This is a genomic window from Xylophilus sp. PBN-3R, from assembly GCF_057747805.1.
The window spans coordinates 1,890,609-2,002,357 of record NZ_CM173225.1; the positions used below are offsets into that span (position 1 = coordinate 1,890,609).

The window sequence follows — 111,749 nt, forward strand, 5'->3', positions numbered from 1 at the left end:
CAGCGGGGCGCACCGTCCTGCGCGAGTGCGTGCAGGGCCTGCTGCAGCCGGCGCACGGTGCCTGCGGCGTCGCGCGATGCGGCCAGGCCGTCGGCGGGCAGGATGGTGATGCCGTGCAGCAGCGGCGCAGCCGGGTGGGTGGCGATCAACGCCCGCAACATTCCGTCCCAGGCGGCTCCGGCGGTGACGATATGGAAACGCTCACCGGCAACCAGCGCGGCATCCAGCGACGCGGTCGCCATGCCCGCGACGGGGCGTCCGGCGACGGCTCGCAGCGCGGCCAGGCCCGGGTCGCCGAAACAGGCCAGCAGCACCGCGTCGGAGCGCCAGGCGCGGTCCATCGCCGGCCAGTCCGCGGCGATGGCGCGGGCACCCGCCGCAAAACTCGCGGGGCTGGAGATCACCGCCGGTCCGCTGGCGCAGGTCGCGCCGTGCACCGTCACATCCTGGCGGCTGCCCAGGTCCAGCAGGCGCCGCACCTCGGCCACCACGCTGTCGGTCATGCCTGCGGTGTTGTTGGGGTTGAGTACGGCCAGTTTCATGCCGAGGCGGCAGGCGCGGCCGCGTCGGGCAGGGTGTTAGCCAATGCCCAGGCGCGTGCGATCACCGCGTCGGTGTCGTCCGCCTCGTCCGGTTGCGAAACCCGCGGGATCAGCCGTGTCTCGATCAGCGAAAGGTGCACATGCATCGACTTCATGGCACGTGCGCCGTCGCCGCGCCGCAGGGCGTCGAGGATTTCCTCGTGCTCTTCGCAGGCGCAGGATGACGATGCCGCAGGCTCGAAGAAAGCCACCAGCATCGAGGTCCGGCTGACCAGTTCCTGCAGTTCACGCAGCACGAAAGGGCTGTTGGCAAAACCGGCCAGCAGCATGTGGAATTCACCAGAGAGACGGATCGACAGCGCCCGGTCGCCTGCATGCAGCGCCTGGTGTTCACGCCGGCCGTGTTCTGCCAGGGCTTCCAGTTGCGGCTCGGCAAGCCGGCCCGCCAGCCGGCCGGCGATGCCGCCTTCGACGATGCGCCGCGCCTCGTAGATTTCGCGCGCCTGCGCCAGCGTCGGGTTGGGCACGAAACATCCGCGGTTGGCTATCACATCCAGCAGCCGTTCATGGCCCAGCCGGTGCAGCACCTTGCGCACCCGTTCTCGCGATACACCGAAGACCTGCGCCAGCCGGGTCTCCACCAGTTGGGAACCCGGTGCCAGCCTTCCGGTGAGCAGTGTCTGGGCGAGGCACTGGTAGATGGTGTTTTCCTGCGGATGCATCCGGCGACTCTAGCGCGGCCCCGCATGGGCGATCCAGTGGCGCGCGATCTGTTCGCGTGTGGCGATCCAGGCACCCGGCCGGGCTCGCATGTGGCGCAGGATCAGCTCCAGCGCCTTCATCCGCGCCGGCCTGCCGATCATGCGGAGATGCAGGCCGACGGACATCATGCGCGGCGCATGGCCGCCTTCCTGTAGCAGCCAGTCGTAGGCGTCGACGACGTATTCGGCGAACTGCCCGGCGGTGGCGAAACGCTGGGTGTGCTGGAACTGCATGTCGTTGGTGTCGAAGGCATAGGGCAGCACCAGGTGCGGCCCGCTGGCCAGCGGCACGAAGTAGGGCAGGTCGTCGTTATAGGCGTCGCTGTCGTACAGGAAACCACGCTCGGCCAACAGCCCGCGGGTGGCCGGTGTGCAGGCCGAACGGGTATGCCAGCCCAGCGGGCGCTTGCCGCACGCCGCCTCGATGGCGCGGATGGAGGCGTCCATGTCTGCGGCTTCGCGTTCGGGTGTCATTCCGGCGTGGCTTTCCCAGCGCCAGCCGTGCGCCGAAACCTCGTGGCCGCGGCTCACCGCGTCCTGCGCCAGCCATGGGCTGCGTTCGACTGCGCGGCCACAGGCGCTGACCGTCATCGGGACATCGAAGCGGTCGAAGGTGTCGGCGATGCGCCACCAGGCCGCGCGGGTGCCGTATTCGAAGTGACTGTCGATGCACGGATCCCAGCCGGAGCGCGGGTCGATGACCTCGTACACACCTTCGTTGCGGGCGTCGCCGTCGGCCACCGAGAACTCGGCGCCTTCCTCGAAATTGAGCACGAAAGAAACCGCCACCCGCGCGCCGCCCGGCCAGGTCACGGCGGGCGGCCGGTTGGCGTAGCCTTGGAAATCGCGCGGGTGCGTCGGTGTGTCGATGGGGTTCATTCGGCTTTGATGTTGCGGTCCTTCACCACCTTGGCCCAGCGCACGAACTCGGCGTCGAGGTAGTCGGACGATTGTTTGAGCGTCATGCTGGCGACGTCGCCGCCGGTCTCTTCCACGCGGCCCCTGAAGTCCGGCGACGCAGCCATGCGGCGCAGTTCGGCATTGACCTTCTCCAGCACCGCGACCGGCGTCCTGGCAGGCGCCAGCAGCATGTACCAGGAGGTGAATTCATAACCCGGAATACCGGCCTCGGCCACCGTCGGCACGTCCGGCAGGCGGGGCGAGCGCCTGGCGCTGGTGATGGCCACGCCGTTGAGTGTTCCGGCCTTGATCTGCGGCATCGACGACGTGATGATGTCCACCGACATCGCCACCCGGTCGCCCATCACATCCTGCAGCGCAGGCGCTGCGCCCTTGTAGGGTACGTGGGTCATGTGGATGCCCGCCATCGACTCCATCAGCGCGGCGCCGACATGGCTGGTGCTGCCCACGCCGGACGACGCGTATTGCAGCTCGTCCGGTCGGGCGCGTGCCATGGCGATCAGGTCCTTCAGCGACTTGCCCTTCAGCGCCGGCCCGGTGACCACCACGCTGGGCACCTGGGCCACAACACCGACCGGCACCAGGTCGGCCTTGGTGTCGTAGGGCAGTCTGGCGTACATGAAGGGGTTCACCGCATGGCCGATGGTCACCATCAGGAAGGTGCTGCCGTCGGCCGGAGCCTTGGCCACCACGTCGGTGCCGATCACGCCGCCCGCGCCGGCGCGGTTGTCGATCAGCACCGGCTTGTTACCCCAGGCCTCGGAGAGCTTCTGGCCGACCATGCGGGCGAACATGTCCGCGGCGCCGCCGGGCGGGAAGGGGACGACGATCTTCACGGGTTTGTCGGGGTAGCTCGAAACGTCTTGCGCGACGGCTGCCGGCGCGCCGAACACGGCGGCTAGCGCGACCGCCAGCGCAAGGGCGGATTGGATGGAAACGGATGGGGTGAACAGCTTGGGCCAAGACATCGCAGGACTCCTGAATACACGAAGGAGAGGTGCAACGATCTGGCCGCGCACCCGAATTGTGCACTTGCCATCTGGCATTGTGCACAATCTTCATCAACGCAGCTTCCATGCCAAGTACGGTCTTGAAACGCCTTTGCGCCAGGGATCGGCCAGACTCCGGCAATTCATCCAGGAGCTTTTTCGTGTCCAAACTTTCCCTCGCCGCCAAGTTCTCTATCCAGCAGGCTCAAGGTGTGGCCGCCACCATTCGCAGCGTGCAGACCGGCAGCTTCAACGGCAACCGGATCGAGGTCGTGACCGGTTACGACGCAGGCGAAGACCGTTATGCCATCCACGCCTACATCACTGCGGCAGACGGCGTGCGACACAAGTTGCCGATGGTCGACAACCATGTGGACGCCGAGCGTGAAGGTTTCGCTCGGGGCTGGGAAGCCGTGGCGGCGTTTTTCGAAAGCTGATCGGCGGTCTCGCCAACGCCGACGCACCGTTTCAAGTCGGCTGCACTTCAGGCGGTGCACTGTGGTGCATCTCGGTGGGTTTTTCGCTGCTGTTCGCAGGCACGGTTTCTGCATGCTTTCCGGCCTGTGGCGGGTGATGCAGCCCGCAAAAATCAGTTCTTCCGCTAATGACGGCGCCAACCCACACCCGTGGTTCCACGAGGGTGCGTTGTGCCGGCCCGCCAGCGGAGGTGCGCCGGCCTCGTCACCAAGCCCTCGGCGCCCCGGGTCCCCACGAAGGATCCCATGAAAATCATCGTTATCGGCCACGGCATGGTGGGCCACAAGTTCCTGGAAAGCCTGGCGGAAACCGGCATCGCCGATGCCCAGGTCACCGTGTTGTGCGAAGAACCGCGCGCCGCCTACGACCGGGTGCACCTGTCTGAATTCTTTGCCGGCAAGACGGCGGACGACCTGTCGCTGGTCGAAGCCGGTTTCTTCGAACGCACCGGTTTCAGCCTGCGCCTGGCCGCCCGCGCCACCAGCATCGACCGCCGCGCCAGAACGGTGACCACCCTCGACGGCGAAGTGCTGCCCTACGACAAGCTGGTGCTGGCCACCGGCTCCAGCCCGTTCGTGCCGCAGGTGCCCGGCCGCGACCGCGAACACTGCCATGTGTACCGCACCATCGAGGACCTGGAAGCCATGCAGGCATCCGGCGCGAAGTCGAAGACCGCCGTGGTGGTCGGCGGCGGCCTGCTGGGCCTGGAATGCGCCAAGGCATTGCGCGATCTGGGCATGGAAACCCATGTCGTCGAATTCGCGCCGCGCCTGATGGCGGTGCAGGTCGACGAGGGCGGGGGCCAGTTGCTGCGCGCCAAGATCGAGGCGCTGGGCCTGACGGTGCACACCGGCCGCAATACGCTGGAAATCGTCGATGGCGCACGCTGCCGCCACCGCATGGTGTTCGCCGACGGCAGCCATCTGGAAACCGACATGATCGTTTTCTCCGCAGGCATCCGCCCGCGTGACGAACTGGCCCGCCAATGCCTGCTGGCGGTCGCACCGCGCGGTGGTGTCGCCATCGACAGCGCCTGCCGAACCGGCGACCACGATGTGTATGCCATCGGCGAATGCGCATCGTGGAACGAACAGACCTTCGGCCTGGTGGCGCCGGGCTACGACATGGCGCGCGTCGCCGCCCGCCACATCGCCGGCGACGCCGACGCCAGCTTTGCCGGTGCCGACCTGAGCACCAAACTGAAGCTGATGGGCGTGGACGTGGCCAGCATCGGCGACGCCCACGGCCGCACCCCGAAAAGCCGCACCTGCCAGTACGTGGACGAACGCAAGGGTGTCTACAAAAAGATCGTCGTCAGCGAAGACGGCAAGCAGCTGCTGGGTGCCGTGCTGGTGGGTGATGCGGGTGAATACGGCACGCTGCTGCAGCTGGCGCTGAACGGCATCGCACTGCCCGCCGATCCCGAATTTTTGATCCTGCCGTCCGGCGACGGCAAGGCCAGGCCAGGCCTGGGCGTGGACGCCTTGCCGGACACCGCGCAGATCTGCTCGTGCAACGACGTCAGCAAGGGCCGGATCAACGCCGCCGTGGGCGAAGGCGCATGCGACATCGCGGCCGTCAAGGCCTGCACCAAAGCCGGCGCCACCTGCGGCGGTTGTGTGCCGCTGGTCACGCAGGTGATGAAACTTGAAATGTCCAGGCGCGGCATGGCGGTCGACAACCATGTCTGCGAACATTTCGCTTACTCGCGCCAGGAGATCTACCACCTGGTCCGCGTCGCCAACATCCGCACGTTCGACGAACTGCTGGCGCGCCACGGCAGGGGCCTGGGCTGCGAGGTCTGCAAGCCGGTGGCGGCCAATGTGTTCGCGTCGTGCTGGAACGAGTTCGTGCTGAAAAAAGACCTGGCCGGACTGCAGGACAGCAACGACTACTACCTGGGCAACATCCAGAAGGACGGCAGTTATTCGGTGGTGCCGCGCATGCCGGGCGGCGAAGTCACGCCCGACGGGCTGATCGCGGTCGGCCAGGTGGCGAAGAAATATGGCCTCTACACCAAAGTGACCGGCGGCCAGCGGGTCGACCTGTTCGGTGCGCGGGTCGAGCAACTGCCGCTGATCTGGGAAGAACTCATCGCAGCCGGCTTCGAATCCGGCCACGCCTACGGCAAGTCGCTGCGCACGGTGAAGAGCTGTGTCGGCTCGACCTGGTGCCGCTACGGAGTGGGCGACAGCGTGGGCCTGGCAGTAGCGCTGGAGCATCGCTACAAGGGCCTGCGTTCGCCGCACAAGATCAAGTTCGGTGTGTCCGGCTGCACCCGCGAATGCGCCGAGGCGCAGGGCAAGGACATCGGCATCATCGCAACCGAAAAGGGATGGAACCTCTACATCTGCGGCAACGGCGGCATGAAACCGCGCCATGCCGAACTGTTCGCCTCAGATCTCGACAAGGAAACCCTGGTGCGCATGATCGACCGGGTGCTGATGTTCTACGTGCGCACCGCCGACCGGCTGCAACGCACCAGCACCTGGCGCGAGAACATCGAAGGTGGCCTGGCTTACCTCAAGGGTGTGCTGATCGAGGACACGCTGGGCATCTGCCCGGAACTCGAAGCGCAAATGCAGCACGTGGCCGACACCTACCAGTGCGAATGGAAGGCCGCCATCACCGACCCCGAGACCCGCAAGCGTTTCCGTTCCTTCGTCAACAGCGACAAGGCCGACGAACACGTGGTGTTCGTCGAGGAGCGCGGCCAGATCCGGCCGGCCCGTGCCGACGAGCGCGACCCGCAACGTGCGCCCGCGCTGGAAGGAGCCTGAGATGGAAACCCCGAGCCTGAACTTCACCGCCGTGTGCGATGTCGACGACATCCTGCCCGGCACCGGTGTCTGCGCGCTGGTCGAAGGCCGTCATGTGGCGGTGTTCCGCATCGGCCGGGACAGTTTCTTCGCCATCGACAACATCGACCCCAAATCGGGTGCCAGCGTGCTGTCGCGCGGCCTGCTTGCCAGCGTCGGCGAGCGGCTGGTGGTGGCGTCGCCGCTCTATAAGAACCGCTTCGACCTGCGCACCGGCGAATGCCTGGATGCGGCCGAATATTCGGTGGCCGCGCATGGCGTGAGAATCGACGGACAGCGGGTGCTGGTGGCGCTCGGCGGTTGAGCGCCGCACCGGCTGCCACGACCCAGGAGTTCCCCATGCCCGAAGCGGCCGAGCCTTTTTCCGCGTCCGCGTCCGCGTTGGTGCTGGCCGCCAAGCAGCTTGAAATCGACGCCGCGCGCCAGCTGGCAAGCCGCACCGACCTGGTCGATGCGCTGGGCCAGCTGATCCAGCGTCTGCAGCGCGAACGCGGTGCTTCCAGCATCTACCTGGCGTCGAACGGCGAGCGCTTCGGCGATGAACGCCGTGCCCTCATCGCCGAAAGCGTGGTGGCGCAGGCCCGCCTGCGTGCGGTGTTCGCCCAGCACGTCGAGCCGCAGCAGGGCGCGACCGCCAAGTCGCTTTCGCTGATGGCCTGGGCACTGCTGGGTCTGGACGCGATGGACGGTCTGCGCGGCCAGATCGAACGCCAGGCCATGAGCGCGCACGACCTGGTGGCCGCTTTCAGCCACCTCATCGCAGGGCTGATCGAACTGGTGTTCCTGGTGGCCGATGCGGCTGGTGTGCCCAGCGTGTCCCGGCTGCTGGTGGCCTTGCTGCATCTGGTTCAGGCACAGGAAGAAGCCGGCCAGGAACGTGCGGTGGGCGCTTTGCTCTACGCCTCCGGCCTGGGCGATGAAACCCAGCAGCAGCGGGTGCTGAGCCTTATCGAAGCGCAGGAACGCAGCCTGGTGGTGTTCGCCGAATTCGCCGAGCCGCCGCTGGTGCAGGCGCTCGAACGGCAACAGCATCTGCCAGCCGTGGCGCGGCTCGAACGCCTGCGCCGCACGCTGTGTACGGCGAGGGACGGCGCGGTGCTGGACAGCAACCTGAGCCACGCCTGGTTCGACGTCTGCACCGAACGTATCGACGGCCTGTGGCTATTGCAGACCCGGCTGGTCGAACGGCTGCGCGAGGTGTGTGCCAAAAGGGTTCGCGACGCGCAGCAGGAACTGCTGGACCTGCGCGGATTGCTGCGCAGCCTGCGCGACAACCCGCCATCACGCAGCCAGGCGGTCGACCGGTTCTTCGACAACGCGCTGGCTCCGGGGCAGGCGCCCGCTCTGCCTGCTGCGGGTGAGGCAGCGTCCTTGCACGCCTTGCTGCAGATGCAGTCCGAGCGCCTGGCGTCGATGGAAACCGAGCTGGCCACCGCCCGGTCCACGCTCAACGAACGCAAGCTGGTCGAACGCGCCAAGGGCGTGCTGATGGCGCGGCTGGGCATGAGCGAAGAGGCTGCCTTCCGGGCTTTGCAGAAGACCTCGATGGACCACAACCGGCGGATGGTGGATGTCGCCGAGGCCACGCTGGCGCAGCCGGATGCGGCGCTTGCGCGGCTGGGCGCGGTGGGGCGGGATGAGCGGCGCTAAAGCCTTGGAGAACCTTCTGCGCTAGCCGCCGGCCCCCGCCAGCAGGCGTGCAATGCCCTCCGGCAACCCCCGGTGGTCCTTAGAGGGCGGCGGCGAAAAACTCCCGATCCGGGCCTTCCCGGGCTGCAATGCGATCATCGAAGCCGCATGCCGGACAGCACTGGAAACCCCTTCGACCACGGGCACCGGCAACTGCCCCTTCAGGCTCCGCGCCAGCCCCGCCAGGGGCGCACCGGCCAGGATGATCACCTCGGCGCCGTCCTCCTTCACCACCTTCTCGCACAGTGCCATCAGCGCATCGCCATGCTGGGACTGCACATCGCCGATGGACGCCAGCGGCCGGTCCAGCGCGCGGATGCTGGCCAGCCGATGCTGCAGTCCGTGCGACTCCACGACCTCGCGGTACCACGCCTGGATCCGCTGCGAAATCGCGACGATGGAGAACCGGTGCCCCAGCAGGCAGGCGCTGGCCAGTGCCGATTCGGTCAGCCCCAGCACCGGCACCGGCAGCGCCTCGCGCAAGCCCGACAGGCCGGGGTCGCCGAAAGCCGCGACGATCACCGCGTCGTAACCCGCATGGTGTTCGGCCGCCAGCTGCGCCGTGGCATAGGCGCCGATCAGGGCTTCGAACCGGGTCTCGATATAGGCCACGCCGAAGGGCGCGGTCATCACGGTGATGTCGCAACCGGCCGGTGCGCTGGCACGGGCCTCGGCGGCGATAAGGTCTGAAACGCTCTCGGAGATATTGGGGTTGATCAGCAACAGTTTCATGGCTGGATTCACGCTTTGCGTTTGCGCGGCAGCAGCGTCGGCGCGCCGCATTCCAGGAACCGGCCGCGGCCCTGGAGGCCATGGAAATCCTTGCCGTCCCACACCACGTCGCCGCGCGAAATGGTGGTGCCAGGCCAGGCCTTCAGCTGCATGCCGGCGTAGGGCGTGTAGTCGACCTCGTGGTGCAGCATGAGGTTGTCGACCGTCACATCGCGTTCGTCCCAGATCACCAGGTCGGCGTCCGAACCGATGGCGATGGTGCCCTTGCGAGGGTGCAGTCCGTAGGTCTTCGCCGGGTTGGTGGATGTCAGCTCGACGAATTTCTGCGGCGTGATGCGGCCGGCCAGCACACCTTCGGACCACAGCAGCGGCAGGCGCGTTTCCAGGCCCGGGATTCCGTTGGGGATATGGCGGAAGGCGACTTCTTCGCCACCCGGATGTTTGCCTTCGGTGCCGTCGTACCTGAAGGGCGCGTGGTCGGACGAGAAGATGGTGAACGTCCCGTCCGCCAGGCCGTTCCAGATGACCTCCTGGTTGGATTTGTCGCGCGGCGGCGGACTGCACACGCAGCGCGCGCCGAGGTAGCTGCCTTCGCCGTCGCCTTCGATCCCCAGGTCTTCGGCGGTCAAAAAAAGATATTGCGGACAGGTCTCCGCAAAGATGTTCAGGCCCAGGCCGCGCGCCCAGCGGATCTGCTCCACCGCATCCTTGCCGGACACGTGGACGATGAGAATCGGCACGTCGACCAGCTGCGACAGCGAGATGGCTCGGTGCGTGGCCTCGCGCTCCACCAGCATCGGCCGTGAATGCGCATGGAACCGCGGGGCGGTGCGGCCCGATGCCTCCAGGCGTCTGGTCAGCCATTCGATGCAGTCGGAGTTTTCGGCATGCACCATGGCCATCGCGCCGTGCTCACGGGCCACGTCCAGCACGTCGAGGATCTGGCCGTCGTCCAGCTTCAGATCGTCATACGTCATGTAGATCTTGAACGAGGTGTAGCCCTCGGCGATGAGCGCCGGCAGCTCCTGGGTCAGCACTTCGGGCGTCGGGTCGCTGACGATCAGGTGGAAGGCGTAGTCGATGTGCGCCTTGCCGTCGGATCTGCGGTGGTAGTCGTCCACCGCGGCGCGCAGCGAATGGCCTTTTTCCTGGGCGGCGAAGGGGATCACGGTGGTGGTGCCGCCGCAGGCCGCCGAGCGGGTGCCGGTGTCGAAGTCGTCGGCCATCCGGATCGGGGGTGGCGTCGGTTGGTCGAGGTGGCAGTGGGCATCGACGCCGCCGGGCGTCACATGGCGGCCGGCCGCGTCGATCTCGCGTGCGCCGGCAGCCAGGCCGCGGCCGAGCGCGGCGACGACGCCGTCCTTGATGCCGATGTCGCAGTCGAATTCGTCGGAGGCGGTGACCGCGTGGGCGTTGCGCACCACCAGGTCGAAGGCGTGTGAAGTCATTTCGGACATGGTTGTTTGTCTCTTGAAATCGGCAGGGTCGGGCGGCCATCCAGGGGCCGGAGCAACGAGAGGATGTGGCGCTTGTAGTCGTTGAACCGTGGCGATGTGGAGTCGCGCGGGCGTTCCAGGTCGATGGGTAGCAGTTCGCGGATGCGACCCGGCCGGGCCGACATCACCGCCACATGGGTGCCCAGCGCCAGGGCTTCGTCGATGCCGTGGGTGACGAACACGATGGTGCTCTGGCTCTCGCGCCAGATCCGCACCAGTTCGCCGTGCATGTCCATCCTGGTCTGTTCGTCGAGCGCGCCGAAGGGTTCGTCCATCAGGATCACTTCGGGGTTCATCAGCAGCGCGCGGGCGATGCCGACCCGCTGGTTCATGCCGCCGGAAAGCTCGCTGGGGTAGTGGTTCTCGAAACCCTTCAGGCCGACCATCTCGATGAAACGCTGGGCCTTCTCGCGGCGTTCGGCCCTGGGTGCACCACGCATCTGCAGATGGAAAGCCACGTTTTCCCAGACTGGCAGCCAGGGCATCAGGTTGGCCTGCTGGAAGACGACACCGCGGTCGGCGCCGGGCCGGGTGACGGGCTGGCCGCCGACCGACACGGTGCCGGTGGTCGGATGGTCGAAACCCGCGATCATGTTGAGCAGGGTCGACTTTCCGCAACCGCTGGGGCCGAGCAGGCAGAGGAATTCATTGCGCGCCACGCTGACGCTGACGCCGTCCAGCGCGACCACGGGTTTGCCGCGCTTGGCGTCTTCGAACAAGCGCGAGACGCGGTCGACGGTGATGAGTGCCATGGTTTTTCCTGTCCGCTTATTTGGCCTGCAGGGTGGAGCCTCGCTGCCACCGCAGCACCCGGCCGGCAATGAGTTTGATGACCAGGTCGCTGAGGAAACCCAGCAACCCGATGCTGGCCATGGCGGCGATCACCAGGTCGTAGCGCAGGAAGTAATACGAGTCCCACAGCACGTAGCCGACGCCGCTCTTGACGGCGACCATCTCGGCGGTGACGGTCAGCATCCAGGCCGATCCGATGGCGATGCGCAAGCCCGAGAAAATGCTGGGCAGCGCGGCCGGGAACACGATGTAGCGCAGCAGCCTGCCGGGCGATCCGCCGGTCATGGCGCCGGCGCGCAGCAGGTTGCGGTCGACCGTCTTGACGCCGTGGATGGTGGACAGCAGCACCGAAAAGAAGGAGCCGAGGAACACCAGGAAGATGGCCGGTTTGTCGGCGATGCCGAACCAGATGATGGCCAGCGGGATCCATGAGACAGGCGGCACCGGGCGCAGGATCTGCAGCGTGGGCTCGATCAGTTTTTCGACCGTGCGCGACCAGCCGATGGCCATGCCCAGGCCGATCCCCAGCACACCCGCGATGGCGAAACCGGCGAACACCCGCATGAAGCTGTGGGCCACGTCGAAGATCCAGTTGCCGCTGTAGTTCTGGGTGTTGCCGTCGGTGGCGAAGATCCAGTCGGCCCATGCGAGAAATACCTGCGAAGGCGCGGGCAACAGGGCCGGCGGCAGTACACCCGAGCGGGAGAAGATTTCCCACCCCGCGAGCACGGCCACCGGGACGATGGCGCGTTCCACGCGGCGGTAGATCCTGCGCCACGGCGGCGCGGAAGGCGTCGTCGTCGCTGCCACCTCAGTAGCCCAGCTGCGACTTGGGTTTGCCCGTCACCGCTTCGAGAAAACGGTAGTCCATGTTCTTCTCGATCTTGGCGGTGACGTCGGAGTTGATGTACTTGAGGTCGCGCATCATGGCGCCGATGGCCACGGCCGGAGCGCGGTACATCCTGTAGTCGGGGTAGAGGTTGTCGACCGAGCCGGAAGCGATGGCCGCATCCAGGCCGGTGATCTTCTGGATGGTGGCGACGAACAGCGGTTTGTCGTTGGCGATCAGGTCGTTCACCTTGACCACGGAACGCACGGTTTCTTCTACCGCCCTGGGTTTGGACGCGATGACGTCCGGACGGGTCAGGATCAGGTTGGTCAGCTTGCCGGCGGCCTGGTCATAGGGGAAGGCGAAGAACTTGGCGGCCTTGACCTGGCGGATCTGGGTGGCGAAGGGATCGACCGAGCAGATGAGTTCGACCTCGCCGCGACGCAGCGCCTGCACATGGTCCGAAGGATTGGGGATGTTGATGAACTGCACGTCCTTGTTGACGTCGATGCCCTGCCTGGCGAATGCGCCGCGCATGTGGATGTCCTGCGCATTGCCGCGCGAGGCCGCGACGCGGAACGGTTTGCCTTCGGCCTTGTATTTGGCGATCAGCGCTTTCAACCCGGCCCAGTCGTTTTCGGCCAGCGGTACGTCGTTGCCGACCAGGATCTGCGAACCGCCATTGACCTGGCCGGAAATGGCGACCAGGTCGAAACCCTTGTCGAGCGCGGTGGCGTAGTGGAGGTAGGTGACCTGGCCCACGTCGATGCTCTTGGACAGCAGGGCGGTCAGCACATCGTTACCGGTGTTGAACCCGATGGCTTCGAGCTTGACGTTCTGCGCGTGCTCCGGTGTCAGGGCCAGCGGCGTGCAATGGGCGCACTTGGCATAACCGAGCTTGATGCTGTTGTCCTGCGCACGGCTGGCCAGCGGGATGACCGCAGCTGCGATGGCGGCTCCGGCGAATACGAGTTTCGCGATCACTTTGAACATGAGGACTCCTGGAAGGGCGGCGGGCGGCTGCTGCCGTATGGCAGTTTTGCGAGCAAGCGGCATGCCAAGGGTGTATCCAATGTTTTTTGGTTATGGATACAGGTTGCGGGTGGGGTCAGCTGGCGGACGAACGCCAGTAGTGCACGCCTTCAGCGCCCCAGAGTTCATGGCACGCCGCTTCGGCTTCGGCGCACACGGTGTCCATGTCGACCTTCGTCGGTTGGCCGTCCGCCACCAGCATCTCCCCTTCGACGAAGACAAAACGCACGTCGCGCCCCTGGCCGGTGTGCACCAGGTTGCCGAGCGGATTCACATGCGGGCGAAGGTGCGGCCGGTTAGCGTCGAACACCACCAGGTCGGCCGACTTGCCCAGAGCGAGGCTGCCGATTTCGTCGCCCATCCCCAGCGCGTTTGCGCCGGCCTGAGTGGCCATGTGGAAGACATGGCGCGGTTGCCAGGCGTCGTTTACGCCGCCTTCCTGCACCCGCGCGGTGGCCAACGCCCAGCGCATCAGTTCGACCATGTCGGCATGCTGTGTGTCGGTCGCCAGGCAGATGGCGACTCCCGCGCGGGCCAGCGCCGGCGTGGGCGCCAGGCGGCCGGAAGCTGCATTGCATTTGGGGATGTGCACCGCATGTGCGCCGGCCGCCGCCATGCGCTGCATGTCTTCGGGCGTGAGGTAGATGCAGTGGCCGCCCATCAGGCGATGGTTCAGCAGGCCGGTTTCTTCCAGCACCTCGGTAGAAGTGCGGCCGGTGCGTTCCTTCACCCGTTCCACCTCGACCCGGCTCTGGCCCAGGTGAGTGCTGACGACCATGCCGAATTGCGCCGAAGCGGCTGCGATCTCGCGCAGGAAGTCGTTGGAACAGGTGTCGACCGCATGGGCGGCCAGGTTGACCGTCACCCGCGGATGCGATGCCCAGCGCTCACGCAGGGCCAGCCCGGCGTCCAGCGTGCGGCGGCCGATGGCCGGGTCGTAATGCCATTCGCCCTGGGCCACGCGGGCGAAGTCGACATCGTGGATGCGCCAGCTTGGGCACAGCCGCAGGCCCAGTTCGACCATGGCCTCGGTCGCCACATCGGCATGCACGAAGTTGTCGCCGACCAGGGTCGAGCCGAACATCAGCGCCTCCAGCGCACCCAGTCTTGCCAATGCCTGCGCCTGCTGCGGATTCAGCTGCGTGCCCTTGGGAATGCCCGGTGTGTAGGAGGGCGCGAAACCCAGGTCGGCGGCCACGCCGCGCACCATCGACAGCATGCTGTGGGTGTGCGGATTGACGAAACCCGGGGTGATGAAATGGCCGGGCAGGCGCAGGGTGCGCTCCGCGGTGTGGTTGGCTGGCGGCTGGTCGGACAGCCAGGCGATGCGGCCATCGCGTACGCCGAGTGCGCAGTCGCGGATCTCGGGGCGGGCCGGATCGGCGGTCAGCGCGATCGCGTCCAGGATCATCAGGTCGAAGTGGGGCGGCGGGTTTTGGGTGTCCATGCCTCCCGGTGGCTGCAAATCGTGTGCCAGTCATGTATACGATTTCATGACATATTGAATACGAGTTCGAGCCGGAGCATGCACGGCATCGAGGTGTCGCCGCACCGAGTTGGACCAACTGCGCACCAAGTGGTGCGCGACCGGCGCGTCAGCCCAGCAGCACTTCCGCCAGATCGACTTCAACCTCGGACTCCCGGTCCAGCCGCAGGGCGGTTTCGATATGCATCAGGTGGTCGTGCATCAATGAACAGGCCAGCGTTTCATCACCCGCTTCGATGGCGTCGATCAGCACCAGATGTTCGTCGTTCGGGCAGGCGGATGACAGCGGTGTGTCGAAGGTCAGGATCGCCAGGCAGGTGAGGGGGGTCAGCTCGCGCATCATCCGCGCCAGGATGCTGCTGCCGGACAGTTCGGCCAGCAGGACGTGGAATTCGCCTGACAGCCGCACCGCGGCCCGCCGGTCGCCCTCGTGGTGCGCGGCATGTTCGCGTTTGGCCAGGGCGCGCAACTGGCCGACCGCGCCGTCGGCCCGGCCTGCGGCGATGCGGGCGATCAGCCGCGACACCATCGACGGCTCCAGGGTGCGGCGCACCGCCAGCACATCGCGCGCTTCTTCGACAGTCGGAGTGGCAACGAAGGCGCCGCGGTTGGGAATGAGTGTCACCAGCTGCTCGACCGCCAGCCGCTGCAGCACGCCCCGCACCTGGGTCCGGCTGACGGAGAACAGTTCTGCCACCTTTTCTTCCGGCAGCTTGGTGCCGGGCAGCAGGCGGTGTTCGACGATGGCGTTGTAGATGCGTTCGTGAATGTCCGCCTTGGAAAGCGGCGCGGCACGGACGGCGGAGCGGGTCTTGGGATCGGATGACATGGCGGTTGATTAGCAATTCCGGGGCCGGCAATACTCGGCTGGAGTCGCGGATTGGATACAAAAGGCCGGAGGATGGCATGGATCTCGCATCGAGCATTGCACTTTCACCTGCTGGCCGCCGTCCGGCCCATTCCATGAACCGCCACCTGCTCGGCATGCTCACGCCGTCTTCGAACACCCGCCTGGAGCCCGTCACTTCCGCGATGCTGGCCGACGTGCCCGACACCAGCGCCCATTTCGGGCGTTTCCGCGTGACGGAGATCGCCCTGTCGACATCGGCCCTGGCGCAGTTCGATCCATCCGGCATTCTTTCCGCCGCCGAGTTGCTGGCCGACGCCCGTTGCCAGGTCATCGGCTGGAGCGGCACCTCGTCTTCATGGCTGGGGTTCGATGCCGACGAACGGCTGTGCGCTGCCATCACCGAGCGGACGGGTGCCATGGCTTGTACCTCGGTGCTGGCGCTCAACGAGGCCTTGCGGATGACCGGTGCCACGCGGCTCGGGCTGGTGACGCCTTACCGTGCCGACGTGCAGGCCGCCATCGTCGCCAACTACGCGGCTGCGGGCATCAGCTGCACCGAGCGGCACCTGGGGCTGCAGGACAATTTTTCGTTCTCGGAAGTGACTGACCAGCAGATCCGCGACATGGTGGCCGATGTGATGGACCAGCCCGAGGCGAGCCGGCCGCAGGCGGTGACCATCCTCTGCACCAATGTGCGGGGGGCGCCGCTGGTGCCGGAGCTTGAGGCTTTGTACGGCGTGCCGGTGTATGACAGCATCGCCACGGTGGTATGGAAGGCGCTGCGGCTGGCGGGGGTGGATACCGGGTGTCTTGCGCCTTGGGGGTCGATTTTTTCTTTGGGTGAGTGATTTTTTTTTGGGTTATCTGCGCTTCGCTCTGTTTTTTTCTTCTGCTACCTCTACGGAGTCGTAAAAGAAGAAAACAGAGCGAAGCGAAACCATTCGCCGTATTAAAAAACCAGGCTCAATTCAAAGCCAGATAATCACCCGAGCCAGAGGAGAAAGCCGACCCACCCCCCGGCAACCGGAACGTCCCCACCAGGGCAGACAACTGCTGCGCCTGCGCCTTCAACCCCTCGGCAGCCGCCGAAGACTCCTCCACCAACGCAGCGTTCTGCTGAGTCATCTGATCCAGGTTGGTCACCGCCTCGCTGACCTGACCGAGCCCCGTGCTCTGCTCGCTGGTCGCCACCGTGATCTCGCTGATGATCGAGGTGACCCGCGCCACGGAGGCGACGATCTCGCCCATCGTCACTCCCGCGGCCTGTGCCAGCTGGGTTCCTTCGCCGACCTGCCGCACGCTGTCCGAGATCAAGCCGCCGATCTCCTTGGCAGCCGTGGCCGACCGCTGCGCCAGGGTCCGGACCTCGGCGGCGACGACCGCGAACCCGCGGCCCTGCTCGCCGGCCCGCGCAGCTTCGACAGCGGCGTTCAAGGCCAGGATGTTGGTCTGGAAAGCGATGCTGTCGATCACCCCGGTGATCTCCGAAATCCGGCGCGACGACACCGCGATGCCCTCCATCGTCGACACCACCTTGGCCACTGCAGCCTGGCCGCTCTGGGCCACGCCACCGGCCGATTCGGCCAAGCCGTTGGCCTGGCGCGATGCATCGGCGGTCTGGCGCACGGTGGCCAGCAACTCTTCCATGCTGGCCGCCACTTCCTCGAGGTTGGACGCGGTCTGCTCGGTGCGTGAAGCCAGGTCGTTGTTGCCGGCGGCGATTTCCGAACTGGCACCGGCCACGCTGGTGGCCGAATTGCGCAGGTCGCCCACCAGCGCTACCAGGCGCGATTGCATGCCGCCCAGGTCGGCCAGCAGTGCCTGCACTTCGTCGCGGCTGCCGGGTCGTGCCGGCGGCAGGCTGGAGGTGAGGTCGCCCTGGGCGATCTGGCCGGCCATGCCGGAAGCCAGCGACAGCGGCCCGACGATGGACCGGGTCAGCAGCCAGCCGCACAAAACGCTCAGCAGCAGGCCCAGCACCGAACCGGCGACCAGCAACATGACACCGGTGTCGGCGCTGTGGATGGCGTCGGCGCGGTCTTCGGCCACACGCTGGCGCTGGTATTCGGCCAGGTCCTCGACCGACTTGGCATAGGCGTCCGCAGCGGGGCGCAGGGTGCCTCCCACGGCGTCGGCCGGCAGTGTCTCGCCCGCCTTGCGGCGCTTGACCAGACCGTCGCGCGCGCTTCGGAAGGCATTGCCCTTTTCGTCGATGACGGCGAACAGGCGCTTGGAGCCCTCGTCCTCGGCCAGCACTTCGAGGCGCTTGCGGACGACTTCCGAGCGGGCCGACGTGGCCTTGCGGTCGGCGTCGATGCGGCTGACGTAGGCCGGGTTGTCGCCCAGTTCCAGCAGGGTTTCGGCCCGGCTGGCGCTGATCACCACGATGGCCTGAAGCTCGCGCGCCAGCAGGGCGCGTTCGGATGAATTGCCGCCCAGGTCGTCGGCCAGGCCGCGCAACTCGACCAGCCGCCAGACACCGACGGCCGAGGCCAGGGCCATGACCAGGCACACCAGTCCGAAAGCCAGCACCAGACGGGGCGCGAGCCGTGCACGAGAGAGAGACATCTAGTTCACCGCGATTCAATAAAGGAAATCTGCTTCTGGCACCGTCCGGAAAGGAACGGGGCCTACGTGGGGGTTATCGGCAATCGACCGCCGATCTTGAAGCGGCTCAGGGTTCGAGCACGATCTTGCCGACGTTCAGCCCGGCTTCCATGCGGCGGTGTGCGTCCGCGGCCTGGGCCAGCGGGTAGCGGCTGTCCAGCACGGGCTTCAGGCGACCATCGGCGAAATGGCCGATCCAGGCGTCGGCAAATCGGCGAGTCATGGCCTGCTTGGTTTCGGCAGTGCGGGATTTCATCACGGTCCCCATGATCTGCAGATGACGGAACAACACCCGGTCCATCGGCAGGCTGCCGGCCGCCGTGCCGCCCATCAGGCCGACCTGCACCAGCCGGCCGCCTTCGGCCAGCGCACGGACGTTGCGCTCCAGGTAAGGCGCGCCGATGAAGTCGATCACCACGTCCACGCCCCGTTCGCCGGCCTCGGCCTTCACCACTTCGGCGAAATCCTGGGTCTTGTGGTCGATCAGGATGTCCGCCCCCAGCGCGCGGACTTCGGCATGTTTGCCGGCGCTGGCGGTGACGAAGACCTGTGCGCCGACGGCGTGCGCCAGTTGCACCGCCGCAGAACCGACACCGCCGGCCGCGGCGTGGATCAGCACCTTCTCGCCGGCCTGCAGGCGGCCCAGGTGCAGCAGGGCTTCATGGGCGGTGACGAAGACTTCCGGGATGGCGCCGGCCATCACGATGTCCATGCCTGCGGGCACGGCCATCGCCATGCGGTGGTCGATGCGTGCCAGTTCGGCATACGAGCCGCCGCCGACGATGCCCATGACACGGTCGCCGATGGCGAAACCGGTGACCTCGGCGCCCATGGCGACCACCTCGCCGGCGATCTCCAGGCCCATCAGGGTGGAATCGCCGAAGTCGGCGCGGCCGTAGGCACCGCGGCGCTGGTTCAGGTCGGCGCGGTTGACGCCGGCCGCGCGGTTGCGAACCAGGAGGTCGTGCGGGCGCACCACCGGGTCGGGTGCGTCTTCGAGTTTCAGGACATCGGCTTCACCGAAATTTTCAAGTGTGATGGCTTTCATGTGGCGATGTTCGCATGGGCGCAGATGGCGCCGGGCGTCGTCAGCCAGATGTCCCCGCGGTCGCGCGCTGCCGCAAAACGCTGCAGCACGGCACGCAGGTGGCGCAGGCGATAGGGCTGGCCGACGATGTACGGATGCAGAGCCAGGCCCATCACAAGCGGCTGTTTTTCGGCCTGCTGCAGCATCTCGTCGAAGTTGTCGACCACCATGCGGCAGAAGGCTTCGGAGTCCATCTGACGGCCGATGATCATCGGGATGTCGTTCAGCTCCTGCGGGTAGGGCACCGACCAGAAGTTGTTGGCGCCGCGGGTGCGGATGCGGTGGGGCTGGTCGTCGTGGCACCAGTTGAGGCTGTAGCGGTAGCCGGTTTCGGCCAGCAGGTCGGGGGTCAGCGGGCTTTCCGATATCCAGGGCGACAGCCATCCGGCCGGGGCAACGCCGCTTTCTTTCAGGATGCGTTCGCGGCAGTCGTGCAGCAGGCGGCGTTCATCGGCCTGGCCCAGGCGGCCCTGGCGTTCGGCGTTGGTGTGGCCGTGGCCGATGAGTTCGTCGCCACGTGCGACGCAGGCCGCCACCAGTTCCGGGCAGTGGTCGTACAGCGCGGTGTTCACGATGGCGCCGGTCGGCAGGTCAAGGCTGTCGAAGAGTTCGAGGCAGCGCCAGGCGCCGACCCGGTTGCCGTATTCGCGCCAGGCGTAGTTCAGCACGTCGGGTTCGGGTGATATCGGGCCGATGTTGGCGCCAAGTCCCTCACCGAAGGCGAAGTGCTCGAGGTTGAAACCCAGGTAAACCGCGAGGCCGGCGCCGTTGGGCCAGCGGTAGCCGGTGCGCCGGTGGATGGGCTGGTAGTCGAAGCGGTCGTGGTGCGGCAGCGCGCCGACATAGCTGGCCTGTGGCTGGTTTTGTCCCTGGGGCAAGGCGGTCTCCGTATCGGTTGGGTGTGATGGAGCGCGAGCAATGGGCGTGCCATGCATAGAATCCCGCATGTTGGTGCTCGCGGGCCAGATCTGGCGCGCAGTTCAACGGGAAGCAGGCCGGGCGATCTTTATGACCTCCTGGACCTGCGCTGCCCCCGCAACGGTCGGCAGGAGGAACCGTCTTTTTGACGGACGGTTCGGCGCCCCTCTTCAGCCACTGGACGAACGTCCGGGAAGGCGACGGGTGTTTGCTTCTGCCCAGCCCGGATACCGGCCAACCTGTCGCCCGGCTTCGGCCCGGCTTTTTTGTCCAGACCCGGCGGGGATGCCGGCGAGGACTCGCCCACGCATGGGCATTCAGAGAAAAATTTCATGCTCGAAGAAGGTTTTGCACAGGTTGCGCAGTCGCTGCTCGTGCCGGTTCTGGTGCTGGTCGGACTGGCCGCGTTGTATTCGGTCTGGCTCGCCGGTGCCACGTTGGTCGAGGCTCTGCAGCGCTGGCGCCAGCCGCATTACCGCGCGCTGGTGGTCACGCCCGACACCTCGATGGACGACCTGGAGATGGCGATCCTGCGGCGGATCGAACCGGTGCGCCTGCTGAGCCGGCTGGCCCCGATGCTGGGCCTGATCGCGACGATGGTGCCGCTGGGCCCTGCGCTGCAGAGCGTGGCGGGCGGACAGGGGCAGCAGGCCCTTGCGGTGTTCAGCGGTGCGTTTGCCGGCGTGGTGCTGGCGCTGGCCGCGGCATCGATCGGGCTGGTGGTCTATTCGGTGCGTCGGCGCTGGTTGCTGGCCGAACTGATGGTGGTGCGCAGGCAGCGTGAAAAGGCGGCCGTGATGCTGGCAGGAGCGGCAGCAACCACCGGAGCCGTGGCATGAGCCGCGGCAGCCTGCAGATACTGCATGAGGAAGACGACGACCCGATGCTGTCGGCCGTCAACCTCGTCGACGTATTCCTGGTGCTGGTGGTGGCGCTGCTGACCGCGGTGGCCGCACAGAAGCAGAGCCAGATACCCGAAGGCGCGACGGTGGTCCGCAACGCCGGCAAACCCGACATGGAAATCGTCGTGCGCGAGAAAGGCAAGGACGTTCACTTCAAGGGCGCGGGCAGCGCCAGCGCGGGGCAGGGCACCCGGGCCGGCGTGGCCTACACACTCGAAGACGGCACCATGGTCTATGTGCCGGAAGCCGAGGCCGCCAAGGCCGGTGCCGCGCCTGCCCAGTTCGCCAAATGACGGGCGCGCCCTTTATCCGCCGGCTGCTGCTGGCGGCCTGGCTGTGCCTGTCCGCGGCCGGCGCGCAGGCGGCCGGCAAACTGCTCTGGCTGACCGCCGACGTGACCACCGCCAGCCGCACCGAACTGGTCGAACGGCTGGGTGCGCAGGCCGGGTTCGCGGTGGAGCATCTGGAATATCCGATCACCGGCCCGGCCCGCCTGGCCGAGGGCAAGGCCGCCACCTTGCGCGCCGCCTGCGGCAGTGCTGCCTTGGTATGGATCGATGCGCGCCATCCGTCCATCGAGGCGCGTCTGCGGGGCTTGCTGCAACAGGCTCCCGGCTGTGAATTGCCCGCGCCGCGCACCGTCTGGATCACCCAGGAAGGCCCCGCCGTTTCCGGCGATGCGGCCCTTCGCCTGGCCGGCTACCTGCGGGCAGGCGGCGAACGCAACCTGGCGCCCGCCATGGCCCTGGCACGCGCCGTGGCCGACGGCGAACCAGCGCCGAACCTGCCGCCGCCGGTGCCCTGGCCGACCCAGGGCCTTTACCTGCCCGACATGACGCAGACCTTCGGCGATGCCCGCGCGCTAGCCGACTGGCAATCGAATCAGCCGGACGTCCGGGCGCTGCCGGCCGTCGCCGTGCTGGTGCACCGTTATCACTTCGTCGACGGCAGCACCGAATGGCTGGACGACTGGCTGCGGTCCTTCCGCAAGCAGGGTCTGCTGGCCTATGCGGTGTTCTCGCAATCGACCAGCGCGGCCGAACTTCAAGAGCTGCTGCAAATGGGCGACGGCCGTGCCCATGCGCGGGTGTTGGTGCTGCACCAGTTGCTGCCGCGCGGCGCGGAACTGCAGCCCCTGCTGGAACGCTGGGGCACGCCGTTGCTGGCGACCCAGCCGTTCCGCAACGGCGACGAAGCCGCCTGGGCCGCCGACGCCACCGGCCTGAGCAGCGGCGACGTGCCCTTCTACCTGGCTCAGCCCGAAGGGGCCGGCGCCATCGACCCGGTGCTGATGGCGGCCCGGGGCGCCGGCGGCAAGGGCACCGCGCTGATCGATCGCCAGGCCGATGCGGTGGTCGCCAAGGCGCGCCGCCTGATCGCGCTGCAGATCCGGCCGGAGTCCGCCAAACAGCTGGTGGCGATGGTCTACAACTATCCGGCGGGCGGCACCAATTTCGGAGCCTCGTTCCTGAATGTGCCGCGCAGCCTGGAGCGGGTTTCCGCCGGCCTGGCAGAGGCCGGCTACGACACGCGCGGTGTGCCCGAGGCCGACTGGATCTCGGGCCTGCAGCCGCTGCTGAAGGCTTATTACCCCGGCACCGACCTGAAGTCGCTGCTGCAACTCGACCAGGCCGCCGCGCTGCCGCTTGCTGACTACCGGCGCTGGTTCGCCACCCTGCCCGCGGCTGTGCGGCAACGTGTCGTCGGCCAATGGGGCGAAGCGGAAAAAAGCCCCTATGTCGTCGATTGGCAGGGGCAGAAGGTGTTTGTCATCCCACGCATGAAGGTCGGCAAACTTTCGGTATTGCCGCAGCCGCCGCGCGAAGAGACTCTGAGGTCCGGCCAGAATCCCTTCATGCACCGCAGCAAGACCCCGCTGTCGCACCATTACCTGGCGGTCTATCTGTGGACGGGGCAGTCCGACGCACTCATCCACTTCGGCACCCACGGCACCCAGGAATGGGCGCCTGGCAAGGCGCGCGGCCTGGACGTGGACGACGACGCGCTGTTGCCGCTGACGGCCGCAGCCGGCAACGTGCCGGTGGTCTATCCCTATATCGTCGACAACCTGGGCGAGGCGCTGACCGCCAAACGCCGGGGCCGCGCGCTGCTGGTCAGCCACAAGACGCCGGTGTTCTCGCCGGCCGGCTTCAACGGGCGCATGGCGCACATGCACGAGCTGATGCACGAATGGGAAACCGTCGACGCCGGACCCACCCGGGCAGCGCTGGAAAAAGAACTCATCAAGCAGTTCACCGAACACCAGCTGCACCGGGACCTGGGCTGGACACCGGAACGCATCGCAGGACATTTCGAGGGTTTCCTGGAAATCCTGCATCCCTACCTTGACCAGCTGGCGCAAAGCTCGCAACCCAAGGGCCTGGCAGTCTTCGGTGTGGTGCCGGACGCCACGCTGCGCCGCCAGACCGTCATGCAGGCGCTGCGCAAGCCGCTGATCGAGGCGCTGGGCGAGGACATCGACGAGGCCTTCCTGATCGATTACGCCGCCATGCCCGCTGCCCGCCCGGCGCGCTGGCTCGACCTGGCCCTGCGCGACCCGCAGGCCGCCAGCGTGCTCGACCTGCGCAAGGAACCCCGCAGGGACCTGCCGGGTACCGCCTTCGTGCCCAACCATGCAGCCCTCAAGCCGATCGACACGCCGGCCCTGCTGGCGTTGGCCGAGCGGGCGCAGCAACTCGACAAGCTGCTGGCGACCGAAGGAGAACTGCCGGGCCTGCTGGCGGCGCTGGACGGGCGCTTCGTCTCCGCGGCCTACGGCGGCGACCCCATCCGCAACCCCGACAGCCTGCCGACCGGCCGCAACCTGACCGGCCTGGACCCGGCCCGCCTGCCCACGCAACAAGCTTACGCGGTGGCTCAAAGCCTTTTCGACGAATGGCTGAAGGGCTGGCAGCGCGACCACAGCGGTCGAATGCCCGAGCGGCTGGCCCTGTCGCTGTGGGCCGGCGAAACCCTGCGACAGCAGGGCGTGCTGGAGGCGCAAGCGATGGTGGCTCTGGGAGTGCGTCCGGTCTGGGACGCCTCGGGCCGGCCGCAAGCGGTGGTGCTGGTTCCATCTTCCGATCTGAAACGCGCACGGGTCGATGTGCTGTTGAGCGTCACCGGCTCCTACCGCGACCAGTTTCCGGCCTTGATGGGACTGTTGGACAGGGCGGTGGCGCTGGCCGGGGCGGCTCCGGCCGATGGCGGTGGCGCGAACGCCATCGCCCGCAACACCCGCCAGGTCGAGACCGAACTGCTGCAGCGCGGTGTACCGAAAGAGCAGGCCGCCTTGCTGGCCCGCGCCCGCGCCTTCGGCAACACCGCCGGCGACTACGGCACCGGCATCGCCGAAGCGGTGCAGGACGACGGCCTGCAGCGTGACGACACACGGCTGGGCGACATGTTCCTGCAGCGCATGAGCCAGCCTTACATCGACGGCCGGCCGGTGGAAGGACTGGCCGATGGCGCGGCCGCCCAGGCGCTGGGTTCGCACCTGCGGCATACCGACGCCGCGGTGATGTCGCGCAGTTCGAACCTCTACGGCATGGTGAGTTCGGACGACCCGTTCCAGTACCTCGGTGGCCTGTCGGCGGCAGCCCGCAGCGCCGGCCGCAAGGAAGGGCTGGACCTGTACGTCAGCGAGGTGCAGGACAGCGGCGAGGTGCGCACCGAATCGGCACAACGCACCATCGCGCTCGAGATGCAGTCGCGTTACCTGCACCCAGGCTGGATCGAGGCGCAGAAACAGGAAGGTTATTCGGGCACCCTGCAGGTGCTGAAGGCGGTGCAGTTCGCCTGGGGCTGGCAGGCGGTTGCCAAGGACACCATCAGGTCCGACCACTGGCAGAGCTTCTATGAAGTGCTGGTCCAGGACAAACACAGGATGGGCATTCCGGCGTGGATGCTCAGCCATCCTCAAGCCTTTGCGCAGACGCTGGAACGGTTGGTGCAGGCGCAGAAACAGGGTTACTGGGCAGCGGATGCCGACGCACAGGCGCAGGTCGCAAGGCTGTACCGCGAACTGACCCGTGATACGCCGCTGGCCAACGAACTGGCGTCGGTGCGGCATTGGGTCGATGCGAACGACCCATTTGCTGCCCAGTCGCCGCAGATGGCGGCGGGCATGGCACGGGCGCAGGCCGACGCGGCGTTCCTGCCGCCGCCGCCGGTCGCCGAGCCAACGCCTCAGCCCGCGACGCCCGCGACGGCTGCAGCACGGCCACCGCAGGCATTGCGCCTGGAGCGCCAGCCGGACGCGTCGCCGCCGACGCCGGTCGCGCTGCAGCGGCTGCTGCAGATGTTCGCCTGGAGCCTGATCCTGCTGACCGGCATCGCCGGTGGTGTGCGACAACTTCGAACCGGTCGTAACAACTCAAATTTTGTCAAGAGGGAAGATGTTTCCATGTTTCCCGGTGCCTAATGTTTCCGGGAAATCGCCCATCCACAAACTCGGAAAAAAGACCATGAAGAAGACCGCAATCCTGATAGCCGCTGTCACCCTGTTCGCATCGCAGGCCTTCGCCCAGACACCGCCCGGCCCGACCGACGGCAGCAACAAGTCGCCCGCGCTTCCGATGGGGAGCGCAGCCAAACCGGTCGGCGAAGGCAGCGGCAGCATGGCTCCGATGAAGGCGGACCGGCCGAGCAAGGAGTCCCGTGCGGCCACCAAGGCTGCCAACAAGGAAGCCCGCATGGCTAAACGTGCCCAGATGAAGGACGCCAACAAGGGGGGCGAAATCCCTTCGCCGTCGGTCAACCCGAAGAGCTACTGAGCCGTCGAGACCCGGTAAGGGACACGAGGGGAAACTAAACTGCAGGCATGTCCGCCGACCGCCTGTCACCGAGTTCCTTCCGCCTTTCCGGCATCCGAAACCGCGCAGCGCGCCTCGACGCCCTGCGCGGTTTTGCCGTTGTGTGGATGAGCGTCTTCCACTTCTGTTTCGACCTCACCTTTTTCGGATTCAGCCGCCAGCAGATGCTGAGCGACCCGCTGTGGACCAGCCAGCGCATCGTCATCGTCAGCCTGTTCCTGTTCTGCGCCGGCATCGGCCAGGCGCTGGCGCTGCAGGCAGGGCAGGGCTGGCCACGTTTCTGGAGGCGCTGGGCGCAGGTGGCGGCCTGCGCACTGTTGGTGACCGTCGGTTCCTACTTCATATTTCCCGAAAGTTTCATCGGCTTCGGTGTGCTGCACGGGCTGGCCGTCATGCTGATCGTCGCCCGGCTGACGGCCGGATCGGGCGTCTGGCTGTGGCCTCTCGGCGCGGTCGCCTTGGTTCTGCCGACACTGGCCGGAACGCTGTTGCCCGGCAGTGGTCTGGAAGCCGCCTTCAACGGCGTTCCGCTGCGGGTGCTGGGGCTGGTGACGGTCAAGCCGGTCACCGAGGACTATGTGCCCATCTTCCCGTGGCTCGGGGTATTGTGGTGGGGGGTAGCGGCTGGCGGCTGGCTGTGCCGACACCGCGCCGGCTGGCTTGATGGCAGGCTTCCAGGCGGCTGGCTCGGCACTGCGCTGGCCTGGCTGGGCCGGCACAGCCTGCCCTGGTACATGCTGCATCAGCCGGTGCTGATGGGTCTGGTCGCCGCGGCGGCGTGGGTGACACGGCGATGAACAGAAACGCGGCCGAGGCCGCGTTTCTGTGGGTGGATGAAAAAACGCCGGGGCGTGTTATTCGACCTTGGCCTTGGCGCGCAGGTCTTCCTGGTACTTGGCCAGCTTCTGCTGTTGCAACTGCTGCACGATCTGCGGCTTGACCTGGTCGAAAGGCGGCAGCTTGGAATCGCGGGTGTCGTCCAGGCGGATGACGTGGTAGCCGAACTGGCTCTTCACCGGGGTTTCGGTGGTCTGACCCTTTTTCAGGGCGACCAGTGCGGCGCTGAATTCAGGCACGTAGCTGTTCGGATTGGCCCAGTCGAGTTCGCCGCCGTTGGCGCCCGAGCCGGTGTCCTTGGACTGCTTCTTGGCGATGTCGTCGAACTTGGCGCCCTTTTTCAGGCGGGCGATGATGTCCTTCGCGTCGGCTTCCTTGTCGACCAGGATGTGGTGGGCCTTGTATTCCTTGGCACCGTTGGCAGCGGCGAACTTGTCGTATTCGGCCTTGGCTTCGGTGTCGCTGATGGGGTTGGCGTCTTGCCACTTGGCGAAAAGGTCGCGGATCAGGATGGTCTGGCGGGCCAGTTCCATCTGGTTCTTGTAGTCGGGCGTGCCTTCCAGGCCTTGCTTCTGGGCCTCCTGCAGGAAGATTTCACGGGCGATGACTTCGTCCTTGATCTGGCCTTCGATTTCCGGGGTGATAGGGCGGCCCGACTTGGCGATCTGGGCGGTGAGCACTTCTGCACGGGCCTTCGGCACCGGCTTGCCGTTCACGACGGCGATGTTCTGCGCCAGTGCGGGCAGCGAGAAGGCTGCGACAAGAGCAGCTGCGACCGCGATGCGGGTCGTGCGTTGATTCAGCATAGAGGTCCTCGGAGATCCGTTTGTTGGTGTAGTAGCAGGAATGAGCTTAAGGGCGCAGAACCTGGGACAGGTATCTGAACTTGTCGGCTGCCGCCGCAGCTGATTGCAGTCGTTGCGGCGCCGCAAAGCGGGCGGATGATGTCAGACAGAAATCGTCCTGGAAGGTTCCGGAAGGACTTCGATCGCCAGCGCATGCAGGCCGGCGTCCAGAAATGGCCGCAAGGAATCATACACAAGCCGATGTTGGGCCACGCGCGGTTTACCGGCCATTTGCGCAGCGGCTATCCGCACGCGGAAATGGGTGCCGAAACCGCTGCCGTTGGCGCCGACGTGGCCCGCATGCGCGGCACTTTCGTCGATCACTTCGAGCTGGCTGGGTGCGAGCGTTTTCTGCAGTTGCCGGCTGATGGCGTCGGCTGTTATGTCTTGTGGCTGCATGCTTTTAACGAGGGTCGTTGGCTGCGCGGTCTTCCGGCAGCATGTGGCGGCCCAGATAGAGGCCTTGCGCGACGACGAAAACCACCATCAGGCCCATGCCGCCGAACAGCTTGAAGTTGACCCAGGTGTCGGTGTCGAAGTGATAGGCGACCCACAAATTGAGCCCGCCCATCACCGCGAAGAAAGCGGCCCAGCTCCAGTTGGCGACCTTCCAGGCGTGGTCGGGCAGCTGCAGCTGCGAGCCCATCACCGACTTGAGCAGGTTCTTGCGGAAGAACAGCTGGCCGATGGCCAGCGCGCCGCCCATAACCCAATAGAGCACGGTGGGTTTCCATTTGATGAACTCTTCGTTGTGGGCGATGAGTGTGGCGCCGCCGAAGAACACGATCACCACCAGGCTGACCCATTGCATCGGTTCGATCTTGCCTCGCTTGAAATAGAACCAGCCGATCTGCAGCACCGTCGCGACGATGGCCACGCCGGTCGCGACATAGATGCCTGCGACCTTGAAAGCGACGAAGAACAGCAGGATGGGGAAAAAGTCTAGGAGCAGCTTCATGCCGGTATGGGTCTGTGAGGTCTGTGCGCTCTGTGAGGGGACAGGCCTGTTTCGGAAGGCGCCATTGTGCCCGCGCGCCTTCCGGTATCGAGCGGCTTATTCGCCGCCGGTCGGACTGAAATCCAGCGAGGCGGAGTTCATGCAGTAACGCAGGCCCTGCGGTCCGGGACCGTCAGGGAACACGTGGCCCAGGTGTGCGTTGCAGTTGGCGCATACCGTTTCGGTGCGCAGCATGCCGTGGCTGCGATCGACGATTTCCTTGATGGCGCCCGGAATAGCCTGCGAGAAGCTGGGCCAGCCGCAGCCGGCGTCGAATTTGGTGTTGGAATCGAACAGCTTGGCACCGCAGCAAATGCAGTGGTAGCTGCCGTCGGCCCATACGGCGTTGTATTTGCCGGTGAACGGGCGTTCGGTGGATGCGTGGCGGGTGACCTCGAAAGCCACCGGTTCGGCGCCTTTCTCGGCTAGCCTGGCCTTCCATTCGGCGTCGGTCTTCGGAAGATCGTTCGGTGCGGTCGCGGTGGTGTCGTTCATGGTGTTTTCCTGTTGTTCAAGAAGAGCAGCTGATTTCGATACTCGACGCCCAGTCGGGCGGAAAGCCGGCGAATTCATCGAAACCCGGATGTTCCTCACATGGGGCCGACAGCAGCGTCGTCAAGGTTGAGACGCCGCTGTAGTCCTTCTGCCTGGCCTGGCGGATGGCGAGTTCACCCAGGTGGTTGCGCAGCACGAACTTGGGATTGACGGCCAGCATGGCCGTGCCCGCTGCGGCCCGGTCGGCCCCCTGCAGGCGTGCTTCGTAGCGGCTCATCCACGCATCGAAGCCTTCTCGGTCGAGGAAGAGATCGCGCAAGGGTTCCAGCGCGCCCTGCGCCACGAAGTTCGAGAGCCTGCGCCAGAAGATCGTCCAGTCGACCTGGTGCTGCGCCATCAGCCGCAGCAGCCCGTCGAGCAGGTCGGCGTCGGTTCCCTGGCTGTCCGGCAGGCCCAGCTTGGCGCGCATGCGGCCGAGATAGGCCTGCGGAAACCGGGCCTTGTAAGGCTCGAGTGCCGCCATGGCGAGATCGGTGTCTTCGATCAGCGGCATCAGCGCCTGGCCCAGGCAGAACAGGTTCCAGTAGGCGACCTGCGGCTGCTGGTCGTAGGCGTATCGGCCCTGGGTGTCGCTGTGGTTGCAGATGTGGTGCGGGTCGAAGCCGTCGAGGAACTGGAACGGGCCGTAGTCGATGGTCAGGCCCAGGATGCTCATGTTGTCGGTGTTCATCACACCGTGGCAAAAGCCCACCGACTGCCAGAGCGCGACCATGTCGGCGGTGCGGGTCGTGACCTCGGCCAGCAGGGCCGCGTAGGCGTTGCCGGCGAATCCTTCGCCGGTGCGTGCCTGGGCATAGTGACGGTCGATCACCGTGTCGGCGAGGGCGCGCAACGAATCGGTGTCGTTGCGCGAAGAGAAATGTTCGAAATGCCCGAAACGGATGAAGCTCGGTGAAAGGCGGGTGACGACGGCGGCGCTCTCGATTTCTTCGCGGCGCACCGGCTGATCGGACCCGACCACACACAAGGCGCGGGTGGTCGGTATGTCCAGGGCTGCCATCGCCTCGCTGCAGAGGAATTCGCGGATGCTGGAACGCAGTACCGCGCGCCCGTCACCGCCGCGTGAATACGGGGTGCGGCCGGCGCCCTTGAACTGCATCTCCAGCGGGCCGCCGGGGGCCCGGACCTCGCCGAGCAGCAGTGCCCGGCCGTCGCCCAGCTGGCCGGCCCATTGACCGAACTGGTGACCGCTGTAGACAGTGGCGACCGGTGTCGATCCCTGGATCGGCCGGCTGCCGGCCAGGGCTTCGATCACCGCCGGTTCGGACAGGCGTGCCATCGGCAGACCGAGCAAGGCTGCGGCCCCTGCGCTGGCACCCACGAGATAGGGCGCTGGCAGCGGTTGGGCGGGGAGCGTGGTCGAGAACGTGTTGCCGAGCGCCGCGAAGCCCGGAGCCCATTCCAGGTTCAGGTCTACAGGGCCTGGCGCGGCGGGCGCGGAGGAGGGAAACGTGGTGGTCTCGGCATGCATGCGGGCATTTTCGTGCAGCCGCCGAGCCCTGTCGTATCGCGGGGATTCAGGGCGTGGAGCCGGCCGGCATCTGGACCTTGAAGACCTGGGCCAGATAGGCGAGGAAGGTGTGGTCGTCGCACAGGGTCTTGCCTGGCGAGTCGGACAGCTTGGCGACGGTCTGGCCGTTGCAGGAGGTGAGCTTCATGACGATGTTCAGCGTCTTGTAGCCCATGTCGTTCGTCAGGTTGGTGCCGATGCCGAAACCCAGGTTCACCCGGTCGCCGAAGTGGCGGTAGAGCTCCAGCGCCGAAGGCAGGTTCAGGCCGTCGGAGAAAACCAGCCGTTTGGTGTGGGTGTCCAGCCGCAGCCTGGCGTAGTGGGCCAGCGCTTTTTCGCCCCATACGATCGGATCGCCCGAGTCGTGGCGCAGACCGTCGAACAGCTTGGCGAAATACAGGTCGAAGTCGGTCAGAAAGGCATCCATGCCGATCACGTCGGTCAGCGCGATACCCAGGTCGCCGCGGTATTCCTGTACCCAGTCTTCCAGGGCGGCGCGCTGGAAGTCGCGCAGCCGCACGCCCAGCGCCTGATAGGTCTGCAGGTATTCGTGGGCCATGGTGCCGATCGGCACGATGTCGAGTTCCTTGGCCAGCAGCACGTTGGAGGTGCCGCGGAAGTAGGGCGCCGCCTGGTCCTTCAGGATCTGCACCACCTCGGTCTGCCACTGGCGCGAGAAACGCCGGCGCACGCCGAAGTCGAAGAACTCGAAGGGGTGGCGGCGCTCCGGCTCGGTCGCGAATTCCTTCAGCCATTCGATCTTGCCGGCCAGGCGCTTGCGGCCTTCGGCCAGTGCGGTTTCCTGGTCGAACCGGCGGAAATACAGCTCGTTGACGATGGACAGCACGAAGATCTCGAAACCCATCACGTGGACCTGCGGGCCCTTCACCTCGATCCGCAGATGCGGTCCGTCGGCATAGGCGTGGATGAATTCACGCTGGAAACTGAAGATGCGCAGATAGTCGATGAAATCGTTGCGCATGAAACGCAGCCCACGCAGATACGCCTGTTCGGCTGCTGTGAAACGCAGGCTGCACAGGTGGTCCAGCTGCTCGTTGACTTCGCCCACCAGGTCGGCCAGCGGATAGGCGGTCGTCTGGTTGCGGCAGGTGAAGGTGTATTCAGCCTCGTTCTGCGGGTGGCGGTGCAGGATGGCCTGCCACATGGTGAACTTGTACAGGTCGGTGTCGAGCAGGCTGGTGATGATGGGTGTCATGTCGCTGTCAGGTCTCTGGCGCGCTGAGGTGCCCGGCGAGTCTATGCGTTGTGCGGCTACAGTCCTGCCCCATGCCTGCCAAACCCCCTCTGGTCGATGAGAACGACGTCGAATGGACCGCGATCCGGGCCCAGGGTGCGGGCGGCCAGAACGTCAACAAGGTGTCGAGTGCGGTGCACCTGCGTTACGACATCCCGGCCAGTTCGCTGCCTGACGACGTGAAGGAACGCCTGCTGGCGCTGCGTGACAAACGCATCACCGAAGCCGGTGTGCTGGTGCTGAAGGCGCAGCAGCACCGGACGCAGGAAATGAACCATGCCGACGCCATGGCGCGGCTGCAGGCGGTGGTGGACAGCGTGGCTTTCGCGCCCAACGTGCGAAAGGCGACCAAACCGAGCTTTGGCTCGAAGATGCGGCGGCTGGAAGGCAAGAGCCTGCGGTCGATGATCAAGAGCTTGCGAGGGCCGGTGCGGGATTAGTGGGGGCCTCAAGCCAGCAGGTTCGCATGCTGCATGGTCTGAGGACACTTCCGCACCGGTTGAATCAGCGTGGTGGCGTGCGTTTAGGGTTTGGCTCGGTCTTGTTCCCAGTTTTCAAGCGTGCGAGGTTGGTGCGGAAATCATGGCGAACTCGCGCCTTGAAGATAAAGGTGTTTTCGGATCTTCACGAGCGCCTCTGCTGAAAGTGGCGACCTCAGTGACCTGGCATATGCGTGAGCGCCGCGTTGCCTGCCAGGCACGTGCATCGAAACCTTCGACTAATGCGGTGAAACGCTGCGGCTAATATTTTTCCTTGCATGCCACTTGCTGCGACGTGAGCGCTACATTTTCATGATCTTGCTCAAGTTCGTACCGACGCGTATCAAATATCTCGTTGATTTTTCAAATGATCTGCAGATGCTGCATTCGCTCATTCGTATGGGTATTTCAATAGTATTTCATCCTGTAGGGCCAAAATTGAACTAATCTACAGTCTTTCGGATTTTGCCTTGATGCCGATCACCACAAGGAATGGTATGGATATGAATTTTCGCAGGAAGAATCTACTGAGCTGCCGCAACAAAATCTATTCGTGGATAAAGTCCATAAGATGCTGGTGGCCGATTTTCTGATCAATAGACTTGGACCCCTATGTGATGACCCTATTGGCCTTACATGCAGTATGGATGCGGCCCGTCGGTGGGGCAGGACCCGCGAAATATTTCCATTTAATCTTTCGAAGATGCTGCTGACGCTCTGAAGCATTTTCCATCATTCGGCCGTCACCCCGCTGCTTGCCGAACTTGATTTTTCTTGGAAAATTTCCACGGTAGTCTCTTCAAATTCAGAGGCATGTCGTATGCACTTAACGTCTTCGAATTCTTCTGGGTGCATTACGAATTCCTTGTGTGCCGCACATTTTGACTTGGCCGTTTTACAAGTGCTCAGGGGAGGCATATCAATACCCTGGATTTGTTTTGGAAAAAGAGATATTTTTGCTCGGGGAATTGCTTAATGGAAAAAAATGTTTACCCATTCAGCTCGTTCCAAGCCGATTCATCGGGAGCCGCCTTCCCGTTTTGGGACTCACCATTGGCGTTGTGGCCGTGGGCGTGGAGGCGTTAGTCATTTCGCCTCTTCTTGGGGATATCGCAATTACATTCGCGTTGACTGCTGCCAATGCGGCATGGGCGGTTTCGCTATATGGTTTGACATTGGCAGTCGTGGCGCTGGTCATCGCACTGGCCGGATCAAAAATCTCGCGCAAGAGTACCATGACTGTTGGGTTGGTTGTTTTTATACTTGCCGGGGTATTATGCGCAATTGCGACTGAATTCTGGATGTTGCCGTTGGCTAGGGCGCTCTGCGGTGCCGCAGCCGGTGCATTTCTCCCGGCTTGTTATGCCTATGTCGGCGATACCACGCCTTATGGTGACCGAGCCAAGGTAATGGGACGAGTTATGGCCGGTTGGTCACTGGCGCTGATCATCGGCATTCCGCTGGGAGGCTGGCTCGCGCAAATATGGGGCTGGCGATCCACTTTTTTAGCCGTCTCGATGTTAGGAGCTGCCGCCGCTTTGCTCGTAAATCGTTTGCCACCGACCGTTCCGTATTCGGAAAAGGGCATTTGTTCCGTTGAAGTTGAATATTCCAGTCCGATTCTCCGAAATGGGATTCCCTTCCTATTGGCGATCAATTTCTTCGATGTGATGAGTTTCTACGGCATCTATACCTTCCTGGGGGTGGTGGTGCGTGAACGACTGCGCATAGGTAGCGCGGGTTTTGGTGTACTTGTGCTCTGCTACGGCGTGGGCCTGATGTTCAGCACTTTGAATGCGCGCCTGCTTGACCAGTGGGGGAAGGAGCGTGTGCTGACCCTATGCCTTTCGGCATTGGTGATCCAACTGGCCTCGTTGGCACTGGCTGTCGGCCATCCGGGTGCGCTTGGGCTATGCATGCTTCTGTGGGGCGTGTCCCAGGGTTTTGTCCAGACCGGCACAGCGACCTTGGTCAGTCAGGCATCCGGCGGCGCACGCGGATTGGCCATGGCCTTCATGAGTTGTGGTAGTTACCTGGCGGTGGGCTTGGGTTCCCTCGGCGGAGGGTGGCTGCTTGAAGGCAGCGGGTTTGCCGCCTTGGCCTTGGCGGGAGCGGCAGCGGTGTCGATGGCTTTGCTGCTGCTCCGCTGTTACGTCTCCCGTTTCCCAGCGACATGAAAAAAGTCGGTGGCCGGCGGAGGGCCGCCGACTCGTCGCCGATCCACAGAAAAGCTTACTGGATTGATTTCAGCGCGGCGCTCGGGCCGTAGCTTTAGTGTCCAGGCCGATGCTGGCGTTGGCGATGCTGCTTTGGGGCGTCTCGCAGGGTTTTGTCCAGACTGCCACGGCAACGCTGGTGACGCAGGCTTCCGGCGGCGCACGGGGACTGGCCATGGCGGTCGTGAGCTGCGGCAGCTACCTGGCGGTGGGCGTCGGATCGCTGGCAGGCGGATGGCTGCTTCAAGGCTACGGATTCGGCGGCTTGTCGCTAGCCTGCGCCGGAGCGGCATTTTCGGCGTTGCTGCTGCACCGACCATATGTCGCCCGTTTTGCCGGCCGCCCCTGACCCTGCGCGGCGCCGTTCAGCGCCGGCCCAGGGTCATCCAGCCGGGCGGCACCATGAATGCGCCCTGCGCATTGACGATCTTCAACACGTCGCGGCAGGTTTGCCGCAATGCCGCCATGGCTGGCTGCGAAAGCTCGCCCAGGCTACCGGTCGGGTTGTGGATGTGGCCGACGATGTCCTGCAGCCGGTCACCCAGCAGGTTCCTCACCGACGCCGCGGACCACACCGTGCCGGGCGGAACGGCAGGTGCCGGCCAGTCGGCGCATCCGACCAGTTTCTGCAGTGCCAGCAGGTTGGCGAGGGCGGCATCTCCCAGAGGTGAATTCAGGACCAGGGTCGTCGCATTCAGAAAACGCTGCGTGGCGCGGGCGACGATCACCTTTTCGTTGCCGGCCAGGGGCAGGCGAAAAATGCCTTCGACTTCGCCGCCATAGACCGCCACCTGCGCCGCCTTGGCGGTCTCCTCGATGTGGATCAGCCGTTCCACGTCCGACCAGGCGCCGGGCTCGGTGAGGTCCTTGCGGTCCCCGGCCAGCCAGTCGATGCCGCCGGGGCAGGGCTCACCGTTTTCCTGTCGGGCCTGCAGGCGGAAGAACGCCGTGGAATAACGTTCGACGAGGTGCCTGGCCTGCACCTCCAATGCGTCAATCGCCCGGCAGATGTCGATGAAATGCGCGGTCTGCGGCTCGGCAAGCGCTCCGCGCAAGGCGGCTTCCGTGATGCTGTCGAGTGCATCGAACAGCATGCGTTTGTCGGCGTTCCGCAGCTGAAGATAGGCGGTAGAAACCTCGGTGAGCTGCTTCAGCAGTGCCGGAGTGGTCAGGAAGTCTTCGTCCAGGGCAGTTGTCCGGACATCGCTGTTCGGTGAGGCAAGCGAGGCGGGTGCGCTGTCGCGGCGGACGGGGCGACCGGTCGGCGGTGCCTGCTCCGGACCGTCGGGCCGATGGACGATACGGGTCGGCTGGTGGGAGCCAATGGGCTGAAGCATGGGAGTTCCCTGGGTGATGCCTGCGGGACGGGCGTGGATAAACCCTTCTATTTCAGTAGTCGCGTGCCGTCGTGTTCGCGGGTGATCCGATGCTTTGCATGCCCGGCCGAATTCGTGCCGCGGGCAAAAAAAAGCCGGCGGCCCCGAGAGGCCGCCGGCTGGTCGCCGATCTGAAAAAAACTTACTGGATCGATTCCAGCGCCGCGTTCAGCGTGGCGCTCGGGCGCATGGCCGCGGTGGCTTTTTCCAGGTTGGGGCTGTAGTAGCCACCGATGTCCACCGGCTTGCCCTGGGCCGCTTTCAGCTCTTCGACGATCTTCGCCTCGTTGTCGGCCAGGGTCTTGGCCGGACCTGCGAACTGGGCCTGCAGTTCCTTGTCTTCCGACTGGGCGGCCAGCGCCTGCGCCCAGTACAGGCCCAGATAGAAATGGCTGCCGCGGTTGTCCAGGCCGCCGACCTTGCGGGCGGGCGACTTGTCGGTGTCCAGGAACTTGCCGGTGGCTTCGTCCAGGGTCTTGGCCAGCAGCACCGCCTTGGGGTTGTCATAGGCGCGGCCCAGGTGTTCCAGCGATGCGGCCAGGGCCATGAACTCACCCAGCGAATCCCAGCGCAGGAAACCTTCCTCGACGAACTGCTGGACGTGCTTGGGTGCCGAGCCGCCCGCGCCGGTCTCGAACAGGCCGCCGCCTGCCATCAGCGGCACGATGGACAGCATCTTGGCGCTGGTGCCGAGTTCCATGATGGGAAACAGGTCGGTCAGGTAGTCGCGCAGCACGTTGCCGGTCACCGAGATGGTGTCCTTGCCGGCGCGGATGCGGTCGATCGACAGTTGCGTGGCGGCTTCGGGTGCCAGGATCTGGATGTCCAGGCCGGCGGTGTCATGGTCCTTCAGGTATTTCTGCACCTTGGCGATGATCTGGGCGTCGTGGGCGCGCTTGGCGTCCAGCCAGAAGACGGCCGGGGTGCTGGAAGCACGCGCGCGGTCGACGGCCAGCTTGACCCAGTCCTGGATCGGTGCGTCCTTGGTCTGGCACATGCGCCAGATGTCGCCGGCCTCGACGGCCTGCGTCAGCAGCACCGTGCCGGCGCTATCGGTCACGGTGACGGTGCCGGCCTTGGCGATCTCGAAGGTCTTGTCGTGCGAGCCGTATTCCTCGGCGGCCTGCGCCATCAGGCCGACGTTGGGCACGGTGCCCATGGTGACCGGATCGAAGGCGCCGTTCTTCTTGCAGTCCTCTATGACGGTGGCGTAGACACCGGCGTAGCTGCGGTCCGGGATGATGGCCTTGGTGTCCTGCAGGTCGCCGGCCGGGTTCCACATCTTGCCGCTGTCACGGATCATGGCGGGCATGGATGCGTCGACGATCACGTCGCTGGGCACGTGCAGGGTGGTGATTCCCTTGTCCGAATTGACCATGGCGACCGCCGGCAGCGTCTTGTATGCGGCCTGGATGTCGGCTTCGATGGCGGCCTGCTGCTCGGCGGGCAGCGACTTGATCTTGGCGTACAGGTCGCCGATGCCGTTGTTGGTGTCGAAGCCCACTTGCGCCAGCACGTCGGCGTATTTGGCCAGCACGTCCTTGTAGAAGACCGCGACGCCGTGGCCGAAGATGATGGGGTCGGAGACCTTCATCATGGTGGCCTTCAGGTGCATCGAGAACAGCACGCCCTTGGCCTTGGCATCCGCCACCTGCTCTTCGAGAAAGGCGCGCAGCTTGGCCTTGCTCAGCACGGCGGCGTCGATGATTTCGCCGGCCTTGACAGCGGTCTTTTCCTTCAGCACGGTCTTGCTGCCGTCGGCTGCGGTCAGCTCGATCCTGACCGTGCCGGCGTCGGCGATGAGAGCCGACTTTTCGCTGCCGAAGAAGTCGCCTTCGCTCATGCTGGCGACATGCGACTTGCTGTCGGCCGACCAGGCGCCCATCTTGTGCGGGTGCTTGCGGGCGTAGTTCTTGACGGACAGCGGCGCGCGGCGGTCGGAATTGCCTTCGCGCAGCACGGGGTTGACGGCGCTGCCCTTGATCTTGTCGTAGCGGGCCTTGACGTCCCTGTCGGCATCGGTCTTGACTTCGTCCGGGTAGGCCGGAATCTTGTTGCCTTGCGACTGCAGCTCGGCGATGGCGGCCTTCAGCTGGGGCATCGATGCGCTGATGTTGGGCAGCTTGATGATGTTGGCTTCGGGCGTGGTGGCCAGCTTGCCGAGTTCACCCAGGGCGTCGCCGATCTTTTGCCCGTCTTCCAGGAAATCGGGGAAGGCTGCCAGGATGCGGCCGGCCAACGAGATGTCTCGGGTCTCGACCACGATGCCTGCGGACTTTGCAAAGGCCTGGACGATGGGCAGCAGCGAGTGGGTCGCCAGTGCGGGGGCTTCGTCGGTCAGGGTGTAGATGATCTTGGCAGTGGACATGTCTTTGTGATCTTGCGGGTCGTGCGATCCGCTGTGCAGCAGGGATGAGAAAAACACCGAAAGGTGCCCAAGGGGATGCCAAGGCAACGGTCGGCCAACGTCCGGCGAAGTGTCGGGGGCAACTCCGCGTCAGCGCGAATTGTCGCAAAAAATGGGTGCGTAGCTCACAGACCGAAGTCTGAGTCTTATAAAAGACCTGGAAATTTGTGCGGCACCGTCAGGCGTACTCCAGAGGCAGTGCGGTGGTGTACTTGATCTGCTCCATGGCAAAACTCGAACTCACGTCCGACAGCGCGATTTCGCGGATCAGCCTTTTGTAGACCGCGTCGTAGCCCTTGATGTCGGGAACCACCACCCGCAGCAGGTAATCGACATCGCCGCTCATGCGATAGAACTCGACGATCTGCGGAATGGCAGCCACGACGGCGGTGAACTTGCGAAACCACTTGTCGTTGTGTTCGCTGGTGCGCACCGACACGAAAACGGTGACTCCGACGTTGAGTTTGTCCGCGTCGAGCAGGGCGACCCGCTGGCGTATGAAGCCTTCTTTTTCGAGCCGCTGGATGCGCCGCCAGCAGGGTGTGGTCGACAGGCTGACCTGTTCGCTGACTTCCTGCAGTGAAGCCGTCGCGTTGGCCTGAAGAATTTCAAGGATAGCCTTGTCGATCTTGTCCATGTTTGCTGCGTTTAGAAAATTGTTTTCATAAGGTACAAATTTTGAGCATGAAATCGCGAGGATGCCATCAATCAAGCCAAATTCCAGCAAAACAAGCGCAAGCGGCCTTTCTAGACTGGAGTTGATCAAACCCGCCGAACGATTGCCCTCCATGCTCACTTCCTACGATTGCGAAACCCGGCTCGTCCACGCCGGGCGCGACCCCGCCAGCCATGGCGGAATGGTCAACACACCGGTGTTCCGCGGCTCCACCATCTTGTCCTGTTCGCTCGGCGAATGGGAATCCCGCAAGCTGCCCGGCAACCCATATGCGTCGTATGGCCGCTTCGGCACGCCCACCACCCGGGCGCTGGAAACCACGCTGGCAGATCTCGAGGGCGGCTTCAGGTCCATCGTGTTCCCATCCGGCCTGGCGGCCTGCACCCACAGCCTGCTGGCGCTGGTGCGGCCGGGCGACCATGTGCTGATGACCGACAGCGTCTACGGCCCCACGCGGAGCTTCGCGCTGACGGTGCTGAAGCGATTCGGGGTGGAGACCGAATTCTTCGATCCCCTGATCGGTGCCGGCATCCGCGCACTGATGCGGCCTAACACCCGGGTGGTATTCGTCGAATCGCCGGGCTCCGCGACCTTCGAAGTGCAGGACATTCCCGCCATCGCGAGCGAAGCCCACAAGGCGGACGCGTTCGTGGTGATGGACAACACCTGGGCCAGCCCGCTGTTCTTCAAGCCTTTCGTACACGGCGTGGACATTTCCATCCAGGCCGCCACCAAATACCTGGTCGGGCATTCCGATGCGTTGCTTGGCGCCGCCACCGCCAACGAACGGGCATGGCCGCTGCTGCAACTTGCGGCCCACGATTTCGGCCAGACAGCTGGGCCGGACGATCTTTACCTGGCGCTGCGCGGCATGCGCACGTTGTCGGTGCGGCTGCATCGTCACTGGGAAAACGCGGTGTTGCTGGGCGAGGCGCTGCTACGCCATCCGCTGGTCGAGCAGGTGATGAATCCGGCATTGCGAGGCGACCCCGGCCATGGCTTGTGGCGGCGCGACTTCACGGGGGCCAGCGGACTGTTCTCGATGGCGCTCAAGCCGATCGGCCGAGATGCGCTGGCGGTGTTCTTCGACAGCCTGGAACTGTTCGGCATCGGCCTGTCCTGGGGTGGCTACGAAAGCCTGGTGCTGCCGATGGACGCACCCACGCGCACGGTGCGGCCGTGGAACCTGGCCGGCCCGCTGGTGCGGGTGCATGCGGGGCTGGAGTCCTGCAACGATCTCATCCGCGACATGCTGGCCGCACTGGATCGGGCCCAGCGCCATGCCTGATTTGCTGCAGGCGGCGAAAATCGACGCAAACCGAACTCCGCACCGAGTTCCCGAATTCTCAATTCTCGTGATTCCATGACCGAAGACACCGCTGACACCCGAGGCACCGCAGACACCGGAGGACTGGCAGCGCTGGAGCGTCGCCTCGCCCAGGACCTCCAATACCTGGGCTGGCCCGCCAAACGCTGGATGGCGGCCATCGACCATCCCGAAGGCGCCGTGCTGGACGTCGCCATCATCGGCGGCGGCCAGGCCGGGCTGGCGGCGGCGGTCGGTTTTGCACAGCAGGGCATCCACGCGGTGGTGTTCGACCGCTCTCCGGCCGGCTTCGAAGGCCCCTGGGCCACGACGGCCCGCATGGAAACGCTGCGGTCGCCGAAAGAACTCACCGGTCCCGCCATGGGACTGCCGGCGCTTACCTTTCGCGCCTGGTTCGAAGCGCAGTTCGGCCTGGAACAGTGGGCCGCACTCGACAAGATTCCACGCCTGCAGTGGATGAATTACCTGCGCTGGTACCGGCGTGTGATGGCGGTCGACCTGCGCAGCGAACACCGCATCACCGCCATCGTGCCGCGGGCCGATGCGCTGGTGCGGCTCGACCTGACCACGCCCGCCGGCGCGGTCAGTCTGCTGGCCCGCCGTGTGGTGCTGGCGACCGGACGCGACGGACTGGGCGGTGCCACCGTGCCGGACTTCGTCTCGCACCTTCCGCGCGAAAAATGGGCCCATTCTTCGGACGACATGGATTACGCACGGCTGGCCGGCAAGAAGGTCGTCGTGATCGGTGCCGGCTCGTCGTCGATGGACAGCGCGGCCACCGCGCTCGAGAAGGGCGCCGCCAGTGTCGACCTGCTGATCCGCCGCGACGATCTGCCGCGTGTCAACAAGGGCAAGGGCGCCGGATCGCCGGGCCTGACCCACGGCCATTACGACCTGCCGGACGAATTCAGGTGGCGTATCCGTCACTACATCAACGTGGTGAACGTACCGCCGCCACGCGGCAGCACGCTGCGGGTTTCCAGCCACGGCAACGTGCGGTTCAATTTCGGCTGCGCCATCCGGGGTATCGAAATGGCTGGCGAAAAACTGCATATCGACACACCCAGGGGCGTGTTCGAGGCCGACTTCCTGGTGGTCGCCACCGGGTTTCGCATCGACTGGTTCAGCCGTCCGGAATTCGCGGCCATCGCGCCCCATGTGCGCGCCTGGGGTGACAGATACACACCCGCCGCAGGCGAGGAAGACCGGGAACTGTCGGATTCGCCGGACCTCGGGCCGGCGTTCGAACTCCGCGAAAAGTTTTCCGGCGAATGCCCCGGCCTGGACCGGATCCACTGCTTCTGTTACCCCGCTGCGCTGTCGCACGGCACGGTTTCCGGAGATATCCCGAACATCAGCGACGGCGCACGCCGCCTGTCGACCGGCATCGCTGGCCTGTTCTATCGCGAAGACTTCGAGCAGCACTACGCGCGCCTGCTGGCTTATGACGAACCGGAATTGCTGGGCGACGAGTGGGTGCCGGCCTGACATGAAAATGCGAAGCGGCCTACATGTGTGGGCGCCGCACGCGCCAAAGTCGGCTGACGCGACTGCGGCCTGCCGGGCCACGGCGCCTCAAACCTCCGGGGTCTATCCATGTCACGTCTCGCATCGTTTCGTTTTTCTGGCCTGGTGGCCGTTGCCGTTCTGCTCTCCGCCTGTGCCGGGGGTGGCTTTGTCGGGGTCGGATCTGGAGGCGTAGGCCTTGTTTCAGGTCTTGGGCCTGGCGTGCAGAACGACGCGAGCGGCGTGTCGCCCGCAATGCTGCAAACGCGGCTGGGCCAGCCGTCCGGCGTGTACGCATTGCCGAATGGCGGGCAGCGTATTCAATATTCGCAGATGCCCGCGGGTAGCCAGGTGTGGAATTACGATTTCGACAATGCCGGGCGGCTGGTGAACCAGGACCAGGCTCTGCGTTATGCGAACTTCAATCAGATCGTGCTCGGCCAGACACGGCAGGAAGAAATCATGCGCAATTTCGGGCGGCCGATGCGCATCGTGCGGGTGGCCAGATTCGACGGACCGGTTTGGGATTACAAGTTCAGCGATATCAATAATCCACGGATCATCAGCATCCATATCGATCCCGCAGGCGTGGTTCAAAGAATCGTCTATACGGACATCGATCGTCGGCGACTGTTCGGGCCGGATTGACCATTGGCCTGCCGACTCGAACGCGCGTATTCGTCCATGGAAGATTTGCGCAAAAGCTTATGCGCACCGCAAATATCGGGTGGAAGGCCAGTGCTATCGTCGAATTCTGAATACTTGGCACCTAACTTGCCTTCGGACAGCATGAACTACCACACCTCCGGCCGTTCTGCGGCTGCCAGCCACCTTGTCCATCGCACCGCAGTGTGCGTTGCTGCCCTTGCATGTTTTATGGCATCGCCCGTGCGCGCACTCGCAGATGACTTTCCCAGCAAGCCCATCACGCTGATCATGGGGTTTCCTGCAGGTTCCGGCGTCGACGTGGTGGCGCGGAGCATTCAGGAGCCGCTCGGGAAAAAGCTCGGCCAGCCGGTCATCATCGATTACAAATCCGGCGCGGCCGGCAATATCGCGAGTGAATATGTCGCCCATGCCAAGCCCGACGGATACACGCTGGCCTTCGGCACGGCAGCTACCCACGGCAGCAATGCGGCGATCTACAAGAAGCTGCCGTTCGATGTCGAATCCGACTTCGTGCCGGTGGCTCCGGTGCTCGATGTGTCTAACGTGCTGGTAATCAACCCGGATGTGATCGACGTCCGGACGGTCAAGGAATTCGTGGAAGTTGTCAAAGCGAACCCGGGTAAATACAACTACGCGTCGACCGGTAACGGCGCCGGGACCCATATGGCGTTTGCGGAATTCAATTCACGCATGGGGCTGCAAATGGTGCATGTTCCCTATAAAGGCGGGCCTGAAGCCATCACCTCGGTCACCCGCGGAGAAACCTGCTGCATCATGAACCAGGTGCAGACGGTCTTGCCGCAGTACAAGGCCGGAAAGGTGCGGCTGCTGGGTGTGACCACCATCAAGCCGGTGCTGGCGGTAAAAGAGGTGCCGACCATCGCGTCCACCGGCCTGCCGGGCACCGAGGGATTCGACAGTTCGATCTGGTTCGGCGTGTTCGCACCCAAGGGGACAGACGCCAAGGTGGTCGCGAAGATCAACGAGGCCATCACCGCGGTGATGGAGCAGCCCGAAATTCGAACGAAGTTCGAAGCGCAGGGCAACAGCATCCGCATCGAAACCCCGGCCCAGTTCAAGAAGACCGTGCATGAAAACCGTCTGAAGTGGGCCGAGGTCGCAAAGACCGCCAACATCAGCGTCGATTGATTCGCAGGGTTCAGTCGACCTTGATGCCACCCAGTTTGACCACACGGCCCCATCGGGCGTCGTCTTGGGCCACGACCTTTTCGAACTCCGCCTTGCCGGCACAGGTCGTGACTGCACCGATCTTTGCAAATTGATCGCGGGTTTCGGGCAGTTGGCAGGCTTCCATCAGCGCCGCGGCAATCTTGTCGGCATGTTCGAGCGGGACCTTCGCGGGCACCATCACACCGATCCAGACCGGTACATCCATGTCCTTCAGGCCACTGGCCGCGTTCATGGTGGGCGGGTTGCCCAGGCCCTCGAGGCGGTTCTTCGAAAAACTGCCCAGCACACGGGCCTTTCCGCTTTCGACCATCGGGTCGATGGACGCAGCGCTGGTGATGATCATCGTCACCTGGCCGCCCAGCAGGTCGGTCAGCGCCGGGGCAGCACCGCGATAGGGCACATGCAGGATGTCGACGCCGGCGGCCTGGTCGAGCAAGGCGCCGGTCAGGTGCGACACAGATCCGTTGCCGGTGGATGCGTAGCTCAGCTGGCCCGGCTTGCTCTTGGCATCCTTCAGCAGCTGCGCCATGTCCTTGTACGGGCTGTCGCTGCGGACTGCCAGGGTCATCGGCGTGTCGGCAACCAGCGTGAGCGGCAGCAGGTCACGACGCGGGTCATAGGGCAGCTTCGACTGGATGTGCGGTGCCACGGTGATGGCGCCGCCGGTGGCCAGCAGCACGGTCGCGCCGTCTGTGGCCTTCGACACATAGTCGGCCGCCACGATACCGCCCGCACCCGCCTTGTTGTCGACGATCACGGGCACTCCCAGCTTCACCGTGAGTTTGCTGCCCAGGTAACGCGCGATGACGTCCTGGGAACCGCCGGCCGCGAAGGGGACGACGATGCGCAACGGCTTTTCTGCCTGGGCCGATACGGCGGTGACCGCCAGGCCGGCCAGCAGGGCGAGGGTGAGTTTGGGCAGGCGAAACGACATCGGGAAACTCCGGGAAAGAGACGGTATTCAGTTGCAGAGTCTAGAGCCTGGTGACAATGCCGCAATGTTCACACCAGACGCTTACCGCCACGCAGCCGACGTCGTGTTGATGCTGCATGTGGGTGTCGTGCTGTTCATCGTGGGCGGGCTGGCATTGGTGCTGGCAGGCGGTCGCATGGGCTGGCGCTGGGTCCGTGACCTGCCGTTCCGGCTTTTGCATCTGGCGGCCATCGCCTATGTGGCTGCCCAGTCGTGGTTCGGCATCGTCTGCCCGTTGACGCTGCTCGAATCGTGGCTGCGACTACAGGCCCATCAGGGCGCCTATCAACGAGGTTTCATCGAGGACTGGCTGCAGCGCGCCCTGTATTTCAATGCTCCGGCCTGGGTGTTCGTACTGGCCTATTCCGCCTTCGCGGCGTTGGTGGCCGCGTCGTGGTGGTGGGTTCCGCCGCTCAGGCGGGGCGGATCGCAGACTTCGGCCTGAAAGCCTTGCACACTGCGTCGTCGGTCTGCAGATAAGGGCCGCCGATCAGGTCGATGCAATACGGCACTGCCGCGAAGATGCCGGGCACCCGCTGCGAACCGTCGGCGTTTTTCAGGCCCTCGAGCGTCTCGGCGATGGCCTTGGGCTGACCCGGCAGGTTCAAGATCAGGCTCTTGCCGCGCACCACACCGACCTGCCGTGACAGGATCGCGGTCGGCACGAAGGCCAGGCTGATCTGGCGCATCTGTTCGCCGAATCCGGGCAGTTCCCTGTCGGCCACGGCCAGCGTGGCTTCGGGGGTGACGTCGCGCAAGGCGGGGCCGGTCCCTCCGGTCGTCAGGACCAGCGAGCAACCGGCATCCACCAATTCGACGAGTGCCGCACTGATGACCGGCTGTTCGTCGGGAATCAGTCGCGATTCGAATGTCAGCGGGTTCTTCAGCGCACGGCCCAGCCATTCCCGCAGCGCGGGCAGCCCCTTGTCTTCGTACACGCCGGCGGACGCCCGGTCGCTGATCGACACGATGCCGATCCTGACGGGCTCATGACTCATCGTCTTCCTCGTCGGTCTCGGGGGTTTCGTCTCCATCGTCGCCCTGCAGGTGCGAACGCACCAGCTGGAACACTTCGCGATAGGCACGACCGTGACGCGGTGCCAGGCCGGGTTTCTCGGGCACCGCATCCTTGCGGGCCTGTCGCACCAGGGCGCGAAGCTGCTGGATGTCGGTGGTCGGGAAACGCTGGATCCATTCCTGGGCCGCTTCGTCGTTGTCGATGAGCGCTACACGCCATGCCTCGGCTTCGTGCAACGACGCGGCTTCGGTGGCCGAGCCGTGTTTCTGTTCGTCCAGGGCGGTGCGGATGGCGGCGACTTGTTCTTCGTCCAGCTTGCGCATCAGCTTGCCGATGAACTGGCCCTGGCGGCGGCGGCCTTCGAAATTGGTGATCTTCTTGGCGGCCTCGAGTGCGTCTTCGAGTTTCTCGGGGAGCTGAAGCGCGATGCGGGTTTCGTTGCGCAGGCCCAGCAGTTCTTCGCCCAATGCTTGCAGTTCGGTGCTTTCGCGTTTCAGGTCAGTGCGCGTCGATTCGGTCGTGCCCTTGAGTTCGGCCTTCATCTCGAGGTCGAGTTCGCTGCCTTCGGCGACGAACTGGCCGCGGACGAAGTAGCCTTTCTTTGGTTTGCGTGACATGGGTACTACAGGGAATTCGGTAGCGCTGCGGCGGTGGCAGCAGCGCAAAAATGGGTAGCCCGCCGGCGGCGAGCGTACGGGGGAGGGCGGCAAGTATCATAGCCCTCGCATGAAAAACAAGATCTCCCAACCGGCCGCACCGGCCACGCCCGGTGGCGGCACCGATGGTTTCAGCTACAGCCGAGGCTTCTTCGAAGCCATCGTCGACAAGGCACTCGCCCATGCCAGGAAGCTGGGTGCCAGCGATGCCGGGGCGGAAGCCTCCGAAGGCTGCGGCTTGAGCGTCAGCGTCCGCAAGGGCGAACTCGAAACGGTCGAGCGCAACCGCGACAAGTCGCTGGGCGTGACGGTCTACATGGGCCAGCGCCGCGGCAATGCCAGCACTTCCGATTTCTCGGATGCGGCCATCGCCCAGACGGTGCAGGCGGCTTACGACATCGCACGGTTCACCGCCGAAGACCCGATGGCCGGCCTGCCGGACGAGGTCGACATCGCCCACGATCAGCCCGACCTGGACCTGTTCCATCCCTGGGCCATCGACAGCGAGAAAGCCGCCGACATGGCGCGGCTTTGCGAACAGGCCGCGTTGTCGACGTCCAGGAAGATCACCAACAGCGAAGGCGCCGGCGTATCGGCCCAGCAGTCGCATTTCTTCTCGGCCCATACACGCGGTTTCCGCGGTGGTTATGCAAGTTCCCGCCACAGCATGTCGGTGGCCCCCATCGCCGGTCGTGGCAACGACATGCAGCGTGACTCCTGGTACAGCTCGATGCGTGATGCCTCCGAACTGTCAAGCCCGGAAGCGGTCGGCCGTTACGCGGCTGAACGGGCGCTGTCGCGCCTGAAGTCCCGCAAGATCGCCACCACCCAGTGCCCGGTGCTGTTCGAGTCGTCGCTGGCGGCGGGCCTGCTGGGCGCCTTCACCCAGGCAGTGAGCGGGGGTGCTCTGTACCGCAAGAGCACCTTCCTGCTCGACTCTCTTGGCAAGCCGGTGTTCCCCAAGCACATCAGCATCGACGAGGATCCGTTCGTGTTGAAAGGCAAGGGCAGTTCTCCGTTCGACGAGGAGGGCGTGGCCACCAGGGCGCGCTGTGTGGTCGATGCCGGCCGCCTCGAAGGCTACTTCCTGAGCACCTATTCGGCCCGCAAGCTCGGCATGAAGACCACCGGCAACGCGGGTGGTTCACACAACCTGGTGATGCGTTCAAAACTTACCCGGCCCGACGACGACCTGGATGAAATGCTGCGCAAGCTGGGCACCGGCCTGTTTGTCATCGAACTGATGGGGCAGGGCGTGAACTACGTCACCGGCGATTACTCGCGTGGTGCCAGCGGCTTCTGGGTCGAGAACGGAAAGATCGCCTTTCCGGTCCACGAAATCACCATTGCCGGCAACCTGAAGACCATGTTCAAGGGCATCCAGGCGATCGGTGCCGACACGTACAACTACGGTGCCAAGACCGTCGGTTCGATACTCATCAACAAGATGAAGATCGCCGGTAGCTGACCTGCCGTGCAGCCGGCCTCAGCGGCCGGGTTGCTGTTGTGGCGTGTCGGGCCGTCTTTGCGGGCCACCCGGGCGCTGCATCGGGGCCGGCTGCTGGATCTGCTGTTGCTGGATCTGCTGCTGGCGTTGCGCCTGGTCCTGTTGCTGCCTTTGCAGTTGCTGCGCCTGCTGCTGGCGCTGTTGCTCAACCTGGAACTGGCGTTGCTGCTGTTCGATCTGCTGCTGCCGGCCGCGTTCCTGTTGTTGCTGCGCCTGCTGTTGCTGGCGCTGCTGCTGGAACATCTGCTCCTGCTGCTGGCGTTGCTGCTGCCGCATCAGGTCCTGTTGCTGGCGCTCCACCTGTTCCCGTTGCGCCTGCAGTTCACGTTGTCCGTAGCTGGGCTGGAAACGCTGCTGGGCTTCACGTGTCTGCTGCTGGCGCAGCATGTCGGCCTGGTGCTGGTCCTGGCGGGTCCGCTGGTCGCGTTCCCATTGGTCCTGGCGTACCCGGTCGGCCAGCGGTGCGGTGGGCGGCAGCGGCTGCATCATCGGCCGTCCCATCGTGCCCTGCGGTATCTCCTGCGGCGGGGTGCGGAGCCTCTGGCCGTCCGGGACCATCGTGACAGCGCCAGGCCGGGTTTGGTAGTAGTAGCCGTTGGTGTTGTCCTGCGCGAGTCCTGCACGGTTCAGACGGGCGATGTATGCCGGGCTGGCAGGGAACGGTGGTTTCCAGCGTTCGCCGGGGGCCAGCGGGAACCAGCCTGTCCCGGGCGGGGAGCCTCTTGCGGGCTGCTGTCCGCCGACAAAACCCACCACGGCCGGTGCATACGCCGGACGCGCCTGTTGCGGGCCGGGCACCCAGCCCCAGCGGCTGCCGGCCTGCGCCCAGCGGCCGTAATGAGACGGCGCGAATCCCCAGGGAGCGTCGTCGATCCAGGTCCAGCCCCAGGGCTCGATCCATTCCCATCGACCATTGCGGTAGGGCGCCCAGTCGGAAGCCACGCCGCGCGGATACCAGATGGGGCCGTATCGGCTGTCGTTACCCCAGTCGCCATAGGCGTCGAGTTGCGCCACGCCCGGGATGTCGGCGGAGGCATAACGCAGCGAGGACGACTGTGCGGCGAGACGGTCCCGGTCGGCCGACCAGCGTTCGAAGTTGTCGCCCACGCGGTTCGGCAAGGGTGCCGAGCCCGCCAGGGTCTGGAACGCGAAATCGCGGCTTTGCGGCGCGCTGAAGGCCTGCGCCTGGCCGTTGGCGCCATATAGGGTGCCGCTGCCCTGCTCGGCGGTCACGCGGGTGGTGTTGCGGCTGGGGTCGACATCCAGGCGCCAGCGGCCGGGCCGGTCAAGCACCAGGGCCAGATTGGGCGTGTCGATTTCCACCCGGTCGCCCTCTTGAAGCGCGCGCACCACCAGGCCGACCGTACCCGCAGTGAGCTTGACCTGGGTGGTGCGGTCGTCCAGTGCGGTGAAGGACATTTCGCTGCCGTCTCCCAGGCGGATGCTGGCGTCGCCTGCATGCAGCTCGGCACGGGCGCCGGCGGCGGTCCAGATGCGGTCACCGGTGGTCAGCGGCCACCGCGGATCGGCCGGAAGCGACTGCCGGGTGGCGGCCGACTGGAACTGGACGCTGCCTTCGCTGGCCTCGAAACGCGCGACCCTGGCAGGCGGGTCGGCCGACTGGGCAGAAGCCAGCGAAGCGACCAGCAACAGGGCAGTCGCCATCAGCGCGGAACGAAGGGGGTGGAACGTGGTGTTCATAGCATCCTGAAACGCCTGAGTCATGCTTCACGTTAACCGCCACCGGTAAATCAGCCGGCAGAAGATGAAAGCGGCGGTAACCTGCCGCCCTGCATCAGTTTGACAGTGCGGCCTTTACGGCGGCGGAAACCTGGCCCATTTCGGCCTTGCCGGCCAGTTGTGCCTTGGCGGCACCCATCACCTTGCCCATGTCGGCCGCTGCGGGCTTGCGGCCGAGTTCAGCGGTCAGCTTCTCAACGATGGCGGCGATCTCGGCAGCCACCTCTTCTGCGGACAGGCGTACCGGCAGATAGGCCTGCAGCACGGTGGATTCAGAGGCTTCCTTCGCAGCCAGGTCCGGGCGGTTGGCCAGCTCGAAGGCGGCGATGGAATCCTTGCGCTGCTTCAGCAGCTTGTCGACGATGGCGACCACCGCAGCGTCGTCCAGCTCGACACGTTCGTCGACTTCCTTCTGCTTGATGGCAGCCAGCAGCAGGCGGACGGTGCCCAGGCGCTCGCTGTCCTTGGCGCGCATGGCGGCCTTCATGTCGTCGGTGATGCGTTCTTTGAGGGTCATGGCAAATTCCTGCGGAGAATTAAAACGGGTCGCTGAAAAAACAAAACCCGCACCTGGCGTCCCGGGTGCGGGTCGTGCCGCCCGGCGCAAGGCCGGAGGGCGGAAGAAACTCAGTACAGTTTCTTCGGCAGTTGCATGCTGCGAACGCGCTTGTAGTGGCGCTTCACGGCAGCCGCCTTCTTGCGCTTGCGTTCAGCGGTGGGCTTTTCGTAGAACTCGCGAGCGCGCAGGTCGGTCAGAAGACCCAGCTTTTCGATGGTGCGCTTGAAGCGGCGCAGTGCGACGTCGAAGGGCTCGTTTTCTTTAACGCGGATAGTGGTCATTAGCTAATGGTTTTCTCTAGAGATTAGTTTGCCAGCAGGTGGATCGAGAGCCCGCTTGGCGATTGTTCCCGGCCAAAGGGTGATCAGGCCGCCGGGAGTCTGCCGGTAGATTAGCCTCGGATTATAGCCCGTGTATTTGCCGCCGCAAGTGGGCCTATGACCGAGACGCCAGCGCCTGCCCGCAGGCAAAACCACTGGCCCACGCCCACTGGAAGTTATAGCCGCCCAGCCAGCCGGTGACATCCACCACCTCGCCGATGAAGAACAGGCCCGGCTGGCTGCGCGATTCGAGCGTCTGGGAAGACAGGTCGCGGGTGTCGACACCGCCGACCGTGACTTCGGCCTTGCGGTAACCCTCGCTTCCGTTGGGTGTCATTTCCCAACGACCGATGCGCTGGGCCAGCCCGGCCAGCGCCTTGTCGGGAATCTCGACCACCGGCCGCTGCAACGCGGCATCGCCGCTGATCCAGGCGTCGGCCAGCCGGCTCGGCATCCAGGCGGTGAGTTCGTTGCCGATCTTCTTGCGCGAACCCGTCTGCTTGAGCTGCAGCAGGGCTTCGGACAAACCGACGCCGGGCGCCAGGTCGACCGCCAGCGGCGTGCCTTCCTGCCAGTAGCTCGAAATCTGCAGGACGGCCGGACCCGACAGCCCGCGGTGGGTGAACAGCAGGTCTTCCAGGAAGGACATGCGGCCCTTGCCGCTGCCGGTCGAAACCTGCACCGGCAGCGCCAGCCCCGCCAGGCCGGCGAACGGCGCCCACTGGCCGCCGTCGAAGGTCAGCGGCACCAGGCCCGGCCGTGGCTCCACCAGCCTCAAACCGAACTGCCTTGCCAGCCGGAAACCGAAATCTGTCGCGCCGATCTTGGGGATGGACAGCGCTCCGGTCGCCACCACCAGTTGCGGCGCGCAGGCGATGCCGTCGGCGGTGTCCACCTCGTAGCCGGCTTCGGTGTGTCGCACCGCTTCTACCTTGCAAGGTTGCCAGCGAACAACCCGCCCGCCGGAAGCGCCGCCTTCGCATTCCTTCAACAGCATCTGGATGATGTCTTCCGCCGACCGGTCGCAGAACAGCTGGCCCTTGTGCTTTTCGTGGAAGGCGATGCCGTGCCTGCGCACCAGGTCGACGAAGTCGCCGGGTGTGTAGCGGGCCAGAGCCGAACGGCAGAAGTTGGGGTTCTGGCCGATGAAATGGCGATGCGGCGCGGCCGGGTCGAGTTCCCGGTTGGTGAAATTGCAGCGGCCGCCGCCCGAAATCCGGATCTTCTCGGCGATTTTCTCGCCGTGGTCGATCAGCAGGACGGACAGGCCGCGTTGGGCGGCAACGCCTGCGCAGAAAAGGCCGGCAGCGCCGGCACCGATGACGATGGCGTCGAAATTTTGCAAGGGAGTCAGGGAAGTGAGCGGCGCGCAGTCTACCGCTGCTTTTCAGGCTCGGCGGCGGCAGTTCGATGCGGGCAAGACCGTCGAACCCGGCAAGTGCAGACTGCCGCCCGCCTTCGTGTACGGTCTGCAGCGAATAGGCCCCCGACCGGTACAGGATTTCGGTGGGGCGGCCTGTTCTGACGCCCTGACTGTCCGCAACACCCTTTCAGCACTAATCCTCGGCTCGCTGGCGCACCGCCGATTTCCTTTTCTGCCACGAGCCAGTTCAGAAATCCGACCGACGAGCTGGGCCTCCGTATGACAAGCGGAACGAGTATTGGTTTTGGTAGCCGAATTGGGCGTTTGTCAGGCCGCACGCATGGCGGAAGCTGCATCTGTTCCAGACGCCGACGCGGCCGCCAGACCTTGCAGGACGTCGCCCACCACGATGACGGACGGGCTGGAAAAAGCCTGGTCCACGATGGTCTGCTGCAGCGTGCCGAGCGAACACACCGCATGCCGCTGGCTGGCCAGCGAAACGTTCTGGATGACGGCCACCGGCGTTTCGGCCGGCAGGCCTGTCAGCAGTTCGTCCTGGATGCGCTGCACACCCGCCACACCCATGTAGATCACCAGCGTGAGCCGCGCCGTGTGGGCGGTCGAGGCCAGCAGCGGCCAGTCGGTGCCTTCCGATCCGGGTTTGGCATGGCCGGTGACGAACACCACGCCGTGGGCATGGTGGCGGTGCGTGAGCGGCACGCCGAGCGTGGTGACGGCGGCCAGTCCGGCGGTGATGCCGTTGACGACTTCCGCTTCGATGCCGAAGGCGCGCAGGTGTTCGACCTCTTCGCCTCCGCGCCCGAAGATGAACGGGTCGCCGCCTTTCAGCCGCACCACGGTTTCGCCTTCGCGCACCGCCATCAGCATCAGTTTCTCGATGAACGCCTGGGGTGTGCTCTTGCAACCGCCTCGTTTGCCGACGTAGACCACCCGCGCGCCGGGCTGGGCCAGTGCGACGATGGCGTCGCTGACCAAGTCGTCCACCAGCAGCAGCGTGGCCGAGGTGATGGCTTTCACCGCCTTCACCGTCAGCAGGTCCGGATCGCCCGGGCCCGCGCCCACCAGGATGCAGCGTCCACGGCCCGGGATGGCAGGCAGGACGGGCTGGGCGACCGGCATGTCGTGCACCTCGCCGCCGCGTTCCCGGAAAACCGGGTCCAGCGCGGGCTCCGGCTGGTCGGTGGGGCGTTTGTCTTTCATGCGGTCTCCGTTGCTGATGGTTTGTGTTGCCTTGTCAAGAGCAAGAGGTGTTCCAGCTGACGTTCGATGGGTTCAGGCAACGGTTGCCGGCCGTCCAGCACGGCGCGGGTGTATTCGGCGGCCACGTCGGCGTCGGTCGTGTCGGGCAGGCCCGGCACTTCGGCCGCAGTGCCGGGAGCCTGGGCCTGCAGCTGGATCGGCTGGCCGTCGATGAAACCGGTCAGTTCGGCGGTGCGGCGCGGGTCGGCCACCACTTCACCTTCCATGCCGCGCGACAGCAGTGCGGTGGCGCCGACCAGTCCGAAGGTTTCGGCCATCGATTCGGCATAGGCCGGATGGGTGTAGCTGGCCACGCGCAGGGCGGGGCCGTCGCAGGGGTTCATCAGCTTCACGACGCTGTGCGCCGGGTTGCGCAGGCCGACCACCCGGCGCACGTCGAGCAGGCGTTTCAGGCCGGGGCTGATCAGTTCGGTAGGGGCGAAGGCGACTTCGCCGGCTGCCACCGCCCGCACCTCGGTCAGCGGCTGGATTCCCAGGCAGGCAAAAACCTGCTGCGACGTGACACGGCCGTTTTCGGTGGCGGTGCCGTGCACCAGCACCGGCCGGCCAGTGCGCGCCGCCAGCAGGGCCAGCAAGGGCGTCAGCATGGGCAGCTTGCGGGCGCCGTTGTAGCTGGGCAGCACGACGACCGGTGTGTCACCCTCGACCGGGAAAAGCCGGCTGCGGGATGCGGTGGCGTCCAGGAAACCCGCCAGCTCGGCCGCGCTCTCTCCCTTGATGCGCATGGCCAGGCAGAAGGCGCCCACTTCGAGATCGGTCACGCTGCCGTCGAGTACCTGGGTGAACAGGTCGGCGGCCTGGGCGCGGTCGAGCGGACGCGCGCCGCGTGCGCCGCGGCCGATTTCCTTGAGGTAATGGCTGATGCCCATGGGTATTGTTCTGAGAAGGGGCGAGTGGGGGAGGCGATTGTCCCGAAAGCTTGATGACCGTTGGCTATATCGACATGCGGCGCAGGGTTTAGGCCGCGACCGGTTGGGCCGAACGCGCAGCCTGCACATGCCGCTTCAGTTCAGGGATGCACGAACCGCAATTGGTTCCGCAGCGCAGCGCCTTCTGCAGACCTGCCAGCGCGGCGCTTTCGTCGGCGGCGGCGCAGGCGTGGTCTGCCAGCCAGTCGTCGATGGCCGGCGCTGCCACCCCGAAACAGCTGCAGACCTGCGGCCCGCGTTTTTCCATCGCCACCGGAGCAGCGGCGCTGCCGGACAGCAGGGCACGGCCGAAAGCCTGGGCGGGCATCTGCTGTTGCAGCAGCGGTTTCATCCAGGCCTCGGCGCGGATGTCGCCGGCGAGCAGGAAACCTTCCAGCAGCACATCGTCGCCGGCTCGGCGCAGGCGGGCGCTGCGGCGCTGGGCATGGCGGCGGTCGGCATAACGCTGGACATCGGAGCCGGCCAGGCCCAGGCATGTCTCGATCTCGGCCAGCAGTGCGTCCGGTGGAACCTGTGCCGACGAGGCCCGCATCAGCAGACCGCTGCGTTCGTCGGTGACGCTGGCCAGCGGTGTATCGCTGGCGAAGGGCACGCAGCTGCAGAAATCGAACTGCGGCATCAGCGCCCGCAGCGACGCCTGTGCGGCCAGCAACTCCCCGGCCGGCAGCCAGGCCACTGCGACCATGTTCCACCCGAATTCGGCACGTTCGATGCGGACTGCCGAATGCTTGAGTTCCGGCTGTTTCGAGTCCGGGCAGAACAGCGGCTGTGTGAGCGCGTTGACGCCTGCCAGCGGCGATCCGTCTTCTGCCCGTCCCGACAGGAATTCGCCACCCCAATGCATGGCGATGAAGGCCTGTGCGGGCGACACATCCTGGGACGGCTGCACCGGCAGCACGATGCGGCCCCGGCGCGACTGCACGCTGACCAGGCCGCCCGCCACCAGTCTGCGACGCGCCATGTCTTCGGGATGCAGCTGCACCACCGGCTCTGCCGCATGGCCGAACAGCCGACCCAGCGTGCCGGTGCGGCTCATGCCGTGCCACTGGTCGCGCAGGCGGCCGGTGTTCAGGGCGAACGGGTAACGGGCGTCGCGGGGCTCGGCGACGTTGCGATAGGGCACCGCGATGAAACGCGCCTTGCCGTCCGGTGTGGGGAAAACGCCGTCTTCATAGAGCCGCTTCATGCCGGCATCGGCACCCTGCGGAAACGGCCATTGGGCCGGCGCAGCCTCGATGGCCGCATAACTCAGGCCGGTGATGTCCAGGTCGCGGCCGCGGGTGGTTTCGCGGTGTTCGTTCCAGACGGATTCCGGGGTCGGGTAATCGAACCGCGCCGGCCTGCCAGCGCCCAGTCGCGCCTGCAGCCGGTCGGCGAAGTCCCCCCCGATGGCCCAGTCGTGCCGTGCTTCGCCAGCGGCCGGCACGGCGGCCCGTACCCGGGTGATGCGGCGTTCGCTGTTCGTGACCGTGCCTTCCTTTTCACCCCAGGTGGTGGCGGGCAGCAGCAGGTCGGCGAAGGCGCAGGTGGCGGTGGTGGCGAAGGCTTCCTGCACCACCACGAACTCGGCCCGCTCCAGCGCACGGCGCACGGTGGCCTGGTCGGGCATGGATTGCGCCGGATTGGTGCAGCCGATCCAGAGCGCCTTGACCTCGCCGTCGGCGGCGGCCTGGAACAACTCGACCGCGCTTTTTCCGGGCCGGGCGGGCACATCGTCGACTCCCCACAGTGCGGCCACTTCGGCCCGGTGGTCGGCATTGCCCAGGTCGCGGTGTGCCGACAGCAGGTTGGCCATGCCGCCCACTTCACGTCCGCCCATCGCGTTGGGTTGCCCGGTCAGAGAGAACGGCCCGGCGCCGGGTTTGCCGATCTGCCCGGTCGCCAGGTGGAGGTTGATCAGCGCGGTGTTCTTGGCAGTGCCGCTGGCCGACTGGTTGAGGCCCTGGCAATACAGGCTGAGCGTGGCGGGCGAGGTGGCGAACAGGCGGGCGGCCTCGACCAGGTCTTCCTGCCGGATGCCGCAGGCGGTGGCCACGGCGGCCGGCGTGGCGTCGCGCACCAGCGTGCGCAGCTCGGCAAAACCGGTGGTGTGGGCGGCGATGTAGGCGGTGTCGACCCAGCCTTCCCACAGCATCAGGTGCAGCATGCCGTGGTACAGCAGCACGTCGGTGCCGGGCTGGATGGCCAGGTGCAGGTCGGCCACCGCTGCGGTGTCGGTGCGGCGCGGGTCGACCACTACCAGTTTCATGCCGGGCCTGGCGGCGCGGGCGTCCTCGATCCGACGGAACAGGATCGGGTGCGCCCAGGCCGCATTGCTGCCGGTGATGAAAAGGCAGTCGGCCAGGGTCAGGTCTTCGTAGCAGGGGGGCGGCGCGTCGGCCCCCAGGCTCTGCTTGTAGCCGGCGACGGCGCTGCTCATGCAGAGCCGTGAATTGGTGTCGATGTTGTTGGTGCCGATCAGGCCCTTGGCCAGCTTGTTGAAGACGTAGTAGTCCTCGGTCAGCAGCTGGCCCGACAGGTAGAAACCGACCGCGTCAGGCCCGTGCGTCCGGATCACGCCGGCGAATCTGTCCGCCGCCAGGTCGAGCGCGTTCGACCAGCCGATGGGCTGCGGCGCCTCGCCGCGCGTCAGCCGTCGCATCGGTTGCAGCAGCCGGGTCTGCAAGGTGACTTCGGCGGTGGCGGTGCGGTGCAGGGTCGAGCCCTTGGTGCACAGGCGGCCGAAGTTGGCCGGATGTTCGGGATCGCCGCGCACGCCAGTGATCTGGCTGCCGGTCGATTCGATGATGACGCCGCAGCCGACGCCGCAATAAGGGCAGGTGGATCGGGTTTCGGTCATGGTGGTTCAGGCACCGGAAGTCGCACTGGCCGGCCTGCGCGCAGGCCCCGCCACGGGGCGCTCGAGGTCGATGGCGAGGGAAGTGAGTTCCGCGGCATCGAGAAACACCACGCCGTCGTGCACCCGCACCGCGAAACGGGGCGTGCAGCCTTCGTCCGGCACCTTGGCGCAACCGTCGTCCAGTCCGATCGTCCAGTTGTGCAGCGGGCAGGCCACGCTGGTGCCGAAGACGATGCCCTGCGACAGCGGCCCACCCTTGTGCGGGCAGCGGTCGAGCAGGGCGAAGACCTGGTCCGCATCGTTGCGGAACACGGCGACATCGACGCCCGCCGGGCGCGAGACACGGCGCGAACCGAGGACCGGAATGTCCTCGACGCGGCAGATGGCGGTCCATTGATCCATGGTGGCTGGCTCCGGTGTTCAGGCGTTGATCGCGACGATCGGGATGACGGGCGTGAACTGGCGTGTGTCCACCAGCGCCTTGCTCGACTCGAACCACGGATCGGCCGCGCCGTCGAGCGAGAACTGCAGGCGTTCCCACAGCGCCTTGCGGTTGGCGGCGTCTTCCACCACCTTCCTCTTGACGTAGTCCAGGCCCACCCGCGCGATGTAGTGGACCGTGCGGTCGAGGTACCAGGCTTCCTCGCGGTACAGCTGCAAGAAGGCCCCTGCGTACTCCATCACTTCCTCGGCGGTCTTCACCTTCACGAAGAAGTGCGCCACCTCGGTCTTGATGCCGCCGTTGCCGCCGACGTACATCTCCCAGCCCGAATCGACACCGATGATGCCGACGTCCTTGATGCCGCTTTCGGCGCAGTTGCGCGGGCAGCCGCTGACCGCCAGCTTGACCTTGTGCGGCGAATACATGGCCCACAGGGCGCGCTCGAGGTCCTTGCCCAGCTGGGTCGAATCCTGCGTGCCGAAACGGCACCATTCGCTGCCGACGCAGGTCTTGACCGTGCGCAGCGACTTGCCGTAGGCGAAGCCGCTCGGCATGTCGAGGTCCCTCCACACCGCCTGCAGGTCTTCCTTCTTCACGCCCAGCAGGTCGATGCGCTGGCCGCCGGTCACCTTGACGGTGGGAATGTCGTATTTGTCGGTGACGTCCGCGATGCGCCGCAACTCGGCCGCCGTGGTGGTGCCGCCCCACATGCGGGGCACCACCGAATAGGTGCCGTCCTTCTGGATGTTGGCGTGGCTGCGTTCGTTGATGAAACGGCTCTGCGGGTCGTCCACCGCCTCTTTCGGCCAGGTGCTGATGAGGTAGTAGTTGAGGGCGGGGCGGCAAGTGGCGCAGCCGTTGGGTGTCTTCCATCCGAGCTGCAGGAACACATCGCCGATCTTCAGGATGTGGTCGGCCCTGATGGCTTCACGCACCTCCTGGTGGCTGCGGTCGGTGCAGCCGCAAATGGCCTTTTTCTTGGGCGTCGCCGAATAGTCGCCGCCGGCGGTGAACATCAATATCTGCTCGACGAGTCCGGTGCAGGAGCCGCACGAAGCGCTGGCCTTGGTGTGCTTTTTCACTTCGTCCAGGGTGAATAGCCCTTTTTCCTGGATCGCCTTGCAGATGGTGCCCTTGGTGACGCCGTTGCAGCCGCAGACCTCGTCGTTGTCGGCCATGGCGGCGGCCTTGTTGATGCCCTGGTGGCCGGCATCGCCCAGGTGCGATTCGCCGAACATCAGCCGGTCGCGGATGTCGCCGATGCTGCGGCCTTCGCGCAGCAGCTTGAAGTAATAACTGCCGTCCACCGTATCGCCGTACAGGCAGGCGCCGACCAGCTTGTCGTCCTGTATCACCAGCTTTTTATAGACACCTCCGAAGGGGTCGCTCATCACGATTTCTTCGGTGCCTTCGCCGCCGGTGAAGTTGCCGGCGCTGAACAGGTCGATGCCGGTCACCTTCAGTTTGGTGGATGTCAGCGAGCCCAGGTAACGGCCGATGCCCATCTCGGCCAGGTGATTCGCCGCCACCTTGGCCTGCTCGAAAAGCGGCGCCACCAGGCCGTAGGCGATGCCCCGGTGCGCAGCGCATTCGCCCACCGCGTAGATGCGGGCGTCGGTCACCGTCTGCAGGGTGTCGTTCACCACGATGCCGCGGTTGCAGTGCAGGCGCATCGATTCGGCCAGGGCCACGTTCGGGCGGATGCCGACCGCCATCACCACCAGGTCGGCGGGCTCCTCGCTGCCGTCCTTGAAACGGACGGCCTTCACCCGGCCGGCGTCATCGCCGATCAGTTCCTGCGTGTGGGCTCCGAGCCGGAACTTCAGGCCCCGGTCTTCGAGCGACTTGCGCAGCAGGCCGCCTGCCACCTCGTCCAGCTGGCGGTCCATCAGCCAGCGGTTCACATGCACCACGGTCACCGACATGCCGCGCAGCATCAGGCCGTTGGCCGCCTCCAGGCCCAGCAGACCGCCGCCGATGACGACCGCATGTTTGTGCGTCTTCGCCGTCTCGATCATCGTGTTGGTGTCGGCGATGTCGCGGTAGGCGATCACGCCCCGCAGCTGGGCGCCCGGCACCGGCAGCATGAAGGGGTTGGAACCGGTGCACAGCAGCAGGCGGTCGTAGGGCGCTTCGGTCCCGTCGTCGGCCCGCACGACGCGCCGCTGCCGGTCGACCGAGGTCACCTTGCGGCCGGCGAACACCGTGATGTTGTTTTCCTCGTACCAGGACCACGGGTTGAGCACGATCTCGTCCACCGTCTGCTCGCCCGCCAGCACCGGCGACAGCAGGATGCGGTTGTAGTTCGGATGCGGTTCCGCGCCGAACACGGTGATGTCGTACAGGTCCGGGTCGATCTTCAGCAGCTCTTCGAGGGTACGGACACCGGCCATGCCGTTGCCGATCAATACCAGCTTTTGTCTTGTCTTGACGCGCATGTCCATGGCTGTTTTCTCCGTGGGCTTTTTCGTGGGGCGAACCGATGGGCCAAAAAAAAAGCGTCCGCATGGATCGTGTGCCGGGGTGAGCCGGTACATCCATGCGGACGCCTTTGTCCTGAAGTCAGCGTGCGACGCCGTTGCCGCTCGCTGACCTTGCGGGTGGGCAAGCAAGCGGCGTGCCATGGGCTTGCATCGGGATGGTGCGCGCGGGGATCCCATAGAGCCTGGATCCTCCTGGGTGGCCGCAATATGACCATGTTCTGCCGGTATACGCGTACGAGACGCGCGTCGATGACGGGCATCTACACTGCGAACTCTTTTGGGAGGACTCCCCCATGGCATCCATCGCTCACCGTCCACAAACACAGGTGCCGGCACGAAAGTCCACCAACCTGACGCTGGGCTCCAGCCTTGTGGCAGAGGCGCGGCATTGGGCGTCAACATCTCCCAGGCCGCGGAGGTCGGTATCGCCGCAGCGGTGGCTCAACGCCGCCAGGCGCGCTGGCTGGCAGAAAACAAGGAAGCTCACGACAGTTCGAATGCATTTGTCGAGCAGCACGGGCTGCCCCTGGCCCAGTACCGGAATTTCTAACCTTGGCGCGGTTTCATGTTTATCGCAATGCAGAAGGCGGCGGTTACCTGCTCGATGTTCAGGCCAACCTACTGGACCATTTGAGCACCTGCTGGACTGCTTGTTCCAGGGCATCTGATCAGTTGCGATACAGTTCGCCGTCGCGTCTCGAACGCGATCGGGATTGCAGTCCCGGAAATCATCCATACGGCTAAGGCCGTCTTGACACCCGCAGGGCAATGCGGCCTTTTCTATTCGATTCGCTTATGGCGGTTCGCGTAGGAGGGCTCGCGCCCTGCCGGTTTTTTCGTTTGGATGTCCGGTACTGCAACCTGCGCGAGCCGCCGCCCTGATCCTGGGGCCGGCGGCTGTTTCTCCAGCAGTTTTCGCCCGGAGGCCAGCATGAACCCACCCACCAACCCCGTCGTCCCCATGGACACCGAACGCGCTCGCCAGCTGTTCCAGCAGGTCTGCAGTCTTGCCAGCACCGCGCTGCATGTTTCGCGGCTCCGGGACGAAGGCGATCCAGACGACCTGCACGCCGACCTGCAGGTGCTGCGCACGATGGTCAGCCAGATGGCGTTTCTCGCCGACCGCGGCGACCGCGCACTAGGCGGGGCAGGGGCCTTCGAGTCGGCCGAGGATTGGCTGTTGCTGGCTTGATCCGCGTGCGCTGACGCCAAACCGTCAGCTTTGTCAGGCCGCCTTCTCCACATGCCCTTGACGCGTGTACAGAAAGTCGATCACCGCCTTGCGGTAATGCACATACTGCGGGTCTTCCGCCAGCTCGACCCGGTTGCGCGGCCGGGGCAGGTCCACCGACAGCACCTCGCCGATGGTCGCCGACGGACCGTTGGTCATCATCACGATCTTGTCGGACAGCAGCACCGCTTCGTCGACGTCGTGGGTGACCATGACCACGGTGCTCTGGGTCTTCTGCACGATGGCCAGCAGTTCGTCCTGCAGGCGGGCGCGGGTCAGCGCGTCGAGCGCACCGAAGGGCTCGTCCATCAGCAGGACCTTGGGTTCCATCGCCAGCGCACGGGCGATGCCGACGCGCTGTTTCATGCCGCCCGAGATTTCGCCGGGGCGCTTCTGCGTGGCGGGCGTCAGGCCGACCAGGGCCAGTGCCTCATCGGTGCGCAGCTTCAGCTGCGCCTTCGACTCGGTCTTGCCGAAGACCCGTTCCACACCCAGATAGATGTTTTCGTAGCAGGTCAGCCACGGCAGCAGCGAATGGTTCTGGAAGACGACAGCGCGCTCCGGGCCAGGCCCCTTGATCTCGCGGTTGGCGCACATCAGCGAGCCGTGGGTGGGTGTGGTCAGCCCGGCGATCAGGTTGAGCAGCGTCGACTTGCCGCAGCCCGAGTGGCCGATGAGTGCGATGAATTCGCCCTTGGCCACGTTCAGGTGGATGTCTCGAAGCGCCTGGAAGCTGCCCTTGGCGGTCTTGAAGGTTTGCTCGACTTCGCGGATCTCGATGAACTTGGCGTTTTGTTCGGCAATGCTGCTCATGACTTCACCTCTTCGAACGTGAATGCGGTCGCGATCTTGATGAGGGCGTATTCGAGGACCAGCCCGACGATGCCGATCACGAAGATGGCGATGATGATGTTCTTGACGTTGAGGTTGTTCCACTCGTCCCACACCCAGAAACCGATGCCGACGCCGCCGGTCAGCATCTCCGCCGCGACGATCACCAGCCAGGCGGTGCCGACGGCGAGCCGCACGCCGGTGAGCATGTAGGGCAGCACCGCGGGGAACAAAATCCTGGTGAGGATCTTCCACTCCGACAGGTTCAGCACGCGGGCCACGTTCATGTAGTCCTGCGGCACGCGCTGCACGCCGACGGCGGTGTTGATGATCATCGGCCAGATGGAGCAGATGAAGATGGTCCAGATGGCGGCCGGGTTGGCTCCCTTGAACACCAGCAGGCCGATGGGCAGCCAGGCCAGCGGCGACACCGGGCGCAGCAGGCTGATCAGCGGGTTGAACATGCGGCCCAGGAAACTGAACCTGCCGATGGCGAATCCCACCGGAATGCCGACCAGTGCGGCCAGGCCAAAACCCATCGCCACACGTTTCAGCGAAGACAGCACGTTCCAGCCCACGCCCTGGTCGTTCGGGCCGTTGCTGTAGAACGGGTCGCGGAAGACGGTGACGGCCTGCAGGAAGGTGTCCTTGGGCGACGGAATGCTGCTGCCGGTGCTGACCGATACCGCCTCCCACACCAGGGCCAGCAGCACCAGGCCCAGCACGGGCGGCAGCACCCGCAGCCAGAAGGCGCGCCAGTCGAAGGGCATCTTCTTGCGGGCGGCGGGTGCCGGTACGGCCGGCGCGGCGACGGTTGCGGTCATGGGGGTCTTTTCGACGGCCTTGGCGGCCGGGATGTCGGTCGGCGGGTCTTGCAGGGTGTGGAATACGGCGCTCACCATGGCGTTCTCCTTCAGGCCTTGATCTTGAAGCTGTCGGCGTATTTGGCCGGGTCCTTGCCGTCCCAAACCGTGCCGTCGAAGAACTTGCTGGTGCGCATCGGGTCTTTCGGCACGGCGACCTTCATGGCGCCAGCGACGTCCTTGTACAGGTCGATCTGGTTGATCTGTTTCGCCACGGCGAGGTAGTCGGGGTGTTCCTTCAGCAGGCCCCAGCGCTTGTGCTGGGTCAGGAACCACATGCCGTCGGACAGGTAGGGGAAGTTGACCGCGCCGTCGTCGAAGAACTTCATGTGGTTCGGGTCGTCCCAGGTCTTGCCCATGCCGTTTTCATAACGGCCGAGGATGCGCTGGTTGATGGCGTCGGCGCTTGTGTTGACGTAGCTCTTCTCGGCGATGACATCGGCCATCTTCGTCTTGTTCTGCAGGCTGGCGTCGATCCACTTGCCGGCTTCCATGACCGCCATCATCACGGCTCGGCAGGTGTTGGGGTGGGCCTTGACGAAGGCGGCCTGGGTGCCCAGCACCTTCTCGGGATGGTCCTTCCAGATGTCCTGCGTGGTGGTGGCGGTGACACCGATCTTGTCGATGATGGCGCGCTGGCCCCAGGGCTCGCCCACGCAGAAACCGTCCATGTTGCCGACCCGCATGTTGGCGACCATCTGCGGCGGCGGCACCACGATCACCTTGGCGTCCTTGACGGGGTTGATGTTGGCGGCGGCCAGCCAGTAGTTGAGCCACATGGTGTGGGTGCTGGTGGGGAATGTGCCGGCAAAGGTGTATTCACGCTTGTCGGATGCCATCAGCTTGGCGAGCGACGGGCCGTCGACCGCGCCCTTGTCGGCCAACGCCTTCGACAGCGTGATGGCCTGGCCGTTGCGGTTCAGGCCCATCAGGTTGGCCATTTCTTTCCTGGGGCCGCCGACGCCCAGGTGCAGGCCGTAGATGAGGCCGTACAGCACGTGGGCCATGTCGAGTTCGCCGTTGGACAGCTTGTCGCGCACGCCGGCCCAGCTGGCTTCCTTGCTGGGCACGATTTTCACGCCGTATTTCTTGTCGAAACCGAGCACCGAGGCCATGACTACGCTGGCGCAGTCGGTCAGCGGAATGAAGCCGATCTTGACTTCTTCCTTCTCGGGTTTGTCGGAGCCGGCGGCCCAGACGCCGCTGTGGCCCAGTGTGGCGAAGAGGGCGGTGGCGCCCGCCTTGCGCATGAAGTCGCGGCGCGGCGCGGCCACTCCGGAGGCAGCGGCGACGGCGGTGGTCGGCACTGTGGCGGCGTCGTGGTCGGTGGTACCGGGAATCTTCTGGGCCATGGTCGGAACTCCTTGCTGGTCGAGACGAAAAATGCGGACTGGAAAACAGAAACGGCGTCCATTCCCGGCCGCTTGCGCTTTGGCCGGGAATGGACGCCGTTGTCCAGATGTCGTGGGGTGACTGATGACCCCGGACCGCCATTGGCCCGAAGTCGTACCACCGTTCATGCAGGAGTCGTGCCAGGCGTTTTCGACCCTGATCGGGCGGAATGCGCCGCTTCGAGGAGCTGTCCTGGTGCGCCGCACCAAACTGCGGCGGTACCGCCGGCTCAGCGCGCCTTCGCGGGTAGCAGGTCGGCCATGGACAGCACGGCTTCGGCCACGTCGACCAGCCGTTTGCCCTGGCTCATGGCGGTCTGGCGCAGCATCTTGTGGGCGTCTTCCTCGCTCAGATGGCGATGGGCCATCAGCAGGCCCTTGGCGCGTTCGACCAGCTTGCGCTCATTGAGGGCGGCGCGAACGTTGGCAAGTTCGTCGGCCATCGCCTGCAGGCGGTGCGACTGCTCCTGCACCATTTCCAGTACCGAACGTTCGAGGTGCGGGCCGAGCGAGGGCGAGCCGTTTTCGGTGCGCGGCAGCGGGTTGTCGAAAAATGCGCCGGGCGCGGCGTCGGGCGCCGATGCCGCGGCGGCCAGCAGCGCCGCCTGGGCCTGCAGGTCGGCCCTGGCGTGGCGCAGTTTTTGTTCGCTGCGCGCGACCAGGTCGGAAGCGAGCTTCACCTCGACCGCATGCATGGCGTCGATGCGTTCGCTTGAGTCGTGGAACCAGGTCGCGCTGAGTGCGCGGTCGAGTTCGCTGCCGACCGGCGCAGTGCAGCCGACGCGGCGCAGACGTTCGATCTCGGCCACTGCCGAGCCGCCCAGGCAGGCCTGCCAGAGTCCGATGTGAGCCGGTTCGGCGAAATCGCAGAAGACGTTGAAGCAGCGCTCCTGCGATTCGATCAGGTGCAGCCAGTGTTGCTGACGCGCCGGTTCGACCTTTCCCTGGGCGAAGGCGGCGGCACCGGCCGCGCGTTCCTGGCCGGTGAATTCCTTGCCCTGCATGAAATGGAACATGGCCACCAGAAGCCGCGAAAGCTCGGGGTCGCTGGCGCTGTCGGCCGCGTCGAACACCACGCCCAGCAGGGCGGTCACCACCCGGTTGAAGCTGCGGGTCGATTCGCCGCTTTCGAGCTTGCGAGCCTCTACCCGTTCGCGCAGCCCGGCCAGCGCGAGCATGCCTTGCAGGGCATAGGCGATGCGGCTGAAAAGCCGGGCGCCGTTGCCGATGCGTACGCCGTCGGTGTCGAGTTGCTCCAGGGCCGATCGCCAGCGGGTCGCGGCCAGGTCGCTGGCCGCCAGCTGTTTTTTCCGTTGCTGGACAAAAGCCGACTCTTGCGAACCCAGGAAGAGGTTGGTGAGCCCGCGTTCCTTCTGCAAAGCGTGAATCAGGTCGGCGGTGCGACGCACCAGTTCGCTGGTGAGCAGCAACTGTTCGAGTTCGCGGATTTCGCACTGGCGCGCGGCGACGAGAAAATTGAGGCCGGATTTCATGGAGTCCAAGGAAACGCAGCAAGCTGCGTGCCGGTATTGTCACCAGGGCAGGTCGAGTCCGTCGGCTGGAGGTTGCGGCGCGACCGCTGGCGGGTCCTGGGTCGCATGGCGGGCGGCCGCGTGGATCCTGGCGAATGCGCTGGCCTTGATCAATTCGAGCTCCAGCGTCGTCGAGGTGGGAAATGGCAGCCACGGACCGCCGCGCAGGCGATAGCGGTTGGCTTCGTAGCCGCCATCGGGTTCGGGCGATTGAGCGATGGTCTGGAAGACGTCGTCCGCCGAGTTCCAGAATCGCAACTTGAAACTCGTGTCGCGATAATCGATGCGATTGGGCCGTTCTCCGTGGAAGTTCAGCGGCCCGTATTGGGTGTTTTTGAGACTGCGGGTCGACGGCCAGACATCCATGTAGTCGACGAACACCTCGCGTGGCGCCATTTTCAGGGCGTCTTCCAGTTTTTCGAAAACCAGCCGGCCGTCGACGATCCAGGATGTGGTGTGTTGCTTGACCGGCGGCAGGCCGACGATCTTGCCACCGAGCAATGCCTGTTCATAGAAGGTGTCGATCTCGGCGATGCGCCGGCCGCGCTCCGCCTCGGCCCGCACCAGCACGGTCTCGGTCTGAGTGAGTGTCGGAGGCGGGTTCGGCTGGCGGAGCAGCAGGGCGAGACCGTCGTCGATCTGGCGTGTGACTTCCTCCCTGACGAAAGGCAATATGTTTTCGCCCGCCCTCCGCATCGCCGCGGCCAGCAGGTCGGCTCCCCGTCGGATGAAGGTCGCGGCCTGATCCATCCATCTGTCGATACGTTCGCTCTCGGCGCTGTCATCTGCCGAAAAAGACGTGGTGACGAACTTGCGATAGGCGGCCGCAGCGACCGGGTGGGTGCGCAAGAGGTCGGCGTAGGTCTTTATCCGCGTGGCCTTGGACGCGTTCCAGTATTCGCGTTGGGGCGTGGTGGGTTCCGCCGAGGCGCTGCGCCTGCGCGCGACGAGACTTGCCTGCGGGTCGGCATCGCGCTGCAGCGCATCCAGATAGGCCTGTGCTTCGGCGCTGCCGGCGGTCGGGTAGCCGAAAGATTCGGTCCGTGCCAGCTGACGCGGCTCGGGCGCGCCGTTCAATGGACTGGGCGGGTCGTATGGCGCTTTGCCGACCGTGCCACGAGCCAGTTCGGCAGGCGGAAGAATCGGACCTGAATAGCCGGTGCGCGACACCGGCGGCAAGGGGTTCTGGTACATGGCGAAACCTGCAAGAGTGGGCGACGTCAAGAACTGTGGGTTTGCAGTAGAAAGCCGGCGGCTCGTCGTACGAAATGCCTGCGCCGTAGGCGAATGGGCAGTTTCGATGCCTCTACACTTTCCGTATGCGCCAAGATTTCACTGTTCTCGGTTTCGAATCCTCCTGCGACGAAACCGGCGTTGCCCTGGTGCGCGCGGAAGGCGCGGGTGTGCCTCGCCTGCTGTCCCACGCACTCCATAGCCAGATCGCCATGCACCGCGCTTACGGTGGCGTGGTGCCAGAACTGGCCAGCCGCGACCATATTCGCCGTGTTCTGCCCTTGTCCGACGAAGTGATGGCGGGCGCGGGCCGCACACTGGACGACGTCGACCTGATCGCCTACACCCGCGGGCCGGGCCTCGCCGGCGCCTTGCTGGTGGGGGCGGGCGTCGCCTGTTCGATGGCGGCGGCACGGGGTCTCCCGGTACTGGGCGTTCACCACCTCGAAGGCCATCTGCTGTCGCCCTTCCTGAGCGCCGACCCACCGGAATTTCCGTTCGTCGCCTTGCTGGTATCCGGCGGGCACACCCAGTTGATGCGGGTCGACGGCGTGGGGCGTTATGCCTTGCTGGGCGAGACCATCGACGACGCGGCCGGCGAGGCTTTCGACAAGTCCGCCAAGCTGATGGGTCTCGGCTATCCGGGCGGGCCGGCGCTTTCCAGACTGGCAGAGCAGGGCGACCCGGCCGCCTTCGCCCTGCCGCGCCCGCTGATGCGCAGCGGCAACCTCGACTTTTCATTCGCCGGACTCAAGACGGCGGTACTGACCCAAGCCAAGAAACTGGGCGACCAGCTGGAAGCGCGCAAAGCCGACCTGGCCGCTTCGACCGAGGCGGCCATCGTGGAAGTGCTGCTCAGGAAGTCGGTTGCGGCGCTGCGGCTGACTGGCCTGGATCGGCTGGTGGTAGCCGGCGGTGTCGGGGCGAACCGCCTGCTGCGGATGCAGCTGAATGCCGAATGCGCACGCCTGGGCGTTCGAACGCACTACCCGGAACTGCATCTTTGCACCGACAACGGCGCCATGATCGCCATGGCTGCGGCCATGCGTGTAGCCGCCGGAGTGGCGCAGCCGACGCACACCTATGCATTCGATGTGCGTCCGCGCTGGATGCTCGGCGAATCCTGAGTTTGCGCTGTCATGGAGGGCAGCGAGGTTTCCAGGTCGGTGCAATTCGCCCGATCGAGTCCCGCCGTATCGGCTCCTGCCTCCTCCGGTTCCCTGATCTCGGTGCGGTTCACCGATTTATCCTGGCCCCGCCGGACACGAAATGTTGGATCCCACGACCAAAACAAAAAGGCCCCTGCCGCGGATGGTCATTACCACCCGACGCCGGGGCCTTGAATAACCCGGGATCTGCGGGTTCAGGAAATGGCGAGGCTTCTCGCAGTAGAAACAACGGCCTTGCGAGCCAGTTTCAAAGTCAGCACGCCGTTCTCGAGTTTGGCTTCGCTGGCATCGGCATCGATATCCTGTGCCAGTTCATAAGCCAGCTTCAGTTTGCGCGGTGCATCTGCAATGCTTTCGAGCCTGACGATATTCGCCTCGATGCTGATGGTGATCTGTTCACGCGAAAGGCCGGGAACGTCGAGCGTCAGCACCACGGCGTTTTCTTCCTGCTTCACCGAAGGCGCCTGAGCGGTGGATTGCCGAGTGCCCTGCGTAAATGCATTGGCGAGAAAACGTTCGAGCGTCTGGTCCACGGAACGCGGTTGGGAAACATAAGCCTGGCGACGTGCGGGGGTATAGAACACAGTAAAAGCTCCTGTACGGTGCGCGGCTCTCAACCTCGATTGCCGCTTGGAATGGAATCTGCGCACGCCATTCGGCATTTCAAGAGCTTTATTCACCCGATGAAAATATGCCGGGCGGTATCTTGAATTCCTTTTGCGCAGGACTATTTCCTTGCGCCCATCAGGAGCCATAACCGAAACCCTGGCACGCGCCGGCGTTCGGCAGGTGCCGGCATTCGCGTGTCATGCGGCGGTCACGGTCGGCCTGTGTCTCGCCGTTGTCTTTTGGATTGGTCCTGGCCTTCGCATTGCGGCGGCGTGTGGTGGTGGCTGCCGACAACGAAAGCGGAGCGGCGATCAGCAGGACGAGGAGGGCGGTGCGGCGATTGGGCATGGGGGTTTCGGATCGTGGACGGACTGTCATCGTCCAGTGGTTTGCAGGGCGCCGGCGACCGTTCGTCGGCTGCCTCGGCCATTCGGGCTATAATCGACGGGCTTTGCCTCCTGCAAGGCGCACGTGCAGCGCATTTCCAGCGCCGCTCGCAAGTTAAATATCTACCGGAAATACTGAAATGATCGCCTCCTCTCTCAAGGCCGAAGTCGTCAAGAGCAATGCTCGTGCTGAAAACGACACCGGCAGCCCGGAAGTCCAAGTGGCTCTGCTGACCGCTCGTATCAACGAACTGACCCCCCACTTCAAGACCCACGCCAAGGACCACCACGGTCGCCGCGGCCTGCTGCGCATGGTCAGCCGCCGCCGCAAGCTGCTGGACTACCTGAAGGCCAAGGATCCGTCGCGTTACACCGCACTGATCGCCAAGCTGGGCCTGCGCAAGTAAGCCAGGGCAGATGAAAGAACGCCTGAGTTAGCCTGCTAGCTCAGGCGTTTTTTGCATTTCGCATTTCAAATCCTCAGCCGGACAAGACCCCTCACGGATCGAAGCTGTGTCATTCCAGAGGCGTTGCGCCCCTTGAGCGCCCCTGGAATGGCATCGTCTTCTGACGGGACTCCCGGCTCCGACACACCATCACAACGACAACCGACAGGAGCAGAACTCATATGAGCATCTTCAACAAAGTCACCAAGACCTTCCAATGGGGTCAACACACCGTCCGCCTGGAGACCGGTGAAATCGCACGCCAGGCCGGCGGCGCCGTGCTGGTCGATATCGAAGGCACCGTGGTGCTGGCTACCGTTGCCGCTTCCAAGACCGCCAAATCGGGCCAGGACTTCTTTCCGCTGACCGTCGACTACATCGAGAAGACCTACGCCGCAGGCAAGATCCCCGGCAGCTTCTTCAAGCGCGAAGCCAAACCGAGCGAACACGAAACCCTGACCAGCCGCCTGATCGATCGCCCGATCCGCCCGCTGTTCCCCGAAGGTTTCTTCAACGACGTGCATGTGGTCATCCACACCGTGTCGCTGAACCCTGAAGTCGACGCGGACATCGCCGCCATGATCGGCGTGAGCGCCGCGCTGGCCGTGTCCGGCATTCCTTTCGCCGGTCCCATCGGTGCAGCCCGCGTGGGTTACATCAATGGCGAATACGTGCTGAACCCGGGCCAGACCGCCCGCAAGAACTCGCTGCTGGAACTGGTCGTCGCCGGTACCGAATCCGCCGTGCTGATGGTGGAGTCGGAAGCCCAGCAGCTGTCCGAAGAAATCATGCTGGGCGCCGTGGTGTTCGGCCATGAGCAGGGCAACATCGCCATCAACGCAATCCACGAACTGGTGCGTGACGGCGGTAAGCCGGTCTGGGACTGGCAAGCTCCCGCCAAGGACGAACCGCTGATCGCCAAGGTCGGCGCACTGGCCGAAGAAAAGCTGCGCGCCGCCTACCAGCTGCGCAACAAGCAGGCCCGCACGCAAGCCCTGCGTGAAGCCACAGCTTCCGTCATCGAAGGCCTGAAGGCGGATGGTTCGGCGGTCGACAGCGTCAAGGTCGAAGGCCTGCTGTTCGACATCGAAGCCAAGATCGTGCGCAGCCAGATCCTGTCGGGCGAGCCCCGCATCGACGGCCGCGACACCCGCACCGTGCGCCCCATCGAAATCCGCAACAGCGTGCTGCCCCGTACCCACGGTTCGGCCCTGTTCACCCGCGGCGAAACCCAGGCGCTGGTCATCACCACGCTGGGCACCGAACGTGACGCCCAGCGCATCGACGCACTGGCCGGCGAATACGAAGACCGCTTCCTGTTCCACTACAACATGCCTCCCTTCGCCACCGGCGAAGTCGGTCGCATGGGCAGCACCAAGCGCCGCGAAATCGGTCACGGCCGCCTGGCCAAGCGCGCCCTGGCCGCGGTGCTGCCGAGCAAGGAAGAATTCCCCTACACCATCCGTGTGGTGTCGGAAATCACCGAGTCGAACGGCTCTTCGTCGATGGCTTCGGTCTGCGGCGGCTGCCTGTCCATGATGGACGCCGGCGTGCCCATCAAGACCCACGTGGCGGGCATCGCCATGGGCCTGATCAAGGACGGCAACCGCTTCGCCGTGCTGACCGACATCCTGGGTGACGAAGATCACCTGGGCGACATGGACTTCAAGGTCGCAGGCTCCGCCGCCGGTATCACCGCGCTGCAGATGGACATCAAGATCCAGGGCATCACCAAGGAAATCATGCAGGTCGCACTGGCTCAGGCCAAGGAAGCCCGCCTGCACATCCTGGGCGAGATGAACAGCGCCATGAGCACCGCCAACACCACCGTGTCGGACTTCGCTCCCAAGCTGTTCACCATGAAGATCAATCCGGAAAAAATCCGCGACGTGATCGGCAAGGGCGGCTCGGTGATCCGTGCGCTGACCGAAGAAACCGGTTGCCAGATCAATATCGACGAAGACGGCACGATCACCATCGCGTCGTCCGATTCGGACAAGGCCGACGCCGCCAAGCGCCGTATCGAGCAGATCACCGCTGAAGTCGAAATCGGCAAGATCTACGAAGGCCCGGTCGTCAAGATCCTGGACTTCGGCGCACTCATCAACCTGCTGCCCGGCAAGGATGGCCTGCTCCACATCAGCCAGATCGCCCACCAGCGCGTCGAGAAGGTCACCGATTTCCTGTCGGAAGGCCAGATCGTCAAGGTCAAGGTCCTCGAGACCGACGAAAAGGGCCGCGTCAAGCTGTCCATGAAGGCTCTGCTGGACCGTCCGGCATACAACGAGCAGCCTCAGTCCTAAGCGCTGAGCTTTGACGGGCTGCAGCGGCATCACGGCCGCTGCAGCCCGTTTGCCTGTCAACTGTCCAGAAGGATGATTCCAATGCGAGCTGTCGAAATCACGCAATACGGTGCGCCCGAGGTGCTGGTGGCGGTCGAGCGGCCCAGGCCGGTGCCTGCTGCGGGCGAGTTGCTGATCCGCGTGACCGCGAGTGGCATCAATCGTCCGGACGTGCTGCAGCGCACTGGCAACTACCCGGTGCCGCCGGGTGCTTCCGACATCCCCGGCCTTGAAGTGGCTGGTGTGGTGGAGGAGGGCGAGCCTGCAGAACTGGCAGCTGCCGGCCTGCAACTGGGCGACCGCGTCTGTGCGCTGCTGCCCGGCGGCGGTTATGCCGAATACGCCACCGCAGCCATACCGCTCTGCCTGCCGGTGCCCGCTTGCCTGAGCGATGTCGAGGGTGCGGCGCTGCCCGAAACCTTCTACACGGTGTGGAGCAATGTCTTCATGCGCGGTCGCCTGCAGGCGGGCGAAACCCTGCTGGTGCAGGGCGGCACCAGCGGCATCGGCGTGACCGCCATCCTGCTCGGCAAGGCGATGGGCGCCACCGTCATCGTGACAGCCGGCAGCGACGAAAAGTGCCAGGCCTGCCTGGACCTCGGCGCCGACCATGCCATCAATTACAAGACGCAGGATTTCGTCGCAGAAGCCAAACGCATCACCGGCGGCAAGGGTGTCGACGTGGTGCTCGACATGGTGGCGGGCGCCTATGTCTCGCGCGAGATCGAGTGCCTGGCCGAAGACGGCCGCATCGTGATCATCGCGGTGCAGGGCGGCGCGAAGGCCGAGTTCAATGCCGGCCAGTTGCTGCGTCGCCGCCTGACGGTGACCGGTTCCACGCTGCGTCCGCGTTCGGTCGAATTCAAGGCCGGCATCGCCGCGCAGCTGCGCGAACACGTCTGGCCGTTTCTGGCTTCGGGTCGTATCCGTCCCGTCATCAACAAGACCTTCGGCGCCGAGCGCGCCGCCGATGCGCACACCCTGATGGAGTCGGGTGCGCATGTCGGCAAGATCGTCCTGACCTGGTAATTTCATTCAAATGCAGCAACGCAAAAAATTAGTCGCCGGCAACTGGAAGATGAACGGCGGCCTGGCTGCCAACGCAGCACTGCTCGACGGTCTGCTGTCGGGCGTTGGTACGCCTGCTTGCCAGGTAGTCGCCTGTGTGCCGGCACCTTATCTGGCGCAGGTCTCCGCCCGCGTCGCCGGTAGTGCCCTGGCGCTGGGCGCGCAGGACGTCTCGGCCCATGCGTCCGGCGCCTATACCGGTGAAGTCTCTGCGGCCATGCTGGGTGATTTCGGCGTAGCGTATTGCATCGTCGGCCACTCCGAGCGCCGCCAGTACCATGGCGAGACCGACACCACGGTGGCGGTCAAGGCCCATGCCGCACTCAAACAGGGCATCACGCCCATCGTGTGTGTCGGCGAGACCCTGGCCGAACGCGAAGCGGGTGAGACCGACGCGGTGGTCGGACGCCAGCTGGCTGCCGTACTGAAGCTGTTGGGTGACGATGCCGCTGGCATGGTTCTGGCCTATGAACCCGTGTGGGCCATCGGCACCGGCAAGACCGCCAGCCCCGGGCAGGCCCAGGCAGTGCACGCCGCATTGCGTGCCCAGTTGAAGGCGGCCGGCGATGCCATCGCTGCGCAACCGATTCTTTATGGTGGCAGCATGAATGCCGTCAATGCCGCGCAGCTGCTGGCCCAGGCAGACATCGACGGCGGCCTGATCGGTGGCGCATCGCTGAAGGCGCCTGATTTCCTGGCCATCGTGGCCGCTGCCAGCTGATTGCTCCAATTTTTTAGCGTTTTCCTGTCCGAGAGATTTTGATATGCACATCGTCCACAACCTGATCCTGGTCGTCCAGATCGTTTCCGCCCTGGCCATGATCGGCCTGATCCTGGTCCAGCACGGCAAGGGTGCCGACATGGGTGCCGCGTTCGGCAGCGGCAGCGCCGGCAGCCTGTTCGGTGCCAGCGGCAGTGCCAACTTCCTGTCGCGCACCACGGCGGTCCTGGCAGCAGTCTTCTTTGTGGCGACCCTGGCGCTGGCTTATTTCGGCAACCTGCGCGGAGGCGATTCCGGCAGTGTGCTCGACCGCGTGTCGACCCCTGCGCCCGTGACGGCTCCTGCTGCTCCGGTCGATACCGGCCCGGCATCGCAGATCCCGGGTAATGCGCCGACAGCACCTGCTGCTCCGGCATCGACTCCCAAGGCTCCCTGAAGACTTCTATAAGAGTTGGTCAAAACTTCTTCCCGGGCGGTAAAAACCCGCACGATTACAGGGTAGAATTCGAGTCTGTTCGGAAAGCCACAAACTGCAGGTCAGATGTAAATCAACCTCCAGTCCTCATGCCATCCGAACAGTAGAAAAAAGCCGTCGTGGTGAAATTGGTAGACACGCTATCTTGAGGGGGTAGTGGCGAAAGCTGTGCGAGTTCGAGTCTCGCCGACGGCACCATACAAGACGGGTCTGCATGCTTCTTGCTTGCAGGCCCGTCACGAGAGACGCGATAGGGCCACCCCAGATGAACCTCAGCCAGTACCTCCCCGTCCTTCTGTTCATCCTGGTCGGTATAGGGGTCGGAGTCGCCCCTCAGGCCTTGGGTTATCTGCTGGGCCCCAATCGGCCCGATGCGGCCAAGAACTCCCCTTACGAATGCGGCTTTGAAGCCTTCGAAGACGCCCGCATGCAGTTCGACGTCCGGTACTACCTCGTCGCCATCCTTTTCATTCTGTTCGATCTCGAGATCGCCTTCCTTTTCCCCTGGGCCGTGGCATTGAAAACCATCGGTCCGGTCGGATTCTGGGCAGCGGTGATCTTCCTGGGCATTCTGGTCGTGGGTTTCGCCTACGAATGGAAAAAAGGCGCCCTCGACTGGGAATGACGGATCAGCAGGCAAGGAGCAAAAGCCATGGCAATTGAAGGAATCCTGAAAGAAGGGTTCATCACGACGTCGTACGACTCGGTGGTGAACTGGGCCAAGACCGGCTCGTTGTGGCCCATGACCTTCGGTCTGGCCTGTTGTGCGGTCGAAATGATGCACGCTGCAGCAGCCCGTTACGACATCGGTCGTTTCGGCGCAGAAGTGTTCCGCGCCAGTCCCCGCCAGTCCGATCTGATGATCGTCGCCGGCACGCTGTGCAACAAGATGGCGCCAGCATTGCGCAAGGTCTACGACCAGATGGCCGAGCCGCGCTGGGTGCTGTCCATGGGTTCCTGCGCCAACGGCGGCGGTTACTACCACTACAGCTATTCGGTGGTGCGCGGCTGCGACCGCATCGTGCCGGTCGACGTCTATGTGCCGGGCTGCCCACCCACGGCTGAAGCGCTGATCTACGGGATCATCCAGCTGCAGCAGAAGGTGCGCCGCACCAACACCATCGCCCGCGTCTGAGCGCGCTTTCGAAAAACCGCCCCCGATGACAGCCGAAACGTTTGCAGTCGCCCCCGAGGCGCTGAAGGAAACCCTGGTGAGCACGCTGGGTGACAAGGCCCGACGGATCGAGATCCGCCTGGACGAAGTCACCGTGATCGTGCCACTGGAAAATTACCTCGAGGTGATGCAGACCCTGCGCGATGCGCCGGGTTGCCGCTTCGAGCAACTCATCGACATCTGCGGCGTGGACTATTCCACCTACCGCGAAGGTGCCTACGAAGGCGCCCGCTACTGCTCGGTAGCCCATCTGCTGTCGGTCAGCCTGAACCAGCGCGTGCGGGTCAAGGTGTTCTGCACCGACGACGACCTGCCGGTGGTGCCTTCTGTCAACTTCCTGTGGAACTCGGCCAACTGGTTCGAGCGCGAGGCTTTCGACCTGTTCGGCATCGTCTACGAAGGCCACGAAGACCTGCGTCGCATCCTGACCGACTATGGTTTCATCGGGCACCCGTTCCGCAAGGACTTCCCGCTGTCGGGTCACGTCGAAATGCGATACGACGCCGAAATGCAGCGTGTGGTCTACCAGCCCGTCTCGATCGAGCCGCGCGAAGTCACCCCCCGCATCCTGCGCGAAGACAACTACGGCGGCGGACTGCACTAGAGCCATGGCTGAAATCAAGAACTACACCCTCAACTTCGGTCCGCAGCATCCGGCCGCCCACGGCGTGTTGCGCCTGGTGCTCGAGCTCGACGGCGAAGTCGTGCAACGCGCCGACCCGCACATCGGGCTGTTGCACCGTGCCACCGAGAAGCTGGCCGAACACAAGACCTTCATCCAGTCGCTGCCCTACATGGACCGCCTGGATTACGTCTCGATGATGTGCAACGAGCACGCCTATTGCCTGGCCATCGAGAAGCTCCTCGGTCTGGAAGTTCCGATCCGCGCGCAATACATCCGCGTGATGTTCAGCGAAATCACCCGCATGCTGAACCACCTGATGTGGCTCGGCTCGCACGGCAACGACTGCGGCAGCTCGACCATCCTGATCTATGCGTTCCGTGAACGCGAAGACCTGTTCGACATGTACGAAGCCGTCTCCGGCGCGCGCATGCATGCTGCTTATTTCCGTCCGGGCGGCGTGTACCGCGACCTGCCGGACACCATGCCGCAGTACACGGTCAGCAAGATCAAGAATGCCCGCGCACTCGCTCGAATGAACGAGAACCGCCAGGGTTCGCTGCTCGATTTCATCGAAGACTTCACGAACCGCTTCGACCACAACTGCGACGAATACCACACGCTGCTGACTGACAACCGCATCTGGAAACAACGCACGGTCGGAATCGGTGTGATGGACCAGCAGCGCGCGCTCAACCTCGGCCTGACAGGCCCGATGCTGCGCGGATCCGGTATCGCCTGGGACCTGCGCAAGAAGCAGCCCTATGACGCGTACGACAAGGTGGATTTCGATATTCCGGTCGGCAAGACCGGTGACTGCTACGACCGTTATCTGGTGCGCATGGAAGAGTTGCGCCAGTCGAACAAGATCATCAAGCAGTGCGTGCAGTGGCTCAAGGCCAATCCCGGCCCGGTGATCACCGACAACCACAAGATTGCGCCACCGGCTCGCGAGTCGATGAAGGCCAACATGGAAGAGCTGATCCATCACTTCAAGCTCTTCACCGAAGGTTTCCACGTGCCCGAAGGCGAGGCCTACGCAGCGGTGGAACATCCCAAGGGCGAATTCGGCATCTACCTCATGAGCGACGGTGCCAACAAGCCTTACCGCCTGAAGATCCGGGCGCCGGGTTTCGTGCATCTCGCCGCCTTGGACGAGATGGCGCGCGGCCACATGATTGCCGATGCGGTTGCCGTCATCGGCACGCTGGACATCGTTTTCGGGGAGATCGACCGATGAGCTCGGGCCATACCCATACATCCGCTGAAGCCGTGCCGCTGTCGGCCGACGCGCTGGCGCGTTTCGACAAGGAAATCGCCAAGTATCCCTACGCACAACGCCAGTCGGCCGTGATGGCCTGCCTGTCGATCGCCCAGCAGGAGCAGGGCTACGTCAGCCAGGCCAGCGAAGCGACGATCGCCGAGATCCTGGGCATGCCCGAGATCGCGGTGCGCGAAGTCACCACGTTCTACAACATGTACAACCAGCACAAGCTGGGCACCTACAAGCTGAACGTCTGCACCAACCTGCCGTGCCAGTTGCGCGACGGCCAGAAGGCGCTGCATTACCTCGAGAACAAGCTGGGCATCAAGATGGGCGGCACCACGCCTGACGGCATGTTCACGCTTCAGCAGAGCGAATGCCTGGGCGCCTGTGCCGATTCGCCGGTGATGCTGGTCAACGACCGCACCATGTGCAGTTTCATGAGCGAAGAGAAGCTCGACCAGCTGATCGAAGGCCTCAAGGGAGCACAAGCATGAACGCCGAACAAGTTCTGTCGCAGTTCCAGGCGACCGGTGTCCAGACCTGTTTCCACGACCGCCATATCGAGCCCCAGATCTATGCCGACCTGAACGGCACCAACTGGCGCCTGAAGGATTACGAAGCCCGCGGTGGCTACGCGGCCCTGCGCAAGATCCTTCAGGGCGCTGACGGCGCCGAGCCGATGACGCAGGACCAGGTCATCGCCACCGTCAAGGAATCCGCGTTGCGCGGCCGTGGCGGCGCGGGTTTCCCGACCGGCCTGAAGTGGAGCTTCATGCCCCGTGCGTTTCCGGGCCAGAAATACCTGGTCTGCAATTCGGACGAAGGCGAACCGGGTACCTGCAAGGACCGCGACATCCTGCAGTTCAATCCCCACATCGTCATCGAAGGCATGATCATCGCGGCCTTCGCGATGGGCATTTCGGTCGGCTACAACTACATCCACGGCGAGATCTTCCAGACCTACGAACGGTTCGAGGAAGCACTCGAAGAGGCGAGGGCGGCCGGCTACCTTGGCGACAAGCTCCTGGGCAGCAACTTCAGCTTCCAGCTGCACGCCTTCCATGGTTTCGGCGCCTACATCTGCGGCGAAGAAACTGCGTTGCTCGAGTCGCTCGAAGGCAAGAAGGGCCAGCCGCGCTTCAAGCCGCCGTTCCCGGCCAGCTTCGGCCTTTACGGCAAGCCGACCACGATCAACAACACCGAAACCTTCGCGGCGGTCCCATGGATCATCCGCAACGGTGGCGCTGCATACCTCGCCTGCGGCAAGCCGAACAACGGCGGCACCAAGATCTTCTCGGTGTCCGGCGACGTCGAAATGCCCGGCAACTACGAGATTCCGCTGGGCACGCCATTCAGCAAGCTGCTCGAGCTGTGCGGCGGCGTACGCAAGGGGCGCAAGCTCAAGGCCGTGATTCCGGGTGGGTCGTCCTCGCCCGTGCTGCCGGCCGACATCATGATGCAGTGCACGATGGACTACGACTCCATTGCCAAGGCCGGCTCCATGCTGGGTTCGGGCGCGGTCATCGTGATGGACGATTCGCGCGACATGGTCGAATCGCTGCTGCGCCTTTCGTACTTCTACATGCACGAGTCCTGCGGCCAATGCACGCCTTGCCGCGAAGGCACGGGCTGGATGTGGCGCGTGATCGACCGGATCATGCACGAGCACGGCCGCGAGGGTGACCTCGACCTGCTGAACTCTCTCGCAGACAACATTCAGGGGCGCACCATCTGCGCCCTGGGCGATGCAGCGGCCATGCCGGTGCGCGCCATGATCAAGCACTTCCGCCCCGAGTTCGAGGCTCTGATCCAGCAGAGGAAGAATTCCGCCGGCACGGCTCACGCCTGATATCCGCGGAAAGAACACGACATGGTTGAAATCTCACTCGACGGCCAGAAGGTCGAAGTCGCCGAAGGCTGCATGGTGATGCACGCCGCCGAAAAGGCCGGCACCTACATCCCGCACTTCTGCTATCACAAGAAGCTGTCCATCGCGGCCAACTGCCGCATGTGCCTGGTGGAAGTGGAAAAAGCGCCCAAGCCGATGCCGGCCTGCGCAACGCCCGTCACCAACGGAATGATCGTCCGCACCAAGAGCGAAAAGGCCATCAAGGCCCAGCAGTCGGTGATGGAATTCCTGCTTATCAACCATCCGCTGGATTGCCCGATCTGCGATCAGGGCGGCGAATGCCAGCTGCAGGATCTCGCGGTCGGCTACGGCGGCTCGGCTTCTCGTTACGCGGAAGAAAAGCGCGTCGTGTTCCACAAGGACGTCGGCCCGCTGATCTCCATGGAAGAGATGAGCCGCTGCATCCACTGCACCCGCTGCGTGCGTTTCGGCCAGGAAGTCGCCGGCGCCATGGAACTGGGCATGATCCATCGGGGCGAGCATTCCGAAATCACCACGGTGATGGGCGATACGGTCGACAGCGAACTGTCGGGCAACATGATCGACATCTGCCCGGTGGGCGCGCTCACCAGCAAGCCTTTCCGCTACAGCGCCCGTACCTGGGAACTGTCGCGCCGCAAGTCGGTCAGCCCGCACGATTCCACAGGTGCCAACCTGATCGTGCAGGTCAAGAACAACCAGGTCATGCGGGTTCTGCCGCTCGAGAACGAAGCGGTCAACGAATGCTGGATCGCCGATCGCGACCGGTTCTCTTACGAATCCCTGAATAGCGACCAACGCCTGACGCAACCCATGCTGAAGCAGGGCGGTGAATGGAAATCTGTCGACTGGCAGACCGCTCTGGAATATGTGGCCAACGGCCTGCGCCAGATCAAGACCGACCACGGTGCCGCATCCATCGGTGCACTCGTCAGTCCGCACAGCACGCTCGAAGAGCTGCAACTCGCCGGCGCCCTGGTGCGCGGGCTGGGCAGCGACAACATCGATTACCGCCTGCGTAATGCCGACTTCACCGCTGCCCCCAGCGGTGCGGTTCGCTGGTTGGGCCTGCCGATCGCAGACCTGACTTCGCTGCAACGTGTGCTGGTCGTGGGTTCCAACCTGCGCAAGGACCATCCGCTGTTCGCCCAGCGCATTCGCCAAGCAGCCCGCAAGGGTGGCTCGGTGCATGCGGTAGCCGTCGGCGCCGCCGGCTGGGCGATTCCGCTGGCCACCTCGGTTTCTGCATCGTTCGACCAATGGCTCGACGTGCTGGGTGGCATCGCCGCCACCATTGCTGCCGACAAGGGCGTTGCCGCTCCGCTGGCAGTCGAAGCCGACGACGCCGCCAAGGCCATCGCCGCATCGCTTTCCGGTGGCGACCGCAAGGCCATCCTGTTGGGCAACGGTGTCGCGCACCATGCCAATGCATCGCAATTGCTGGCGGTCGCCCAGTGGATCGGGGAGCAGACCGGCGCCAGTGTCGGTTTCCTGACCGAGGCCGGCAACACCGTCGGCGCCCAGTTCGTCGGCGCAGTGCCGCAGAACGGTGGCCTGGATGCCGGTGCCATGCTGAATGGCGGCCTGAAGGCGGCCCTCCTGCTGGATGTCGAAGCCGGACTCGATACGCCGCTGTCGGGCAAGGCCGTGGGCAACGCCCAGATGGTCGTTACCCTGAGCCCTTTCAAGAGCAACCTGGACATCAGCGATGTGCTGCTGCCCATCGCTCCCTTCACCGAAACATCGGGCACCTTCGTCAATGCCGAAGGCCGCATCCAGAGCTTCCACGCGGTGGTCAAGCCTCGTGGTGAGACCCGTCCGGCCTGGAAGGTCATCCGAGTGCTGGGCAACCTGCTCGGCTTGCAAGGTTTCGACTTCGAATCCTCGCAGGAAGTGCTGGCACAGATCCGCAACGGCCTGCCCGCCGATGCGACCCACGTGCCGGCCGAACGCCTGTCCAACGCCACCACCGTGGCCGCGAACAGCGCTCTGTCGAGCAATGTCGCGGCTCCTGTCGTGGCTTCCATCTACCAGTTGGACGGCATGGTGCGCCGCGCAGTCTCGCTGCAACTCACCGCCGACGCGCGCCTGGCTGCAAGCTCGGCCGTCTTGACCGCCGAAGAGGGCGTGCCAGCATGATCGATAGCATCTACAACGGCGGCCTGGGTCTGGTCGCCGCTTCCTGGTGGCCGGCCATTGTCTGGCCGGTCCTTTGGGCACTCATCAAGATCATCTGCGTCCTGCTGCCGCTGCTGGGCGCCGTGGCCTACGCGACGCTGTGGGAACGCAAGTTCCTGGGCTGGATCCAGGTGCGGCACGGTCCCAATCGGGTCGGTCCGTTCGGGCTGCTGCAACCCATCGCCGACGCGGTGAAGCTGCTGACCAAGGAACTGATCAACCCGTCGGCCGCTGCCGGTGGACTTTTCCGCCTGGGTCCGGTGATGGCCATCATGCCGGCGCTGGCCGCATGGGTCGCCATCCCCTTCGGGCCCGATGTGGTACTGGCCAATGTCAATGCCGGCCTGCTGCTGATCATGGCGATTACCTCGATCGAGGTGTACGGCGTGATCATCGCCGGCTGGGCATCCAACTCCAAATATGCCTTCCTGGGCGCGCTGCGGGCTTCGGCCCAGATGGTGAGCTACGAAATCGCCATGGGCTTCTGCCTGGTGGTGGTCATCATGGTCACCGGCAGCCTCAACCTGGGTGACGTTGTTGCCTCGCAGGCCAAGGGCATCTTCGCTGACCGGGGCGTCAGTTTCCTGTCGTGGAACTGGCTGCCGCTGCTGCCGATCTTCATCGTCTACCTGATTTCCGGTGTCGCTGAAACCAACCGCCATCCGTTCGACGTCGTCGAAGGCGAAGCCGAAATCGTCGCCGGCCACATGGTCGAGTACTCGGGCATGGGTTTCGCCATTTTCTTCCTGGCCGAATACGCCAGCATGTGGCTGGTGTCGATCCTGGCGGTGCTGATGTTCCTGGGTGGCTGGCTGTCGCCGGTCGGTTTCCTGGACTTCATCCCCGGCTGGATCTGGCTCGCCGCCAAGACTTTTTTCGTCCTCTCGCTTTTCATCTGGATCCGCGGCACCTTCCCGCGCTTCCGCTACGACCAGATCATGCGTCTGGGCTGGAAGATCTTCATTCCCGTCACGTTGGTCTGGCTGCTGATCGTCGGCGGCTGGATGCAGACATCCTGGAATATCTGGAAGTAAAAACACGATGAGCGCCGTCGCTACACCTCCATCCACGTCGTCTGCCTTTTCGGTTCGCGACTTCCTGAAGAGCTTCATGCTGGTCGAGCTGTTCAAGGGCATGGCCCTGACCGGCCGATACACCTTCCGTCGCAAGATCACCGTGCAGTTTCCGGAAGAGAAGACCCCGCTGTCGCCGCGTTTCCGCGGCCTGCATGCGCTGCGCCGCTACGACAACGGCGAAGAACGCTGCATCGCCTGCAAGCTGTGCGAAGCGGTCTGCCCGGCAGTGGCCATCACCATCGAGTCGGAAGTGCGCGACGACGGCAGCCGCCGTACCAGCCGCTACGACATCGACCTGACCAAGTGCATCTTCTGCGGCTTCTGCGAAGAGAGCTGCCCGGTCGACTCCATCGTCGAGACGCACATCCTCGAATACCACGGCGAGAAGCGTGGCGACCTGTACTTCACCAAGGACATGTTGCTGGCTGTGGGTGACCGCTACGAGAAGGAAATCTCGGCGGCCAAGGCTGCGGACGCCAAGTACCGCTGAGGCGCCACGAGGCTCCTGAAAAAAGATCGACCATGGACGTCAACACCGGTTTTTTCTATCTGTTCTCGCTCGCGCTGCTGTTTGCCGCGTTCCGCGTGATCACCGCGCGCAACCCCGTGCACGCGGTGCTGTTCCTCATGCTTGCGTTTTCGCAGGCGTCGGCCCTCTGGCTGTTGCTGAAGGCCGAATTCTTGGCCATCACCCTGGTGCTCGTGTACCTGGGTGCGGTGATGGTGCTTTTCCTGTTCGTGGTGATGATGATCAACCTCAACATGGACGGCATCCGGCAGGGTTTCTGGAAACACTTCCCTCTGGCCGCCGTCATCGGCGTGGTCATCGCCCTGGAAATGGCCTATGTGCTGATGGGCGGCTTCCGGGTCACCGCTGCCGTGGCGTCGGCACCCGGCACCGTTGAGGTGTCGAACACCCAGGCGCTGGGTTATCTGCTCTACACCAAGTACCTTTATCCGCTGGAAGTGGCGGCAGTGATCCTGGTGGTCGCCATGATCGCGGCCATCGCGCTGACCCTGCGTCGCCGCAAGGACACCAAGGCCATCGACCCGTCCGAGCAGATCCGCGTGCGCTCCAGGGACCGCATGGTCCTGGTGAAGGTGCCCGCCACCCGTGTCGCACCGCCGGCACCCCCTGAAGCACCGGCTGCGCCAGCAGCGGCCGTGGAGACCAAGGCATGACGCTCACCCTCGGACATTACCTGGCGCTGGGCGCCATCCTCTTCGCGCTGTCGGTCATCGGCATCTTCCTGAACCGCAAGAACATCATCGTGCTGCTGATGGCCATCGAACTGATGCTGCTGGCGGTCAACATGAACTTCGTCGCGTTCTCGCATTACCTGAACGACATGCACGGACAGGTTTTCGTGTTCTTCATCCTGACCGTGGCTGCAGCCGAATCGGCAATCGGCCTGGCGATCCTGGTGCTGTTGTTCCGCAACCGTTCCACGATCAGTGTCGAAGAGCTCAACACGCTCAAGGGCTAAAGGGAACAAGAAGAATCACGATGAGCGCAACCCTCTCCGCATCCACATTGCTGGCGATTCCGCTGGCACCCCTCGCCGGCGCGCTGCTGGCCGGTATTCCCGGCACGCTGTTCGGTGGCAACGCCATCGGCCGCAAGGCCAGCCACACGCTGACCATCCTGGGCGTCTTCATCGCCTTCATGCTGTCTGCTTTCACCCTTCGCGACGTGCTGGTCGACGGCGCCCATTTCGACGCCACCATCTACGAATGGATGACGGTCGGCACGTTGAAGATGGAAGTCGGCTTCCTGATCGACAGCCTCACCGCCATGATGATGTGTGTGGTGACCTTCGTCTCGCTGATGGTTCACCTGTACACGGTGGGCTACATGGCCGAAGACGACGGCTACGACCGCTTCTTTTCGTACATCTCGCTGTTCACCTTCAGCATGCTGATGCTGGTGATGAGCAACAACCTGCTGCAGCTGTTCTTCGGCTGGGAAGCGGTGGGCCTGGTCTCGTACCTGCTGATCGGTTTCTGGTACACCCGCAAGACCGCCATCTTCGCCAACATGAAGGCCTTCCTGGTCAACCGTGTCGGTGACTTCGGTTTCATCCTGGGCATCGGCCTGATCGCCTCGTACACCGGCACCCTGCATTACGGCGAGATCTTCGCCAAGGCAGAACAGCTGTCGACGCTGACCTTCCCCGGTACCACCTGGATGCTGATCACCGTCATCTGCATCTGCCTGTTCATCGGCGCCATGGGCAAGTCGGCTCAGTTTCCGCTGCACGTCTGGCTACCCGACTCGATGGAAGGCCCGACCCCCATCTCCGCGCTGATCCATGCCGCCACCATGGTGACGGCCGGCATCTTCATGGTGAGCCGCATGTCGCCGCTGTTCGAGCTGTCGGACACCGCACTGAACTTCATCCTGGTCATCGGTGCCATCACCGCGCTGTTCATGGGTTTCCTGGGCATCATCCAGAACGACATCAAACGCGTCATCGCATATTCCACGCTGTCCCAGCTGGGGTACATGACCGTTGCGCTGGGCGCGTCGGCATATTCGGTCGCGGTTTTCCACCTGATGACCCACGCGTTCTTCAAGGCGCTGCTTTTCCTCGGAGCCGGCTCGGTCATCATGGGTGTGCACCACAACCAGGACATCCGCTGGATGGGCGGCCTGCGCAAGTACATGCCGATCACCTGGATCACCTCTCTGCTGGGTTCGCTGGCCCTGATCGGCACGCCGTTCTTCGCGGGCTTCTACTCCAAGGACAGCATCATCGAAGCAGTGCATGAAAGCCATCTGCCCGCAGCCGGTTTTGCCAGCTTCGCGGTGCTGGCGGGGGTGTTCATCACGGCGTTCTATTCGTTCCGCATGTACTTCCTGGTCTTCCACGGCAAGGAACGCTACGACCAGAACCCGGATGCACACGGCCATGGCCATGACGACCACACTGCGCACGACGACGCACACGGCCATCACGAAGAAACCTTGGCCGCCGGTCACGAAGAGGCCGACCACAGCCACGACGACCACGGCCACGGTGGCAAGCCGCACGAATCCCCGTGGGTCGTCACGCTGCCTCTGGTCCTTCTGGCGATCCCGTCGGTGGTCATCGGTTTCATCGGTATCACGCCGATGTTGTTCGGCGACTTCTTCAAGGGCGTGATCTTCATCGACGAAGCCAGGCACCCGGCCATGGCCGAACTGGCCGAGGCCTTCCACGGGCCGGTCGCCATGGCCATCCACGGCCTCAGCACCGCGCCGTTCTGGCTGGCCCTGTCGGGTGTCGTGCTGTCGTACTACATGTACATGATCAACCCGGCTCTGCCGACGGCGATCAAGCGCATCTTCCACCCGGTTTACGTGCTGTTCGAGAACAAGTACTACCTCGACTGGATCAACGAGAACATCCTGGCCCGCGGCGCCCGTGCCCTTGGCACAGGCCTGTGGAAGGTGGGCGACCAGGCCATCATCGACGGTGCCATCGTCAATGGCTCGTGGCGGACCGTGGGTCGCCTGTCCAGCGTGGTTCGCCGCCTGCAGTCGGGTTACCTGTTCCATTACGCGCTGGTGATGATCGTCGGCATCTTTGTCCTGCTCACGTACTTCGTGTGGCACGACCAGTTCATGGCGCTGTTCCGCTGATCCGGTAACCAGAAGGAAAACGATAAAAATGGGCTGGTTGAGTCTCGCCATCTGGACACCGATCGCATTCGGTGCCGTCTCTCTGCTGCTGGGCCGCGATGGCCAGCAAAATCTGGTTCGCTGGTTCGCGCTGATCGGTTCGTTGGTGGCCCTGGCCGTCACGGTGCCGGTGGTCGCGGGTTTCCGCATCGGCACTGCAGCGATGCAGTTCGTCGAACGACACGACTGGGTCGAACGTTTCAACATCCACTACCACCTCGGTGTGGATGGTCTGTCGATGTGGTTCGTGCCGCTGACCGCCTTCATCACGGTCATCGTGGTGATCGCGGCCTGGGAGGTCATCACCGACCGGGTGCACCAGTACATGGGCGCGTTCCTGATCCTGTCGGGCCTCATGATCGGTGTGTTCAGTTCGCTGGACGGCATCCTGTTCTACACGTTCTTCGAAGCCACCCTGATCCCGATGTACCTGATCATCGGCATCTGGGGCGGACCGAACAAGATCTACGCCGCGTTCAAGTTCTTCCTGTACACGCTGCTCGGTTCGTTGCTCACCCTGATCGCGCTGATCTACCTGTACAACGTATCGGGCGGCAGCTTCGACATCGCCACCTGGCACAAGCTGCCGCTGTCGATGACGGCGCAGACGCTGATCTTCTTCGCGTTCATGGCGGCCTTCGCCGTGAAAGTTCCGATGTGGCCGGTGCATACCTGGCTGCCGGACGTGCACGTCGAGGCGCCTACCGGCGGTTCGGCCGTGCTGGCGGCCATCATGCTGAAGCTGGGGGCCTATGGTTTCCTGCGTTTCTCGCTGCCGATCGCCCCTGACGCCGCCCACAAGTACGCCTGGCTGTTGATCACCTTCTCCATCATCGCCGTGGTGTATGTGGGCCTGGTCGCGATGGTCCAGAAGGACATGAAGAAGCTGGTGGCGTATTCGTCCGTCGCTCACATGGGCTTCGTCACCCTGGGTTTCTTCATCTTCAACGACATCGGCATGGCCGGTGGCATCGTGCAGATGATCGCGCACGGTTTCGTGTCGGCCGCCATGTTCCTGTCGATCGGCGTGCTGTACGACCGGGTTCATTCGCGAGACATCGCTGCCTACGGCGGCGTGGTCAACAAGATGCCCCGTTTCGCCGCCTTCGCGCTGTTGTTCGCCATGGCCAACTGCGGCCTGCCTGGCACTGCCGGTTTCGTCGGTGAATGGATGGTCATCCTGGCCGCGGTCAAGTACAACTTCTGGATCGGCGCACTGTCGGCCACCGCGTTGATCCTGGGCGCCGGCTACACCTTGTGGATGTACAAGCGCGTCTACCTCGGCCCGGTGGAAAACCACCATGTCGAAGAGCTGACCGACATCGGCGGCCGCGAGTTCCTCATCATGGCGCTGCTGGCTGTCGCCACGCTGTACATGGGCCTGTATCCCAAGCCCTTCACCGACGTGATGGATGCGTCCGTGGCCAATCTGCTGCAACACGTTGCCCAGTCCAAGCTGCGCTGACCCGAACGAAAAGAAGACTGACGTATGGAATCCTTCGGCTGGGCAACCCTCTACCCGGAAATACTGCTGCTGATCTCGGCCTGCGTGATCGCGCTGGTCGACCTGCGGGTGACTGACAAGAACCGCTCGCTTACCTATTGCCTGACCTTGCTCGCCATCGGCGCGGCGTCGCTCGTCGCCGGCATCCAGGCCGCGAGCGGCACCACGCAATACGGCTTCTCGAACATGGCGGTCAACGACCCCATGGGCAACTGGCTCAAGTGCTTCTCCGGCATCGCCATGATGGTCACGCTGGTCTACGGCCGGCCCTATGCGGCCGACCGCGACATGACCCGTGGGGGTGAACTGTTCACGCTGGGCATGTTCAGCCTGCTGGGCATGTTCGTGATGATCTCGGGCAACAACTTCCTGGTCATCTACCTGGGCCTCGAACTGCTGACGCTGTCGAGCTACGCCCTGGTGGCGCTGCGCCGTGACCACGGCAGCTCGACCGAAGCCGCGATGAAGTACTTCGTGCTTGGCGCGATGGCCAGCGGTTTCCTGCTTTATGGCCTGTCGATGCTCTACGGTGCGACCGGTTCGCTGGACATCGGGCAGGTCATCAAGGCCGTGTCGTCGGGCCAGATCCGTCACCAGGTGCTGGTGTTCGGCCTGGTATTCATCGTCGCCGGCCTGGCGTTCAAGCTGGGTGTAGCGCCGTTCCACATGTGGGTGCCCGACGTCTATCAGGGCGCGCCTACGGCCGTAACGCTGATCATTGGTGGCGCCAGCAAGTTCGCTGCTTTCGCCATGCTGATGCGCCTTTTGGTCGAAGGCCTGCTTCCCCTCGCGTTCGACTGGCAGCAGATGCTGGCGGTGATGGCCGTGGTATCGCTGCTGGTGGGTAACCTGGGCGCCATCGCCCAGACCAACTTCAAGCGGCTGCTGGCTTACTCCACCATCTCGCAGATGGCCTTCGTGCTGCTCGGCCTGATGTCGGGCGTGATCAACGGCAATGCTTCTTCTGCCTACAACGCCTATAGCTCGTCGATGTTCTACATCGTCACCTATGTTCTGACCACCCTCGCGGGCTTCGGTGTCATCCTGATGCTGGCCAAGGAAGGCTTCGAGAGCGAAGAGATATCCGACCTCGCCGGCCTGGCCAAGCGCAGCCCGCTGGGCGCGGCAGTCCTGGCGGTCTGCATGTTCTCGATGGCAGGCCTGCCGCCGCTGGTCGGTTTCTACGCCAAGCTGTCGGTGCTGCAGGCGCTGATCACCTCGGGCTTGCCGATGTACGTCGGCCTGGCGGTGTTTGCGGTCGTCATGTCGCTGATCGGTGCGTTCTTCTATATCCGCATCGTCAAGGTCATGTACTTTGACGCGCCCACGCACCCGGTATTGGCGGCTGCGCCTGCCGATGTACGTATCGTGCTTGCGATCAACGGCGCGCTTGTGCTGCTGCTGGGCCTGTTCCCGAGCGGCCTGATGAAGCTCTGCGCCGACGCCATCGTGCGTACGCTGGGTTCCTGATACCAATCCCGGCGTGGCCCAGCATTTTTCGGTCTGGTTGGTATTGCTCGTCGCCGTACTTGCGGCCAACCTGCCTTTCGTGTCCGAGCGTTTCATCGGCATGCTGCCGCTGAAGAGCGGCACCAAACCGGCCGCCATCCGCATGGCCGAACTGGTGCTGCTGTATTTCGTGGCAGGTGGCCTGGGCTTGTGGCTCGAACAGCGGGCCGGGCAGATCGCGCCGCAAGGCTGGGAGTTCTATGCGGTTACCGGTGCGGTGTTCGTGACGCTGGCGTTTCCGGGTTTCGTCTGGCGTTACCTGCTGCGCCGGCCTGACGTCCATCGGGCGCCAGCATGACGGTCGATTCCCACCTGGCCGAGCGCCGGGTTTCCGGCGAAAAGCTGTTCCAGGGCAAGTTCCTGGAAGCCTGGCGCGACACGGTCGAACTTCCGGATGGCCGCCACGCCACCCGCGAATATGTAGTCCATCCGGGTGCCGTGGTCATCGTCCCCATCATCGACACGCCCAACGGCATCAGGCTGGTTCTGGAGCGGCAATACCGCTACCCGGTGGAGCAGGTGATGGTCGAGTTTCCGGCCGGCAAGCTCGATGCCGGCGAACGCATCTTCGATTGCGCGCGCCGAGAACTCCTCGAAGAAACCGGCTACCGTGCCGCTGAGTGGGCACGGGCCGGCGCCATGCATCCGGTTATCAGCTATTCGACTGAATTCATCGACATCTGGTTCGCCCGGGGCCTGACGGCGGGTGACCGGGCGCTCGACGAAGGCGAGTTTCTCGACGTGTTCCTGGCATCGCCGGACGAACTGATGGACCTCTGCCGCGACGGCCGCCTGACCGATGCCAAGACCATGAGCTGCATGCTCTGGTTGCAGAACGTGTTGTCCGGCGCCTGGCCTCTGCAGTGGCGCACCGAAGCTGCATGCGATGCCGAGGAAGCCCCACGTCCGGCTGTCGATGGCCTGCGTGGGAAAATGGGCGGGTGAAAGTACTCGACCTCCATTGCGGTGCCGGCCATGCCTTCGAGGGTTGGTTCGGCTCCGAAGACGACTTCCAGTCGCAGATCGGCCGCGGCCTGGTCGAATGTCCGATGTGTGGAGATCGGCAGATCACCAAGATGCTGTCGGCACCGAGGTTGAATCTTGGCCATTCACGCGCAGAAGAGAAAACCGGTCACCAGGCCGAGATCGGCGCACCGTCGGAAGCGCCTGTCGCGCCGGCCATATCCCCAGAGCTCGCCCGCATGCGTTCCGTCTGGTGGCGGGCTGCGCGTGAGGTCGTCCAGAACACCGAGGACGTCGGAACCCGCTTTGCCGAAGAGGCGCGCCGCATTCACCACGGAGACGCCGCTGACCGGGGAATTCGCGGCCGGGCGTCCGGTGAAGAAGTGCGGCAGTTGGTGGAAGAGGGCGTTCCCATACTGCCGCTACCCGACGCACTCGGTGAAACCCTGCAATAAGGCGTGATGGCGATGTTCGATCAGTGGCAAGGCGTATTGGTGGGGGGGATTTCTCTGGTGGTGACCGCGTTGGTCGCGCGCTGGGTGCGTCGGCGTTTCGATGCCAGGCTGGCCAAAAAACGCGAGGCCGCAAAACCGGCGGCCAGCCGTCAGGTGCGCAGGTCGCAGGCACGTCGGCAGCGCTGACAGTCCTGCTTTCAGGACGGCAGATGCGCTTCCGCTTGTCCTACATCATCTTCAGTGCGCACCGACCTGCGTAGCTCTAGTGGCTTCCTAAAGTTGAATCACCGGCAGGCAATCGGGCCTGCTTCATTCAAAGAGTCAAAGGAAACGCCATGAACAAGCATCAAGTCGAAGGCCGTGTGGACCAAGCCAAGGGCGCTGTCAAGGAAGCCGCTGGCAGGGCCGTGGGCAATGACCGTCTGCAAGGCGAAGGCATGGCCGACAAGGCCGCCGGCAAGACCCAGGCGAACTACGGTGACGCCAAGGAAAAGGTCAAGGATTCTGCCAAGAAGACCATCGACAAGCTCTGACCAGAAGAGCCAGCATGTGCATCGGCAGTGAGGGCATATCGCCCCAACGTCCGACAAACCCCGACAGCCTTTCGGTGAACAACAGAAACCCGCTGCGGGGTTTTGTCGTGGCAAACCGAGCCCGTCAGCCCCAACCCAGCCAATTGCAGCGCCGGGCCGAGCGGCCCATGGCGCAGCGAGAGTCACGCGCATCCTGACCTGCCGTCGAGCGGGCAGCAGCCGAGGAGATCCAAACATGTCCTTTCCCTACCGATTCCGTCGCTCGGCGTACGCCGCCCGTTTTCTGACAGCAGGCGTGGTGATAGCCGGCAGCACCGTGATGCTGGCTGGTTGCGAAAAGGCGCAAAGTCCGGCACCGACCACGGTCGGTGAAAAACTTGACTCCGCGATCGACAAGACCAAGGCAGTCGCATCGGACGTCAAGGTCGAAGCCAGGACCGCGATCGCCGATGCCCAGCGGCGTGTGGAGCAGGACGGACCGAAGGTACAGGACCGCGCACAGAATGCCGCCACCACCGCTGGCCGGGTGATAGACGATGTGGCCATCACCGCCCAGATTTCGACCGGACTGGCTAGTGATGCAGAGCTGAGCGCCCTGAAGATCGACGTCGATACGAAAGACGGCGCGGTCATCCTTCGGGGCCCGGCGCCGTCGGCGGCCGCGCGTGAACGTGCGGGCTCGGTGGCGCGCGGCATCAGCGGCGTGGTTTCGGTTGACAACCAGCTTGTCGTAAAGGCGGGGTGAAATGAACGCCACCCACTTCGCACCGGCAACGGCTGAGGGTCTCTGGAACAGTTTTACCGGCCGCTGCAATGCAATCTTCAACAGCTTGCAGGTGTGGCGCGGCACGTCCTTGTTGGTTTTGGGCGAAGCTTTTGGCGATGCGTACGACGCGGCGAAGGCGGGCAAGGCCGCCAGGGTGGTGGAGCGGCTGAGCCGGCTGAATCCCGCGCTCCGGGTGGTTAGCCAGTGCGCCACCGGTCAGGACCTCATGACAGCAGGCAGGCTGGCTGCCGATTACGGTCGGCGCAGTTTCGATGCAGCCCTGGTCTTCGTCGGCCCCGCACAGCTGCATGGTCTCGACTCAGGGCAGAATTTTGCAGACGCTGCCGATCAAGCGCTACTTACCATCGCGCGGTCGTCACAACGCTCATTTCTTGTGGCCGCGCTCGGCGTGCAAGATGCCTCGGGTCTGCCTGAATCCGCCATTCTGGCCCGCCGTCGCCGCTGGCTGGAGCGCACCTTGCAGGATTCGTGTGCCCGCAATGGGGTGGAATGGGTGCCGCTGCTGGAAGAAGAAGGCTCGGTCGTTTCCGCAAACCTGGCGTCACAAAACTTTTCGGTGGACGGCTTCCGGCCGGTTAACGATCCACACGAAATGTGGACCGCCCGCATGCTCGAACGCCCTGCGCTGGCTCAATTGGTGTTTCACTGACGTTTTACCGAAACCTCGGGGCGCCGATGGGTAGGATGCGACGATGACGCAAGACATCGCCACCTCCCTCATTCACCATCCGTATCTGCCGCCGGCGGACTTCGACGCACCACAGCCGGGTGTCCACAAGGCTTCTACCGTTTTCTTTCCAAACGTTGCCGCACTGGAGGCGCGCGAGTGGAGGGACAAATCCGGCTACACCTACGGACTGCATGGGACACCCACCACGTTCATCCTGGAAGAGCGCCTGGCGACCCTCGAAGGCGGCCTGCAGTGCCTGCTGGTACCCAGCGGCCTCGCGGCCATCGCCTGTGTGTCGCTGGCCCTGCTGAAGACTGGCGACGAAGTTCTGTTGCCCGACAACGTGTATGGCCCCAGCAAGGCATTGGCCGACGCCGAACTAGCCTCCATGGGCATCGGCTGCAAGTTGTACGACGCCATGGATCCGGCTTCACTGCAGGCAGCCTTGTCTGCGCGCACCGCCCTGGTCTGGCTCGAAGCTGCCGGCTCGGTCACCATGGAATTTCCCGACCTGCCGACGCTTGCCGGCATCTGCCGGCAACACGGCGCCGTCAGCGCACTCGACAACACGTGGGGCGCTGGCCTGGCATTCGACCCGTTCGACCTGGACGGGCAGGGCGCCGGCGTGGACCTTTCGATCCACGCCCTCACCAAATACCCCAGCGGCGGCGGCGATGTGCTGATGGGCAGCATCGTGACCCGCGACGAGCCGCTGCACATGCGCCTGAAGATGTGCCACATGCGGCTGGGTTTCGGCGTAGCTGCCAACGATGCCGAACTGGTGCTCAGGGCGCTGCCCAGCGTTTCGCTGCGCTACGCGGCGCAGGATGCGGCTGCGCGCAGCCTGGCACGATGGCTGGACGAGCGGGACGAGGTTTCCAAGGTCCTGCACCCGGCGCTGGCCGGTTCGCCCGGCCATGAGCACTGGCTGAGCCTGTGTGGCCAGCGCGACCGGGCGGCGGGCATCTTTTCCATCGTGCTGGATGCCAGATACAGCCGTTCGGAGGTGCATGCCTTCTGCGATGCGTTGCGACTGTTCCGCATCGGATATTCATGGGGCGGGCCCATCAGCCTGGTCGTGCCATATGACATTTCGACGATGCGCGACCCCTCGGTGTCACATTGGCCGCATCAGGGTCATCTGGTGCGACTTTGCATCGGCCTGGAGGCGGTGGAAGACCTCCGATTGGACTTGATCCACGCGCTGGCTACACTGCCCCCTGCGCGCTGACTTGCAGTGCGTGCGGCCAACAGGCCGTGCTTTTCGATAACCAGCATGTGTCCCGGGGCACATGACAACAGGAAGACCGCGTGGCTACACCAAATTATGGATACGAGAAGCGTCAGAAGGAACTTGCGAAGAAGCGCAAGAAGGAAGACAAGTTGAAGGCCAAGGCCGAACGCAAGGTCTACGGCCCCGGGGAAACCGACCCGGATGCCAGCGTTTCCGACGGCGGCAACGCTGAAGACCCCAGCGCCCCGAAAACCGAATAATCCGGATTTACGTCTTTCCGCAGCTCAGCGCTTGAGCAGCGGGACCAGGTCCGGCCACACGTTGTCCAGCATGCGCGGATGCGCGCTGGCCAAGGGATGGATGCGGTCGGGCTGGAAATTGTTCTCGGCGTCCGGCACATCTGCCACGCCGCGCAGCAGAAATGGCGCCACCGCGCAACCCGTCTTCTTCGCCACGGTCGGGAAGACACCGGAAAACTTCTGCATGTAGTCGCCGCCGTAGTTGGGCGGCACCTGAATCCCCACCAGCAACACCTTCGCCTTGACGGCCTGCGCAGCCCTGACCATCGCTGTCAGGTTGTCGATCGTGCCCTGCAGCGGCAGGCCTCGGAGGGCGTCGTTTCCGCCCAGCTCGATCACCACCACGTCGGGGCGATGCTGGGCAAGCAAGGGGGCCAGCCGGGCGCGCCCGCCAGAGGTGGTGTCGCCGCTGATGCTGGCGTTGATCACGGTGGCGGTGATGTTCTGTTCGGCCAGACGTTTCTGCATCAGTGCCACCCAGCCGAAACCGCGTGCCAGGCCATATTCGGCGCTGAGCGAATCGCCCACCACCAGAACCTTCTGCGGCTCGGCATTCTTCGTGCTTTTTGCCGGCTGAGCCATGGCGGGCAAACCCGACGCCATGGCCAGGATGGCGCCAGCGCCAATCGCGATACAGTCTCTACGCTTCACTTCACAAGGCCTTTCATGACAGAGCCGGTCACCGCGCCCGCACCGATCATCGCGGTGGAACATCTCACCAAAACCGTTGCCGACGCGACCGGCTCCCTGGACATTCTCCGGTATATCGATTTCCGTCTGTACCCGAAGGAAACGGCTGCCATCGTCGGCGCTTCCGGATCGGGCAAAAGCACCTTGCTGTCCATCGTCGCCGGACTCGATACACCCAGCCAGGGCACGGTGCGTCTGGCTGGCGAAGACATCTTTGCCATGGACGAAGACAGCCGTGCTGCATTGCGCGCCCGCAAGATCGGTTTCGTTTTCCAGAGCTTCCAGCTGATGGCCGGCCTGACCGCCCTCGAAAATGTCATGCTGCCGCTGGAACTCACCGGCGTGCGTGATGCTCGCCGCGCCGCGACCGACATGCTCGGACGGGTCGGCCTGGGCCAGCGGCTCGGCCACTACCCGCGCGTGATGTCGGGCGGCGAGCAGCAACGGGTGGCGCTGGCCCGGGCCTTCGTGGTGCAGCCGGCCGTGCTGCTGGCCGACGAGCCCACCGGCAGCCTGGACTTCGCCACCGGCGAAAAGGTGATGGAACTGATGTTCGAGCTGAACCGCGAACGCGGCACCACGCTCGTGCTTGTGACACACGACCGGGCCATCGCCGAGCGCTGCGAACGACGCATCGAGATCGAGGCCGGGGCACTGCGCGAGGTTCACTGACATGGCGGCGGCTGACCTTGCCGGAAGTGCTTCGGGACCGCTTTTCAGGCAGGTGGTCGAAAAGCTGCGCCAGGAGATCCTGCACGGCGTGCATCCGGTCGGGCAGAACCTGCCGACCGAAGCAGAACTGTCGGCCCGTTTCGGCCTCAGCCGCCACACCATCCGGGAAGCCCTGCGGGAGCTTCGGCTGGCCGGCCTGGTCACCTCGCGGCGCGGGTCGGGCACCACGGTGGCGAGGCAGGGCGGCGGCCAGTACTACCTGCATGAAAACGGATCGCTCGAAGACATTCTTCAGTACGTCACGTCGGCGCGCTGGGACTACACCACGCAGGTCGAAAGCATCGACGCCGAGCGCGCCGAATTGCTCGAAAGCACCGAAGGCCAGCGCTGGATGCGGCTCGAGGGTTGCCGTTTTTCAGGCACCGACCCCAAACCCGTCTACTGGACGCAGGCCTACATCCACAGCGACTTCGCAGGCGTGGCCCGCCTGCATGATCGTCGCAACGTGCCTTTCTACGAGCTGATGGAAGACATGTACGGTGTCTCCATCGGAGGTGTCGAACAGGTCATCCGGGGCCGCAAGGTGCCGCCGGAAGTCGCCACCTTGCTGGGCCTGCGCAAGGGCAGCACGGTCATCGAGATGGTGCGCAGCTACCGGCTGACCGACGGCCGGCTGGTGGAGGTGTCGACCAACCTGCACCCCATCGACGGCTTCAGCCTGGCCATGAAACTGAGCCGCCGCGCCAGCTAGTCGCGCCGGAATTTTTTCAGGCCACCATTGGTGCCCGCTGGAGATGGAAGTCGGTCACCTCCTGGTAGGCCACGCCGGCGCGGAACAACAGGGGTTCCTGCCACCAGGCGGCTTCCAGTTGCATGCCGATGGGCAGCCCGCCAGCCGTCAGGCCGACCGGCACCGACAGGCCCGGCAATGAACCCATGCTGCCCGCATATGTGTTGCGGGTGACGGCCCTGGTCGCTTCCAGCAGGCTGGCACCATCGTCGATGGGTGGCGCCGCCACCGGCGAGGTGGGCGACAGCAGAATGTCGACCTGCGCGAACAGCTGGCGCAGCATCACCCGGTAGCGGGTACGAAAGGCCATCGCCTCTGCGTATTCGACGCCGGTCACCGCCAGGCCGTTGCGCATGCGCTCGACCACGGCGGCGGTGATGGTCTCGGGGCGTTTCGTCAGCTGTTCGTGGAACACATGGCAGACGTCCGAGAAAACCGAGCGGCTGAGGTGCACATGGGCTTCGGAAGCCATCGGCACATCGACATCCACCAGCAGCGCGCCGGCCCGCTCGAGCTGACCCGCAGCAGCCATCACCGCCTCGGCCACGCCCGGTTCGCAGCCCTCGAAATAGAAGCTGCGCGGAATGCCGATGCGCCGCCCGACGATGCCGTCGCCCAGCGTCGGCAGGAAGTTGCCCATGGGCGCATCCACCGTGCTCGGGTCCAGCATGTCATAACCTGCGATCACCGCGAAGATGCGCGCCACGTCACCCACGCTACGGGCCAGCGGGCCAACCGTGTCGTTGTGTTCGCTGACCGGCACCACGCCGCGGATGGGCACCCGGCCGAAGGTCGGCCGCAGGCCCGAAACCCCGTTGAAGGAGGCCGGCAGCCGCACCGATCCGCCGGTGTCGGTGCCGAGCGAGCCGACGCACATGTCGGCCGCCACGCTCACCGCCGAACCGCCGCTCGATCCGCCCGGAATGCGCGAGGTGTCCCAGGGATTGCGGCATTGCCCGCCGATCGCGCTGAAGGAGCGGGAGCCGAACGCCAGCTCAGCCATGTTGGCCTTGCCCATCAGCACCGCGCCGGCCTTGCGCAGGCGTTGGATCACCGGTGCGTCGCATGGGGCCAGGTTGTCCGCCAGGAAGGCTGCGCCGGCGGTGGTCGGTTCGCCGGCGATGTCGATGTTGTCCTTCACGCTGATCGTCATGCCATGCAGCAGGCCCAGGCTTTCGCCGCGGGCGGCTGCGGCGTCGGCCCGGTGCGCATCCTGCAGGGCCGCCTCACGGCGGATGGCGATCAGCGCATTCAGCTGCGGGTTGATTTTCTCGGCCTGGGCCAGATGGGTTTCGACCAGTTGAACGGCGGTGAGCGTCATGGTTGTCGTGAGAGTGGAGTGGTTAAAGGGGAGGCGCGGCCGGCACGCCGTTGCCGGCGCATGGCGCGGTGCGTCAAAAGCGACATCACGATGCCCAGCAGGCAGAGCGCGGCGAGTACCGCGAAGGCGACCTGGCAGCCAGAGACGAAGCGGTGGATATCCAGCGGCGACGCTTGCGAAAGCCGGCCTTCGTACACCGCCCGCTGGCCCTCGGGCGGCAGTTGTGAAATGGCGATGCTGGTGGCCAGTGCGGCGCCCACCACCAGGCCGGTGTTCTGCAGCGTCGAGCGCACCGCATTGGCGATGCCCCTGCGGCGAGCCGGCACGCTGACCATGATTCCGCTGTTGTTGGCGGTGAGGAACAGCCCGGTGCCCACGCCGACCAGCGACAGCGCGGCTGCCAGCGTCGGCCGCGTCACCTGCGGGCTCAGCAGCAAGGCCAGCGCCAGCAGTCCCAGCATGACCAGCAACAGTCCGGCGGTGGACAGCGACAGCGCGCTGAAGCGGTTCAGCAGGCGCCCGGTCAGTGGTGCGGTGAGCATCATGCCGACCGGCACGAACGCCACGCCCAGGCCGGCCTGGAAGGCGTCGAGGTTCTGCACGCCCTGCAGGAACAGGGCGATCAGCAGCAGGCTCGAGGTCTGCCCCATGCAGATCAGCAGCACCGACGCATAGGCGGTGGCCCGTTCGCGGTCGGCGAACAGCCCCAGGTCGATCAGGGGATCACGCCGCAGCCGCTGGGTGACCACGAAGACGCCGAAGCCCAGCGCCGCCGCCAGGCCTGCCAGCAGCACCGGCCGGCTGGACCAGCCCATCGGCCCGCTCATCGACAGGGCATAGACCAGGCAACCCAGCCACAGCATGGCGAGCAGCGCACCCGGCAGGTCGAATCGTTCGGCCGTGTGGCCGTTCGAATGGTCCGGCCGCAGGATGGCGCGTGCCCGGACCAGCGCGTACACGCCGATCGGCAGGTTCAGCAGAAACACCGCACGCCAGCCCAGCAGGTGCACCACCGCACCGCCCAGCATCGGCCCGAAACTCTGCGCGGCCGCCGACAGCGTGGCATTGAGTCCCAGCCCCATGCCCAGCTGGCGCGGAGTGAACGCATCCGTCAGCAGGGCGGTGGTGTTGGTGATGACCGCGGCCGCGCCGATCGCCTGCAGGCAGCGGAACACCAGCATCGTCTCGACATTGGGCGACAGGCCGCAGGCCAGGCTGGAAAACGTCAGCACGGCCAGTCCGCCCAGGTACAGCCGGCGCCTGCCGAACATGTCGGCCAGCCGGCCGAACACCGGTATCAGCACCGTGGTGACCAGCATGTACGACAGCAGCACCCAGCTGGCCTGCATCGAGCTGGCGCCCAGGTCGTGGGCGACCACCGGCAAGGCGACCGTGAGGGTGCTGGCATTGACGAAACACAGCATCACGCCCAATGCGGTGACCGACAGCACCCGCCAGCCGTAGCGGTCTTCGGCGGCCGGCGTGGCTGGCTCAGACACGGGCCAACGCCGCCTCCACCATGGCGGGGCGGCGCAGGTGGTGCCTGGTCACCGCCTGGTAATGCGCGCCCAGGGCCAGCACCCGGCTATCGGACCAGCGTGGCGCCACCAGCTGCATGCCGACCGGCAGGCCGTTGCCGGCAAAACCGCATGGCACCGACAGGGCCGGCGTGCCGGCCAGCGCCCATGCGTAGGTGTAACGCGAAATCTGCCGGGTGGTCTCCAGCATCTTCACGGTGTCGATGCGCAGCGGCGCGGTGACCGGGCAGGTCGGCGTCAGGATCACATCCACCTCGGTGAACGTGTGTTCCAGCTGCCGCAGCCAGCGTTCCTTGAAACGCATGCCCGCCGCGTATTCCGGCCCGGTCACCGCCTGGCCGACCCGCATGCGCGCCAGCACGTCTGCGCCGAAGACCTCGGGCTGGTGCGTCAGTCGTTCGGCGTGCACCGATGCGGCGTCGGCATGCACCATGGGCATCAGCTGCGACTGCGCCTGTTCGGCCCCGGGCAGGTGGATGTCGAAGACGTCGGCGCCCATGCCCTTGAGCACCTCGATGGCCTCGCGGATGCGCAGTTCGACATCGGGTTCCAGTGCGGTCAGTGCCCAGTGCGCCGGCACGCCGATTCGCAGGCCCTTCACACCCTTGGCATACGCATGTTCCCAGCTGTCCACCGGACGGTCGACGGTGCAGTCGTCGCCGGTGTCCCAGCCGGAAATGACCTCGTGCGCCCAGGCCACCTCTGCCACGGTGCGGGCCAGCGGGCCGATGGTGTCGTAGGCCGCGCTGACCGGAAAGCAGCCGGTGTTGGGCACCCGTCCGTGGGTAGGCCGCAACCCGGCGACGCCGTTGAGTGCCGCCGGTATGCGGATGGAGCCGCCGGTGTCGGTGCCCAGCGAAATATCGTTCATGCCGGCCGCCACCGAAGAGCCCGAGCCACCGCTCGAACCACCCGGAATCGCATCCACATTCCAGGGGTTGCCGCCCAGGCCGTGGTGCGGGTTCTGGGTGGTGCCGCCGAAGGCGAATTCATGCAGGTTGGCCTTGCCGACGATGACCGCGCCGGCCGCGCGAAACCGCCGCACCACCGGTGCATCGGTGGTCGGCACATGGTCGCGGAAGAAGGCCGAACCCATGGTGGTGGTCCAGCCCGCCGTGTCGATGTTGTCCTTCAGGCTGACCGTGCGGCCGCCCACGCCCGGCAAGGGCGCATGCGCCAGGCGTGCCGCTACCGCCTGCGCCTCTTGCAGTGCCTGCGGGTTGAAAGAAATCATGCTGTTCAGCTGTGGGTTCAGTGCCTGGCCGACAGCGAGCTGGCGACGCGTGTGTTCGACGATGTCGTGGTTCATGGCTCGGTCCTCCATCAGCCGATGCTGATCGGCGTCAGGTCCTGGAACCACGACTGGGCCTGCACGAAACCCTTCACCTTGGGGCTCAGCGCACGCGGGTTCAGGTCGTGGGCGGCAAACAGGAAAAGTGCCCGGTCGACCACCTGGCCGTGTACCTGTCCCAGCAATACATCCTGTTTGGCCGGGTTGGTCTCGGTCTGGATCTGGGTGAAGACCTTGTCCAGTTCCGGATCGCTGAAGCGGCTCCAGTTCACGCCGACCGGTGCGGCCATATTGGTCTGCAGGCTGCGGGCAAAGGCGCGGAATGGGTCGAAGGCACCCTGCGAAATGTTCAGTGCCATGCAGCCGCGCGTGCTGGGTGCTCCTGCCCCGGCGCGCCAGGCCTCGATCAGCGCCTGCCATTCGAACACCTCGAACTCCACCTCGATACCGATCTCGCGCAGGTTCTGCTGAATGAATTCGTTCATCGCCAGCGGCTGCATCTGTCCGGAGCCGCTGCTGGAGATGGCCACCTTGGTCTTCAGCGGTTTCTGCGGCGAATAACCGGCTTCGGCCATCAACTTCTTCGCGGACGCCGGGTCGTGGGTCAGCTTGAATGTGGGTTTGCCATACCAGGGATGGCCGGCCGGCACGATGCCCTGGCCCTCGACCATCAGGCCGCCGAGAAGGTCCTTGAGCCCCGCCCGATCGATTCCGAGGTTCGCCGCCTTGCGGACGCGGATGTCAGTCCAGGGCGAGCCGGGAATCTGCGCCAGCGACCAGGTCCAGTTGTGCGGATAGATGTTGGTGACGATCTTGAAGCCCGCGTCCCGCAGGGACTGCACCGCATCGGGTGCCGGCGCCTCGATGAAATCCACTTGGCCGGATCGAAGCGCGGCGATGCGGGCGGAGGCATCCGGGATCGGCAGCAGAACCAGCTTTGCAGCCTTTGGCACCCGCTTCCTGTCCCAGTAGGCGTCGTTGCGCACCAGCACCGCGCGCTCACGCTGGCTATAGCTTTCCAGTTTCCAGGGGCCGGTGCCGACCGCCTTATTCTGGAACAGCACCCAGTCCTTGCCCGAAGCCTCCCAGGCCGCCTTGTGCACGATGCCCATCCAGGTCATGGCATAGGGCAGGGTGCCGTCGATGGTGGCGGTCTCGACCCAGAAAGTGCTGGGGCCGAGCGCGCCCCAGGCGACGATGCCCGGAATCTGCGGCAAGGCCTGGCTGGCAGCCCGTTGGTCGAACCAGGGCGCATCGCGCTTGAAGGCCCGGTCGAAACTGAAGACCACATCGTCCGCCACCAGCGTGTGGCCGTCGTGGAACTTCACGCCGTCGCGCAAGGTGAAGATCCAGCGCTTCGGATTGGCCGCATCCACCTTCCAGGCGGTTGCCAGGTTGGGCATCAGGCCGGCTGGTTTGTCCGACCGTGACAAGTCCCATGACACCAGCTGGTCGAACAGCGTGATGCCCATGAACCGGGCGCCTTCGCCGCCCTGGTCCGGAATGCCATTGGCAGATGGCACCGCACCGACCGTCATGCCCACCCGCAGGATGCCCGAGGGGGTTTGCGCATTCGCCAGGTCCAGGCCAAGCAGGGACGTGCCGAAAGTGGCGGCGCCGGCCATGAGTGCATCGCGTCGGTTCAGTGAGATCGGCATGTCGGGATCCGCTGGGGCAGGAGTGGAGGATGAAAGTTGTCCATGCAACTTGCGGGCCAAGCAGAACGCACGAGTCCGTGGAAGCCGGCCTGTACTGCCGCGATAATCCCCACCCTATGTCTACTCCTAAAGTGCTGTTCGGCTTTCATGCCGTCGGCGTGCGCATCAAGACTGCGCCGGCCTCGGTCATCGAGGTGTATTTCGATTCTTCCCGGCGTGATGCACGCATGCGGCAGTTCACCGACCGAGCCCGCGAGGCCGGTGTGCGGCTGCTGGAGGCCGACGGCCTGCGGCTGGCCAAGCTGGCGGGCAGCCACGGACACCAGGGTGTCGCGGCCCGGGTGCACGACATCCCGCAGGCCCGTTCGCTGGACGAGCTGCTGGAAAACCTGGAAGCCACCGAGGGCGCCGAGCCCCCGCTGCTGCTGGTGCTGGACGGCGTGACCGACCCGCACAACCTGGGTGCCTGCCTGCGGGTGGCCGACGGCGCGGGCGCGCATGCGGTCATCGCGCCGAAGGACCATGCGGCGGGTATCAACGCCACGGTGGCGAAGGTGGCGAGCGGTGCGGCGGAAACAGTGCCGTACTTCATGGTCACCAACCTGGCGCGCACCTTGAACGAGTTGAAGGAACGCAATATCTGGTGCATTGGCACGAGCGACGATGCGCCGGGCACCCTGTACCAGAGCGATTTGAAGGGGCCGGTGGCACTGGTGCTGGGGGCGGAGGGTGATGGGATGCGGCAGTTGACTCGCAAGACCTGTGACCAGCTGATTTCGATTCCTATGTCTGGTGCGGTGGAAAGTTTGAATGTGTCGGTGGCGAGCGGGGTTTGTTTGTATGAGGCTCGGCGACAGCGGTTGATTTGAATGTTTTTGGAATTGGGTTGAGTTAATAAAAAACGACGGTTATGCCGTCGTTTTTTATTTCAGCAATATTAATGCGAACTCGATTGATGGATGGGGTCTGTGCGGCGCACTTGGGTGTGGTTGATCTGAAATCTTTATACCCAATAGCTTTGGGGCTTATCATCATCGGTGTGTTTGCCTAATTTCCCTCTGAATGAACCAATCTGACATTCAGCTTGTCATCAAGGAAATCGTAGTCGCCTGCGACGTGATGAACACCGCCTTTCACAAGGTCCGCAAACCATGCGGAACCATCGCGGTGCATATCGGACGTCCAGTAGAATCGATTATTGGCATTGATGTCCGGGAAGATTTTTGTATTTGCCGTGTTCGTTAACGAGAAATCTCCGGCGATGGTTTTTATCTCAGCTCGAGTGGGGATGCGCCACATGCCATCGTGCAAATTCCATTTGAGTGATTTTTGTGCTGCAAAGAAGCCCATTTTTTTTGCGGCGCCAGAACATTTTTCATTCTTGGTGTAAGTCTGACCAACGCTGCAGCGTTTCCAGCGCAAGCCGGTGTCTTTATCGAACGCCGTATCGTTGTTCATGATAAATCGTTCGGAGCCAGCAGAGCCTGCGGCGGATGCATTTGGCATGTCGCATAGAACTGAGAGGCACAAAAAAAATATTGCGCGCATCTTATAAACCACTTGATGACCAATGCGGCTTGTCGGTTCCTGGGCCGTTGTATTTGATTACGCCGTATGTCGCGCCGACTTCATGGAGGTCGGTATTCATACGATCCTTGGGTGATGTGGTGATGGTTTTAATGGTGCCATCCTTTTGTGTTATCGATAGATCTCCCTTCCAATTTATTCGCATGTCTACAGCTAGCCCGATAGTGTGCTGAGAATGCCATGCGGGTTTCGTTCGCAAGCCATCGATGTTGAATCCTGTTGACATTTCGCTAGCGGCCTTGATGGATTTTTCGTCATCTCCATGGTCCCATTCGATATTGACGCCTTGTTGTGACGGGACACCTTGCGGTTTTTGTTCTTTTCGTTTGATTAGGTAGCAGAAACGCATCATGTAAGCGCGCTCGACTGGACGAAATGTTTCTGCTATGTGTGTGGTTGCACCAGCCTTTTTTAATGCGTCCAGAAAGCCTATGAAATTGACTTTAAATGGCTCTTCGAGGTCGTCCAAACTTGCACTTCCCGGAAAGCTTGCGCACCATGCGACGCCACTCAGGATTTTGGGTGAATTAACAGGCACAAGTATCGGCGTTACATCGGCCGCCGGAGTCGAGGGATGATGCGTTGGTGACGTCGCCATAATAAGGTGCTTCCAGTTGTGCGGTAAAAGGGGTGTCGTTTTCGACGATTTCTGTCAGCCCGGATGAATTGGTCAGGCCTTGGTATTCAGTATTCGTACTCAACAAAATGCGATAGGGTGTATTCGCCAGCGGCTCACCGGTCGTCTGGTTCTTTAACTCAAACTGGAGTGAGTGCGGCAGGCCGTGACAAATTTTCTGACCCTTTCGCATATTGATGAATTGGCGAAACGGTGGTGGCAGCAACCCCAGTGTCTCAACCCGGTCGTCTACATAAACCTGCGGAGGCCGGCTGCTCACGGCCAGCGCATGGAGCTTGGGTGGCACCGGGCATTTGCAAATGACCAGGTCGCCATCCAGAACCTCTTCGGCTCCCCAAACGGTCGGCCGGTACGGCCCTCCGGCTTTTGCGATGAAACCTTCTGATTGACAGGTGGCGCACCAGACCTTGCCGCCCATCAAAGCCTTCGCTACTCCGTTGACGTATGACCTGCAGTCGTTTGGCAACACTGCTCCGCCTGAATACGGCGGGTCGCCGACAAGAACGACGTTACGTTCCATATGTGGCGATCGGATGTTTTACAAGGTACGTTTCCCCATCGATTTCCATGGCTTGCATCTTTCAAGTGTCGAACAAATAACGAGTTCGCACTGTAGATGCCGCTGCCGGCGCGCCGGAATATTATTTTGTTGGAAAGTTTTTCAAAAGATGCTAAATAATTTGAATATCTCTTCTGGAGATAATCAGCTATCGAATTTGGATATATCGGCACCAGCCAAGCCAAAGCCCGCGCACGACACGCCCCATTCATCCATCATGGAATGCAGCCTTGCCGCAGGGCTGCAATCAGGCTTTACCGCGCAGCCGCCACCGCCGCACCCAGATCCAGAACCGCCATAGCGTAATAACTCGACCAGTTGTACCGGGTAATCACATAGAAATTCTCGGTGCCGGCCACCAAACTCGGTGCGTCATCTCCGTTTTGCAATTCAACCAACGCCAGCGGGCCGGCATGCTGCAAGGCCACCCCTTCCAGCACGGCGCCTTTCGCCATGAAGGCGGCAGGACTGAAAGTCGGCAGGATGTCCGGCGCCAGCAGGCCATCCAGGTCCAGCCGGCCGGCATCGAAGGAAACCGGATAAACCGCCGGCATGCCGGTCTTCCAGCCGTAGCCCTTGAAGTCGCTCGCCACCGAACCAATGGCGTCGTCGGGACTGTTGAACAGGTCGATCCGCCCGTCACCGTCGAAGTCGATGGCCCAGCGACCCCAACTCGACGGCATGAACTGCGGCAGGCACATGGCGTCGGCGTAGCTGCCCCGGGCAGTGTCGGCGTCGAGCGTGCCGCCGTTTACGGTTCTTGGTGAATACTGTGGGTACCCAGACGTCGTCTTCCATCGACAGTTCGATGAACCAGCGAAAGAGAAAGTTGTACTGGACCTGCTCCAACCACTGCAGCTCCGAGCGAACGCTGAAGAGCACCTGCAGCAGCATCGTGCTCAGAAGCTTTTGCGGGGCCACGCTGTGATGCCCGCCTTTGACGTCGGATTCGTACATACCAGCAAACCAGTGCTGCATGCGTGCCACGCCGCATTGGTCATCCTGCGGATCGCCCGCAGCGGATGCGAAGCCGGCACGAAGTCATCAAGCCGGCGGGTGCTGAACAAGCTCTCGGAGAAGGTATATGCGCCGCGCATGGAGTTGAGAAGTAAGCCTGCCGTCTACTCGCAGGAAGCGCGCCAAGTGGGTGGTATTTCAGCAGCCTTCTAACCGCGCGCTTTATTTCAAATAGGAGGTGACCGGTAATACATGGCCAACATCAATTTCAGTGCGGCGGCATCGGCCAATATTCACGCCGTCCATATTCTGAGAGAGTAAGGTATGTGGAATTATGGCCGCATTGGCATCATGCGCCTGACTAATTTCTATATCGCCCATCACTGTATCTCTTAGCCACCAGACTGCGGATTAGGCCGCCTAGTGGCCAGACCAACCCACATTTGAGCTTCGAGCTCTCTGAATTTGGCGTAGGCAGTGCGCGATTGCAAATCTGTTTGGCTTTTAAAGTAAATATAACCTGCGGCAGTAGTTAAGGTTGTTGTTTTTTTGATTTCGCGACCTTTTGAAAAATTGACGTCTATGCTATAGAAATCGGCGATTTGCTTAAATTGATCTAATTGGATATCAGCTTCTAGTTTAATGTCGATCGGCGACACAAAGTAAGCCTTGAGAACTACGTCATGATGATTTCGGGAACGGATAAAACGTTCGCCCTTGAGTAATTTTGCTAGGCAACTTATTTGACTTGCATTTGACGCCTCTTCAATTGCATACACGTCCAGGCTCCCATGTAATCTGGGATTTATCTCAATGATAGTCGGTATATGATGATCGATTTTTATCTCACAATGCGCCGGCCCAAAACGATGCCCCGTAGCATCAAGGACTTTTTTCACATATGCGTACGCAATCTCAGCTTCTGGCGAAGACAGGTCAATTGTCTCCGCAAAGAGTGGGTATGGCGTTCTTGATTCAGACCGATGCATTTTCCATACAGAGATTAAATGGTGTTCGTCATCGATACTTACTGTATCGATCATGAACTCTTGGCCGTAGATGAAGCCCTGAATCACTGCGTATTCATTTCTAGCCCCATAGACATTCTTTGTGTTTAGGATTTCTTTAACGGCCTGTTTTAATTCATTTGCATTATTACAAATGGAAACGAGATCAACCCCGGCACTTTTGGGCGGCTTTGCGACAATCGGAAACGCAAAAGTTCTGATGTGTGCATCGAGGGTTTCGATGTTTTCGATTTTTGAGCATTGGGGTGCGTTTAACCCGGCTCTTGCTATCGCCCTTATCATTTCGTATTTGTCAACCCGGTCGTCGGAAGTCGTGTTGCTGTTGGTATATTTTGCATTCAACGTCTGCCCTAATCGATCTGCTAATGGAGCAACTGGGTCTTGCCCGGGGAGTATGCTCAGTATTTCATATTTAGTGCTTAGATCCCGCAGGCCGGCCTCATCGCTTGCTAGTGTGTTGCTAAGAAAATTTGACTGTACAAACTCACGATAAAATCGCGGGTGCATCTCTGTATTGGATTGAATATGTGCGCACTTGATGTTATGTTTGCGCAGTACGTCTGCGTAGTGCCTCGCTGTGGACATTGCATCAAGAATGACTACTATTGATTGCTTTGATTCGATCATGATTTGCGGCTTGTTGGTGTTGCTTTGCTTGGATTGCGTGGCTGCCGATTAAAATTAGACATGCTCCAATAAAGATGGCCATCATGCAGAAGATCCAAATATTTTCAAATCCCTGCGCGACGGTTATTGCTGCAATGAAAAGAGGCGTGGTGACTGCAGCCGAATTCCATGCTGCAGCTGATACTCCAAAATACATTCCCGACTTTTGGCCCCTTGCTCTTTTCATTATTTGGACGTTAATAAAGGGAAATAATATAATTTCTCCAATGGTCCAAGTTATTGTTGATACGACGAGCAAAATAAATGTTGTTCCGATATACAAGAGGAAAAATCCTGTTATCAATAACATTGTTCCGGTTATAACGATGGTGGTACCCGAAACGTGAGCGAGTTTGCGGCTGATCGGTATTTGAAGCAAAACAACTATTGCCGCGTTTATGGTGAATTGGATGCCGAAACTTGTGGTTGATCCGCTATAGGCGGTCAGCACCTGCGTCCCAAGACCGAAGTATAGGGCGTGGTATGCAATCGCTATGAAGATCACACCAATTTCGAAAATTAGGAACTGAATGTCTCGAAATGGTGATTTTCCGACTGCTGATGGGGTTTTGCCGTAGGCTTTTGTTTTTTTAATACCGGAGAAAGTTTTGTGAATTATGGCGGCCGCTCCTAGCGAACAAGCTGCGTCGAAGAGAAAGACTAAATTGAATTTATAAGCAGCAAGTAGGCCGCACAGAATCCCTGCTACAGCGGCCCCCAAGTTGTTGCCAACGCGGACTAAAGCTTGGGCGGGTAATCTTTCGTGCTCGTCTGTCGTTTCGAGAAGCAGCCTTTGACCTAGAACATTTGCGCCGCTGTCAAAGATGCCTGCGCTCGCTAGGAGAATGGCTAGGGTCGTTCGATTTTGTACTATTGCTAGTAAACTAAGGGTCGCTGCTGATCCAATAAATGCGACTATTGCAAAACCTTTGGGGGATTTGTCGGCTAAGTAGCCTAGTATTAGCGCTCCGACTAATAGGCCGCCCCCGTAGAATGACATAATTCCTGCTGCTTGGGAGACGGTAAGGTTGTGCTCTCCGACGAGATATATCGGAAAGAACATTTTTGTCATTGCGCCTAGACGATTGACGAAAAGTGCCATGCATATAGCGATAGCCTTTCGATTGACTCCGATTGCTCCAACAGTCCCTATTCGCGCAATAAATTTCAATTCCATACTACTTGATTTATATGGCGAAGACCAATTGCAAGAATGGAATACACTGGTCGTGTCCCATTTTGTGGTGTAAACCTAGCCGTCTTGGCTGATCGTACTGATAGGCGTTCGTTGATCGGATTTGTTTCAATAAAAACGATCGCTCGACAAACTATTTGCATATATTTCGTGATTTTCTTGATGAATAACTGGCCGCTTCGGTAGATGCTTCTGGCTGATTAAAGTTGTGTGCAATTCAATGGGTGCTTTTTACAATCGCCGCATAATGCAGCGAGTTTGTTTAAGCAAGAAAATTTTGATAAATGGTTTGCTTATCTAAAATCGTTTAGCGGCTGTCGTTCAGTTTGCCCAACACAATCGCCCCAAGGCGAAGTGATTTCGGTGCATCCTATGTTTAGACTGCCGCGTCGTAGAACGCCTGCTGGGCACCCAAACAAATATGGGAAAAATGTGCGCGGTCCAGTGTCACAATTAAATTGTGACTTAAGTTTAAGAATTACGTCTGCGCCAAGGGAAGAATCTACGATTACTTGATTAAGATCGCTTGCGTCTATTCGTTTTTCTTGAAATGCGTCTCCTAGAGCCATCTCATAATCAAGCATAAATGACAATAGTTGAGTCAATGCACTTACGATTTTTCTACCCCCAGATGCGCCTATTGCAAACATTTTACCGTCTGTAGATTCTCCTACTATTGGGCAAACATTCATTAGACATGACTTACCAGGCGACAAGGAATTTGGTAATCCTTGTTCTGGATCAAACCACATTATTCCGTTATTTAGCAATATTCCAGTTGATGGAGAGACAACCTGCGAGCCGAATACCGAAAGAAGTGTCTGCGTCACCGAACACATATTGCCCTGTTTGTCCACCACGGAAAAATGCGAGGTACATGCAGGTGCATTGGGCGCATCTAAGTCGCCCATAAAATTTAGCCTGTCTTTATAGGCTTCTCTAATCGCTTCTGCATATTTTAAGTAATCGTCTGCACCAGGTTTTGAGTTCTTCGCTTCCCAGTTTTCTTGAAGATAATTGAGAGCATTTGAGAGTGTCGGTCCACCCGTAAGGCCCGGCGTTGCGTAAATACACGCATTGCGATATTTGACGATTAGCGGTGCAGCTAGGTACGCTTTGTACTTTTTAAGATCGGTAGAGGACAGGTATCCGCCTTTGTCTCTTATATCCTTTACTAGCGAATTAGAAACGTCCCCGCAGTAAAGTTCATGGCATCCATGTCTGCCTATCATTTCCAAAGTATCAGCGAGCGCGCTTTGATTTAGTCTTCTGGTGTTTTCGCGGGCCCACCCACCGATGATTGGCCATTTCCCGTCATCGAGGAACAAATTGGCCGCATCTTTGTCTAAAGATAAACTGCGTGCTACGGACGAAATTAATAACGAAGAATACCAATCTACTTCCATACCACTCTTGGCTTCTGCAACGGATGGCGCAACGACCTCATTCCATGGAAGTTTCCCATAATTTGAATGTATCAACTCCATCCCGGCCGCGAGACCTGGCGCTGCGATTGATTTGGGACCTCGCAAATTAATGTCACCGACTACGGATTTCCACCCGAAAAGGTCATTTTGGCGAATGTCTGAGTTAACTTTGAAGTCTTCAATAAGAAGATCTCGCGGTGATTTAAGTCCAAAATTGCAAGTGATTGGTTTTTTTTCACCTGCGCGCCAAAGAACCATAGCGCCTCCTCCACCGATGCCGCTCATCCATGGCTCAACCACACCTAATGCAAAAGATGTTGCAACCGCTGCATCCACAGCATCGCCGCCTGCATCCAAAACAGCAGCCCCAATCTCAGCGGCCCTACGATGTTGCGATGCAACAATCCCACCTCGACTGCTCACGGTGTGCTTATTAATAACTTGGCTGTGTGAAAAATAATTCAAAAGGCGCTCCAAACCCAGTATTTCAAAACACTTATTTTATTAATATTTTAAGTTTTTACTAGTTTTGATTTTTCCATGTCGACCGAAAAATATTTTTCGGAGTATGGCATCGAACCATCATTCATTTCACGTACTCTTCCATCGTGAATAAATCCGAAGCGATCAAAATAGTGGTGAGCACGATGGAAGCGTGAATCAGACCAGAATTCAACTTTTTTTATGTTCAGTTGCTTCGCTGTGTCAATAGCCCAGTTCATAAGGATGTTCCCCCAAGAAGTCCCCCTTAGGGAGGGGGAAAGATAAAGTCGCTTGAATGTGCCGATTCCGCCAGCTCCAGGTACAACTGCATGACTGGCAACAATGGTCCCATCTCCAGCTTCAAGAACTACGAATACAGCTCCTTTATCGAAATAGTTTTGGTTGATGTCTAAGAGGTCTGCATCCGCGTCCAATGTATTAAGTTTATCGCCGTATTCTTGGTAAACCCCATCTATTAAACGGCATATTCCGAGAGAATCTTTGCTTTCCGCTAGACGCAGGGTGTGGTTTCCGATTGAAAATGGAATATTCATGACGTAAGTTAGGCTGAAAGAAAATTCTTGACTCGAGATTTGTATATATCCTTTGGATACTCACTCTGGAAAGCGATTGTGAGACGTCCGGGATCGCCGGAATAAAACAATTCGTAAAGTAGGTGTCGTGATCCAAATTCGGTCGCACTTAAGTCCCAGGCTAACCTTAGCAATTTAACCCTATCGGTTGAACTTCCGAGTGCGCCGCGGCAATATTGGTCCGTAAATTTTGCGAGTGGGCCCTCTAATTGGTTAAATGAAGACGGATTTTGCATAAGTCCCCCACCCCCAAGACGCTTAATCAAATGAATCAATTTTGGGTAAATTGCAGGCCCTATTAATCTTCCTGCTTGGAGTGGCGGCAAATGTGGGTACATATAACCTTTGCTTTCTCCGGCATTAAATTCAGAGGCGCATATAAGGGCGCGTAGTTGCTCAATCTGGCATGCGCAATCACCGAGAGCTTCTTGTATGGCCGGTGCATGACTAATGCCAATCGATTCCGCCATAAGATTGAGAAGACCGTAAATAAACTCAATCTTGACGACTAGCCTAATGTTAGTTTGATGAGCTGTTAGCGCGCGGGCTTTGGTTTGAGATATATTTTTTAATCTTTCTACGTCGCGGTACACAAATACTTTTTCCCATGGAACAAAAACGTTATCAAAAAATAGTACAGAGTCGATTTCATCAAATTTAGAGCTTAACGGATAATCGTGGACGTTCAAATGTGTGGGGCAAAAAGAATTTCTGCAAACGATTTTTAAGCCGGCAGAATTTGTTTTTACTGAAAAAGCGTGGGCTACATCAATTTCTTTTTCTGATTGAGGGACAGGGAGAGGCCAAACAATTATTTCGTCTGCGATTGCGGCAGAGG

108 protein-coding genes, 1 tRNA gene, 2 pseudogenes and 1 riboswitch (2 of these 112 cut by a window edge) are annotated in these 111,749 nt (G+C 63.3%); of the genes and pseudogenes, 54 read left to right on the forward strand and 57 right to left on the reverse strand.

The features are described from left to right. The 4 genes in view from AC3ANW_RS08965 to AC3ANW_RS08980 are tightly spaced (at most 9 nt apart) and all read right to left on the reverse strand, a layout consistent with a single transcriptional unit that may run on beyond the window. A protein-coding gene (locus AC3ANW_RS08965; protein ID WP_488344829.1) for an aspartate/glutamate racemase family protein crosses the window boundary here: on the reverse strand, positions 1 to 542 show its 5' portion. Its footprint begins 130 nt before the window's first position; only the first 542 of its 672 coding nucleotides appear in the window; its start codon is at positions 540 to 542; its stop codon lies beyond the left edge, outside the window. Continuing rightward, complete coding sequence (locus tag AC3ANW_RS08970; protein ID WP_488344830.1) at positions 539 to 1,264, reverse strand: GntR family transcriptional regulator; 726 nt, start codon at positions 1,262 to 1,264, stop codon at positions 539 to 541. Before AC3ANW_RS08970 ends, AC3ANW_RS08965 begins: the two co-directional genes overlap by 4 nt. A 9-nt stretch (positions 1,265 to 1,273) precedes the next feature. After that, positions 1,274 to 2,182: a polysaccharide deacetylase family protein gene (locus AC3ANW_RS08975; protein WP_488344831.1), complete on the reverse strand. Its 909-nt coding sequence runs from the start codon at positions 2,180 to 2,182 to the stop codon at positions 1,274 to 1,276. After that, positions 2,179 to 3,192 carry a tripartite tricarboxylate transporter substrate binding protein gene (locus AC3ANW_RS08980; protein ID WP_488344832.1) on the reverse strand — a complete coding sequence of 338 codons (1,014 nt, stop codon included), beginning with the start codon at positions 3,190 to 3,192 and terminating at the stop codon, positions 2,179 to 2,181. The genes AC3ANW_RS08975 and AC3ANW_RS08980 overlap by 4 nt, the downstream gene beginning before the upstream one ends. A 182-nt stretch (positions 3,193 to 3,374) precedes the next feature. On the opposite strand from AC3ANW_RS08980, the gene AC3ANW_RS08985 reads away from it, so the two are divergent. From AC3ANW_RS08985 to AC3ANW_RS09000, 4 genes are all read left to right on the forward strand, one after another. Beyond that, positions 3,375 to 3,650, forward strand: coding sequence for a hypothetical protein (locus AC3ANW_RS08985; RefSeq protein WP_488344833.1), 276 nt, complete (start codon positions 3,375 to 3,377; stop codon positions 3,648 to 3,650). 285 nt (positions 3,651 to 3,935) lie between these two features. Then, positions 3,936 to 6,470, forward strand: a complete 2,535-nt coding sequence (gene nirB, locus AC3ANW_RS08990; protein WP_488344834.1) for a nitrite reductase large subunit NirB — start codon at positions 3,936 to 3,938, stop codon at positions 6,468 to 6,470. 1 nt (position 6,471) lies between these two features. Next, on the forward strand, positions 6,472 to 6,813 hold the full coding sequence (gene nirD / locus AC3ANW_RS08995) for a nitrite reductase small subunit NirD (protein ID WP_488344835.1): 342 nt from the start codon (positions 6,472 to 6,474) through the stop codon (positions 6,811 to 6,813). A 35-nt stretch (positions 6,814 to 6,848) separates the two neighbouring features. After that, positions 6,849 to 8,159: a nitrate- and nitrite sensing domain-containing protein gene (locus AC3ANW_RS09000; protein ID WP_488344836.1), complete on the forward strand. Its 1,311-nt coding sequence runs from the start codon at positions 6,849 to 6,851 to the stop codon at positions 8,157 to 8,159. A gap of 21 nt (positions 8,160 to 8,180) precedes the next feature. Here the strand turns inward: AC3ANW_RS09000 and AC3ANW_RS09005 are convergent, their stop codons facing one another. From AC3ANW_RS09005 to AC3ANW_RS09035, 7 genes are all read right to left on the reverse strand, one after another. Further along, positions 8,181 to 8,930, reverse strand: coding sequence for an aspartate/glutamate racemase family protein (locus AC3ANW_RS09005; protein ID WP_488344837.1), 750 nt, complete (start codon positions 8,928 to 8,930; stop codon positions 8,181 to 8,183). A gap of 8 nt (positions 8,931 to 8,938) precedes the next feature. Beyond that, positions 8,939 to 10,378, reverse strand: coding sequence for a dihydropyrimidinase (gene hydA, locus AC3ANW_RS09010; RefSeq protein WP_488345387.1), 1,440 nt, complete (start codon positions 10,376 to 10,378; stop codon positions 8,939 to 8,941). Next, a complete protein-coding gene (locus AC3ANW_RS09015; RefSeq protein WP_488344838.1) occupies positions 10,375 to 11,178 on the reverse strand; it encodes an ABC transporter ATP-binding protein in 804 nt (267 codons plus the stop codon). The genes hydA and AC3ANW_RS09015 overlap by 4 nt, the downstream gene beginning before the upstream one ends. A gap of 16 nt (positions 11,179 to 11,194) precedes the next feature. Beyond that, the gene (locus AC3ANW_RS09020; RefSeq protein WP_488344839.1) at positions 11,195 to 11,974 is read right to left on the reverse strand and encodes an ABC transporter permease; all 780 of its coding nucleotides are present in this window, start codon (positions 11,972 to 11,974) and stop codon (positions 11,195 to 11,197) included. A 55-nt stretch (positions 11,975 to 12,029) separates the two neighbouring features. Next, complete coding sequence (locus AC3ANW_RS09025; RefSeq protein WP_488344840.1) at positions 12,030 to 13,040, reverse strand: ABC transporter substrate-binding protein; 1,011 nt, start codon at positions 13,038 to 13,040, stop codon at positions 12,030 to 12,032. Between the two features lie 115 nt (positions 13,041 to 13,155). Continuing rightward, positions 13,156 to 14,526: an amidohydrolase family protein gene (locus AC3ANW_RS09030; protein ID WP_488344841.1), complete on the reverse strand. Its 1,371-nt coding sequence runs from the start codon at positions 14,524 to 14,526 to the stop codon at positions 13,156 to 13,158. Between the two features lie 148 nt (positions 14,527 to 14,674). Further along, positions 14,675 to 15,394, reverse strand: a complete 720-nt coding sequence (locus AC3ANW_RS09035) for a GntR family transcriptional regulator (protein ID WP_488344842.1) — start codon at positions 15,392 to 15,394, stop codon at positions 14,675 to 14,677. 134 nt (positions 15,395 to 15,528) lie between these two features. Between AC3ANW_RS09035 and AC3ANW_RS09040 the strand changes: the two genes are divergently transcribed. Then, entirely contained in the window at positions 15,529 to 16,263 is a 735-nt protein-coding gene (locus AC3ANW_RS09040) for a maleate cis-trans isomerase family protein (RefSeq protein ID WP_488344843.1), read from the forward strand. A gap of 115 nt (positions 16,264 to 16,378) precedes the next feature. Here the strand turns inward: AC3ANW_RS09040 and AC3ANW_RS09045 are convergent, their stop codons facing one another. The 3 genes from AC3ANW_RS09045 to AC3ANW_RS09055 form a co-directional block, all read right to left on the reverse strand. Further along, positions 16,379 to 17,983 carry a methyl-accepting chemotaxis protein gene (locus AC3ANW_RS09045; RefSeq protein ID WP_488344844.1) on the reverse strand — a complete coding sequence of 535 codons (1,605 nt, stop codon included), beginning with the start codon at positions 17,981 to 17,983 and terminating at the stop codon, positions 16,379 to 16,381. Between the two features lie 106 nt (positions 17,984 to 18,089). After that, positions 18,090 to 19,070: an NAD(P)H-quinone oxidoreductase gene (locus tag AC3ANW_RS09050; protein ID WP_488344845.1), complete on the reverse strand. Its 981-nt coding sequence runs from the start codon at positions 19,068 to 19,070 to the stop codon at positions 18,090 to 18,092. Further along, positions 19,067 to 19,987, reverse strand: coding sequence for a polysaccharide deacetylase family protein (locus AC3ANW_RS09055; protein ID WP_488344846.1), 921 nt, complete (start codon positions 19,985 to 19,987; stop codon positions 19,067 to 19,069). The genes AC3ANW_RS09050 and AC3ANW_RS09055 overlap by 4 nt, the downstream gene beginning before the upstream one ends. 54 nt (positions 19,988 to 20,041) lie before the next feature. Beyond that, a riboswitch (cobalamin riboswitch) is annotated at positions 20,042 to 20,280 on the forward strand. A 79-nt stretch (positions 20,281 to 20,359) separates the two neighbouring features. Between AC3ANW_RS09055 and AC3ANW_RS09060 the strand changes: the two genes are divergently transcribed. The 5 genes from AC3ANW_RS09060 to AC3ANW_RS09080 are packed head-to-tail and all read left to right on the forward strand — an operon-like array spanning position 20,360 to position 26,540. After that, a complete protein-coding gene (locus tag AC3ANW_RS09060; protein WP_488344847.1) occupies positions 20,360 to 20,866 on the forward strand; it encodes a hypothetical protein in 507 nt (168 codons plus the stop codon). Further along, positions 20,863 to 21,222 carry a DUF2149 domain-containing protein gene (locus tag AC3ANW_RS09065; protein ID WP_488344848.1) on the forward strand — a complete coding sequence of 120 codons (360 nt, stop codon included), beginning with the start codon at positions 20,863 to 20,865 and terminating at the stop codon, positions 21,220 to 21,222. Before AC3ANW_RS09060 ends, AC3ANW_RS09065 begins: the two co-directional genes overlap by 4 nt. Then, positions 21,219 to 25,352: a cobaltochelatase subunit CobN gene (gene cobN / locus AC3ANW_RS09070; RefSeq protein ID WP_488344849.1), complete on the forward strand. Its 4,134-nt coding sequence runs from the start codon at positions 21,219 to 21,221 to the stop codon at positions 25,350 to 25,352. Before AC3ANW_RS09065 ends, cobN begins: the two co-directional genes overlap by 4 nt. A 43-nt stretch (positions 25,353 to 25,395) precedes the next feature. Beyond that, positions 25,396 to 25,704 (forward strand): hypothetical protein, encoded by a 309-nt coding sequence (locus AC3ANW_RS09075; RefSeq protein WP_488344850.1) that lies wholly within the window; start codon positions 25,396 to 25,398, stop codon positions 25,702 to 25,704. A gap of 47 nt (positions 25,705 to 25,751) precedes the next feature. Next, complete coding sequence (locus AC3ANW_RS09080) at positions 25,752 to 26,540, forward strand: acetyltransferase domain-containing protein (RefSeq protein ID WP_488344851.1); 789 nt, start codon at positions 25,752 to 25,754, stop codon at positions 26,538 to 26,540. A gap of 57 nt (positions 26,541 to 26,597) precedes the next feature. On the opposite strand, the gene AC3ANW_RS09085 is transcribed toward AC3ANW_RS09080, so the two are convergent. The 6 genes from AC3ANW_RS09085 to pncB all read right to left on the reverse strand — a co-directional run bounded on the left by AC3ANW_RS09085 (position 26,598) and on the right by pncB (position 31,703). Continuing rightward, a complete protein-coding gene (locus AC3ANW_RS09085; protein WP_488344852.1) occupies positions 26,598 to 27,386 on the reverse strand; it encodes a peptidylprolyl isomerase in 789 nt (262 codons plus the stop codon). Between the two features lie 141 nt (positions 27,387 to 27,527). Next, complete coding sequence (locus tag AC3ANW_RS09090) at positions 27,528 to 27,824, reverse strand: BolA family protein (protein WP_488344853.1); 297 nt, start codon at positions 27,822 to 27,824, stop codon at positions 27,528 to 27,530. A 4-nt stretch (positions 27,825 to 27,828) separates the two neighbouring features. Then, on the reverse strand, positions 27,829 to 28,383 hold the full coding sequence (locus AC3ANW_RS09095) for a septation protein A (protein ID WP_488344854.1): 555 nt from the start codon (positions 28,381 to 28,383) through the stop codon (positions 27,829 to 27,831). Positions 28,384 to 28,479: 96 nt separating this feature from the next. Beyond that, positions 28,480 to 28,917: a peptide-methionine (R)-S-oxide reductase MsrB gene (msrB, locus tag AC3ANW_RS09100; protein ID WP_488344855.1), complete on the reverse strand. Its 438-nt coding sequence runs from the start codon at positions 28,915 to 28,917 to the stop codon at positions 28,480 to 28,482. 16 nt (positions 28,918 to 28,933) lie between these two features. Beyond that, positions 28,934 to 30,448 (reverse strand): protein adenylyltransferase SelO, encoded by a 1,515-nt coding sequence (locus AC3ANW_RS09105; protein ID WP_488344856.1) that lies wholly within the window; start codon positions 30,446 to 30,448, stop codon positions 28,934 to 28,936. Positions 30,449 to 30,494: 46 nt separating this feature from the next. Further along, on the reverse strand, positions 30,495 to 31,703 hold the full coding sequence (gene pncB / locus AC3ANW_RS09110; protein ID WP_488344857.1) for a nicotinate phosphoribosyltransferase: 1,209 nt from the start codon (positions 31,701 to 31,703) through the stop codon (positions 30,495 to 30,497). A 71-nt stretch (positions 31,704 to 31,774) separates the two neighbouring features. Here pncB and arfB point away from each other — a divergent pair, with 71 nt between their 5' ends. From arfB to AC3ANW_RS09125, 3 genes are all read left to right on the forward strand, one after another. After that, on the forward strand, positions 31,775 to 32,182 hold the full coding sequence (arfB, locus tag AC3ANW_RS09115; RefSeq protein ID WP_488344858.1) for an alternative ribosome rescue aminoacyl-tRNA hydrolase ArfB: 408 nt from the start codon (positions 31,775 to 31,777) through the stop codon (positions 32,180 to 32,182). Between the two features lie 977 nt (positions 32,183 to 33,159). Further along, complete coding sequence (locus AC3ANW_RS09120; protein ID WP_488344859.1) at positions 33,160 to 34,398, forward strand: MFS transporter; 1,239 nt, start codon at positions 33,160 to 33,162, stop codon at positions 34,396 to 34,398. A 124-nt stretch (positions 34,399 to 34,522) separates the two neighbouring features. Next, positions 34,523 to 34,786 carry a hypothetical protein gene (locus AC3ANW_RS09125; RefSeq protein ID WP_488344860.1) on the forward strand — a complete coding sequence of 88 codons (264 nt, stop codon included), beginning with the start codon at positions 34,523 to 34,525 and terminating at the stop codon, positions 34,784 to 34,786. A gap of 16 nt (positions 34,787 to 34,802) precedes the next feature. Here AC3ANW_RS09125 and AC3ANW_RS09130 read toward each other — a convergent pair whose 3' ends face one another. From AC3ANW_RS09130 to AC3ANW_RS09140, 3 genes are all read right to left on the reverse strand, one after another. Further along, the gene (locus AC3ANW_RS09130; protein ID WP_488344861.1) at positions 34,803 to 35,774 is read right to left on the reverse strand and encodes a hypothetical protein; all 972 of its coding nucleotides are present in this window, start codon (positions 35,772 to 35,774) and stop codon (positions 34,803 to 34,805) included. A 181-nt stretch (positions 35,775 to 35,955) separates the two neighbouring features. Then, on the reverse strand, positions 35,956 to 38,181 hold the full coding sequence (locus tag AC3ANW_RS09135; protein WP_488344862.1) for an NADP-dependent isocitrate dehydrogenase: 2,226 nt from the start codon (positions 38,179 to 38,181) through the stop codon (positions 35,956 to 35,958). A 217-nt stretch (positions 38,182 to 38,398) separates the two neighbouring features. Further along, on the reverse strand, positions 38,399 to 38,857 hold the full coding sequence (locus AC3ANW_RS09140) for an Lrp/AsnC family transcriptional regulator (RefSeq protein ID WP_488344863.1): 459 nt from the start codon (positions 38,855 to 38,857) through the stop codon (positions 38,399 to 38,401). Positions 38,858 to 39,008: 151 nt separating this feature from the next. Between AC3ANW_RS09140 and metC the strand changes: the two genes are divergently transcribed. The 4 genes from metC to AC3ANW_RS09160 all read left to right on the forward strand — a co-directional run bounded on the left by metC (position 39,009) and on the right by AC3ANW_RS09160 (position 43,547). Continuing rightward, positions 39,009 to 40,184 (forward strand): cystathionine beta-lyase, encoded by a 1,176-nt coding sequence (gene metC, locus AC3ANW_RS09145; protein WP_488344864.1) that lies wholly within the window; start codon positions 39,009 to 39,011, stop codon positions 40,182 to 40,184. A gap of 75 nt (positions 40,185 to 40,259) precedes the next feature. Next, entirely contained in the window at positions 40,260 to 41,711 is a 1,452-nt protein-coding gene (locus AC3ANW_RS09150; RefSeq protein ID WP_488344865.1) for an NAD(P)-binding domain-containing protein, read from the forward strand. A gap of 108 nt (positions 41,712 to 41,819) precedes the next feature. Beyond that, the gene (locus AC3ANW_RS09155) at positions 41,820 to 42,377 is read left to right on the forward strand and encodes a hypothetical protein (protein WP_488344866.1); all 558 of its coding nucleotides are present in this window, start codon (positions 41,820 to 41,822) and stop codon (positions 42,375 to 42,377) included. 141 nt (positions 42,378 to 42,518) lie between these two features. Beyond that, the gene (locus AC3ANW_RS09160) at positions 42,519 to 43,547 is read left to right on the forward strand and encodes a Bug family tripartite tricarboxylate transporter substrate binding protein (RefSeq protein WP_488344867.1); all 1,029 of its coding nucleotides are present in this window, start codon (positions 42,519 to 42,521) and stop codon (positions 43,545 to 43,547) included. Between the two features lie 10 nt (positions 43,548 to 43,557). Here the strand turns inward: AC3ANW_RS09160 and AC3ANW_RS09165 are convergent, their stop codons facing one another. Continuing rightward, positions 43,558 to 44,523: a Bug family tripartite tricarboxylate transporter substrate binding protein gene (locus tag AC3ANW_RS09165; protein WP_488344868.1), complete on the reverse strand. Its 966-nt coding sequence runs from the start codon at positions 44,521 to 44,523 to the stop codon at positions 43,558 to 43,560. 64 nt (positions 44,524 to 44,587) lie between these two features. Here AC3ANW_RS09165 and AC3ANW_RS09170 point away from each other — a divergent pair, with 64 nt between their 5' ends. Beyond that, positions 44,588 to 45,007 (forward strand): DUF2784 domain-containing protein, encoded by a 420-nt coding sequence (locus tag AC3ANW_RS09170; protein WP_488344869.1) that lies wholly within the window; start codon positions 44,588 to 44,590, stop codon positions 45,005 to 45,007. On the opposite strand, the gene mog is transcribed toward AC3ANW_RS09170, so the two are convergent. Further along, positions 44,976 to 45,560 carry a molybdopterin adenylyltransferase gene (gene mog / locus AC3ANW_RS09175; RefSeq protein ID WP_488344870.1) on the reverse strand — a complete coding sequence of 195 codons (585 nt, stop codon included), beginning with the start codon at positions 45,558 to 45,560 and terminating at the stop codon, positions 44,976 to 44,978. The genes AC3ANW_RS09170 and mog overlap by 32 nt on opposite strands. Further along, positions 45,550 to 46,197 (reverse strand): ribosome biogenesis factor YjgA, encoded by a 648-nt coding sequence (gene yjgA, locus AC3ANW_RS09180; RefSeq protein ID WP_488344871.1) that lies wholly within the window; start codon positions 46,195 to 46,197, stop codon positions 45,550 to 45,552. Before yjgA ends, mog begins: the two co-directional genes overlap by 11 nt. A 109-nt stretch (positions 46,198 to 46,306) precedes the next feature. Between yjgA and pmbA the strand changes: the two genes are divergently transcribed. After that, positions 46,307 to 47,704, forward strand: a complete 1,398-nt coding sequence (gene pmbA, locus AC3ANW_RS09185) for a metalloprotease PmbA (protein WP_488344872.1) — start codon at positions 46,307 to 46,309, stop codon at positions 47,702 to 47,704. Between the two features lie 18 nt (positions 47,705 to 47,722). Here the strand turns inward: pmbA and AC3ANW_RS09190 are convergent, their stop codons facing one another. From AC3ANW_RS09190 to nirB (AC3ANW_RS09230), 9 genes are all read right to left on the reverse strand, one after another. After that, a complete protein-coding gene (locus tag AC3ANW_RS09190) occupies positions 47,723 to 49,444 on the reverse strand; it encodes a DUF6600 domain-containing protein (RefSeq protein WP_488344873.1) in 1,722 nt (573 codons plus the stop codon). A gap of 94 nt (positions 49,445 to 49,538) precedes the next feature. Next, complete coding sequence (locus AC3ANW_RS09195; RefSeq protein WP_488344874.1) at positions 49,539 to 50,000, reverse strand: GatB/YqeY domain-containing protein; 462 nt, start codon at positions 49,998 to 50,000, stop codon at positions 49,539 to 49,541. 110 nt (positions 50,001 to 50,110) lie between these two features. Continuing rightward, complete coding sequence (gene rpsU / locus AC3ANW_RS09200; protein WP_007833691.1) at positions 50,111 to 50,323, reverse strand: 30S ribosomal protein S21; 213 nt, start codon at positions 50,321 to 50,323, stop codon at positions 50,111 to 50,113. A 154-nt stretch (positions 50,324 to 50,477) separates the two neighbouring features. Next, positions 50,478 to 51,716 (reverse strand): BaiN/RdsA family NAD(P)/FAD-dependent oxidoreductase, encoded by a 1,239-nt coding sequence (locus AC3ANW_RS09205; protein WP_488345388.1) that lies wholly within the window; start codon positions 51,714 to 51,716, stop codon positions 50,478 to 50,480. A 336-nt stretch (positions 51,717 to 52,052) separates the two neighbouring features. Continuing rightward, a complete protein-coding gene (gene cobA / locus AC3ANW_RS09210; protein WP_488345389.1) occupies positions 52,053 to 52,865 on the reverse strand; it encodes a uroporphyrinogen-III C-methyltransferase in 813 nt (270 codons plus the stop codon). A gap of 77 nt (positions 52,866 to 52,942) precedes the next feature. Next, complete coding sequence (gene ybiB, locus AC3ANW_RS09215) at positions 52,943 to 53,875, reverse strand: DNA-binding protein YbiB (protein WP_488344875.1); 933 nt, start codon at positions 53,873 to 53,875, stop codon at positions 52,943 to 52,945. Positions 53,876 to 53,963: 88 nt separating this feature from the next. Further along, on the reverse strand, positions 53,964 to 56,774 hold the full coding sequence (locus AC3ANW_RS09220) for a nitrate reductase (RefSeq protein ID WP_488344876.1): 2,811 nt from the start codon (positions 56,772 to 56,774) through the stop codon (positions 53,964 to 53,966). Between the two features lie 6 nt (positions 56,775 to 56,780). Further along, positions 56,781 to 57,176, reverse strand: a complete 396-nt coding sequence (nirD, locus tag AC3ANW_RS09225) for a nitrite reductase small subunit NirD (protein ID WP_488344877.1) — start codon at positions 57,174 to 57,176, stop codon at positions 56,781 to 56,783. 18 nt (positions 57,177 to 57,194) lie between these two features. After that, positions 57,195 to 59,660 (reverse strand): nitrite reductase large subunit NirB, encoded by a 2,466-nt coding sequence (nirB, locus tag AC3ANW_RS09230; protein WP_488344878.1) that lies wholly within the window; start codon positions 59,658 to 59,660, stop codon positions 57,195 to 57,197. A gap of 427 nt (positions 59,661 to 60,087) precedes the next feature. Here nirB (AC3ANW_RS09230) and AC3ANW_RS09235 point away from each other — a divergent pair, with 427 nt between their 5' ends. Together AC3ANW_RS09235 and AC3ANW_RS09240 are read left to right on the forward strand one after the other, a co-directional pair. After that, on the forward strand, positions 60,088 to 60,249 hold the full coding sequence (locus AC3ANW_RS09235; protein ID WP_488344879.1) for a type II toxin-antitoxin system CcdA family antitoxin: 162 nt from the start codon (positions 60,088 to 60,090) through the stop codon (positions 60,247 to 60,249). A 381-nt stretch (positions 60,250 to 60,630) separates the two neighbouring features. Next, complete coding sequence (locus tag AC3ANW_RS09240; RefSeq protein WP_488344880.1) at positions 60,631 to 60,891, forward strand: hypothetical protein; 261 nt, start codon at positions 60,631 to 60,633, stop codon at positions 60,889 to 60,891. 33 nt (positions 60,892 to 60,924) lie between these two features. Here AC3ANW_RS09240 and AC3ANW_RS09245 read toward each other — a convergent pair whose 3' ends face one another. From AC3ANW_RS09245 to AC3ANW_RS09265, 5 genes are all read right to left on the reverse strand, one after another. Next, positions 60,925 to 61,743, reverse strand: a complete 819-nt coding sequence (locus AC3ANW_RS09245) for an ABC transporter ATP-binding protein (RefSeq protein WP_488344881.1) — start codon at positions 61,741 to 61,743, stop codon at positions 60,925 to 60,927. Continuing rightward, complete coding sequence (gene ntrB, locus AC3ANW_RS09250) at positions 61,740 to 62,663, reverse strand: nitrate ABC transporter permease (protein ID WP_488344882.1); 924 nt, start codon at positions 62,661 to 62,663, stop codon at positions 61,740 to 61,742. The genes AC3ANW_RS09245 and ntrB overlap by 4 nt, the downstream gene beginning before the upstream one ends. Positions 62,664 to 62,674: 11 nt before the next feature. Beyond that, a complete protein-coding gene (locus AC3ANW_RS09255; RefSeq protein ID WP_488345390.1) occupies positions 62,675 to 63,874 on the reverse strand; it encodes a CmpA/NrtA family ABC transporter substrate-binding protein in 1,200 nt (399 codons plus the stop codon). 371 nt (positions 63,875 to 64,245) lie between these two features. Further along, on the reverse strand, positions 64,246 to 65,508 hold the full coding sequence (locus AC3ANW_RS09260) for a nitrate- and nitrite sensing domain-containing protein (RefSeq protein WP_488344883.1): 1,263 nt from the start codon (positions 65,506 to 65,508) through the stop codon (positions 64,246 to 64,248). Positions 65,509 to 65,547: 39 nt separating this feature from the next. Beyond that, a complete protein-coding gene (locus AC3ANW_RS09265) occupies positions 65,548 to 66,741 on the reverse strand; it encodes a hypothetical protein (RefSeq protein WP_488344884.1) in 1,194 nt (397 codons plus the stop codon). Between the two features lie 125 nt (positions 66,742 to 66,866). Here AC3ANW_RS09265 and tsaD point away from each other — a divergent pair, with 125 nt between their 5' ends. Then, complete coding sequence (gene tsaD, locus AC3ANW_RS09270) at positions 66,867 to 67,907, forward strand: tRNA (adenosine(37)-N6)-threonylcarbamoyltransferase complex transferase subunit TsaD (protein WP_488344885.1); 1,041 nt, start codon at positions 66,867 to 66,869, stop codon at positions 67,905 to 67,907. 236 nt (positions 67,908 to 68,143) lie between these two features. On the opposite strand, the gene AC3ANW_RS09275 is transcribed toward tsaD, so the two are convergent. Both AC3ANW_RS09275 and AC3ANW_RS09280 read right to left on the reverse strand, forming a co-directional pair. After that, complete coding sequence (locus AC3ANW_RS09275; protein ID WP_488344886.1) at positions 68,144 to 68,629, reverse strand: Hsp20/alpha crystallin family protein; 486 nt, start codon at positions 68,627 to 68,629, stop codon at positions 68,144 to 68,146. A 64-nt stretch (positions 68,630 to 68,693) separates the two neighbouring features. After that, a complete protein-coding gene (locus AC3ANW_RS09280) occupies positions 68,694 to 68,906 on the reverse strand; it encodes a hypothetical protein (protein ID WP_488344887.1) in 213 nt (70 codons plus the stop codon). 178 nt (positions 68,907 to 69,084) lie between these two features. Here AC3ANW_RS09280 and rpsO point away from each other — a divergent pair, with 178 nt between their 5' ends. The 29 genes from rpsO to AC3ANW_RS09425 all read left to right on the forward strand — a co-directional run bounded on the left by rpsO (position 69,085) and on the right by AC3ANW_RS09425 (position 93,780). Continuing rightward, the gene (gene rpsO, locus AC3ANW_RS09285; protein ID WP_488344888.1) at positions 69,085 to 69,351 is read left to right on the forward strand and encodes a 30S ribosomal protein S15; all 267 of its coding nucleotides are present in this window, start codon (positions 69,085 to 69,087) and stop codon (positions 69,349 to 69,351) included. 221 nt (positions 69,352 to 69,572) lie between these two features. Next, positions 69,573 to 71,693 (forward strand): polyribonucleotide nucleotidyltransferase, encoded by a 2,121-nt coding sequence (pnp, locus tag AC3ANW_RS09290; RefSeq protein WP_488344889.1) that lies wholly within the window; start codon positions 69,573 to 69,575, stop codon positions 71,691 to 71,693. A gap of 81 nt (positions 71,694 to 71,774) precedes the next feature. After that, positions 71,775 to 72,761 carry an NAD(P)H-quinone oxidoreductase gene (locus tag AC3ANW_RS09295; protein WP_488344890.1) on the forward strand — a complete coding sequence of 329 codons (987 nt, stop codon included), beginning with the start codon at positions 71,775 to 71,777 and terminating at the stop codon, positions 72,759 to 72,761. A gap of 10 nt (positions 72,762 to 72,771) precedes the next feature. Then, positions 72,772 to 73,521 (forward strand): triose-phosphate isomerase, encoded by a 750-nt coding sequence (gene tpiA / locus AC3ANW_RS09300; protein WP_488344891.1) that lies wholly within the window; start codon positions 72,772 to 72,774, stop codon positions 73,519 to 73,521. Between the two features lie 43 nt (positions 73,522 to 73,564). Continuing rightward, complete coding sequence (secG, locus tag AC3ANW_RS09305) at positions 73,565 to 73,957, forward strand: preprotein translocase subunit SecG (protein WP_488344892.1); 393 nt, start codon at positions 73,565 to 73,567, stop codon at positions 73,955 to 73,957. Positions 73,958 to 74,109: 152 nt separating this feature from the next. Then, positions 74,110 to 74,194: transfer RNA gene (locus tag AC3ANW_RS09310), tRNA-Leu, on the forward strand. A gap of 67 nt (positions 74,195 to 74,261) precedes the next feature. Further along, positions 74,262 to 74,621: an NADH-quinone oxidoreductase subunit A gene (locus AC3ANW_RS09315; RefSeq protein ID WP_318634853.1), complete on the forward strand. Its 360-nt coding sequence runs from the start codon at positions 74,262 to 74,264 to the stop codon at positions 74,619 to 74,621. 27 nt (positions 74,622 to 74,648) lie between these two features. Then, a complete protein-coding gene (locus tag AC3ANW_RS09320) occupies positions 74,649 to 75,131 on the forward strand; it encodes a NuoB/complex I 20 kDa subunit family protein (protein WP_318634854.1) in 483 nt (160 codons plus the stop codon). A gap of 25 nt (positions 75,132 to 75,156) precedes the next feature. Further along, a complete protein-coding gene (locus AC3ANW_RS09325; protein ID WP_488344893.1) occupies positions 75,157 to 75,774 on the forward strand; it encodes an NADH-quinone oxidoreductase subunit C in 618 nt (205 codons plus the stop codon). A gap of 4 nt (positions 75,775 to 75,778) precedes the next feature. Further along, complete coding sequence (locus AC3ANW_RS09330; protein ID WP_488344894.1) at positions 75,779 to 77,032, forward strand: NADH-quinone oxidoreductase subunit D; 1,254 nt, start codon at positions 75,779 to 75,781, stop codon at positions 77,030 to 77,032. Further along, positions 77,029 to 77,553: an NADH-quinone oxidoreductase subunit NuoE family protein gene (locus AC3ANW_RS09335; RefSeq protein ID WP_488344895.1), complete on the forward strand. Its 525-nt coding sequence runs from the start codon at positions 77,029 to 77,031 to the stop codon at positions 77,551 to 77,553. The genes AC3ANW_RS09330 and AC3ANW_RS09335 overlap by 4 nt, the downstream gene beginning before the upstream one ends. Beyond that, entirely contained in the window at positions 77,550 to 78,908 is a 1,359-nt protein-coding gene (gene nuoF / locus AC3ANW_RS09340; RefSeq protein WP_488344896.1) for an NADH-quinone oxidoreductase subunit NuoF, read from the forward strand. Before AC3ANW_RS09335 ends, nuoF begins: the two co-directional genes overlap by 4 nt. A gap of 21 nt (positions 78,909 to 78,929) precedes the next feature. Further along, a complete protein-coding gene (gene nuoG, locus AC3ANW_RS09345; RefSeq protein WP_488344897.1) occupies positions 78,930 to 81,086 on the forward strand; it encodes an NADH-quinone oxidoreductase subunit NuoG in 2,157 nt (718 codons plus the stop codon). Next, the gene (gene nuoH, locus AC3ANW_RS09350; protein WP_488344898.1) at positions 81,083 to 82,159 is read left to right on the forward strand and encodes an NADH-quinone oxidoreductase subunit NuoH; all 1,077 of its coding nucleotides are present in this window, start codon (positions 81,083 to 81,085) and stop codon (positions 82,157 to 82,159) included. The genes nuoG and nuoH overlap by 4 nt, the downstream gene beginning before the upstream one ends. 7 nt (positions 82,160 to 82,166) lie before the next feature. Further along, on the forward strand, positions 82,167 to 82,691 hold the full coding sequence (nuoI, locus tag AC3ANW_RS09355) for an NADH-quinone oxidoreductase subunit NuoI (protein WP_488344899.1): 525 nt from the start codon (positions 82,167 to 82,169) through the stop codon (positions 82,689 to 82,691). A gap of 32 nt (positions 82,692 to 82,723) precedes the next feature. Next, positions 82,724 to 83,383 carry an NADH-quinone oxidoreductase subunit J gene (locus tag AC3ANW_RS09360; RefSeq protein WP_488344900.1) on the forward strand — a complete coding sequence of 220 codons (660 nt, stop codon included), beginning with the start codon at positions 82,724 to 82,726 and terminating at the stop codon, positions 83,381 to 83,383. Continuing rightward, positions 83,380 to 83,688 (forward strand): NADH-quinone oxidoreductase subunit NuoK, encoded by a 309-nt coding sequence (gene nuoK / locus AC3ANW_RS09365; protein ID WP_488344901.1) that lies wholly within the window; start codon positions 83,380 to 83,382, stop codon positions 83,686 to 83,688. Before AC3ANW_RS09360 ends, nuoK begins: the two co-directional genes overlap by 4 nt. Positions 83,689 to 83,708: 20 nt before the next feature. Next, positions 83,709 to 85,826, forward strand: coding sequence for an NADH-quinone oxidoreductase subunit L (gene nuoL / locus AC3ANW_RS09370; RefSeq protein WP_488344902.1), 2,118 nt, complete (start codon positions 83,709 to 83,711; stop codon positions 85,824 to 85,826). Positions 85,827 to 85,854: 28 nt separating this feature from the next. Beyond that, a complete protein-coding gene (locus tag AC3ANW_RS09375) occupies positions 85,855 to 87,330 on the forward strand; it encodes an NADH-quinone oxidoreductase subunit M (RefSeq protein WP_488344903.1) in 1,476 nt (491 codons plus the stop codon). A 24-nt stretch (positions 87,331 to 87,354) separates the two neighbouring features. Next, positions 87,355 to 88,839, forward strand: coding sequence for an NADH-quinone oxidoreductase subunit NuoN (gene nuoN, locus AC3ANW_RS09380; protein ID WP_488344904.1), 1,485 nt, complete (start codon positions 87,355 to 87,357; stop codon positions 88,837 to 88,839). 13 nt (positions 88,840 to 88,852) lie between these two features. Then, on the forward strand, positions 88,853 to 89,176 hold the full coding sequence (locus tag AC3ANW_RS09385; protein WP_488344905.1) for a DUF2818 family protein: 324 nt from the start codon (positions 88,853 to 88,855) through the stop codon (positions 89,174 to 89,176). Next, positions 89,173 to 89,823 (forward strand): NUDIX domain-containing protein, encoded by a 651-nt coding sequence (locus tag AC3ANW_RS09390; protein WP_488344906.1) that lies wholly within the window; start codon positions 89,173 to 89,175, stop codon positions 89,821 to 89,823. The genes AC3ANW_RS09385 and AC3ANW_RS09390 overlap by 4 nt, the downstream gene beginning before the upstream one ends. Next, positions 89,820 to 90,296, forward strand: coding sequence for a DUF1178 family protein (locus AC3ANW_RS09395; protein WP_488344907.1), 477 nt, complete (start codon positions 89,820 to 89,822; stop codon positions 90,294 to 90,296). The genes AC3ANW_RS09390 and AC3ANW_RS09395 overlap by 4 nt, the downstream gene beginning before the upstream one ends. A 6-nt stretch (positions 90,297 to 90,302) precedes the next feature. Further along, positions 90,303 to 90,482, forward strand: a complete 180-nt coding sequence (locus tag AC3ANW_RS09400) for a hypothetical protein (RefSeq protein WP_488344908.1) — start codon at positions 90,303 to 90,305, stop codon at positions 90,480 to 90,482. 149 nt (positions 90,483 to 90,631) lie between these two features. Beyond that, entirely contained in the window at positions 90,632 to 90,829 is a 198-nt protein-coding gene (locus tag AC3ANW_RS09405) for a CsbD family protein (protein WP_488344909.1), read from the forward strand. Positions 90,830 to 91,064: 235 nt separating this feature from the next. After that, on the forward strand, positions 91,065 to 91,574 hold the full coding sequence (locus AC3ANW_RS09410) for a BON domain-containing protein (RefSeq protein ID WP_488344910.1): 510 nt from the start codon (positions 91,065 to 91,067) through the stop codon (positions 91,572 to 91,574). Position 91,575: 1 nt separating this feature from the next. Then, entirely contained in the window at positions 91,576 to 92,265 is a 690-nt protein-coding gene (locus AC3ANW_RS09415) for a hypothetical protein (protein ID WP_488344911.1), read from the forward strand. Positions 92,266 to 92,308: 43 nt separating this feature from the next. Next, positions 92,309 to 93,517, forward strand: a complete 1,209-nt coding sequence (locus AC3ANW_RS09420) for a PLP-dependent transferase (protein WP_488344912.1) — start codon at positions 92,309 to 92,311, stop codon at positions 93,515 to 93,517. 80 nt (positions 93,518 to 93,597) lie between these two features. Then, positions 93,598 to 93,780, forward strand: coding sequence for a hypothetical protein (locus AC3ANW_RS09425; RefSeq protein WP_488344913.1), 183 nt, complete (start codon positions 93,598 to 93,600; stop codon positions 93,778 to 93,780). A 24-nt stretch (positions 93,781 to 93,804) separates the two neighbouring features. Here the strand turns inward: AC3ANW_RS09425 and AC3ANW_RS09430 are convergent, their stop codons facing one another. Continuing rightward, positions 93,805 to 94,422, reverse strand: a complete 618-nt coding sequence (locus AC3ANW_RS09430) for an arylesterase (RefSeq protein WP_488345391.1) — start codon at positions 94,420 to 94,422, stop codon at positions 93,805 to 93,807. Positions 94,423 to 94,485: 63 nt separating this feature from the next. Here AC3ANW_RS09430 and AC3ANW_RS09435 point away from each other — a divergent pair, with 63 nt between their 5' ends. Both AC3ANW_RS09435 and AC3ANW_RS09440 read left to right on the forward strand, forming a co-directional pair. Next, positions 94,486 to 95,181, forward strand: coding sequence for an ABC transporter ATP-binding protein (locus tag AC3ANW_RS09435; RefSeq protein ID WP_488344914.1), 696 nt, complete (start codon positions 94,486 to 94,488; stop codon positions 95,179 to 95,181). A gap of 1 nt (position 95,182) precedes the next feature. Further along, a complete protein-coding gene (locus AC3ANW_RS09440; protein WP_488344915.1) occupies positions 95,183 to 95,932 on the forward strand; it encodes a GntR family transcriptional regulator in 750 nt (249 codons plus the stop codon). A 16-nt stretch (positions 95,933 to 95,948) separates the two neighbouring features. Here the strand turns inward: AC3ANW_RS09440 and AC3ANW_RS09445 are convergent, their stop codons facing one another. From AC3ANW_RS09445 to AC3ANW_RS09460, 4 genes are read right to left on the reverse strand one after another with little or no spacing between them, the layout of a single operon-like run. Further along, positions 95,949 to 97,292, reverse strand: a complete 1,344-nt coding sequence (locus AC3ANW_RS09445) for an amidase (protein WP_488344916.1) — start codon at positions 97,290 to 97,292, stop codon at positions 95,949 to 95,951. Next, on the reverse strand, positions 97,289 to 98,791 hold the full coding sequence (locus tag AC3ANW_RS09450) for a DHA2 family efflux MFS transporter permease subunit (protein ID WP_488344917.1): 1,503 nt from the start codon (positions 98,789 to 98,791) through the stop codon (positions 97,289 to 97,291). The genes AC3ANW_RS09445 and AC3ANW_RS09450 overlap by 4 nt, the downstream gene beginning before the upstream one ends. Then, positions 98,784 to 100,139 (reverse strand): amidase, encoded by a 1,356-nt coding sequence (locus AC3ANW_RS09455; RefSeq protein WP_488344918.1) that lies wholly within the window; start codon positions 100,137 to 100,139, stop codon positions 98,784 to 98,786. The genes AC3ANW_RS09450 and AC3ANW_RS09455 overlap by 8 nt, the downstream gene beginning before the upstream one ends. A gap of 14 nt (positions 100,140 to 100,153) precedes the next feature. Continuing rightward, positions 100,154 to 101,779 carry an ABC transporter substrate-binding protein gene (locus AC3ANW_RS09460; protein ID WP_488344919.1) on the reverse strand — a complete coding sequence of 542 codons (1,626 nt, stop codon included), beginning with the start codon at positions 101,777 to 101,779 and terminating at the stop codon, positions 100,154 to 100,156. Positions 101,780 to 101,895: 116 nt separating this feature from the next. Between AC3ANW_RS09460 and rlmB the strand changes: the two genes are divergently transcribed. After that, complete coding sequence (rlmB, locus tag AC3ANW_RS09465; protein WP_488344920.1) at positions 101,896 to 102,648, forward strand: 23S rRNA (guanosine(2251)-2'-O)-methyltransferase RlmB; 753 nt, start codon at positions 101,896 to 101,898, stop codon at positions 102,646 to 102,648. A 178-nt stretch (positions 102,649 to 102,826) separates the two neighbouring features. On the opposite strand, the gene AC3ANW_RS09470 is transcribed toward rlmB, so the two are convergent. The 10 genes and pseudogenes from AC3ANW_RS09470 to AC3ANW_RS09515 form a co-directional block, all read right to left on the reverse strand. Further along, a complete protein-coding gene (locus AC3ANW_RS09470; protein ID WP_488344921.1) occupies positions 102,827 to 103,237 on the reverse strand; it encodes an Lcl domain-containing protein in 411 nt (136 codons plus the stop codon). A gap of 91 nt (positions 103,238 to 103,328) precedes the next feature. After that, on the reverse strand, positions 103,329 to 103,835 hold the full coding sequence (locus AC3ANW_RS09475; RefSeq protein ID WP_488344922.1) for a hypothetical protein: 507 nt from the start codon (positions 103,833 to 103,835) through the stop codon (positions 103,329 to 103,331). Positions 103,836 to 103,893: 58 nt separating this feature from the next. Further along, the gene (locus tag AC3ANW_RS09480; protein WP_488344923.1) at positions 103,894 to 104,523 is read right to left on the reverse strand and encodes a PAAR domain-containing protein; all 630 of its coding nucleotides are present in this window, start codon (positions 104,521 to 104,523) and stop codon (positions 103,894 to 103,896) included. Between the two features lie 293 nt (positions 104,524 to 104,816). Then, positions 104,817 to 105,290 (reverse strand): annotated as a pseudogene (locus AC3ANW_RS09485) (lytic murein transglycosylase); the annotation flags it as partial. Positions 105,291 to 105,309: 19 nt separating this feature from the next. After that, positions 105,310 to 105,659: pseudogene (locus tag AC3ANW_RS09490) on the reverse strand (transposase); the annotation flags it as partial. Positions 105,660 to 105,911: 252 nt separating this feature from the next. Next, entirely contained in the window at positions 105,912 to 107,174 is a 1,263-nt protein-coding gene (locus AC3ANW_RS09495; RefSeq protein WP_488344924.1) for an ATP-grasp domain-containing protein, read from the reverse strand. Further along, entirely contained in the window at positions 107,137 to 108,315 is a 1,179-nt protein-coding gene (locus AC3ANW_RS09500) for an MFS transporter (RefSeq protein ID WP_488344925.1), read from the reverse strand. The genes AC3ANW_RS09495 and AC3ANW_RS09500 overlap by 38 nt, the downstream gene beginning before the upstream one ends. A 386-nt stretch (positions 108,316 to 108,701) precedes the next feature. After that, on the reverse strand, positions 108,702 to 110,300 hold the full coding sequence (locus AC3ANW_RS09505) for a gamma-glutamyltransferase (protein WP_488344926.1): 1,599 nt from the start codon (positions 110,298 to 110,300) through the stop codon (positions 108,702 to 108,704). A 47-nt stretch (positions 110,301 to 110,347) separates the two neighbouring features. Continuing rightward, positions 110,348 to 110,872, reverse strand: a complete 525-nt coding sequence (locus tag AC3ANW_RS09510; RefSeq protein ID WP_488344927.1) for a GNAT family N-acetyltransferase — start codon at positions 110,870 to 110,872, stop codon at positions 110,348 to 110,350. Positions 110,873 to 110,880: 8 nt separating this feature from the next. Continuing rightward, on the reverse strand, positions 110,881 to 111,749 hold the 3' portion of the coding sequence (locus tag AC3ANW_RS09515; RefSeq protein ID WP_488344928.1) for a 4-hydroxyphenylacetate 3-hydroxylase family protein. Its footprint extends 562 nt past the window's final position; 869 of the gene's 1,431 nt are visible here — the last part of the coding sequence; its start codon lies beyond the right edge, outside the window — the gene reads right to left on this strand; it ends in the stop codon at positions 110,881 to 110,883.

Bases quoted from the DNA above. Each gene is read 5' to 3' on its own strand.
- AC3ANW_RS09255 (WP_488345390.1), bottom strand. From the start codon at position 63,874: ATGCGCAAGGCGGGCGCCACCGCCCTCTTCGCCACACTGGGCCACAGC.
- nuoF (WP_488344896.1), top strand. From the start codon at position 77,550: ATGAACGCCGAACAAGTTCTGTCGCAGTTCCAGGCGACCGGTGTCCAG.
- AC3ANW_RS08970 (WP_488344830.1), bottom strand. From the start codon at position 1,264: ATGCATCCGCAGGAAAACACCATCTACCAGTGCCTCGCCCAGACACTG.
- AC3ANW_RS09125 (WP_488344860.1), top strand. From the start codon at position 34,523: ATGCTGCTTTGGGGCGTCTCGCAGGGTTTTGTCCAGACTGCCACGGCA.
- AC3ANW_RS09030 (WP_488344841.1), bottom strand. From the start codon at position 14,526: ATGGACACCCAAAACCCGCCGCCCCACTTCGACCTGATGATCCTGGAC.
- nuoG (WP_488344897.1), top strand. From the start codon at position 78,930: ATGGTTGAAATCTCACTCGACGGCCAGAAGGTCGAAGTCGCCGAAGGC.
- AC3ANW_RS09495 (WP_488344924.1), bottom strand. From the start codon at position 107,174: ATGATCGAATCAAAGCAATCAATAGTAGTCATTCTTGATGCAATGTCC.
- AC3ANW_RS09430 (WP_488345391.1), bottom strand. From the start codon at position 94,422: ATGGCGTCGGGTTTGCCCGCCATGGCTCAGCCGGCAAAAAGCACGAAG.
- nuoK (WP_488344901.1), top strand. From the start codon at position 83,380: ATGACGCTCACCCTCGGACATTACCTGGCGCTGGGCGCCATCCTCTTC.
- AC3ANW_RS09090 (WP_488344853.1), bottom strand. From the start codon at position 27,824: ATGCAGCCACAAGACATAACAGCCGACGCCATCAGCCGGCAACTGCAG.
- yjgA (WP_488344871.1), bottom strand. From the start codon at position 46,197: ATGTCACGCAAACCAAAGAAAGGCTACTTCGTCCGCGGCCAGTTCGTC.
- AC3ANW_RS09050 (WP_488344845.1), bottom strand. From the start codon at position 19,070: ATGAAAGCCATCACACTTGAAAATTTCGGTGAAGCCGATGTCCTGAAA.
- AC3ANW_RS09155 (WP_488344866.1), top strand. From the start codon at position 41,820: ATGTCACGTCTCGCATCGTTTCGTTTTTCTGGCCTGGTGGCCGTTGCC.
- AC3ANW_RS09160 (WP_488344867.1), top strand. From the start codon at position 42,519: ATGAACTACCACACCTCCGGCCGTTCTGCGGCTGCCAGCCACCTTGTC.
- AC3ANW_RS09440 (WP_488344915.1), top strand. From the start codon at position 95,183: ATGGCGGCGGCTGACCTTGCCGGAAGTGCTTCGGGACCGCTTTTCAGG.
- AC3ANW_RS09150 (WP_488344865.1), top strand. From the start codon at position 40,260: ATGACCGAAGACACCGCTGACACCCGAGGCACCGCAGACACCGGAGGA.
- AC3ANW_RS09435 (WP_488344914.1), top strand. From the start codon at position 94,486: ATGACAGAGCCGGTCACCGCGCCCGCACCGATCATCGCGGTGGAACAT.
- AC3ANW_RS08980 (WP_488344832.1), bottom strand. From the start codon at position 3,192: ATGTCTTGGCCCAAGCTGTTCACCCCATCCGTTTCCATCCAATCCGCC.
- nuoI (WP_488344899.1), top strand. From the start codon at position 82,167: ATGAGCGCCGTCGCTACACCTCCATCCACGTCGTCTGCCTTTTCGGTT.
- tpiA (WP_488344891.1), top strand. From the start codon at position 72,772: ATGCAGCAACGCAAAAAATTAGTCGCCGGCAACTGGAAGATGAACGGC.
- AC3ANW_RS09330 (WP_488344894.1), top strand. From the start codon at position 75,779: ATGGCTGAAATCAAGAACTACACCCTCAACTTCGGTCCGCAGCATCCG.
- AC3ANW_RS09025 (WP_488344840.1), bottom strand. From the start codon at position 13,040: ATGTTCAAAGTGATCGCGAAACTCGTATTCGCCGGAGCCGCCATCGCA.
- AC3ANW_RS09130 (WP_488344861.1), bottom strand. From the start codon at position 35,774: ATGCTTCAGCCCATTGGCTCCCACCAGCCGACCCGTATCGTCCATCGG.
- AC3ANW_RS09320 (WP_318634854.1), top strand. From the start codon at position 74,649: ATGGCAATTGAAGGAATCCTGAAAGAAGGGTTCATCACGACGTCGTAC.
- AC3ANW_RS09190 (WP_488344873.1), bottom strand. From the start codon at position 49,444: ATGAACACCACGTTCCACCCCCTTCGTTCCGCGCTGATGGCGACTGCC.
- pncB (WP_488344857.1), bottom strand. From the start codon at position 31,703: ATGACACCCATCATCACCAGCCTGCTCGACACCGACCTGTACAAGTTC.
- msrB (WP_488344855.1), bottom strand. From the start codon at position 28,917: ATGAACGACACCACCGCGACCGCACCGAACGATCTTCCGAAGACCGAC.
- mog (WP_488344870.1), bottom strand. From the start codon at position 45,560: ATGAGTCATGAGCCCGTCAGGATCGGCATCGTGTCGATCAGCGACCGG.
- AC3ANW_RS09390 (WP_488344906.1), top strand. From the start codon at position 89,173: ATGACGGTCGATTCCCACCTGGCCGAGCGCCGGGTTTCCGGCGAAAAG.
- AC3ANW_RS09335 (WP_488344895.1), top strand. From the start codon at position 77,029: ATGAGCTCGGGCCATACCCATACATCCGCTGAAGCCGTGCCGCTGTCG.
- AC3ANW_RS09295 (WP_488344890.1), top strand. From the start codon at position 71,775: ATGCGAGCTGTCGAAATCACGCAATACGGTGCGCCCGAGGTGCTGGTG.
- ntrB (WP_488344882.1), bottom strand. From the start codon at position 62,663: ATGGTGAGCGCCGTATTCCACACCCTGCAAGACCCGCCGACCGACATC.
- AC3ANW_RS09455 (WP_488344918.1), bottom strand. From the start codon at position 100,139: ATGAACCACGACATCGTCGAACACACGCGTCGCCAGCTCGCTGTCGGC.
- AC3ANW_RS09165 (WP_488344868.1), bottom strand. From the start codon at position 44,523: ATGTCGTTTCGCCTGCCCAAACTCACCCTCGCCCTGCTGGCCGGCCTG.
- AC3ANW_RS09460 (WP_488344919.1), bottom strand. From the start codon at position 101,779: ATGCCGATCTCACTGAACCGACGCGATGCACTCATGGCCGGCGCCGCC.
- hydA (WP_488345387.1), bottom strand. From the start codon at position 10,378: ATGACTTCACACGCCTTCGACCTGGTGGTGCGCAACGCCCACGCGGTC.
- AC3ANW_RS09360 (WP_488344900.1), top strand. From the start codon at position 82,724: ATGGACGTCAACACCGGTTTTTTCTATCTGTTCTCGCTCGCGCTGCTG.
- nirD (WP_488344835.1), top strand. From the start codon at position 6,472: ATGGAAACCCCGAGCCTGAACTTCACCGCCGTGTGCGATGTCGACGAC.
- AC3ANW_RS09315 (WP_318634853.1), top strand. From the start codon at position 74,262: ATGAACCTCAGCCAGTACCTCCCCGTCCTTCTGTTCATCCTGGTCGGT.
- AC3ANW_RS09005 (WP_488344837.1), bottom strand. From the start codon at position 8,930: ATGAAACTGTTGCTGATCAACCCCAATATCTCCGAGAGCGTTTCAGAC.
- AC3ANW_RS09280 (WP_488344887.1), bottom strand. From the start codon at position 68,906: ATGCCCAATCGCCGCACCGCCCTCCTCGTCCTGCTGATCGCCGCTCCG.
- AC3ANW_RS09170 (WP_488344869.1), top strand. From the start codon at position 44,588: ATGTTCACACCAGACGCTTACCGCCACGCAGCCGACGTCGTGTTGATG.
- rlmB (WP_488344920.1), top strand. From the start codon at position 101,896: ATGTCTACTCCTAAAGTGCTGTTCGGCTTTCATGCCGTCGGCGTGCGC.
- AC3ANW_RS09410 (WP_488344910.1), top strand. From the start codon at position 91,065: ATGTCCTTTCCCTACCGATTCCGTCGCTCGGCGTACGCCGCCCGTTTT.
- AC3ANW_RS09045 (WP_488344844.1), bottom strand. From the start codon at position 17,983: ATGTCTCTCTCTCGTGCACGGCTCGCGCCCCGTCTGGTGCTGGCTTTC.
- AC3ANW_RS08975 (WP_488344831.1), bottom strand. From the start codon at position 2,182: ATGAACCCCATCGACACACCGACGCACCCGCGCGATTTCCAAGGCTAC.
- AC3ANW_RS09035 (WP_488344842.1), bottom strand. From the start codon at position 15,394: ATGTCATCCGATCCCAAGACCCGCTCCGCCGTCCGTGCCGCGCCGCTT.
- nirB (WP_488344878.1), bottom strand. From the start codon at position 59,660: ATGGACATGCGCGTCAAGACAAGACAAAAGCTGGTATTGATCGGCAAC.
- AC3ANW_RS09085 (WP_488344852.1), bottom strand. From the start codon at position 27,386: ATGCTGAATCAACGCACGACCCGCATCGCGGTCGCAGCTGCTCTTGTC.
- AC3ANW_RS09060 (WP_488344847.1), top strand. From the start codon at position 20,360: ATGCTCGAAGAAGGTTTTGCACAGGTTGCGCAGTCGCTGCTCGTGCCG.
- AC3ANW_RS09040 (WP_488344843.1), top strand. From the start codon at position 15,529: ATGAACCGCCACCTGCTCGGCATGCTCACGCCGTCTTCGAACACCCGC.
- AC3ANW_RS09195 (WP_488344874.1), bottom strand. From the start codon at position 50,000: ATGACCCTCAAAGAACGCATCACCGACGACATGAAGGCCGCCATGCGC.
- AC3ANW_RS09480 (WP_488344923.1), bottom strand. From the start codon at position 104,523: ATGGAACGTAACGTCGTTCTTGTCGGCGACCCGCCGTATTCAGGCGGA.
- AC3ANW_RS09245 (WP_488344881.1), bottom strand. From the start codon at position 61,743: ATGAGCAGCATTGCCGAACAAAACGCCAAGTTCATCGAGATCCGCGAA.
- nuoN (WP_488344904.1), top strand. From the start codon at position 87,355: ATGGAATCCTTCGGCTGGGCAACCCTCTACCCGGAAATACTGCTGCTG.
- AC3ANW_RS09510 (WP_488344927.1), bottom strand. From the start codon at position 110,872: ATGAATATTCCATTTTCAATCGGAAACCACACCCTGCGTCTAGCGGAA.
- nuoH (WP_488344898.1), top strand. From the start codon at position 81,083: ATGATCGATAGCATCTACAACGGCGGCCTGGGTCTGGTCGCCGCTTCC.
- tsaD (WP_488344885.1), top strand. From the start codon at position 66,867: ATGCGCCAAGATTTCACTGTTCTCGGTTTCGAATCCTCCTGCGACGAA.
- AC3ANW_RS09500 (WP_488344925.1), bottom strand. From the start codon at position 108,315: ATGGCACTTTTCGTCAATCGTCTAGGCGCAATGACAAAAATGTTCTTT.
- arfB (WP_488344858.1), top strand. From the start codon at position 31,775: ATGCCTGCCAAACCCCCTCTGGTCGATGAGAACGACGTCGAATGGACC.
- AC3ANW_RS09065 (WP_488344848.1), top strand. From the start codon at position 20,863: ATGAGCCGCGGCAGCCTGCAGATACTGCATGAGGAAGACGACGACCCG.
- AC3ANW_RS09135 (WP_488344862.1), bottom strand. From the start codon at position 38,181: ATGTCCACTGCCAAGATCATCTACACCCTGACCGACGAAGCCCCCGCA.
- cobA (WP_488345389.1), bottom strand. From the start codon at position 52,865: ATGCCGGTCGCCCAGCCCGTCCTGCCTGCCATCCCGGGCCGTGGACGC.
- AC3ANW_RS09095 (WP_488344854.1), bottom strand. From the start codon at position 28,383: ATGAAGCTGCTCCTAGACTTTTTCCCCATCCTGCTGTTCTTCGTCGCT.
- AC3ANW_RS09105 (WP_488344856.1), bottom strand. From the start codon at position 30,448: ATGCATGCCGAGACCACCACGTTTCCCTCCTCCGCGCCCGCCGCGCCA.
- AC3ANW_RS09220 (WP_488344876.1), bottom strand. From the start codon at position 56,774: ATGACCGAAACCCGATCCACCTGCCCTTATTGCGGCGTCGGCTGCGGC.
- AC3ANW_RS09405 (WP_488344909.1), top strand. From the start codon at position 90,632: ATGAACAAGCATCAAGTCGAAGGCCGTGTGGACCAAGCCAAGGGCGCT.
- metC (WP_488344864.1), top strand. From the start codon at position 39,009: ATGCTCACTTCCTACGATTGCGAAACCCGGCTCGTCCACGCCGGGCGC.
- AC3ANW_RS09260 (WP_488344883.1), bottom strand. From the start codon at position 65,508: ATGAAATCCGGCCTCAATTTTCTCGTCGCCGCGCGCCAGTGCGAAATC.
- AC3ANW_RS09470 (WP_488344921.1), bottom strand. From the start codon at position 103,237: ATGAACAACGATACGGCGTTCGATAAAGACACCGGCTTGCGCTGGAAA.
- AC3ANW_RS09445 (WP_488344916.1), bottom strand. From the start codon at position 97,292: ATGACGCTCACCGCCGTTCAACTGGTCGAAACCCATCTGGCCCAGGCC.
- AC3ANW_RS09240 (WP_488344880.1), top strand. From the start codon at position 60,631: ATGAACCCACCCACCAACCCCGTCGTCCCCATGGACACCGAACGCGCT.
- AC3ANW_RS09000 (WP_488344836.1), top strand. From the start codon at position 6,849: ATGCCCGAAGCGGCCGAGCCTTTTTCCGCGTCCGCGTCCGCGTTGGTG.
- AC3ANW_RS09015 (WP_488344838.1), bottom strand. From the start codon at position 11,178: ATGGCACTCATCACCGTCGACCGCGTCTCGCGCTTGTTCGAAGACGCC.
- secG (WP_488344892.1), top strand. From the start codon at position 73,565: ATGCACATCGTCCACAACCTGATCCTGGTCGTCCAGATCGTTTCCGCC.
- nuoL (WP_488344902.1), top strand. From the start codon at position 83,709: ATGAGCGCAACCCTCTCCGCATCCACATTGCTGGCGATTCCGCTGGCA.
- AC3ANW_RS09140 (WP_488344863.1), bottom strand. From the start codon at position 38,857: ATGGACAAGATCGACAAGGCTATCCTTGAAATTCTTCAGGCCAACGCG.
- AC3ANW_RS09400 (WP_488344908.1), top strand. From the start codon at position 90,303: ATGGCGATGTTCGATCAGTGGCAAGGCGTATTGGTGGGGGGGATTTCT.
- ybiB (WP_488344875.1), bottom strand. From the start codon at position 53,875: ATGGGCATCAGCCATTACCTCAAGGAAATCGGCCGCGGCGCACGCGGC.
- rpsU (WP_007833691.1), bottom strand. From the start codon at position 50,323: ATGACCACTATCCGCGTTAAAGAAAACGAGCCCTTCGACGTCGCACTG.
- AC3ANW_RS09375 (WP_488344903.1), top strand. From the start codon at position 85,855: ATGGGCTGGTTGAGTCTCGCCATCTGGACACCGATCGCATTCGGTGCC.
- AC3ANW_RS09415 (WP_488344911.1), top strand. From the start codon at position 91,576: ATGAACGCCACCCACTTCGCACCGGCAACGGCTGAGGGTCTCTGGAAC.
- nirB (WP_488344834.1), top strand. From the start codon at position 3,936: ATGAAAATCATCGTTATCGGCCACGGCATGGTGGGCCACAAGTTCCTG.
- nirD (WP_488344877.1), bottom strand. From the start codon at position 57,176: ATGGATCAATGGACCGCCATCTGCCGCGTCGAGGACATTCCGGTCCTC.
- AC3ANW_RS09080 (WP_488344851.1), top strand. From the start codon at position 25,752: ATGTCCGCCGACCGCCTGTCACCGAGTTCCTTCCGCCTTTCCGGCATC.
- rpsO (WP_488344888.1), top strand. From the start codon at position 69,085: ATGATCGCCTCCTCTCTCAAGGCCGAAGTCGTCAAGAGCAATGCTCGT.
- pmbA (WP_488344872.1), top strand. From the start codon at position 46,307: ATGAAAAACAAGATCTCCCAACCGGCCGCACCGGCCACGCCCGGTGGC.
- AC3ANW_RS09075 (WP_488344850.1), top strand. From the start codon at position 25,396: ATGAAGAAGACCGCAATCCTGATAGCCGCTGTCACCCTGTTCGCATCG.
- AC3ANW_RS09420 (WP_488344912.1), top strand. From the start codon at position 92,309: ATGACGCAAGACATCGCCACCTCCCTCATTCACCATCCGTATCTGCCG.
- cobN (WP_488344849.1), top strand. From the start codon at position 21,219: ATGACGGGCGCGCCCTTTATCCGCCGGCTGCTGCTGGCGGCCTGGCTG.
- pnp (WP_488344889.1), top strand. From the start codon at position 69,573: ATGAGCATCTTCAACAAAGTCACCAAGACCTTCCAATGGGGTCAACAC.
- AC3ANW_RS09265 (WP_488344884.1), bottom strand. From the start codon at position 66,741: ATGTACCAGAACCCCTTGCCGCCGGTGTCGCGCACCGGCTATTCAGGT.
- AC3ANW_RS09325 (WP_488344893.1), top strand. From the start codon at position 75,157: ATGACAGCCGAAACGTTTGCAGTCGCCCCCGAGGCGCTGAAGGAAACC.